Below are 115,343 nucleotides of genomic sequence, written 5' to 3'. Positions count from 1 at the left end.
GAATCGATAATGTCATCTTCTTCAAGGTATGTTTCGCCATTGAATATTTCACTCAACTGACGGGCTGTCTCCATATCGCTATCTAGAATAATCCGCCCTGGCCTAAGGCCCGTTATTCCAATAATGACTGCAAGCCCTCGTGAAACGAATACAGTTGGTTGAGCCACCGTTTGCCTAGGCTTTCCTTCTATTTCAGCCATGGTTTGAATGTTTTTGAGTAGTGCGTGAATCCAAAGTTCAATATAATTCCCCTCACTCATATTCTTCATCCCCTATATGCAGATTCTATTATAGCAATAAATTCATCATTTTTAAAAGGTTTTTGGATAAAACTTTTAATCCCAATCAGTTGCGCGCTATTTATCAATTCTTCATCTCCCAGCGCACTGAGCATGACAATTTTTGCTGCTGGATCTTGACCTATGATACTTTTAGAAGCCTCTAACCCATCCATAATCGGCATAGTAATATCCATGGTCACCAAATCAGGGTTGAGAGTCATATATAGTTCAACACCCTCCTTGCCATTTTTAGCAATACCACAGATCTCATAATTCTCTGTAGTATTTAGCGCTCTTGTAATTGCTTTATGAATAAACGGTGAATCATCTACAACTAAAATTTTAATTTTACTCATAACGTTATCCCTCCCTCACTATATTAGTTATATTTTTTCTTAAAATTTAATCCACTAGCAAACTAAGTTTAACTGAGGATTTTATTTCGTGGATTTTAATATCATCACTAGAAATTTTATAAGAATCAATTAAGTCTTGCTTAAATATTTCCGCATCCTCAAAACTTCTACATACTTGTGACGAAATCTCATCTTGATTTTCTTCCCAAAGTACAATAAACAAACTACAAATCATAATGATAACCTCCAACTCAATTGCGATACTCTTATTACCTAGTCGCTAATTGGACTAACTCTACTGGATTCAAGACCAATGCTACCTTACCGTCCCCCATGATAGTCGCCCCTCCCATACCACGAATCGCAGAGAGGTACTCTGGCAAAGGTTTAACCAAAATATCCTGCTCATTCAGTAACTTATCAACAATTATTGCTACTTTAGACTGCCCATCAGTCACGATCACAATTGGCGTATAATCAAGTATTTCTTGGGTAGCCATTTTGAGTATCTCTGCAAGTGATACGACCCCTAACACTTCACCCCGATGGTAGAGCATCCGTTGTCCACGACGCTTGACCAGCTTATCGGCAGGTACTTTCACAATCTCCACTACATTTTCAAGGGATATCACTAATAATTGGTTCTTCACCTCAACCACTAGCCCTCTTGAAACCATCAATGTTAGAGGTAGCTGCATCGTTATTTTACTGCCTTTACCAAACTGACTGGTAATTTTTATCGTCCCCTGGAGGGCTGTAATATTACTGCGTACGACATCCATTCCCACGCCCCGTCCGGAAATCTCTGTAATATTTTTCGCCGTACTAAAACCTGGTAAAAAAATAAGTTGAAAAGCTTGCTCATCCGACATCTCACTTGCATCTTGTTCAGTAATAAAGCCCTTTGTTATCGCTTTACGTTTTAACTCTTCAGGATTCATCCCCCGTCCATCATCTTCCACTTCAATGATAACATGTTTGCCGCGGTTATACGCTCGCAGCCAAACACTTCCTTGAGGGTCTTTACCTGCGGCCTGCCGTTCTTCTACCGTTTCAATTCCATGATCGCCAGAGTTGCGCACTAAATGGAGCAATGGATCACCAATTTTTTCAATAATATTTTTATCAAGCTCAGTATCTTCACCCTCCATAATGAGTGTTATACTTTTACCTGTCTGCAATGCTACATCTCGGATAATCCGAGGATATTTCTGAAATGCCATCCGCACTTCAGTCATACGCATAGCCATAATAGCATCTTCGAGTTCTGCCGAAATGCGGTTAACAAATTGTCCGGCATCCTTGACCTCTCTCGATAAATGAGGTAAATTATGCTCCATAGTTAACTTACGAGCAATCTGACTAAACACATTCTTAGTAATCGAGAGTTCTCCAATTACATTCATCAGCCGATCAAGTTTATCACCACTCACCCGAATCGAATGAGCGGTAGACCCACCTGCTACATCAGTACTCCTTCTACCATACGTTGGCTTTACAACCGCCGGTATGGTAATAATTGGTTCTGATGTAGTTATGATCTGACATGCCAGTTGTGCTCCACCTTCACGTACAGCTAACATGTCAGCTACCAATCTTTTAAGCTTACTGTCATCAGTAATAATAACACCTTTGCGCAGCATAATAGTAATATTCACCAGTGCGTCAATGGCCTCAAAACACAAATTGATAATTGCGCTGCATATAGGTATCTTCGTATCACGCACCTGGGATAAAAGACTCTCCATATTTTGAAAAAGTTCTAATAAATCTTTTAAAATCATCCGCAAATTATCATCAATCGGTACACTGAGTAATAAACCTGTATTGCCTTTAAGCGTATGCACTCGGCGAAATAAATCACCTAAAGTCCCAATATCTTCGGGATTACTATCGAGTATCATCAACAAATTATTCGTAATGATCGCACTATGTTCATCCGCCTCTAGCAAGAAATCTTCTAACATACCTGCCGCTACACCATCAAGTAAAAGAGTCATGGACTCTTGATCTGATTCCTCACTCTTGCTACTTGCAATCAATGGTTGCTGGATCTTATGTTCCACTTCATGGTAGTGCTGAAGTGGCAATGTCTGCTCTACTGATGTTGGTATATTCGCCTCTTTATTCTCTTCTAAAAAACATCGTATGTCATGAATGAGTGCATCCACATCATGAGTACAGCTTACTTCCACATCAAGCCCTTCACCCTGTTGAACACTTTCGCAGGCCACGCTTAATTGTGATATCATCTCACTCAGTGCATCTTTAGCATTCAATAATAAACCAACGACTTGGGTGTTGGATTCAATACCACCTTTACGCATAGCATCTAACATATATTCAACCTGGTGACTTAGTCTAGTAATGTCTGATAGACTGAAAAAAGATGATAACCCCTTGATCGTATGCACTTGACGAAAAATATCACCTAGGGATTTAGCAGAATCAGCGACATTCTCTAGGCACAATATCTCATCTTCTATTTTTTGTAAACTCTCCGTACTTTCTTCAATAAAAGCTTGGAGCATTTCTATATCCTCTGCCGTAAATTGGCATAACATAACTTACAACCCCTTCCCAGCAGTTCCTTCCAGTAATTCTCGCACACAGTGCACTAGTTTTTCAGGAGCAGCAGGTTTGATAAAATACAGATTAGCCCCTAAACTCAATCCTCTTTGAACATCACATTCATGATCTTGGGTTGTCATAATCAAAATGGGTGTTGTCTCATACCCAGGCGTATTGCGCATTTCTGCAATAAACTCAAAGCCATCCATACGTGGCATATTAATATCAGTAATCACTAAATCAAAATTTTCAGCACCATCAGTGAGTAACATTTCAAGCGCTAAATAGCCATCTTCAGCTTCACGGATCTGGTATCCAAAAGAAGTTAATATGTAAGTATAAAATTTTCTAACCATCGTAGAATCATCTACGATCAGTATCTGCCCCATATTACGCCCCCCTTTTCCGTATGCAAAGTCCACTGTCTTTCTCTCGCTTTCACGGTTTATAGTACACAATACTACTGCCAATGCGTCTCATTTTAAAGGCATCAGTAATTCGAGCAACAGATTCTGAATGACCAAGATAAATATAACCGCCACGTTTTAATGATCGGTAATAACTTTCTAGCACATTCAGCCTAGATTCAGGAGTAAAATAGATCAGCACATTACGACAAAAAATAAAATCATAATCAACCTGAAGCTTCATTTCATGTTGTTCCATCAGGTTAATCACTTTAAAATTAACCATATTTCGTACCTTATTATTTAAAATGTACATCTCCCTGTATCTCGCAAAATACCGTTCCAAATACTCCGTTGGTACATCTTTTACAGAACGGCTGTTGTAATACCCTTTGCGAGCTACATCTAGTACTCTAGTATTAATATCACTAGCCAATATTTCGATTGTCCACGTTTCAGGTTCAGGCAACATTTCCAGCAAAATAATCGCTAAGGTGTAAGGTTCTTCGCCCGTAGAACATCCAGCACTCCACAACTTTATTTTGCGATTACCTGCCGCTACCTTATCCTTAACGACTTGCAGTAATACTTCTTCTGCAAAGCCCTGTAACTGTGGGAAATCACGAAAGAAATAAGTTTCATTAATCGTCAGGCGGTTAATCAACTGTTGCATCTCCGTCTGATCAGTGGAAAACTTTAAATGTTGATAATACTCCCGATAATTTTCCAGTCCCAATTCTGCAATACGTTCATCTAAGCGTTTATCAACAAAATAACGTTTATTGGTTTCAAACCAAATACCTGTTCTTTTATAAATTAAATCAATAAAACGTTGATATAGATCAGGTGTCAGTGTCATCGATCCGGCCTCCATTCAAGATCTATCTCTTGCCGGATAAGTTCGGTCATTTGCCGATCCTCGTCTAGAGCCAACTCCAATAATTCTTTGAGATAATGCCGCCCCGCCTCACCCATGCGACACATACCACGGACGGCTGCTATTTTTAATAGTCGATCAGATTGATCTAAACTATCCACCAGCCAATTCCATGTCGCGGTGTAGTGGTCACTATGAAAAATTTCTGGGCAATCTAAGATAAAAGAACGATGTTCAAGGTAAGGATCATGTTCATACATGTAGGATAATAACTTATAGATACTTGGATCTCTTTGGCTAGCCTCTACAACTAGATAAGTCAATTTTACGGCAATTCCTAACTCTTCCATGACTGTTTCTGTGGTATAGAATCTATCAATCATGACCGATAGATTCTGATATAGCAAAGCCGGACAATTTCGTCTGGTAATGTGAATGGCTGCTGTCACTTCATGAACAGCGCTATTTTTTAGCGTGTCTGCAAAAAAAACTTCTAGCATACTCTCGATAGCGACCTGCTCCAAGTCTAAAGTAACCCCTCGTACCTGCAGCTGATCCAGTAATGTAAGCATTTGTCCCATCGTCAATATCTTATTATGGTACATCTCCCAAGCGGCAGGCAATTGGCGTTCATCACCTAGCTGACTTGTTGCAACAACCCATATTCCTGCTAGAGTGATACGTTCTTCTCGATTCCAAGTCTTCTTATTTACATACTGCTCAATGACATCCAATATCGTGTGATCGCCAATTTTAGCAAGTGATTCCATCATAGAGAAAGCTACCCACACATTTTGCGTCCCTGCCAAGGAGGCGATTAAGGCAGGTATAATCCGAAAATCCCGCCTATTCCCTAAAGCTTCGGCACAAGTACTTACAACATTGGGATCGCTATCCTTAAGTCCCCCTAGTAATAGGGAACATGCGGCATCTCCAGCAATTTTATTAAGGGCATCAGCAGCTAGCTTGCGCAAATCGCAATTTGGATGATTGATCAATTCAGTCAACACTGGTAAGGATATCTCACCTAATGTTTGCATGATTGCCAATGCTGCATTGCGTACATAAGCATCTGATGATGCTAACAAGCGACCTACAACCAAAGCAGTATATGGCAAATACCATGCTCCGAGTGTTGCAATCAAGCGGCGGCGGACAAAGGTAGACTGTTCTCTTTCTAATTGGGTGGCCAATAATTCAATACCGTTGCTCCGCCCAACTGCAACGATCATCTCAATACCTGCGCAGCGGTCATCTTCGCTTTCGCTATTCAATAATTGTTGTGCTTCTTTATACATACGGCACCACCTTTATTACATTTACTGACCCTTTCGTCACAGCCTCACGCAAAATTTCCACGCATATTGTCCCACCAACGTTTTAACTTATCTTCAGATATTTTAACAATTTCGGCTAATTGTGCTAAATTTTTAAAAGGCTTTAAGATATAATCATTGGCTCCCGCTTCTAAGCATCTCATTGTTTTATCCATTGTAGAATACCCTGTCATCATGATCACTTGCGTCAATGCATCATACTGTTTCACTTGCGTCAAAAAATCAATACCATCCATTTTCGGCATCACAATATCAGATAAAACAATGTGATATTTTTGCTGTTTAATCATTTCTAGTGCTTCAATCGGCGATGTTGTCGAAGATACTTCATATCCTTCCATTCGCAAAAAATCTTCTAAAACGACTGCCACATCTTGCTCATCATCAACAATTAATATTTTAAATTTCGGATACATACCCATCCTCCTCTAATGTTATAAATTTTTTCGAAACGAGTACTGCACTGCAAATACTGGGATAAAACTCTAAGGCACCAACAAGCCCCTCCGAAACTTCCAGTACATTAAGATGACGCCGTGTATATTGCCCTTCAGAAATCAGCCATAATACCCAACCATTTCTGGCTGATAGATCTCTAAAATCAGCTAACTTTCGAAGATGCTCCGCCTCTAAGGCCGTCAGCAAACTTAAATCAATAACCACCACTTGAACGTCAACTGCATTGCTTTGAAGTTCTTCAATAACATTTTTTCCATTTCCATCTAAAACATCATGAACAGGCACATTATAAAAATAAGTATGATTACATAAAGCGTTATAGACCGCCCCCCACAAAATTTGTAATATTCTATCCACAACTGATTTTTTTTCATAATTAGATAAATCTTCGTCCATTAATGCTACTGTATCAGACAGTAAGGAAGTCATGCTTTTCCAGCGAGGTAATCCACCAGGAAACCAACCTGCTACGCCGCGGCTATCTTCTCCCCAGTCGATAATATGTTTAACAATCTTTCTAAAATAAACTGCATCTTTATCTTTATCAAAAAGCATTTTTTGCATTTTACCTACTAAAGAGTTAAAATAAGTAATTTCTTCTTTTGCAGGTTTATCTGAATTTGAAAAAATACCATTGTCAATTTCCGCTACTTTAAGTTCACGTATATCTCCGACACTGTAAGCAATTTGCTTCACATCAGCATTACACATGTTAGTCTGAATAATGGCTACCTGTCTGAGGTATTCTCCTGTTGCCACTGTACCTAGCTGATCAATATCAGGTTTACTATATAATAATTTTCCTTCTTGACGTAATTGTTCTAATAATAGAAATGCTGTCATACCCGGCATAGCTGCTGATGGATCAACGATAAACGACAGATACAGTAAGCGTGATCCATTTATAGACGCTGTTTTTTCTTGGTTACTTGTAGGACTTTGACTCGGAATAATCGTCTTCCTATTTTCTGTTAATGCGACGGTCTCAGCCAGCTTGGCAAGTAATAAGGTACAATCAACTGGTGATTCTCCTTTAGTTTGATAATTACTCAATTGCATTTCAATGACATCCATAGACTCAAGTATCAGACTGACCGTTTGCCCATCTATGTTACAGTCTCCATTTCGCAGCGGAACCAAAAAATCTTCTACATGGTGAGCTACTTCCGATAATCTTTCAAAACCTAAGGACTGGGCTCCACCTTTTATACTATGAATCGTTCGAAAAACCTGCTGAATCACTTCTTGAGGATTACCTACTTCTTCAGCCTTAAGCAAGGCTAATGAAGCTTCACTAAGCATTTCTCCTGACTCAATAAAAAAAATCTCTGCTAGATGACGTTCTAACTCTGCTTCATCCACTAGTTATCCTCCTCTTGTAACCGCCACGCAGGCAGCCGAATCGTAAAGGTAGTACCTTCTCCAACTCTGCTCATCACTCCAATATTACCACCATGTTCGTGTACAATGCCTTGTACAATTGACAATCCAAGTCCAGTGCCATTCTCATCATCACTGGTATAAAAAGGCTCAAATATCTTGGATATTGCACTCTGGCTAATGCCACAGCCATTATCAGTTATCATAATCACTACCCACTCTATTTCACAAGTTTCTCGGCAAGTGCTGACGCTTATGATACCTTGGGATGGTCTCCCTTTATCGACTGCTTTGAGTGCATTATGGAGCAAATTGATCAATATTTGCTCTAATTGTTGGGCATTACCATAAATCATTACGCCCGGTTCTATCGAAACTCTCAATTCTACGGCTTTAGACAATTCTTTATTACTCTTAATCAAACCCCACGCTTCGTCTAGGCATTTAGTCAATTGAACACCTGTTTTTTCTTTCGGTGCCTGACGAGAGAAAAATTTCAGACCACTGACAATGTCTGCAATACGCTCAACTCCACGGATAACAGCTTCAACGGGACGCTTATACTGAGCTTCAGTCATACTAGGCACAGAGTGTTCCGCAAAGTAACGATCAAGCATCAGCGATAGCAATTCTGCATTCATTTTGATAAAGGTCAGTGGATTATTAATTTCATGAGCTACACCAGCTACCAGACGTCCAATCGTAGCCAGCCGATCAGCTTGTTGCAATGCCTGTTCTTTTTCGCGAAGTCGTTCAATTAACTGCCTGTTGGATTCCAGGCGTTCTGCTAGTAAGTCAGAAATTTCATGTCTGCTACCATCAGCTTCAAGCCATAACCCCATTTCTTCAACCATCGCCATGACCCCCTGATTGGTCATAAACATTTCTTGGGTCATTCCAGCCATATCTCGCTTTAAATCTCGAATCAGGGTTAATATTCCGTATAATCCATCGCTAACTGATTTCCCGCTCCCTTTAGATCGTGTGCTCTTGATTGCCTCACATGGCAAATTACAGCCAATTTTCCATAAACGTCCTTTATATACTGAATTAGTAATAATACCTGTACCAAAAAAATCAATCATTTTATCCAGTTGTGGCACACTCATACCAACTGGCAACATAAGTTGGCTACAGAAAAGCAAACCATCATGGCGTGGTTCAACTTGTCCATGCCATAATACAGGACCACTCCCCTCATGATGAATCACACTATCTAATTGCCATAAAGCCAACAATGACATCTGACAAAAGTTTTCTGGACTACCGCCAATCCGCGCTGTCATCTCAGCAAGCACAGGTAAAATTTGGACAGAGCTAGTCATGTTAGCTAGTTTCTTTCTAATTACTTTACTCATCGTATATCTCGTACAATCATAATCGTCGCATCATCAGTATTCCTGCCCCATTCTTTTAGCAAACGCTGACAAACTCTATTAGAATTATTTCCTACTATTTCCGGATAATCTTCAACTTGCCAACGGCTAGAAATACCATCAGTAGCTAAGGATAACACTGATCCTGGCATCCAGGAAATTTCATTGATCTTATGTTTTGGCATATGCCCTCCTACTGTACCATTTTGATTCAGTAAGGTTTGCGAATGATTATTAGTGATGAGCCTAGCTTCAACATTACCTAAGCTGATGTATGATAAACGGTTATCATTGTGATACACAGCGCCTAACCATAATGCGACTCCTCGACTATATAAAAGCCGCTTATGGGCAATATTCACGATGTCTGATAATTCCAAGCCATGGAGTTCTTGCAAACATTTATACATTAAAGTGGCCGTATCATAGGCTTCTTTACCATGCCCTAAAGCATCATAAACAGCAATGACAGAACGCACGCCACCTGAGCAAACATAAAAACCATCACCATTTACATCAAAGCCAGGATATGGCCTTGAACATACTCCGACGGTCAATCTAGGATTTTCCTTTTCCTGAGCCAACTTTGTAATCCGAACTTTTGTCCCTATATCATTAGTTGTCAAATTAAAACTGTCTGATAAACGCTGAATAGCTCCCAAGCCACCGCCCATACTCCCACCCTGAGTCGATACTCCATCAGATAGTGCAGAAATATCTGACGCAATACCTGGACCATCATCAATGGCCTCCAGTACCAGCCCTTGATGATCTGGCATCATCTCACACTGGATGACCCCGCCATGAATGGTATGCCGAACTAGATTGGTAGCCATTTCTGTAATAATAATGGCTAATTGTGCCAATTCTAGATCTGAAAAAGACACGGGTAGGGAAAACTCTGTGATTTGACGCCTAGCTGTACCTACATCGTAATCACCTTGTACCCTTATTCTAAGCATAACAGTTCTCCTTTCAATTTAGCCACTTCGTTATGCGCACAATCGTGCCTTCACCTTGGTGAGAAGTAATGGCGAAATCATCCATCAATCGCCGAGCACCACTAAGACCTAATCCCAACCCATTACCAGTAGAATATCCAGGAGTCATGGCCAAATCGATATCTATAATACCTGGGCCATAATCTTGAAAGACAAACTCCAAACCTTTTTTACCTCTAGGACCACTTACCTCATGGTATTCCATCCAGCCACATACAGCATATAGTAAAATATTACGAGCCAATTCGCTAACCGCCGTAATGATCCGAGTCTGATCAACAAGGGAAAACTTATATGCCACGACAGCTTGCCGTGCAGCTTGCCGGGCAGCTACCACATCTTCCTCTTTCACGATCTCCACTTTCATTGTGGTGCCCCACGCCTTACTGCATAGGGCACACCGTTATGCAGTATTTCAAAGACATGATCGACAGTAAGGGCCGTCTTGATTCCTCGTATATCGAGCCCCATTTCTACCATGGACAATGCCACATATGGCTGCATGCCGACCAAAAACACCTCTACCCCTAATAGCTTAGCCATCTGAGCAGTATCTGAAAATAGTCGCACCATATAGGAATCGACAATATCAAGTTGTGAGATATCGATAATTAGTCCAGAAACGGGAGTCTGCTCAATCTGTGCGAGTACCGTATGCTGCATCTGTTTCACGGAATGATCATTCATATTGCCATGCATGACAATCACCAAGGCATCCTGTATTTTTAAAACAGCAGCATTATTTAACATGATACAATTTTCTTATTTAATATTTCGAGTGCCAACGCTACCCCGTCAGCCATGATTGCCTTAGTAATAACACCACTTAAATCCACACCAATATGCACAATAGTCTGGGCGATGATCGGGCTGATGCCAGTGATAATGAGGTCAGCACCTAAAAGACGTACTGCCGTTGCAGTCTTAATAATATGATTAGCAACAAGTGTATCCACTGTTGGAACACCAGTAATATCCAAAATAGCCACTTTAGCCCCATTCATGACAATCGTATTTAGCAGTTTTTCCATGACCTGTTGTGTCCGTTTGCTATCAATTGTGCCAATCAATGGTACTACCAAAATACCATCCATTAATTTAATGACGGGTGTGGATAGTTCCAACAAATCCTGCCGCTGCTGATGAACGATTGAATCCCTGCTTTTCGAATATACTTCAAAAGTATAGAGGCCTGCCTTATCCAGCAAAACCTGCATGTCCATTTCTGTCTGATTATCATAAATAGATGATAGATAGGGGCGTAGAGAAAAAATGTACATGGCTGTTTCCGTTGGTGTCAATCCACCATGTACACCAGCTTGAGAAATACGCTCAAGTACCCCCTTTAATCGATCATTGACCTCTCCGCCTACCAGAGAATTTTGCAAAGCGCCAATAAGCTGCCTGCCTATGATTTCATTTTCACTATTACTCAGAATATTTCTGGTACACCATACTGTTTTTTGAAGTTCAGGCAACCATTTAGCAAAAACTGCTTGTCCTGCACTATTTTCTTGCTGCAATTCTTGTTTGTATTCGGACATTTATATTCTCTCCCTTATATTCGATTGACCGCTTTTACGATCTCTTTGGCAATATTATAAGATGGTGCGATAATCTCGGCTCCACCCCGTTCGATGGCCTCTCGCGGCATGCCAAATACTACAGCCGTAGACTCAGACTCAGCGATGGTAACGCCACCAGCCTTACGAATTGCCACCATACCCTCTGCGCCATCAGAACCCATTCCAGTCAGCAGTACACCAACAGTACGACTACCAAAACTCTCCAATATGGAGTGCATGGTTACATCGACGGACGGCGTAAAGAGTGTCCCCTCTGGCGACGTTGTGAGCCTTACCATGTATTCACTACGGTTTATATTCTTCCGTACAACTAGATGCAAACCACCTGGCGCCACCATCCCTTGTCCTTTGCATAGAGCATCTCCATGTTCAGCTTCTTTAAAAGGTATTTTACAATGTTCATGCAATCTTTTAGCAAAAGAAGCAGTAAATGTAGGTGGCATATGCTGAACCACTACAATAGCCGCGTCCAAATCAGAAGGAATATGAGGTAAGATATCCATCAAAGTTCCTGGTCCGCCTGTCGATACACCAATCACAACGATCTTTTCAGTCCCCTGCTTCTTCACTACAGGCGCTAGCTTTACTGGATCTTTTTTAACACTTTTAGCCTTGCTCATTATTGAACGGCGACGCTTTTTCTGAAGCATCGATGCCTTAATCTTAGCCAGTAACTCTTTACCAATAATATGCAAGTTATTAGATACTGTCCCTGAAGGTTTACCTACATAATCAAAAGCTCCCAGTTCCAAAGCTTCAAACGTAGTCAGTGCCCCTTCCTGAGTTAAAGAGCTAAGCATAATGACTCGAACCTCTGGATGTTGCTCAAATAAATGCATCATACAAGTAATACCATCCATCACTGGCATATTGATATCCATGGTCACAACATCAGGGCAAAGTTCAGTATCTTTTTTTATAGCATCTTCGCCATCTCTGGCCATCCCTACTACTTCAATAGCAGAGTCCGTTTCTAGGATACGCCGAATGGCCTTGCGCATCATTGCAGAATCGTCTACGATCAACACTTTGATTGTTTTCATAATTCACCTTCTGTATATAGCCTACTACATATTTTTAAAGGCAATCGTCAGGAATAGGATATCAACTCTATTCCTGACAGACTCACAATATTAATGATACTCTCGTACCTATTAAGCACCAATCCGCAAAACTTGGGCAAGGTCGATGATCATAACCATACGCTTACCACCGTTTAATTTACCAACCCCGCTAATATATTTGGCATCTAAATTATCTGATACAATCTCTGGAGTCGCTTCTACCAAACTGCTTTCAAAGCGCAATACCTCGGAAACCGCATCCACAACCACACCAGTCTTACGATTACCTACGTCCACAATAATAATGCGCGTAGCATCATCACGTTGTTTCTCGGCTAATCCAAAGCGGCGTCTAAGGTTTAGTGCTGGAATAATATTACCACGAAGATTCACCAAACCGTCAATATAAGCGGGTGCATTTGGCATATGAGTCACTTCGGTCATACGGTTTATTTCCTGCACATCCGTAATTTTTATGGCAAATTCTTCATTTCCAAGCTTAAAGGTTACTAATTGTTCTTCGTCGATAACATTGTTATTTTGTTTAACAACCACATTTTCTTCAGCAGTCATTTCTCCTGTGAAATGCTGTACGACTTCTGCAGGTAGCAGTTTAGTAGCATTGAGACACATGAGCAAGCGTTTTCCATCATTGAGTTTGGCTACACCTCGAATTTGTCCTGCCTCCTCATCATTAAAGATAAGAGGCGGTGGCTCTATGATATGATGAGATATGGATACAACTTCAGAAACTTTATCCACGCGAAAACCGACAGACATTCGTCCTAAATCTACAATAATAATGCGCGCCTGGTCATTAATCGATATATTCTCAAGGCCGAAAAACATTCGCATATTAATAATCGGTAGCAAATGATCTCTAATCGCCAGCACCCCTTCAATGTAAGGAGCCACATTCGGCACTGCCGTAATCTGTTGTACTCGGATAATTTCCTTGACATGCATAATATCAAAGGCATATTCTTCTTGTCCCAACAAAAAAGTTACCAGTTGATCTTCCTTAATTTCCGTTCGAAGAACACCATCAGTTCTTGTCGCAGCCACTGTTAATGCCTCTTGCTTAATGTCTTCAATTTGCTTGATAGTAATAATACTACTCAGATTCAATGCCATAATAATCCGTTTTCCACCATTGAGTTTGACGATACCATTGAGAAAATCCACATCCATATCCTGGATTACCGCTGGTGGCGCTTCAATATCAGCATGATTGACTCTCAAGACTTCTGATACGCGATCGACTACAATACCTGTTACCTTACCACCGACATCCAACACCAGTACACGAGTACTTTCATCTCGCTGACGACGAGGCATCCCCAGACGATCCCGTCCGTCAATAATTGGTAGAATATTGCCACGTAAGTTGCATACCCCTTCTACATAGCTAGGAGCCTGGGGTATGTTGGTTACTTCTGTGAGACGAATAATTTCTCGCACATGCATAATATCTACACCGAACTCGCCATTATTGAGATGAAACGTGACTAATTGTCGTTCTGACAGCTCATCCTGCTTTATTTCAATTGTTTCAGCCATTCTTTATCCTCCTTTCTTTCCATCTGGCTTGTTTACATATTTTGTAGTTCGTCAGCCAGTCCAGAAATTTCTTCAATGGCTTCTGCTAATTCTTGCATGCCTTTAGCCTGTTCTTGGGCAGCTAAAATAGCCTCCATATTGGCTTTGTCCGCTTCCTGGGCAGCAGCTGAAATTTGTTCAATACCGATTTTCGCCTGTTCCAACGCTGTCAACGACTCTTCAGCACCATTAAAAATTTCTTTAACACTACTCAAAATTTCCCCCATAGCTTCTTCAATAACATTCAAGTTATGAGTGGATTTCTTTGCATTTTCTACTTCTTGGGTCGCTGTTCGTGCTGAAAGCTCAATATCGCTCGTTACCTGTTGAATTTGATTTTGAATATTGCGCACTAGATCCTTGATTTTATCTGCATTATCGGCTGATTCGTTAGCCAAAGTACGAATATCACCAGCGACAACTGAAAATCCACGTCCATATTCACCAGCCCGCGCCGCTTCAATCGAGCCATTAACAGCGAGCATATTGGTTTGAATGGTCACATTGACAATCGCATCCACAATTTTATCAATGCGTCTTGTGGTATCTTCTAGTCGTTTAATATTTTGCGCTGATTTAAAGCTAGCCTCAGCAGCACCAGAAACACCACTAATAATATTATCGACTTCCTCTTTATTAATCACTAAGATGGACTGTAGTTCATTGACTTTCCCTTCTGACTCTTGCGCGCGAACTTTCATTTGTGTAGCAGCAGACGCTAGGCGCTCAGAGATAGTAGCTCCTTTTGTTGTCAGCTCAGCTTGCATCTTAGCCCCTTCGCCTAACTGTTCCATCGTCTTCATGATTTGCCCAGCAGCCGTACTTGCTTCTTCTACATTGGCTGACAATTGTTCAGAAGCTGATGCCAATTCTTCCGAGGATTTTTGAGCATCAGTGGATATTTTGAGTTGTTCTGCTAGTTCAGATAATTCGTTAGCAGCAGTACTCATTTCATTAAAGGCTTTATTCTGTTCATTAATTGTCGAACTAATTTCTTCTGTCGCGGCACCCTGCTCTTCACTGGCAGCAGCCACTTGCTGGGTAATTGCCAAAAACTCCTTAGTGCCCTCAGTAACGATTCTAGAATTTTGTGCAACCTCAGTAACACCTTTTTGCACACCATTCATATCTTTTTCAATTTTAGCAAGATCTGAAGTGATCTTTTTAGCTTTTTCCACTTCCTCATTGGCCGCATTACCAGCATCTTCTACATCTTTTACAACGACCTTCACATTATCTTGAATCTCGCCGACCAGCGCACGAATATCACGAGCCGATTTCTCGGAAATTTCCGCTAGATTGCGCACTTCATCAGCAACGACGGCAAAACCACGACCATGTTCACCAGCTCTCGCTGCTTCAATCGCCGCATTTAGAGCCAGTAGATTAGTTTGATCAGCAATGCGCACCACTGCTTCCACAATGTTGCCTACTTCTACGGATTGGTTTTCAAGCTGGGCTACCAATCGACCAGACTGCATGTTGGTATCAGCAGCATTTTTGACACCATTAATCAATTGCTCTACATCAGTACTTGTTGTTTTCACCAACGTCTGAGCTACATTAACCTTCTCCAAGGAAATTCTAACAAGTTCATCAGCCGCAATCGCTGCTTTTTCGATCTGATTGACGGCTGCTCGACATTCTTCAGCAGCTGATGACGCTTCTTCCGCACCAGTCGCAATCTGAGTCATAGTACCAGCTAGTTCTGCAGCAGCGTTGCTGGATTGCTCAATGCCCGCTGCCATTTGTTCTGTAGCAGTCGCAATACGCTCAGCCAACTGTTGTTGCTTTGCTACCGTTCTTGACCGCACTTTATCCATGGCTCTACGTTTCGCCAAGTCCCGTTTAAGACTCATTTGTTCAGCAGAATCAATATTTGCACCAGTTTTACTAGTGATTGAATGACCTGCAGCTGTATTGGGCTTTGCTAATTTTTTTTCCATAAATAAAAATCCCCTTTAATTTCTTATTTTATGATAACAATTGAGAATTCATTTTTTTGATCATTGCCGAAATATTAAGCAATAGCGCTACCTTACCATCGCAAGTTACAGCAGCGCCTCCTATGTACTCACTATGATTCAAGTAGTCTGGTAAGGATTTACACACAATCTCTTGTTCATTGTGCAGTTTATGGACGATGAGACCAATTTTATTCTGTCCATTTGCGACGATCAATACTGTCACACTTCCATTATCTTGCTGTTCAATCTTCCCTAAGATCGTAGCCAGAGATATGATCCCGAGCACTTCACCCCGGTGATATAGGAGCTGACGCCCACGTCTAGTTATCAATTGCTTACAAGTCACTCTTATAATCTCAACCACATTATCTAAAGGCACAGCCAATAATTCACCAGATGTTTCTACTAATAACCCATTACATCTCATGCTGAAAGGTGGTAAAGTAATCCTTATTTTACTACCTTTATCTGGCAGGTTGATCATTTCTAGATTAGCCGGCAAAGCATCCATTTGGTAATACACTTCATTTATACTAAGCATTAAATCAGAAATTTCTAGCACTTCAGCGTCTGCCTCACCTCCTCTCATACTGCGACCATCATTTTCAACCTCAATTACAATTCGGTTACCTGAAGAATAGGCCGTAAGGCAGATATGTCCCTGAATTTCCTTACCCGCTGCCTTTCGCTCTGCTGGAACCTCAATGTTAAAGTTAGCCATGTTGCATATGATCTTGAGTAGCAGATTATATAACTCTTTGACAATGGTTTTATCCACTGTGACATGTTCGCCCTCCATGGTCAAACCAATATTCTTTCCGGTCTGCAATTCAATATCACGAATCATCTGAGGGAATTGTAGAAAAATCAGTCCTAATTCAACCCTGCGCATGGACATGACCGCCTCTTCTAACTCAGCTGCAATGCGATTGATAAATTGTCCTATAGCCTTCGTTTCGCGGGATAAATTAGGCAAATTATATTCTATTGTCAGTTTGCGAGACATCTGATGAAAAGCATGATCTTTATTTCCTAATTCTCTAATGATCGTGAGTAGTTTTTCTATTTTTTCATCACTTACCGTAGTCGATTTGCTATTGAATATTTCTATTGAATCATCATTGACTATACTTAGAGATTCTGTTTCCTTATCCTCTTGATGGTTTTCTGTACTATTTTCAAGAATCTCTAGTTTTATCAATGGGGTATAAATAATCGCAGGTAATTTGCTCACTAATGCTTGAGGAACTAGAATAAGAGCAGCATTATTTTTCTTCAATAATAGTTGCTCAATGAAAGTGATAAGCCATTCTGTATCCTGGGCGCAAGCTAGTTCGATCTCTAAGCCTTTAGCTCCCTGGTGCTTTATACTTGCCTCGCCAAATTCACGTATCATTTCTTCTAATACATTTTTGGCATCTAGCAATATCTCCACTGCCCCAGGGTCCCCTTGCAAATTTCCAGAGCGCATAGCCTCTAGCATATACTGGGTTTGGCGAATTAACATCAACATTTCCATTAAGCCAAAAAATGCAGCTTGTTTCTTGAGAATATGTAACTGGTTCATGATGCCGTCAATGATTAACCGAGACTGGGCAATAGTAAGAGTTATTCTCAACTCCAATATCTCGCCTGCTATTTTTGCTAAAGAGTCTATTGCTTCTACTGAAAATATTTTAATTTTCCCTAGTTCTTGTATGGGAAATCCATATCTCACGCCCCTATGCCTCCTACCTACCAGTGGCTTGTTCCTCACTCGTAGTAGCTACCTGCTGGATTATATCCCAAAATCCTTTGTTTCCTCCAACGGCATTTTAATAAACTTCACATATTATTGTTAAAATTTCAGATTTTTCTGTATTTTTACCCACTACTCTTGTCTTGCTTTTCCGTCATCTTTTCCCTAATTTTCATTCTCGTACAATGTGCAAATTACGATTTTTTTATAAATTGTACAATAACTAAAACTTCGACAAATTATTGGCATTTCCTTCAAAAAAGGAACGAATATTGTTTATAGATTAAACTTATCGAATTCCTGAATAGTAACAAAAAATGTATGTAAGGGCTTTTAATAACTGCCACACTAAAATAAAAAGCAGGCGATCCGCCTGCTTTTCTCACTATAAATAAACCATGAAAAATCTCCTACAATATTCTTATTTACATCCTAGCCATTACTAAATTGATTCTACCAAAACCAGTATCGATCGTTACTGTATGGTTCTTTTTCATTAAAAAATCCGCATTTTTTGTAACGCTTTGCGGATGTAAATCAAGTTCTAACCCCGCATTCGAAAGATTAATGCAAAAAAGTCCATTCGTAACATTTAAAAACTCTCCTATGCTATCAAGGGCAAGTTCATCTATTTCATGAATCTCTTCACCACTATAACGACGTGCCAATTCTAGCAAAACTTTATCATCAGCAGTAAAACTGCTCTGCAGAGTGACATCTCCAGTCATACTTTGCAAAGCAGACCACTGATCCTGTTTCTGCTCATGGACAGTTGGAATGACTAAAGGACTGGCATCCAAGAAACGAACGATTGCTCTAAGAAAAAGTAATATATAATCATAATATAATTCTACCTCTTCATCTTCTTGTGAAAGATTTAATTGGGTACGAATACCTTCTTTAAGGATAGCTAAATCCGACTCTTGATCTAAATTACTTTCTCTTTTATACTCATCCAAAACACGTTCTAATTGTTCTAAATTCATGAATCCTTTATCAACTAATGTTTGTCCAAAATTAAGATGGCTATTTTTTTGTGCAGCTAAGAGAATCATCAATTGCTCTTCTGACAAATAGCCTTCATCGATGGCGATCTCACCAAATCGTTTGTCAACCATATGTTGTAATCTGTGAATTTCTTCAACTTGTACAGCAGTCAAAAACTTCTCATTAATAGCGAGTACTCCTAATTTCACTTGAACTGAGCGTCCATCTTCAAGAGCTTCCTGTACTTGTTCTGGAGTCAGCACCCCTTGATTTAGTATATATTGGGCAAAAAATCGACTTGACATTTAATTCTCCTTCCGACTGATATTATTGACAGCATTCTCTATTTGACTGCTATTATATGGTTTTTGAATAAAGTCAATTGCACCCAATTTGAGCGCTTTTAACAAGGCAGCAGCTGTTCCCAGAGAAGAAAGCATAACGACCTTTGCCTTATCATCGATTTCTTTAATTTCTTTTAAAGCCTCTAGACCGCCCACCTTGGGCATAACAATATCCATAAAGACTCCATCTGGGCGACATTGACAATAGGCTTCAACCACTTCTTCTCCATCTTTAGCCTCAAACACTTGGCAACCTAGTTTTTCCAGCTCTTCTCTTAATTTTTTTCGCAGTAATAAGGAATCATCGCTAATCAAAATCTTCAGTGACTTATACAAAACATCCTCCCCTTTCTAAAAAAACGTCCCTTATGTGGATAATTGACAGTATTTTTTATTTGCCAATTAGGATAAATGATTGATATCTGTTATTCTACAATAACATAAAAAATAAGCTTAGCTATTATTTATACATTAATATTTGGTTAATTTTTCAATCTACGCTCTCAGTTACGTTGACTTTTATCAATAAAATATCTTCTATAAAAGAAGGCTCATCATCCCTGATAAGACTTCTTGTCAGGTATACATTTTAATCTTTGAGACTAAAGTTCAAACTTGGCGACAGCTTCGCGCAGTTCCATTGCTAAATTAGATAACTCTTGGCTGGATGAAGCGACCTCTTCCATGGATGCCAATTGTTCTTGTGTGGCAGCAGAAACGATCTGAGTCTCTGCTGACGTTTTTTTGCTAAGTTCATCGATTTGTTGCACAGATCCGACAATTTGCTGACTATTACTAGCCATTTCTTTTATGGCTTCAGAGATTTCTTGGGTTCGAACGGATACTTGAGTTACCATGACGACAATTTCCTGGAATACAAGACCAGAAGCATTAACAACTTCTGCTCCGGTCTTGACTTCTCGCGTACCATTACTCATCGCAACTACGGCTTTGCCTGTATCATCTTGAATCTCACCAATGAGCGTGGCAATTTGCTTGGCTGCAGCTTGAGATTGTTCTGCAAGTTTACGGACTTCTTCTGCGACTACGGCAAACCCCCGACCTTGCTCTCCTGCACGAGCCGCTTCAATCGCAGCATTTAAAGCCAATAAATTGGTCTGCCCAGCAATTCCCGAGATGGTATCGATAATTTGGCCAATTTCTTTCGAACGTTCTCCCAATTTGACAACAACTTGAGCTGAAGTACTCACCGTCTGTTCAATTTTACTCATCTGAGTGATGGCTTTATCTACAGATTGATTACCTTGCTCAGCCTTATTAGCAGCCTGCATGGATTGATCAGCCACTTCATTGGCATTCGTTGCAACCCGTTTGATACCTGTAGCTATTCCTTGTACAATCGCCGATGTATGAGTAGCGATTCTTAATTCTTCATCTGCTGCATTTGCTACATCAACAATGGATTGGGCCACTTGGTCGGCAGCTTCAGCAGACTGACCAGCGCTAGCAGTCAACTCCTCTGAAGAGGCAAGCAATCGTTCAGAAGACTGATTGACTTGCTTCATCAATGCACGAAGACTGGTGCGTGTAGATGCTAAGGTATCAGCTAATTGACCAATTTCATCTTTCCGAATGACCTGGCGTGGTCGGTCGCGAAAATCTCCCGCTGCAAATTCTCCACAAATTTCTACCATGATATTTAGTGGTTTGGTAATGTTCCTAGCTATATACCACCCAATGATGATCAATATGATAAAAGAAACTGTCAATATCGTTGTCATCAGTTGCATGACTTTTTCTGATGCTTCATGGTTAGCAATATCAATTTTTTTTGACAGTTCAGAATAGTAATCACTCAGTTCTCGTAACTCTTTCATATATTGCAAAGCAAGAGGATCGACCTGCGTTATGTATATAGCATAAGCTTCAGAGTTTTTATTTTGTAATGCCAACTCAACGACTTGATTTCTCACGACTCGATATTTTTCTCTAGATATCTGTATTTTAGCCAGCAGTTCTTTTCCTTTATTGTCAAAATTAATTCTTTCAATTTCTTTATAAGAAGCAGTGATTTGCTTAGATCCATCTTCAATATTTTTTTTCAATTGGTCATTTTGTCTATCATCCTCAGTGAGCATCAGTGCCAAGGTGAATGCATTCCCCTTGGCTACAAGTGTGCTGCATTCATTTAAAAGTTTAATTGGGATCAACTGCTCTTCATACATTACATCCATATCTTTTTCAGAAATTTCTAGGTAATAACGTCCCGTGTAACCAATAACGCCAATCGCTAGTAATGCAACCATGATCAATACACCAATTTTAAGGCTTACTTTCAGATCATCAAAAAATTTCATTGATTTCACTCCTTTTTATATGTTCATCAATTCACTCTTTGCCTCTTCTTGTATAACAAAAAAACTACCAGGTATCCTCATGTAAACGTACAAAATACAAGCTGATAATCATTAAATTACGATCTTCCACGGTTTTGAATCCCTACCTTCTGAAAGATTAATCTATATCGTTATTTACTTCACTAATCGATTTCGACATAATAATATTAAATCCCTCTAAATGTCATAATTTTCCCAATATTTTTTTAACATAAAGAAGACTTAGCTCACGCTAAGTCTTCTTTATCCCCATGGGAAATCAACAATTCATATCATTTTTGATAAAGCAAAGAGTAGAATCCCCATGATCACCACCCATACTATGGTGCCAAAATTGAGAAACAGTAAACATAATACTAAACAAATAATTGTGATGGTAGAATGATCCAGCACCAAATCTACCCACTTCATACTTATACCTCCCATAGTAATGTTTATCACAGAAGTAAAAGATAAGCTTGTTATTTAGTATATGTTTAGTAAGTTATTATGTTACCTATCTTAGTTTTTCAATAATTCTTTCACTTTTTTCACTACATTTTCAACGGTAAAACCATATTCTCTGAGCAATCTTTCTTCAGTTCCTGAAGCACCAAAACGATCAATGGCGAGTACCCCTCCAGAATCTCCAACATAACGTTCCCACCCTAAGGATGATCCCATTTCAATTGCGAGACGAACCTTTACATGAGGCAACAGTATAGTTTTGCGATATTCAACAGACTGTTTTTCGAATAAATCCCATGATGGGAAACTAATAACCGATACAGAGATATTTTCAGTCGCTAGTTGTCGCTGAGCAAGTATAGCTAGCTGTACTTCTGAACCCGTTGCCAAAAGTAATGCTTGAGGAATATCAGCAGCACCTTTGGAAATGACATATGCTCCTTGTCTAACACCCATATCTGCAGTCTCATGAGTTCCAGGGATTGTCATCAAATTCTGCCGAGATAAAGCCAACACTGTTGGAGTCTCTGTTGATTCCAGCGCCACCTTCCAGGCAGCTACAGTTTCATTACCATCTGCTGGACGAATCACATTCAGATTTGGCAAGGCCCGAAGAGAAGCCAATTGTTCAACCGGTTCATGGGTAGGACCATCTTCGCCAACAGCAATGCTATCATGGGTAAAGACATAGGTTACAGGAAGCTTCATCAAAGCAGCCAGGCGAATGGCTGGGCGCAAATAATCAGAGAAAATAAAGAATGTTCCTCCGTATACTTTGAGTCCACCGTGCAGCGCCATGCCATTTAATGCCGCTCCCATCGCAAACTCACGAACACCAAACCAAATATTACGCCCGCTATAGTTTTCAGGTAGGAAATCCCCACCATTTTTTATCATTGTTTTATTGGAACTAGCCAAATCCGCTGATCCACCAAAAAAGGCTGGAATACTCAAAGACAGGGCATTCATCACTTCACCAGAAGAAGAACGAGATGCGATCTGACTCCCTTCAGCATAAACAGGTAACTGTTTGTCCCAATCCATGGGAAGTGTCCCAGCAATCCCTTGTTCTAATTTTGCTGCCAGTTCTGGATATTCCTTATGATACTTTGCGAAAGAGGCATTCCAATTCTTTTCTAACTCTCCACCGCGTTGTTTAACAGTTTTGTCAAAAAGTGCGTATATCGCCTCAGGAACATAAAAATCCTCTTCATAGGACCATTGATAATAGTCTTTGGTTAATTTGACTTCTGCTTTCCCGAGGGGTGATCCATGGACCGAAGATGAACCGGCCTTATTGGGCGCACCAAAACCAATTACGGTTTTTACTTCAATCAAGGTGGGTCTACTCATATCTGCTTTTGCAATGGTTAAGGCTTCGTCAATTGACTTAAGATCATTACCATCCTCAACTAAAATCACTTGCCAACCATAAGCCTCGAAACGTTTTTTCACATCTTCTGAAAAAGACTGTCCAAGTTTTCCATCTAAGGAAATATTATTTGAATCGTATAAAACAATCAACTTTCCAAGTTTAAGATGCCCTGCGAGGGATGCAGCTTCTGCTGATACTCCCTCCATTAGATCTCCATCACCGCACATGCTATAGGTAAAATGATTGATCACTTCATACTGTTCTTTGTTATAGGTAGCAGCCAAATGACGTTCACCCATAGCCATGCCCACAGCCATAGCAATCCCTTGTCCTAAAGGACCTGTTGTTGCATCAACGCCTGGTGTATGACCATATTCAGGATGACCAGGTGTTTTACTCATCCACTGGCGAAAACTCTTTAAATCATCAATAGAAAGATCATAGCCAGATAAATGTAATAAACTATAAAGTAACATGGAACCATGGCCCGCAGATAAAACAAAGCGATCTCGATTGAACCATTTAGGATTACTCGGATTATGATTAAGATGTTTTGTCCATAGCGTAAATGCCATAGGTGCTGCACCCATTGGCATTCCAGGATGACCTGAGTTAGCTTTTTCAATCCCGTCGATTGATAAAGTACGAATCGTATTTACCGCGAGCTGATCAACTTCATCATTTTTCATCATTCATTAAATCCTCCTTGGCTTATATACATCCTCTCGCATGATCTTTAACAACATGCATGGACTCAAGAATATTATACCTTATCTTGCCCGTAATAGGCATTTATTCCATGCTTTCTCAAAAAATGTTTATCAAGCAATACTTGATCAATTGCCTTAATTTTTCGATTGAGAGTACAAGTATAAAGTGCCATTTTAAAGATATCTTTCTCGAGTATTATGAATAATAAATATCTGTAATCATGTCGACCACTTCTTCTAAAAGCCCTAAATCTTCTAGCATTTGCATCACGCCAAATCGTTGGCGAACTTCTTTCGCCGTTAGTAAGCTTAAACGAAATGATTCTCGGTCAAGTTTAAGATCAAGAGGACCAAGATGTGAACCTGCACGATCCATCATTTGGCGATAAGCAGTTGGAGTAGGCATTGTTATAAATACACTTTCTTTCATATGTTCCCACTTTTCTACAATATGTTGTGCAGCTTTTTCGCGGGCAGATTCAGTAAAGTTTAGATAAGGTGCTTTTTTCTGAATCATCTCAGGTGCAACATGACCAAATAATTGTGTAATATTATTTTCCCATTTTTCTCGGTTAAAAGACCTAAACTTTCCTTCATTATAAATTTTATGAATATCCATATGTAATAAATATTGATAAACATGGAGAATAATTTCAGTCCCAATCCCAACTTGGTTACCATGCAAATGAGTTTCCTGGCCGCGAATAAGGCCTAACATCTCCCACGCATGAGATAAGAGATGCTCCTCTCCTGAAGCTGGCCTTGAACTTCCTGTCATACCAATGCACATACCTGACAAAATCAGACCTTCAATGATACTGCAAATAGACTCTGGCGATCTTGTCAGAATACCAGAAGCACTGGAAACACACTGTTCAATCGCTTTTTCTACGAGTTCTGCTGTAGCCGTACAATAATATTCTTCATGAAGAATATTAGCTAATTTCCAATCGGCAAGGGCACTGTATTTCCCGACAATATCGCCAAGACCAGCATGAATCATATGGAATGGTGCTTCCTTCATAATGGAAAGATCTGCAATGATGCAGTATGGATACACTGCATTATAAGTCACTTTTACCCCTTTCGTAATGAGTGGTGACACCATAGAAGCATATCCATCCATGGAAGGGGCTGTACCTACCACGACATAAGGAATTTTTGTTTCATAACTCAGATAGCGAGCCAGATCATTGAGTGTTCCAGAACCAACAACGACAATGGCTGTAATGTCCGAATTCATTTCAGCGCGTAATTGTTCTAATGGAATTTCATCAGGATGAAGATGCGGGTTGGAGAAAATTACTTTTTTAAGCTGAAAATCTTTACTCAGAATGGACTCAACTTGCCTTCCTGCCGCTTCATAGGTATTACAATCTGCAATCAATAACAAGGTACCCTTTCGAAAAGGTTGCAAAGAATCTATAAGATCAGTCAGAATATGCGTCCCAATACGAACATCCTTAATATCAATACTATGAGTTTTTCCGCAGGAACATGGAAAATTTAAACCTGCCATTTCTTCTGGAGTTTTAGTTAATAATTCATTCATACTATTAGCACCTCATATTCTTCTTTATTTTTCTATAGGTATATCACTCTATCAATAGGATATGCATAAAAGTTTACTGCAAGAAACTCTCTGAATTTCTTGCAGCCTCTCTTTTATTAACATTAGCTTTAAATCTCAATTATACTTTTCTCTATAATGGGTATATTTCCTGTAAAGCATCTTTTACCTCTTTCAGAGAATTAAATATTAAAGTTGGCTTTACTGTTGATTCCTGTAAATCCTGTAATTTGGTTTCGCCAGATAATACAAGAATCGTCACTGCATCGTTTCCTTGACCAATGGCAATGTCCGTGTACAGTCGATCTCCGACAAAGGCAATTTCTTCGGCTTTTAACCCAGTTTTATTTAGAATATATTGTAAGGTATGAATGGATGGTTTTCCAAAATACTCTGGATGTACGCCCGTAGAAGCAGTAATCATCGCACAAATTGACCCGCAATCTGGAATAAATCCATTCTCAACTGGACAATTAAAATCTGGATGTACACCTAAAAAAGTCGCACCATTTCTGATAAACTTACAAGCTTTTGAAATATTTTCATAGGCTAAAGATGTATCAAAACCAACCACAACAACATCAGGATCGTCCTCTACCACATTGATATCAGAATAAATAAAATCACTTTTTAAATATTCATTACCTAAAACAAAAACTTTCTTATCTTGCATTTTTTCTTGTATATGACGGATGATGACTTGATTGGAAATAAGCATCATCTCTTCCTTTGCATCATACCCCATACTCTTTATCTTTTTTACATAAAATTTTGCATTTTTAGAAGAATTATTGGTAAAAAATTTGAACTGTATATTATTATTTCCTAAGGTTTCTAAAAATTCGATTGAACCATCTAGTACTTTCTTTCCTAAATAGACTGTTCCATCCAAATCAAGAATAAAACATTTTATCGGTTTTAATAAATGCAAATTATTCACCATCTATCTCCTTTCTCAACTTACTGGCATTCTTGTACATAGACTCAAGTTATGCAGTTATTTCATTTGTCCGATCTTCCACTGTATTTTTCATGGCATTTTGATCTAAGTAATCATATACAGCTTCTTTGTTCTTTCTGAATAATAGATATAAAATGAAATATACTGCTACTGCGATACCAATTAATAGTGGGGACTGACTTAAGAAGGCTAAAAATACTAATCCCATTAAAGGTTTTCCTAAAATATTAAAACTAGTAATTAGTAAGGCACCGACTGGTAAATGAACACCCACTGATGAACAAATATCTGTGAACATGGGTGCCGTATACGTACACATATACAGACCTGCACTAAACCAAATTGCACCTGTAATAAGGACTTTAAAGATATTACCATTTACCAGTGGCACAATACCTTGTACCATGAAAGGTAATGCTAACAAGTCAACAACGGGTAATACTTCATTTCCTGGTAATACAAGAGCCATAAAAACCATAATGGGAATGAGAATGATACCAGAGATTAAAGTGGCAGGTTCTCCATATCCAGTCGCATCATTTACCCCCAGGAACCATTGACGTGATTTACTATCATTCTTAACAGATTTCCGAGCAGCCTCAGTGATTGGGAGAAAAGATTGGGCAAATATACCGGCTACGCGAGGAAAAAGAGCCATAATAGCACTAGTAGCAATCCCCATTGTCGTAATTTGACCCCATGCAGCCAATGTTCCTAAACTTTTGAAATTTCCCATGATACCAATAAAAATACCTAATAACAGTCCTAAGGAAACAGGTTCACCAAAGAATCCTAATTTTTTTTGCAGTTCTTCAGGGCTCAATTTAACTTTATTTAAACCAAAAGCATTGAGTAATGGATCAAAAACAACAGTAAAAATAGCGGCCTCAATATTATGCATGGCAATAATTGTACAATTAGGATATTTATAATAGGTTGACCATCTCTTAGCCAATAACTCTGCAATAAGCAAACTATACATATTTAATAAAATCATACATCCTAGAGACAACCACATATTTTTTGTTGCCATATAAACCATAGAGCCCCATACCATATAAGAATAATTGTTCCATAAATCACCAGGTTGGAAAATAGAAGTCCATCGCGTCAAAAATAGTATTGTTTGCACTAATAAACCAACGCCTAAAAAAACCATGCCAGCTTCTGTGGAGTAAGCAACAAGTGCAGTCGCTTGCCAGCCCACATCAAATACAGGAAGCTGAATTCCAGTATTCTCGACCATGCTTTTGACTACAGGTGTAATAATGGGTGTAAAAGCATTTAGTAAAAGAGTAAACCCTTCGAGCCCTACTCCTGCATATAATGCAGAAAAGAAGGCCTTTTTGTTCGTTACTTTTAATATTTTAGCAATAATAAAGATGATAACTGGAACAAAAACTGGTGAGCCAAAAGTCTGAAATACATCTTTTAATAGTTGAAGAAACACATTGATTCCCCCTCATTTTTCACTATTTTATTTGCCGCTATTTCCGCCTAGCTCTTCGATCACACTCATAACTTCTACCAAAAATTCTTCTTCACCAAAACCTGTCAAAAAACCGACTGCATTAATTGTAGGAATTCCATAGTTTGCGGCTGGCAGGGGACTGGTGTGCGTAATAAAATCAAATCGACCACCTTCTGCCAAATTCAAAGCCTCTGTTGGTTTAGCTTCCGTCGCCGTAATTTTGATACCACGCTCCTCCATTGCTTCTTTTAATTTTTCCGCAATCATTGATGAAGTAACTGTACCCGAACCACACACTGACAGCACATTAAACCTTCTCATTTTTGTTCCACCTTTCTATATTTTATTTATTATATTGTCTTGTTTTTAGCCAAGACAACTTAATAACTCCCTAACCTCCTCTTTGGAAGTGGCATTCCTCAATGCGATCAATAATTCCTTATTTTGAAAAACTGACATGAGATTCTTTAATAATTCAAGCTGCAAGATAGGATCTTTCACTGCTAATAAAAAAACTAATTCTACATATAATATTTCTTCTGGACTAACCATGGAGTGAAATATGGCTGGCTTCTCTAAGGTTGCAATCCCGATATTTGATTGATTCACATGCTCTGAATCAGTGTGAGGAATAGCGACACAAAAATCATCAATGGGGAGTCCTGTTGGAAGATTTTTTTCTCTTTCTAACACCGCTTCAATGTAACTATCCTTTACATAGCCTTTCGACAACATCAATCCACCTAGATTTCGAATAATTTCACTTGAAGTTTCTGCTTTCATTTTTAATACAACTAAATCCAAATCCAACATAATCTACAACCACTCCTTCATTTTTTAAATTACTCTTTCATCTTCTCATATAGCATTTCTTTAAAAGTGTTCATATCGGTTATCGTGCGCCACTTTTCAATGAACTCTAGATGTAAGAAAGGCTTTAAAAGACGCTTAACAACATTTTTGTCATTAATTTTAAATGCTGGTAAACATACAACATTTACATGACCACTTCCCCAAGGGATGGGAGATTTTAATTTAGCAACTACAATCCCTGATTTATTAACAATGTGAGAGTCCCCATGAGGAATGGCAATTTCTCCTTTTAAGAAAGTCGGTGCCATCTCTTCACGATGTAAAACTGATTGTAAAAACTCTTTTTTCACATAACCTTTATTAATGAGTAGTAAACACATCACTTCAATTAATTCTTTTTGTGAACGAATCTCTGATTCAAAAACCAATAAATCGTCTTCTGAAAAATCTGCCAAGTCTTTACCTTTTTCAATATTTAAAATTGCATCAAACTCTCTAATACCACTTTCAAGTAAATAAGGCTCATAGACAACAAAATTAATGCCTTCAATTTCTGGGTTAATGGTACCGATGATCGCCAAGATTTTAAATTTTTCTTGGATTTCTTTAATTTTATTTCGTAATTGTTCGTCCATGATACCGACTTGGAAAACGGTTACATTTGCATACTTTCGTTCAATCGTTTGACGAATATGATAAGCCGTTCCCTCACCAGTCAAACATAATGCAACAATTGCGATGGGTTTACTCGTTTCTTCAATGCTCAACAAAGGATAGTTATAACGAGTTTTTACTAAACTAGAATATATTTCACTTAAACTATTCTCAGGAATCGATGCTTTACGTACGGCTTCAATTACGGTCAACAAATCTACTCGATCAAGAGTTTGAGTTGGTATGCCTAATTTGTCCGTCACAATTTTACCAGCATTAATCAAAGAACCCATATCAACTAAAAATAAGATGCCCCTACCTTCATCTATCATTTTAGAAATCCCAATAATTTTTTCATAGATAATAGATGGACTTTCATCCAAAGGCATATCAATAGCAATAGGAAAATTTACATTGAGTAAAGCTCTCACCACGTTGATAATTTCTGTAGCAATTCGCCCATGAGATACAACAATCACACCGACCCGATTTTTCGGTAATTTATTTTGGATCGCTGCCTTAATATACATAGCAATAAAGCCAATTTCATCATCAGGTATTTCTACATTTTTTATTTCCTGTAGCCAAGTACCAACTTGACTGGCTAAGTGATATTCTTTCGTAAAATCCTTTTTTATTTTTGATAAATTGATATTAATAATTTGTTGTTTTAAGCGTATTCTTTTAATCGTTTCATTTAAATGAATGGCCAAATAAATAAAAATTTTTTCATTAATATCGTTGTACATATGCTCCGTAACTAATAGCATTCTTACTTTTTTCACTAAATTAATAATTTCTTTATCTACGATATTAACTAATTCAGTTAAGGAAAAATATTTGTATTTGCCATTCAGACCGGCTTCAAGATTACTAAATTCGTTCATAATAAACGTCCATAATATTTCTTTGACTTCAGAAAAATCAATATGTAATTTAGTTAATTCATGATACTTTTTTTCAATCTGCCGATAAAAATCCTCTGGTAAATAACACTCCATATCTTGGTTTTTCTTAGCAACGTGAGTATTATTGTTAACAAAGGGTATAAATAACATATCTTGTATGTAGTTTCTAACTTCGACGATATTAACATCTTCCAAAATAAAATCATGTTGGATACTATTTGTTTCTAATATATCCTCATACCCTATACTGATCATTTCATGATCCTTACCAATATTCTTCATAAATGCCCGCGCACAAACAACTTGTATTGTACTTTTTAATTGACCGATATTACCGTTAAATCGTTTCAGTGTCAAAATTTCAATGACCTTCGACTCTACAAAAATTTTCACATTAATTCGATTACACTCTTGTTGAAAAAAGTCATAAATGATTTCAACTTTTTCAACAAAAGCTCTTTCATGTAAGGATGGAATCGAAATAATCATGGGTATACGTCTTCTAAAACTGAGCAACAAACTAGATTCAATATTTTCGGTCGTAGCACCGATAAACATAATTTTTACTTTGCGTTCATCTTTTGTTTCACCTAATCGACGAAACTGCCCCCGATCTAATATTGAAAACAGAATTTCTTGCCCCTTAGGTGGTAACCGATGAATTTCATCTAAAAAGAGAATCCCATGATTGGCATGTTCAACGAGTCCTTCTGTATCACTGTCAGCGCCAGTAAAAGCACCTTTTTTATAACCATATAACAGTGATAATAGCAGTTGTGGATTATCGCTATAATCAGCACAGTTAAAAACGATAAACGGCACATGGTCTGCGATAATTTGTTTCTGTTTTGCAAAATTATACATACATTCAGCAAATTGTGTTTTTCCAACACCACTTTCCCCAATAATCAACGTCGATAAACCAAATGGTGGATATAAAATTGCAGATTTGGATTGTATAACACTTTTTTCTAGACTACCGCTATATCCCACTAACGTTGAAAAAGGATCTTGTAACACTGAAACTTTTTCTTCCTTTTGTGGACTCTCCATGTCAACATCATTAAAGAATTCTTCGACTACATGCCGTGATACATCAAACCCTGATTCCATTAATTTTTTAGTGATCTCCGTAATATTGAGCTTACTATTCTGTTTTACGATATTTTCAATAGCCTTTTTTAAGTGAGGTTTGCGGCGCTCTCTGGAATTGCCAACATTTAATTCCTTACGCAAAACAGTAATATTTTCTCTTGTGATTGATAACATTTTTGCTAGTCTTGCATCTGTAAAAGGATCTTTTATGTTTTCAGTTCTTATAATACCTAACATTTTTTCTTTTAAATCCATTACCAAACCCCTCTTCTGCTTATATACTATGCAAGTGTTATGCCATACAAAAAACAAATTTTACATTTCCATTTTTATGCAATTTTTATAGCTTTGAAAAATATTTTACCATTTTCTGAAAAATTTGTACATTTTCCCAAAACTTTATTTACATATTTCTATTATGCTGAACATAGATAAAGGGAGCTATCAATTAGATACAATCTAATTGATAGCTCCCTTTATCTATGTTCAGTAATTTCCCCTATGAGACAAGCAACTAAAAATGTAAATGCCCCAAACCATTCGTAGTAATCCAAAAAAAGATAATTGGATATACAAGGACTAAAAAAACGGCCGTTGTTACCACAAAAGCTGCACCGGAAACGTGTAGATTTAGACCATATAGCCGAGCAGTGACAATTGCATTGATCCCCGTAGGTACACTGGATATGATCAAAATAGTACCCAGTAATGCAGGATCGGTAAAAAGTTCCCGTGCCAGCAAATAACCCAGTATTGGCGTAACAATAAATTTAATCGGAAGAAGATCGAGAGTTGTGCCATAATATGGTTTCATCCCTGAAAATTCAATGGAGTAACCTGCTGGAATCAGAGCCGTCCACGCACAAAGATGGACTAAGGGATCAAATACTATACCGAAAAAATCTGGACGCGGAACGCCACTGATACAGAGTAACATTCCAATAACCAAACCCACGACTGGTAACTGATTGCGATTCAAAAACATAGAGGAAAAGGTGATTTTTTCTTTCTCTTCAGAAGGTTTACTTTTCATTTTATAATATTGTGCCATGGGAAAGCAAAATAAGAATAATACTAACCCTTGGAACAACCCTACAATCTGCGTATAAGCAAATGCAGCTTCTCCAAATATGATATAAGCACAAAGTCCACCTAAAGTACCGATATTCGACAAAATGGCAGATACTAAATAACTTCCTTTTTCTAAGCCACTATCATACTTACTGCCTGATATTAAAAATGCCGTCGTACCAGGAATAATACTAAGCAAAATCCCAAAGAGTGGCAGCCACATTAACTCTAACTTTAAAGGCAAAGTCCAAAAACTAAGAATTGATAAAGCTGTCGATATAACTAAAATATTAAATACAATTAATCGATCACAATTTTTTTCACTCAAATAGTTTCTGCGACGAAAAAAGTAGCCAAGCATAAGGGGTAACAAAAGATCCATAAAAATATACGCCAGTTTTAACTTTATATCCATGATTTAACCTCTTTCATACTATCTATTAACCATATATTCATTTCTTTCTATTCTGCTATCATTTGTATATTCCTTCCACTCATTTTTCTGAAAACTTTTTCATCATAATATTTGATTTAGAAATCAATTTTCAACGGAAATTTAAATGAACATAATAACCAAAATGAACAATAAGTCCAAAATACTATTTATTTGAAAGATTGTGAATTATTATTAAATTCGTCAGTGATTTTATATTATAAAATATTAGCATTATATAAAAAGGAGGCTCACATACCAACCAAAAAAGTATTTATTGATCATTTGACCCTGTTACATGCCTGAACTTATTTCTATTATTTTTTTCAAATTCATCATGATTCACAAATCATTCCGCAATTATTTTAATAACGTAGGGGGTAATCATTTAATGAAAAAAAATTTAATTGTGGGTTCCGCTTTGGCACTCACCCTGAATATCGCAAGTCCAGTATGGGCCGCGACGTCCACCCCAATATTTACAGATGTTCCTACTAATCACTGGTCTTATGAGGCATTGACTTATCTTGCGAAGGCTGGCATTATTGATGGTTACGAAGACGGTAAATTTGTCACTGACAAAACCATGAGTCGCGGTGAAATGGCACAGATCGTTTACAAGGCGATGATTAATGAAAACAAAGCCAATATCGCACAAAAAGCCCTCATCGACAAATTAGCTAACGAATATGCTCTAGAAATGAATAAAATTGAAAACCTAGATACTCGCCTAACTAAAGTGGAGAAAAATCAGTCTACAATTAAATTTTCTGGAGCCTTATTGGTACAAGAAAAGATAAAAGGCATGAAAAATGCTCCAACATCAATAGGCTCCCATACAGAATCTTCTTGGTTTAGAATGAATGGAACTGCCAAAGTTGATGATAATACAACCATTGGAATGCGTATAGTCAATGTTGCCCCTACCCAAGATAACTTTAGAGCGGCAAATTCTATACTTGGTGGTACGCAAGGCAACTCATCTAGTAATACCTATGGTGCACAAATTGATCGTTTCTTCGCTACCACCAAGATCGGTGCAGTAAAAGCAACGCTAGGACGTCAAGCACTCGACCTTGATAACGAGGATATGATTGTTGATAGTGCATTCTTTAGTTTTGATGGTGCAAAACTTGCCTGGGAATCAAATGGTGTGAATTTTGATGTCAAGCACGGCCGCTTTGCACGTGGCGTACGCGGATATGCTTTTGATAATAAAGCAGGCGGTGCTGCTGGAACTTATGCTGCAGATTTTTCTAACGTTGATGTTCAAGCCATTTCAGCTTCTGCTAAAAGCGGTAAACTGAACTGGGCCGTCGGTGCTGCCACCTTTAGAAATTGGAAAAATGATAAAAAACTATTAAATTATACATATGGTAATTTAGGCTGGAAATTCAACAATAAGCTCTCAATTAGCGGTGAATATGGTAAAAACAATGAGGCGACTTCAGATGGTGCATTTGGCATGGCGAAAGTTGTCTATGGTGCCCAATCTCTAAAAGATAAAGGTGACCAAAACTTTACTACTCAGTATTTCGTTCTTCAGAAAAACAGTATCTACACAGCATATACCGCAATTGATACTGTCGATGAAGGAAATAGCAATGCCAATAAAACCCTTGATTTTGCCTACCGTTATGCCTTTAGTAAAAATATGACAGGAAAACTTCAATATGCCACTATAAAAGATAAAACAGCTTCTACCAACGACTATGATTTTTGGAAACTGCAGTTTATTTATAAATTCTAAATCGATGATAAAGCAAAACCAGCCTTCCCACGGGAAGGCTGGTTTCACTTTATAAATGAACTTTCTTTAGAGCGTCCTTCACTCTCGTCAGAACCTCTTGCCAATTACCAGGTTCATGTTGGCGGAAAAGCTTCATCGTTGAATACCAAGGACTATCTTCTCGTTTTAATTGCCAACGCCAATCAGGATTATAAGGTACAAGGAGCCAAGTTTCTTTCCCCATCGCCCCTGCTAAATGAGCTACTGCAGAATCAATCGTAATGACTAAATCAAGATTATTAATGGCACCAGCCGTTTCAAAAAAATCACTCAGATGTTCAGAAATATCTAGGACCGGATAAGGTGTTTGCAGTAAATCCTCCGCTCGTTTTCCTACTTGTAAACTGATCCAGCTTACTTCATTTATATCAAATAATTCTTTAAATACGTCAAATACAATCGAGCGATTGCGATCATTTTCATGATTGGGATTCCCAGCCCAAACGACACCAACCCGATATTTGTGCCCTCCATCCAATTGATTAAGCCTCTCTTGCCAGATAGTTGCGCACTCGCAGCTTGTTTGTATATAAGGAATCACTTGAGGGATTGTCTCCCTATCAGTATTAAACATATAGGGCATCCTTGATAATGAGCAAGAAAAATCAAATTGTCCCGATGAAGTATCGTCATCGTTGTAGATTTCACAAGAATTTATAGAGGTTTTAATCAATCGTTCTAAAGGCTTTTGTACCCATATACTCGTTTTTGCCCCTAATTCTGCTATCATTTTCCCATATCGCACAAATTGGATCGCATCACCAAATCCTTGGTCACTAAATAATAAAATCTTCCGCCCAGTCAAATCTTCTCCTTGCCAACGAGGACAATCCAAATGAGGATAACCAATTTTTTTCAATTTAGGTTCATAAAACTCCCTCCATTCATTATATTTGCCCCAACCTTTATTATATTGTTCTTGGAGCAAATATAAAAATGCGAGAGCAAATTCTGCTTCCTTAAAACCAGGGCGAAGTTCGATAGCGCGGCACAAACAACGTTCTGCTTCTTCTAAGCGATCAACATCTTTTAATACTAAAGCTAAGTTATTATATGTCTCTGGATCATTAGGATCTAGCTCAATGGAATGCCGAAGACAAACCTCAGCCTCAGCTAAGCAATAACGATCTTTTAATACTAATCCCAGGTTATTATAAGCTTTTGAATAATCGGGTCTCAGCTCAATGGCACGGCGAAGGCAAAATTCCGCTGCCTCAAGTTGGTACATAATTCGCAAAACAGCGCCTACATTGTTATAGGCCTCATAAAAATGTGGATTTAGCTCAATGGCCTGATAGAACATTCCTACAGACTCATCCATCATCTTGAGCTCGGCCTGTATAACCCCCATATTGAAATAGGCCTCTGCATAATAAGGGTTTAACTCAATCGCTTGGCAAAAAGCATTGATAGCTTCGTCTAAATCATTTCGCCTTAACTGTGCAATACCTAAATGAAAATGAGTCTCTGAATGATTTGGATTCGATTGAATGGCCCTGGTAAATGAATATGCTGCTTCATCCCAAAGATTCATTTTGCTCTGGGCAATGCCCAAATTATTGTAAGCCTCTGGATACTCAGGATTTAGTTCAATTGCACAGTGAAATGAATCAAGGGCCTCATATAAATGATCTGCCTCTGTCTGTACAATGCCTAAATTATTATACACCTCTGGGCAATTAGGATTTATAGCTAAGGCTTTACGAAAATACCCTTCTGCCTCCTCTAGACGATTCGTATCTTTAAAAACCAATCCCAAATTATTGTAAGCTTCTGAACAATTTGGATCAAAATCAATAGCTTGACGAAATAGCTCCCCAGCTTCTTCCAATTCTCCCTTTATAGCCAGTTCTATTCCTTTATTTAAATACATCATCACATTCATCTATTTTCTCTCCCTGAACTTCATTCAATATGTAATATTGCCTTCCATTACTTCATTCTGCAAAGCGTCTTTCACTCTTTCCATCACTTCTTGCCAATCTCCAAGCTTACATTGACGAAAAAGTCTAATTGTCGGATACCAAGGGCTATCTTCGCGATTCAATTGCCAACGCCAATCAGGATCAAAAGGTAAAAGTACCCATGTTTTTTTCCCCATAGTCCCAGCTAAATGAGCCACTGCAGAATCAACGGTTATGACTAAATCAAGAGTTTCAATCAATCCTGCAGTTTCCATAAAATCAACAAGATCTTTTGAAAAATCAATGACAGGATATGGCGTTCCCAGTAAATCTTCCCCTCTGTCTCCAACTTGCAGACTAACCCAACTCACTTGCGAATGATCAAATAAAGTACAAAATACATCAAAAGGGATCGAACGTTTGGCATTATTAAGATGTTTAGGATGCCCAGCCCAAACTACACCAACCCTATATCTCTTATTCTTGTCGATTTTTTCAAGATTTTTATGCCACTTAACTGAAACCTTACGGCTCTCTGGTCTGTATGGGACAGTAGGTGGAATGCTTTCATTGCAGGTATTAAATATCGTTGGCAGGCTCAGCAAGGAGCAGACATAATCATATTGATTGTCTCCAATACTCTCTCCTGCATAAATTGTCAAATTAGGATGGGCAGCAGTTAGTAAACGTTCTAGTGGTTTTTGAATCCATAAACTCGTTTTATTCGCTAATTTTTCTACTTTTTCTACGTAACGAATAAATTGTATCGTATCGCCAAATCCATATTCCCAGCACAGTAAGATGCTACGTCCAGTTAAGTCTTCCCCTTGCCAGCGAGGGATTTTCAACGTCCTATATCCATATCTTTTAGGACGTGACTCTTCATACTTTGCCCAGCCTTTGTCAAACTCGCCTTTTAATAAATGTAAATTTCCAAGAGAATAAATTGCTGCAGAATAATCAGGTCGTAATTTAAGTGCTTGTTGAAAGCGACTCTCTGCTTCCTCAAAACGTTTCGTGACTTTTAAAAAGATTCCTAGATTATAGTAGGCTTCTGGATAATTTGAATTTAGTTCGATCGCTTGGCAATAAGCAGCCTCAGCTTCAACTAAGTGATCATTTTCTTCCAAAACAGTGCCTAAGTGATTATAAAGTGCTGGATGATTGGGATTTAATTCGATAGCTTTACGAAAACATGCTTCAGCTTTTTGAAAGTGATCCAGTTCCATTAAAACTAAACCTAAATTATTATACGCACATGAATCATCTGGACTTAATTCAATCGCTCGACAAAAACAGGCCTCAGCTTCATGCGGACGATCTGTTTTTTGCAAAACTAGCCCTAAATTATTATAGGCTGGTGAATATTTGGGATTTAGGGTTATTGCTGTACAAAAAGCTGTAATTGCATTTTCTAAATCGCCCTCCATAACCAACTTTATTCCGAAATCCAGATACATTTTTGGAGTCATCTACTCTCCCCCTTGATTCAGTCTTGCCTATTCGATTGCCGATAATGCCCATAAATAAAGAGATGCGACCGATCCATATGGGGAATACCGTTTTCTATATTTCTCAAAAATTTCTTTCGGACACTCCTTCAACCCATATAAGTTCATTATACCTCTACGGATTGCCAAATCGCCATAACTTACAATATTGGGTCTGCACAAAGAAAAAATCAACAACATTTCGGCTGTCCAAATCCCTACCCCATTAAGGGTTGTCAATTTTTTTATAATTTCTTCATCAGTTAAAGTGTGTAAGGCATCAAAATCAACAACTCCAGTAAGAGCCGCCTCTGCAATGCCTATTATATAGCCTGCTTTTCGTTGACTCATTCCGCAGGCTTTGATTGCATCTAAGCCTGCCATTCTTATACTTTGTGGTGTGATCTCATGGTGAAGCAGAGTATTCATTCGCTGACACACTGTTTGTGCCGCTTTAGTGGATATTTGCTGACTTAATACACTTTGGATCAGTGCAGAAAATACATTTGGCGTCACCTCTCGCTGTATAAGACCAATGTTATCGATCGCAATCCCCAGTTTTTTATCTTTTCGTTTTAAATACTCAATTTCCACTTCTCCGTATTGTAAAAAGGTCATGAGTTTATTTCCTTTCAATCTCTAACAATATTTTTTTAACTCCAAGCCCTCCACGATAACCTGTTAAAGTACCATTTGATCCAATCACACGATGACATGGAATAAAAATTGGAATAGGATTACGATTATTAGCAAGTCCAACAGCCCTTGAAGCTTTTTCATTGCCGACTTTTACGGCAACGTCTTTATAGCTAGCTGTTTGTCCATATGGAATATCACAAAGTTGTGCCCAAACTTCTTTCATAAATAGTGTACCAACAGGTGCAAGAGGCAGTGTAAACTGCTTTAAGTTCCCCATCAAATACTCCGTAAGTTGCCTTGCGGCTTCTACCAGTAAAGGTGTTTCTTCTTCGATTACGTTATTAGGTAAAGTATCCTTTTCAAAATATACGTTTGTAATACTGCCCTCTGTTTCAGCAATACCGACTTTCCCTATCACCGTATGATAAAAATAAATATTCATGATTTTCCGCCTCCTGTTTTTCTATATCCCTTAGGAATTAAGCCTGTTTTCTCTTTAAATCTTTGATAAAAATTAGATATACTCAAAAATCTGTATAATGTACAATTTCAAGATTTTGAAAATAATCTTTCTTACACATGTTTTTCTTACTTGTATTATAAAACAAGGTTATAAATAAATCCTCTTATATTTCATCAATCAATTTTTCACAAAAATAATCTCTCACCGATACAAAATAAAAAAGCTACGCAATTCGCAGCTTCATACGATTTTTTAGTATTTAATAGATATGATATACATCACTCTTATATAGGGAGACAAAATCTCTCAGAGAGGATTTTTGTTGATGGCACTATTCATTCTACGTAATTCTTTTAGTAAGAATACGGCTGTAACTACGGCTGCTCCCAAGTCAGCAAGGGGCGTGGCTATCCATGCTCCCATAAGACCAAATAGATTGGGCATAATGAGTAAGAGCGGAATCAGTAATATCACTTGCCGAGACATACTCAAAAAAATTGCATGTTTCGCTTTGCCTACAGCCTGAAAATACTGTGCACTGATTAATTGAAAACCCAGTATAGGCAACATGGCAAGTACAATCTTGATTCCTTGTTTCCCCACAGCAATTAAGGCAGGATCTTGATTAAATACACTTATAATTTTAGTATCAAAAACTTGTATTACAATGAATCCCATGATTGATAAAACGGTTGCAGAAATAATACCGAGTTTTAAAACTTTAATTACACGATCATATTTCTTAGCTCCATAATTAAAACCAATGATCGGTTGCAGCCCTTGACTGATACCGAACATCGGCATGACTAGCAGCATGGCTACGCGTTGGATAATCCCCATAGAAGCAATTGCAACTTCACCGCCATATTTTAATAAACTAAAGTTAAAAAGTACTGCAACGATACTACTCGCAAATTGCATCAAAAATGGAGACAAACCATTTTTCATAATTTGCAAAATAATATACCGATCAGGATACAGATTAGCAATCCGCAATTTTAAAAAGCTTTTTTTCCCAATAAAATACAACGTCACCCATATGGCAGATACTGCCTGCGCCAATACTGTAGCCCATGCAGAGCCACTGATCCCCATTTTAAAAGCAAAAATAAATAAGGGATTCAGCACTATATTGATCCCTGCTGAAATAAACATCGTTAGCATTGCAGTTTTAGGATCACCTTGAGCACGAATGATTGTATTCATACCAAAACCGATATGCATAAACACACTGCCCAACAAAATAATACTCATAAAATCTCTCGCATAGGGTAACAAATCAATTCCAGCTCCTAAACTGATTAATAGGGGATCTAAAAATATCAACATCAACATACTAAGAGCTGTCATCACTATACTTGCTAACATATAAGCATTGCCTAATATTTTTTCAGCTTCATCAATCCGTTGCTGTCCTAAGCGAATTGAGATAAGAGAGCTAGCCCCTACACCAATCAGCACCCCAAAAGCCATTAGAATAACCATAATTGGAAAAGCAATTGCCACTGCTGCCAGCGCTATTTCTCCAACACCATTTCCAACAAAAATACTATCAACAACATTATATAACGCATTAACGAGCATCCCAACAATCGCTGGTACTGAAAATTTCCACAATAACTTACCAATCTTCTCTTCACCAAGTAATTTAGAATTATCCATAAACCCTCCAACCACTACATTTAAGCACAAACCATTCTACCTTATGATCTACAAAATTTCAATTTCACTCTACGTACCCAAAGAGAGCCTACTACAAGAAGTAAGCTCTCTTTGGACTGACTAATCCTTATTTTTTCTATCCCTAGGATAAAATAGGCACAACTTTTTTGTAAATCATCATTGCGAATATAGAAATAATAAAGCCTTTTATAAGATTAAAAGGTGCAATCGCTAAGGTAATAAAGGATGCTAAATCAATAATATGAGGATTGGCGACCGTCCCTAAGGCAATCATTTGATCTAAAGGAAAATGTAAGACTGTCTGGTAAAGGGGAATTAAAATAAAATAATTCAATACAGATGCAGAGATCATCATCGTAAAAGTAGCGATTGCCAATGATAAAATGGCCCCTTTTCGGCTACTCTTTTTCTGATAAAAATAACCTGCGGGAACAATAAAAGAGACTCCCACTAAAAAATTAGCTATTTCACCAATTCCCATTGTATGAGTGTTCCCCAAATGTAATACATTCTTAATCAGTTCAATCAATACACCAGCCATAGGTCCTAGCATAAAAGCACCAATCATCGCCGGTAATTCACTAACATCCAATTTCAAAAAGCTTGGCATCATCGGTACTGGTACCTCAAAAAACATGAGTATGACGGCAATCGCTGATAGTATGCCAATTTTAGTTAAATAAGACGTCCGTTTGTAAACCATGTGATCCTCTCCTTTTAAAATGCCAATAAAAAAATTCCGAAATATCTTCGGAATTTAGGTATGACATGTAAACACATAAAGTGCTGTTTTCTCTTCTGTCATCCAGACTCTACTGTCGGCTTTGGAATTACACCAAATCTGCCTTACGGCTCGTGGGCTTGCAAACATAATTTACTTACCACCGGTCGGGAATTTCACCCTGCCCTGAAGATATTCTACTATATTTAATTTTTTAGTTTAAAAGAAAATAATTATTTTTTAGTAGTTACTATAATGAATATCATAACAATTATTTTTTCATAGCGCAAGTAGTTATTTACTCATTTTATCTTATCAAATAAATTATAACCTTGATCCTTTTTTATCTTTAAAAATAATTTATTTAACATCTAATTTACTCTTATTGACTTTCATTATATTACATGTTATATTTTTTGTAATATATAACGCAGAAAAATAACTGTCATTAAAGATTTCTTTACTAGAATTTTTCATTGATAGTTAGTTTAAATTAAGAGATCTTAATTTTAGGAGGATGATGAAAATGACTCATATTCAAGAGAAAAAACTGACAGGAAAAGTGGCTTTAGTAACAGGTGCATCAAGAGGTATTGGGCAAAAAATTGCAGAGGAATTAGCATTAAATGGAGCAAAAGTCATCATCAATTATTCTACTAACTCGGAAAAAGCAGACCAAGTCGTTGCTCATATTAAAGCACTGGGAGGCGAAGCATTCCCTATTCAAGCAGATATCAGCCGTGTTGCTGAAGTAGAGCGACTCTTCAAAGAAACAATGGATCAATATGGACAAGTTGATATTCTTGTCAATAATGCTGGTATTATGACCACAAAAACAATTACAAAGGTAACAGAAGAAGATTTTGATAAAATTATGGCGATCAACGTAAAAGGTACCTACTTTGCTTGTCAAGAAGCAGCTAACTATATGCAGACAAACGGACGAATCATCAATTTTTCCACTTCCGTTGCCGGTATGATGTTTCCAGGCTATAGCATCTATGCTGGTACCAAGGGAGCTGTCGAACAGTTCACACGTCAATTGGCAAAGGAGTTTGGAATCAAAGGAATTACGATCAATGCGGTTGCACCAGGCCCAGTAAATACGGAACTTTTCACCGTGGGGAAAACCCCAGAACAAATTGAAATCCTCAGCAAAACCAATGCCTTCGGACGTTTGGGAGAACCTAATGACATTGCTAACGTTGTGCTCTTTTTAGCCAGTGAAGAATCACGCTGGATAACAGGACAAACAATTCGAATTAACGGAGGAATGATATAATTGTGGTATCATGGCTGACTATGATCTGCCAAAATTAATGAAATAGTGGTGAAAATAATATGGCTAAAACCGGATTAACCTCTGAGGAACTTAAAGAAAAAGTAATGCAAATCACAGAAGAAAAGATCCGCTATTATGGATTTGAAAAATTCCGTTTAACGGATATCGCTCGGGAACTTAAAATAAGTCACGCTGCGCTTTACAATCATTTTCCTGACAAAGCCGCCCTACTGGATGGGATTTCAGCACGCTGGCTGACTCAAATGGATAACACACTCGAACAGCTATCACAAAAAGAAGCACCGGCGCGCCAAGTCATTACGGAATGGTTCCTGAAATACCACGAACTAAAAAAAGAGAAAGTTCTAAAAGACCCTGAGCTTTTCAAATCTTTCAATATGGCGGCGGAAATACTAAAACCATTTATTGTAAATCATTTGCATCACTTAAATGAGCAGCTTTTAATCCTCGTTCAAAAAGCAATCGCTACTGGCGAAATCCGTGGGGAATCACCAGAAAAAGTAGTACAACTCTTATTAGAAGCTACTATTTCTTTTCACCATCCGCGCATGGTTCTAGATCATAAGGATGAACAACGAGAACCACTGTTGCAAAGAATAGTCGAAGTATTGCTTGATGGTCTTACGTAACATCACAGCCAAAAAAACACGAATTGCATCTCATGCAATTCGTGTTTTTTTAGTTATCTTCAGTTTGCAAGATAATGTAATATGCCACCCATTAAATTTGGAGCATTATTCATTTCCATGTTAGAAATAGCTTCAACAAATCTCTTATTATTAGATATCGCCTTTACGCTACCTTCATTATTTTCGATGGTTTCGACTAATTCATTCAGTTTGACCAAGAGCGTTTGCTTTAGTGTTAACATTGTCCCAAAGTCAAACAGTACTCGTGGCTTACCTGTTAAATATTCTTCTATTTCTAACGCTAAAGACTGACAACTCGTCAGCGTGATCGTAGGGTTAATAATCACATGTACCAAATTTCCGCTCTGAGCACTGATAAAATAAGGGGATAAATATTTGTTCCCACCACTCCCCACTGCGGTTGTAGGATCATCTGACCCTTTCATTCTCCGCACACGCTCAATATGTTTCTTCAAATCAAAATCTTGCTGTAAAACATTGTTCAATACCACCGAAACCTTTTCTTTGCTTATCGGTTTGATGATAAAATGTCTAGCTCCACGTTCCAAGGCATCAATAACGACTCCGCGTTCTTCCATGGCGCTGATCACTATGATCTTAGCCTCAGGGTAAGCAGCAATAATTTTAGACGTCGCCTCCGCCCCGCCCAATCCCTGCATCGTCAAATCCATCGTCACTACATCTGGTTTTCGTTTCGTATATTCCACAAAGGCCTGTGAGCCATTTGCTACTTCACCAATAACCTCATGACCTAATGACACTATAATTTTCCGTAAAATACTCCGGGCCACAGCGGAATCATCCGCAATAAGCACTCTTGCCATCTTAAAATTACCTCCAGATCATTCATAAACTCATTTTCGTAACACATCACGCAGACTATCCAGTAACCTTGTCCGATCTAGTTTATACTCATATATATCAAAACCGGCCCGCAGTCCTTTTTCTTTATTTGCATCCCCTGTTAAGGAAGTAAGAGCAATGACTGGTAGATTTTTTATTTTTTCGTTATCCCGAATGGCTCGAACCAATTCTATGCCAGTCATAATCGGCATTTCAATATCACTGACTACCACATCTACCCGAGTTTGGTTCAATCTTTCCAAAGCTTCATGCCCATTCTCAGCAGTAATGACCTCATAACCGTCACTTTCCAGATAGCTTTTAATCACCTTCAAAAAAAATGGTGTATCTTCCACAAGAAGAATCGTAGTCCTTTTATCGTCTCCGACTCCACTCTTATAATATTCCCTTTCACTTTTTGGAGAACTAAAATGATGAGCATAATACTCGGGCGCCGCTTTAGCAAAAAGTACATGTAGATTCAATAAAGTAACCACTGTATCGTTGATGAGTGTCGATCCTAAGATACCAACGCCACAAACTCCATCTTTGTCCATTGAAACCCTTGTCTGTATCGTATCATGTATTTCTTCAGCAATAATCCCAATAACATGGCTTACCAATTTAGGCAATATAATATAGACCTTTGAAGGCTTATTCTTTTTTTGTGAAATAGGTAAATAATGCTCAGGCCTAATCACTCTGATTGTCTGTCCCTGGAAGGAAAAATAATATTTTGAACCGATCTTTTGCAGGCGAGACACATCCACTTCTTCAACTCTCGACACCATCCCGAGATCTAGACCAAGCATTTCCCCACCAGAGCATTTGAACAATAATAAATACTGTTGTTCTTCATCAATTGTCTTTGTTGCTCGAACATCCCTTAATCCCATCTTATCTTCTGCAAGACAAATTCCACCATAAAACCGCAAACTACCAGTGTCAAGGATCATCGCAATACTTCCATCCCCTAAGACAGTCATACCCGAATAAAGACTGCAGCTACTGATAACAACTGAAAGTGGCTTCACCAAAATTTCTTCCATATCATAAACAGAATCTACAATTAACCCATATGAAGAACTGCCCGATTTTACAATTAAAATTCGGAGAACTTGATCGTCATCAACAAAATCGTCAAATTTTTCTTTTACTCCACAGCAGATTTTCTCATCCATTACCTCGCTCAATCGTATAATTGGTATTAATCCCTCACGAAGACGTAATACTGGGCGGTTATGGATAAATTCGATTCGATTTCCACTCGTTTCCTGAGACCAAATTAATACTAATTCTCTCAAATCATCTTGTGGTATGGCGAACAGTTGACCGTTCGCCTCCACGATTAATGCAGAAATAATGGCTAAAGTCAAAGGCAATATCAATCGAAACTTTGTCCCGACTCCTATGTCAGAAAGAATTTCGATCTTCCCGCCTAATTTCTCAATATTTGTCTTTACCACATCCATACCAACACCACGACCAGAAATATCCGTCACTCGTTCTGCTGTGGAAAAGCCTGGCGCCATAATAAAATTGAAAATATCGCCTTCGCACATGTTAGCAATTTCTTTTTTATTAATAAGCCCTTTTTCTACCGCTTTGTCTTTCACTTTTTCTAAATTAATACCGCCACCATCATCACAAATATCAACAACCATGCGCCCTCCTTCTGGATAAGCACTAAGAAGGAGGGAACCAACTAAAGGTTTATTTTTCATTTTCCGAACATCTGGCAGTTCAATGCCATGATCAAGGGCATTGCGCACTAAATGGGTAATGGGATCAACTAATGCTTCAATCAACGAACGATCTAGCTCAAAATTCATCCCTTGCATGACCAAATCAACTTCCTTGCCTGTTTTCCGAGACATATCCCGCACAATACGAGGAAACTTGTTAAAAACATTGGCAATCGGTTGCATCCTGCTTTTCATGACTTTTTTTTGTAATTTAGTAGTCAGTTCGTTAATGCCTTGAGCTACCATTTCCAACTGAGCTACTTCTTTACCAGAGTCTTTAGCAATTCGCAGCAATTGATTACGCCGTAGAACCATTTCACCGACCAGATTGAGTAAGTCGTTTAACAAACTGACATTAACCCGAACAGTATCTTCTGTCATGTTCCCGCTAAGTTTATCCCCCTTAGGAACACCCTCTTGCTGTTTTAAGATCGGCAGCGCTACAATGGCCTCTCTAGCAGCAGTCTGCTCTACTGGCTCATCAATTAATTCATCGGGAATTAAAGTCGGGGTTTCTTTAACCTGCTCATCAGATAGGCTAATCTGATCCCACAGTTCCCAGGCCGAAAGAGCTCCTGAGCGCTCCGTTAACGGACTTATCTGATTCTGGGATGAATCTAAAAAATATTTGATGGCGCTCATATGGTCGCTAATATCATAGCCTCGACTATCAGTTGGATGATTGATCAGTTCTTTCAAGACATCAGTGGCTGATAATAAGGCATCGATCATTTCTGAGCTTACTTCTAATCGATGCTCACGAAACTCACCAAATAAATTTTCAATGATATGAGATAATTCGACGATACGATCGAGTTCAAAAAAACTGGCAGTACCTTTTATACTGTGAGCGGCACGAAAAATTTCATTGACAATCTCATCATTTTCTTCGCCGCCTTCCATATATAAGAGACCAGCTTCTATTTCTGCAATATGTGCCTTTGCTTCAATGACAAATTCATTAAGGAGTTCTCTATCCTGCTCCAAACCGATCACCTACCGCCACTCAAATTTGTCTTTCTATACTTTAAATTTCTTCACCAGAATTTCCAAGCGATCAGTTATTTCCCCTACATCGCAAGCACACTCACTGGTTTTTGAAGCTTTTATTGCTGTATCCGTAATTGCTTTTTCAACCTCTTGCATACTTTGGGAAATATCAAGACTTCCCTTTGCAATCTCCTGGGTAGCTTGAGAAATATTCCCCATGGATGAAGTCATTTCATCTGTACTGTGTGCAACATCTACAGCCTTGCAGGAAATATCGGCAGTCGTATGAAACATGGCTTCAACTCCATTTGCCGCTTCTGTCGCACTCTTTGAAACGAGTTCAGCCTTACCAGCAACATCACTGATTGCCTTGCTGATCGAAGTTACTTGATTAGCTCCTACCGCAATAGCACTAGAAATATCACCTACCTGTTTTGACTGTTCACTAACAGCTGAAGCAATGGTCCGAGTGATATCCATTGTCTCGGCGATTACATCCGTAATCTTTTTCACAACGTCTACGGCCGCTATCATATCGTCTTGCATTTCTTCAATTTGATTAGCAATCAAACTGGCTTCTTCCGCCGTTCTTTTCGATAATTCCTTTACCTCCGCCGCAACGACGGCAAATCCTTTGCCAGCTTCACCAGCACCAGCCGCTTCGATGGTTGCGTTTAATGCCAACATATTGGTCTGTTCAGCGATACGACCAATGATTGCTACAATTTTATTGATTTGTTTCGATGAAACACTTAACTTTTGGATAATGTCAGTTGTTTCAAGAGACCGACTTTTTGCTTCCATCGTAATGTCGATAGAGCGATTACAAGAAGCTGCCACTTCATTAGCAACCATTGCTACACTATTGACGCTACGATAAACCTCTTCAATCACAACACTAACTTGCTTCACTTCTTTTGCTACACCTTCTGATGCTCGGACTGACTCCTTTGAAGTTAAGGACATTTCGTTAGCCAATTCGCTAACAGCTTTAACATTATAACTAACATGTTCCGTAGAACTAGCGGTTTCTTCAATATTGGCGGATATTTGTTCTAAATTACTACTGACCATACTAACAGTGGCACTCATCTCTTGACTATTTGCCGCTACATTGGATGCAATATCGACCAAATTTCCTGCACTACCTTGTAATTCCACCGTTAAATTAACAATGTCCTTGATCATATCTTGAAGATCGTCTACCATCTTATTGAAATTTTGAGCCAAAATGCCAATTTCATTATTCGAGCTAACATCAACCCGTACTGTAAGGTCACCATTCTTAATACGTTCTGTGGCACCGACAATTTCAATAAGGGGCTTTGTGACCCGATTAGAAAACCAGTAAGAAAATAGTGCAGAAATTAAGATCACAACGATACCGATAAAAATATTTTTCATTGCAACGCTATTAATAAATGCTAATGCAGCATTTTTTTTCTGTACCATAATTAAGCTCCAAGGATCTGAGCCGCCAGGCATAGGAACACTGCGATAGGCGCAAATATATTCATCGCCGTTGCCGTCAGTATATTCTCCAACTCCGATTTCACCTTTAGTGACTTTATCAATAATATTTTTTAGGGTGACAGGAACTGTAAAATCAACTTCTTCCGTTTGCTCGTTGCCTTTTTCATCTCTGATAATGTTGCCCTGGGTATCTTTTTTTAATATAATTTTCTTTTGTGATTTATAATTATATAATTCTGCAACTTGGCCTTTATCAGGGTGAGCAACTACAACTCCTTCCCCATCTAAAAGATAAGCATAACTACCCATTCCAAAATTATATTTTTCTACCATTTGTTGAAGAGTCGTCGTTTCTATATCGGCCATCATCACGCCGACTAGATTATCGCCGCTATACATGCCATTTACAGCGGTAGTAACGGCCATATTTCCAGAAACGGAATAATAAGATTTAGTGATATAGGATTTTTTTTCATTCACAAATTTTTTAAACCACCAACGATCAGCACGGTTGGCGAGTGCCCCACTAGACCTCGCAGTTTGATCACCATTGAGTTTATGACTTACAAGTAGCTGAAAAAACGGATAGCGCTTTGCTGTATCCTCCAATATCTTTTTTTGTTTTTCCCCATCATTACCAATCATATCGGAATTTACAGCAAGCTGGGCATTAAGGTTGTAAGCATTCTGCATGAATTGACCGATGTTAGATGCTAAACTTTCCGCCATGACTGTATTGGTCTGTTTAATATTTTTTTCATACCCCGAGGAAATCAAATAGTAACTAACGGACATTGATACCACAATAGCAAATACAATCAAGGCACTATTCATGAAAATAAATTGATGACGGATGGATTTAAACATATTTTCCTCCCTTCCTTTAATGATCATGTAAAAATTTAAAACATTCTAAAAATATGTCGAATTATAAAATCTATTCTCGCAAGAAATGGATAATCCTTTTTTACTTTAGGATATAATTTCCTTATTATAATTTATTTCTATTTACCAATAAAGTGGAAAGGTCATCCCTTACGGAGACCTTTCCACTTTCTATTACTCATTACAATCATTCACTATTTTATTAAATCTAGAACACCATTTGCAGAGAAGATGTGATCGCCTTGTCGAAGGAAGCACCACTATCTTTGACTTTCAGATCTTGATATTCAATGGATAGAACAATGTTTTTAGCAATAACATTTTCATAAGTGAAGAAATAGCCTTTTAGATTATCCATTGCTGAACCATTAACCGCATTACCGTTGAATTTGTAAAGAGGTGATGTACCCACTTTGCCAAATGCAAAACCGTCACCATTCGGAACAGCGCCTTTTTCTACACTGCGATATGAAAGGGCGAAAGCATCTGTATGAGGTTTCTTATAATCAACGATAAATCGTTGTACAGGATAGAAATAAGATGGCAAGTTTGTTCCATTCGTAATTTGGAATGCATACATCTTAGGATTAGAGGCAGCACCTACAGGATTATCTAACGTTGTGCTGACATATTCACCAATCAGTGTCCAAGCACCGATCTTATTAGCAAAGCTAACATCCCAGCCTTTACTTTGGTCATATCCATAATTATACAGGGAACTTCCTTGTGTTAGTTTTTGGTTGTTGTTGTAATAAGAACCGTTAATTTTCAAGTTAGGAGATACTTGATAACCAAGACCTGCATATTGGAATTCGTTGCTTTCGCCCTGAACTGGACTGTCTGATTGAGGGTTAGCAACATAGACACCAGCTTGAAAGTCTAAGGACTTATCTAATTTCTTGAAAAGTGTAACCCCATCATGGTTACCTGTTCTCCAATAAAGTCCACCCTGACCGAAAAGAAGAGGCTGACGTCCCCACATCACTTTATCAAAACCCAAGACATTTTTGGTAGTAAAATAACCGCGATCCATCTCGATCGTATTACCAGTACCAGGAACGCCGCTACTGCCAAACTTACCAATCGTAGTTTGAAGACGAGCATCAAAAGTAGTGTTTTCATTCACAGCAGCGCTCAAATACAATCGCTCTCTCCACGAAAGTTGATCGTTACCTTGAAGTTTTGCTTTACCAGCCGGCGGGCTATCCGATTGATATTGAATCAAGGTTTCGCTTTCAATCTTAAAATTGGATTTTGCTTCTAACTTAGTTGTTCTATCTTCCAATTTCGAAACACGCGCACCAAGAGTCCGCAGTTCACTCTCAAACTCGACTGCTAGCTTGTCAATTAAGACTTTGTTACTAGCATCAGCTTTGCTGGCATGCGTCATTGCTTTGGCTACGATTTGAGCCATTTCATAGCGATTAATTCCTTGGTCACCACGAAAAGCCCCATCACTATAGCCATCGATAATGCCATCTTGAGCAAGTTTGGAAACTGCTTCATAGGCCCAATGCTTCGGTGGGACATCGAAAGGATTGGCAGCGAATGCTGTACCAGCAATGCCTAGTACGAATACCAATGCCAAAAGGATCACGAGAGTCTTCTTCATAAATAAATTTACCTCCTCAGATTTTTGTTAATGTAAGTCTCTATAGACTCTCAACTGTTCCATAGCCCAAGAAGATTGAAAAGGTTCTATGTATGTTACTGAAAAGAACCTGAATACTTCTTTTTTTCTTCCTTTCATTAATTAAAAAAATTGCTTGATGAGTTGACACCTTTTCACGTTTCAGATAAATGTCTCCTCTTTAAGGACTATGGTTTATCCATTATAACACAACATTGTCAATGTATACATATTGCAATCTATTTTTTTGTTGTTTTGTACCCAGCATGCCTAAAATAAAATCATAATAGTATCGTGACTATAACTACATCCGTTTATCAACACATCATATAATCACGTTTAAAAGAATAATATAAAATTTGACTTTGTTAAAGCCTCAGCGCAGACCAAAGTCTTAATTGCCCCTACTTGAACCCTAGAAAGTGTTATACTTTTGGATTACGTAAAAAAAAGACGAGCCTGCTAAGCTCATCTTTTGGTATTCTAGCTATATATCTGATCGAATGTTTTCTGTAATCGGTCATCGATAATTCGGTATTTTGCTGAGTAATCTATCGATCATATGGTCGGCAATATACTCAGGTTGCCCCCATGGTATATCAGCGCCAGAATAAAATTCATGGTCTTGCTCTTCTGTATATTTCCCTGATGGGCGATGGTAACTTATGATTTTCATGACTAAGTCAGTATCTCTTATCCGGTCACCATTCCAACTCATTCTTAAATCCGACCGATAAGCTTTTATTTCAACTGCGATTACGATATCCGCATTCAACTTACCTCCAACATCGGCAAGCAGATTATTGTCAATCTTGCTTTTCTTTTTCTCCTGTAATTGAACAGGCAATGCAGCCAATACATCTGCTTCGGGGATAATCTCAAAAAAAGTTATGATCTTTGATAATGGCATATGAAATTTACGGACGAGAGCGTTTGTAATGATTTTTTCGACGTCCTTATTGATTGAAATGTCATGACTATAAAGCACAGGTAATATAGCAACCTTCTGTACATCGTATGCAAAACAAGTATGAGAACCGATGAGAAATAACCAACTAAATAGAACTATGCGAAACAATTGTTTCTTAAACAAATGACTCACTCCTTTATTCTCTTAATCTGCTCCACCTTCATTCAATAAACTTCTCCATTATTAAAATAATCCCTTGTGATATAAAAAAATCCACTTATTATTTAGTGAAAATAACTCACTCTTCTCAAAATCTACAAAACAAAAAAGCCACGAAATTCGTGACTTAAAAATTTATTTTACTTTCAAATTTAATTAATTGACAGCTTGAATTTCTTTAATCAATTCTTTATGTTGTGGATATTTATCATACAAGGATTGCATTGCCTTACGGAAAGGTTCTTTATTGGGTTTTATTATTTTTACGCCTTTACTTTCTAGTTCTTTCATTGCTTTTAGATCAAACTCCGCCCATAATTTACGCTGAAGTTTCGCTGCTTCTGTTGCACATTCTTTTAAAAGTTTTTGATCTTCTGGACTTAGTGAATTCCACGTTTTTTTACTGACATACAAAAATTCCGGTATAAATAAATGTTCATCTAAAACTAAATAAGGAGCTAGCTCATAATGTTTTCCCGTTAAGTAACTCGGTAAATTGTTTTCAGCTCCGTCTACATCCTCCGTTTGAATTTTTGGGTAGATATCATTAAATAATATTTCTACTCCGGTAGCTCCCAGTGCCTGCATCATATTTTTAAATAAGTCACTGGGAATGACACGAATTTTCATTCCCTTAATATCATCTACGGTAGTTACTGGTTTTGAAGTATAAAAACTACGTGCTCCTGCCGCATAATAGCCTAATATGATAATATCGTGTTTTTCAAATTCTTGAGCCAACCGTTCTCCAATTGGACCATCAAGCACTTTCCAGACATGGGATTCATCCCGAAATAGAAAGGGCATGATAAAAGTCTCTGTCATAGGTATCACTTTTGCGTAGGCCTCAACTCCCGATCGATCCATATCAATAATTCCTGCATTTATAGCATCCTGAATAACCTTTCCTTGCCCTAACTGCCCGCCAGGGTATACCTTTAAATTTATACGGCCACCACTTTTTTCTTCTAGTAATTTGCTTAAGTATAGTTCAGCTTGCGTTGTAGGATACTCTTTAGGATGAAGTTCACTCTCTTTTAAGTTTATCTTTTTAGTTATTTCGTTTTTTCCTACAGTACTGCAGCCAGCTACAACCATAAGACATATCACCAATAACACCAAAAATGTTCTTTTCCTCATACTTCCACCTCCGAATCCACGATTGCTATCTTTAGATCCTTTACTTATAACTGAAACTTACTTACCATTTCCTTTAGACTATCGGCCTTATCAGCGAGTTGTCGAGCAGAACTAGATACTTCTTCCATAGATGCAAGTTGTTCTTCCGTCGCTGCAGAAATAGTAAGACTTTCTGACTGAGTATTTTTAGCTAGCTCTTTAACCTGCCCTATTGAATTGAATACCTTCCCTTTAAAGGATGTCACTCTTTCAACATCACCGCTAATCTCCCTGATTTGTCCATCAAGTTCCTGAATCAATCTTACAATATTACCAAACTGCACCCCCGTGTCTGACATCACTTCAGTCCCTCTATGAACATCCTTATTACCATCTTCCATCATCTCTACTGCAGAATCTATTTTACAGTGTATTTCCTGAATAATATCGCTAATGGTTTTCGCCGCTTCTTGGGATTGATTTGCTAGTTTTTTCACTTCTTCAGCCACTACAGCAAAACCTCGTCCATGTTCACCTGCTCTGGCGGCCTCAATTGCTGCATTAAGAGCTAGTAAATTTGTTTGTCCTGCAATATTGCTTATAACGTGAACAATTTCGCCAATTTGTCGTGAACTTATACCAAGCTCTTGTATCATCTGAGACGACTTACTGACCGAATGATTAATTACTTGCATTTGGTTACATGCATCATCAACTGCTACACTGCCTCGCATGGCAATCTGGGCCGTTTCTGTTGATTTTATTGAGACTCGGCTCGCATTGTCAGCAACGTTGCTAATCGCTGTCACCATTTCCTGCACAGTTTCTACGACGTGTCCAACTTCCTCAGTCTGGTCAGATGCTCCGAGTGCAACGTTGGTTGTTGCTTCGGCAATTTGCCCAGCCGCTTGTGCTGATTGCTCAGACACTCGGTTGAATTGTTCACTCGCTGCCGCAACATGTTCAGTCGTAACAACCACATGGTGGATAATATCGCGCAAACCGTCTATCATATTTCCAACGGCATATGCCATGTCTCCGATTTCATCGTTTCCACAGTAACTGATTTCATGTTTACGTAAGTCTCCGCCAGCAATCCGGCTTGTTACTTGTGCCATGCTAGCCAGTGGCCGCGCTATGCGTCGCGCAAGCCAAAAGGATATTACCAGTGTAAATGTAAGTAAAATGACATTCAATGCGATTATAATCATGATCATCCGCTGCTGTCCCACTTCGAGATCTGCAATTTTACTATTTGTTTCATGACCTACATATAATACGAAATCGTCAATGATTTCTGCGATCGCGGCTGACCTTTCTCCAGAAGCAGTTAGAAATTTCAATGTCGCTTCAATTCCTAATTTATCCCGCATGTCACTCCCCATCGACAGTATTTTATTATATTCTGCTAGAGCTAATTTAAGGATACCAATTTCCTTTTGCGCCTGTGGAGACGTCATTGCAGTTTCTAGTTCTTGCACCTTCCCATTAATGACTTGCTGGGAATTTGTACTCATCTGCTGATATTTTGGATCTCCTGTTAAAATATAATTTCTTATATTGGTATTACGCAACCACAGTTCTGCTCGTATATCCTTAACTGTTCCCGTAAATTGTGTGGATTCTCGAACCATTATTTTGTAATCATGTTCAATCGATTTAAAGTTATAATACATATAAGTATCCATTAAAATAAAGCCCACAATAATTGCACTACATGTCATGATTATTTGTTTCCCAATTGAGATTCTCATTTCGCTCCCACCCTACGCTTTCAAAATCACTTTTTAAGCCTGATCATTTTCATGTTTCCCCTTTTGAAAATCAATCCTCATACATCTTTTAATTTTTTACAAATTTCTATAATTTTCCGTATTTTCCATTACTATATTACCATACTAGTATATCACTGTAAAGGATTCTTATAAAACCAAAGTCATAATACCACCTTCACCTTTGTTCTGACATGACAAAGATCCATCAACCAATGCGGCTGATGGATCTTTCTAATTATGCATAAAAATAATGGATTCACCCTTCTCTAGAATCCATTATTTTTATACCTGGACGGCGCACATCTCCTATACGAACTGTATACTTATTCATATCAAAATATTCGAGGAGGGGCAATGCGACTTTGCGGGATGTATTAAGCATTGTACGTAATTGGCTTACTGTAATTTCTTCATGAGTCTGGAAATAGTTCTTAAGTATTCTAATTGTATCTTGCATTGTTTTCTGATAGATACAGACAGTATCCACTTGTATCAATAGACCTTTACTGAGTAACATGTTAAAAACTACATTCGCCTTTTCTGGTAATAAATTGAGTTTTTCGCCGAGCATAGCAACATCGATAGTCTTAAAATCAGGATCAGATAGGACTTGATCACATGTAAGAAGCAACTTATTACACCAATCACTATATTTTATCGCATGTGACTGCAGGGCAATATCGCCACCATTACTTAGCAAAGTACCTTCCTTATTCCAGTATGCTATCACTTTATCAAAAATTTTATCTGGCAATCCTAGTTTTTGCTTCAAGATTTCTCTTGATAAACCGGCTCGCTCGGGTTGATTCCTATGAAAAGCATCTAATAGTTCAATGCATTTTTGAGTTAATGCCAATAGGGAACTTCTCGCTATAAAAAACTGTTCTAACATTATGATTTTGTTTTCGGCTCTGAGTATTTCTAAGCTTTGATTCACTTGATTTTTATTGATATATCCAGCTTGTCTCTTAATTTCCCCATCAGACATAAGTCCATCATTTTCAACCAAAATTCCATATACAATATGATATACACTCTGCTCCAGTAAGGCCTGTCCCAACAATCTCCGATTCTCACTAATTCTACGAGCCTGTTTACATGGTGCAATCAGCATAATACCACCTAATAAAATCTGCGGTGAATACAGTCTAATAATACCTCTATCACCAGCACTGGCGGCCAAAGGTTCTTCTACTATAAGTCGCATATAATGATAAGTACTATCCTTAAATAAATAAACGCGTCCTAAAAATTCACCTGTCCCCAAATGCAATCTTACTCTTGTACCACTCTCTATAGGCTGCTCTAGATTAACCATTACATCCCAGATCGTACTGATCTGCCCGTAGGCTTCATGACTAAGAGACATACCTCGAGAAATTTCACTTGTAGACACACCTACTAGATTAAGAGCCGCCCTCTGTCCAGCATAAACAGCCTCTACTTTTTGTCCATGAAATTCAGTACCACGCACTCTCACCAGTTGTCCTGATGGATAGAGTGTCAAGGTATCACCAATATTAGCAGTACCGCTGAGCACGGATCCAGTGACAACAGCTCCATAACCTTTCATTGTAAATACCCGATCAATCCACAACCTAAAAGGAGCCATTCCATCACGCATCACTACTTCTCTTGCTACGGTTAGCAACTTTTCTTTTAATTCATCAAGTCCTGCCCTCGTAATAGCTGAAACACGACATAGGGGCGCACCTGCTAAAAAAGTATCTGCAAGCATTGCACCGACTTCTTCTTCTACGAGTTCTAGCCATTCTTCATCGACTTTATCGATTTTATTGATAACAACTATGCCATGCTGTATTCCATAAAAATGTAACATAGCCAAATGTTCTCTGGTCTGAGGCATAACGCCTTCATCAGCAGCAATAACGAGCATCGCCAAATCAATACTGCCTGTACCTGCTAACATATTTTTCAAAAAGCGTTCATGCCCAGGTACATCAACAATGCCTGTCATGATCTCGTCATTCAAATTCATGGTAGCAAATCCCAAATCAATGGAAATTCCTCGTGCCTTCTCTTCCTTAAGCCTGTCAGTATCTGTACCGGTTAATGCTTTAATTAACGCTGATTTACCATGATCAACATGACCTGCAGTACCGATAATGATATATTTCACAAAATTTCCCCTTTCGCGATACCATTGCAAGCCGCTTCAATAATTACCATATCTTCTACTGCTAAACAACGTACATCTAGTAATATCCGCTCTGCCTGTATACGCACAATAATAGGAGTACTATTTCTCCTAAGGGCTTTTTCTAACATAGCGGCACTGTGATCTGTGGCCATAATGCTTACACCAAAACTCCCAAACTCTACCTCAGGCAAGGTTCCGCCTCCAGCATGAGAAATCAATGGTACAACCTCAATAGACCAGCCATATGACCTAAGGGGCTGCAGCCTATTTGCTAGTGTGCATGCCTGTTCTCTTAAGTCGTCAGACTGCCTACTTAACATGTACTGCACAGGAATATCCTTGCATACATCACCTGTCAAATAATCGACCAGTGTACCTTCCAAAGACGCCAATGACAATTTATCAATCCGAATAGCGCGCAAAAGTGGATGACTCTTCATCATCTTGATGTACTCTTTTTTACCGGCAATAATGCCAGCTTGCCCTGCTCCTAACAGTTTGTCACCACTAAATGTGACTACATCAATGCCTGATGCTAAGCACTCACTGACAGTCGGCTCATGCCAACCATTCACCTCTATATTTCTAAATGTACCACTGCCTAAGTCTTCTACAAGAGGTACTCCATATCGATGAGCAAGTAAGACTAATGCCTTATCATCAGGCTGAGCTGTAAAACCGACAATACGATAATTACTGGTATGCACTTTTAAAATAGCCGCTGTATGATCAGTGATGGCTTGTTCAAAATCTGCTATGTGAGTTTTATTTGTAGTACCAACTTCCACCAACCGCGCACCACTTTGTTTTAATACGTCTGGTATCCTAAATGAGCCACCGATTTCTACTAGCTGTCCACGACTCACAATAACCTCACGCTCTTTAGCCAATACTGACAATACGAGCATCACTGCTGCCGCATTATTGTTAACAATAATGGCATCTTCAGCACCTGTTAATGCACAGAGTTTATCAACGACATGAGCATAGCGACTCCCTCTCTCACCTGTTGTTACATTATATTCAAGGGTACTGTACCCTGACATGATCGCATTTACCATATGTACCGCACTTTTCCCCAAAGGCGCGCGGCCTAAGTTCGTATGTAGTACCACACCTGTAGCATTGACGACTTTACGCAAACTGCAGCTACCTAATGTTAATAATTCACTCTTTACTCTATTCACTAAATGATTTAATGAAACGTCTGCCACCTGATTTTCCCTTAACTTATCCCGGGCTTCATTCACCACGAATCGCAGCCTATCAACGATAATATCATGAGAAAAATTTCCTAATTCAGGTTGGTTTATCAATAGCCCTAATAGACATTCTATTGATGGTATATCGCGCATTGTAAGCCTATTATTTTCCATAGTGCCTCCCTGCTAAAAATTCACTCTCTAGATGTGTTTAGACTTATTTTATTTTCGCCGTTAAGGATATATAACATTGATTAATTTAAAAATTTTATCGAAATAAATTCTTTCTTTATGTTTACAAAGATCTACTTTTAATCATTTCTATCTAGTAAGTTTATTCCCTTCTTTTTTGTAAAAAAATACATATTTGAGAGTATTTCATGGAAAATGATCTTCCAAAATTATGTACAATTATAAACTCTAATGATATAATTAATCATTATCTTAAACTGGGAACGGATGGAGTCTGGTGGCTTCTGCGGTCTTCAAAACCGTTTGTGGGGCATTAACTTGTCCTAGGTGGGTTCGATTCCTACACGTTTCCGCCACATAAATTATAAAGGCTTCACGCATTTCTGCTGTGAAGCCTTTTTATTATATTTTCACACTAAATTTCAGCAACTTATGTTCAGCATTAAATCCTGAAATTTTTATTCTTTTGTCAAGATCAATTATTGACTTTTAAAAGTTTATTGATTACAATTTAATTGCATCACATGAGCTTTGCAATAGAAGGGATTTTATACTATGAAACAAAAAATATGTAACGAGTTAGCCACTGATAAAACAATCAATTTTTCTACAGATGAATTGTTAAAACTTGATAATCAACTCTGTTTCGCACTATATGTCTCTTCGAAAGAGGTCATAAGAAAATATAAGCCACTTCTCGATCCTCTCGGACTTACCTACACTGGTTATATTACATTAATGGCTCTTTGGGAGAAAGACGACGTGACCGTTAAAACTCTAGGTAAAAGGCTATACTTGGATTCGGGTACTCTAACACCTTTACTAAAAAAATTAGAAAGCCTTGGTTATCTAGAAAGAACCCGCAGTGTTTCCGATGAACGAAATGTATATGTAAAGCTCACTCCCAAAGGATATGAATTAAAATCAAAAGTTACCCACATTCCACAAAATTTAATATGTTCCTCTAATATTGATGTGGAAAATGCTTTACAACTCTTACCGATTCTTCATCAATTCATGAAACAAATTGCAGATTAAACAGAACTATCATTCATCATAATAAAGGAGCTGCTTTTAACAATAGGTTTTTTAACCTTGTGCAAAGCAGCCCCTTTTCTATATTAGATTACCCCTTACTTCTTGCTATTGATCTATTTTTCATCAGCTTTTTAAAATTCACTTCCCCATTGATGGTATATGATCTCTATAAAATAAAATACCTCCAATATTAGTTTTATTTCACCTAACATTGGAGGTTTACAACACAATCTTATATTATTTTGCTAGTAATATTTCCACGACTTCTTTAAGCGTATTCTCCTCTCCAACATTACCAGGGAAAATAACATAAGGGATATGAGGAAATTTACTTTCTTCTCCTGTTTGCCATACAGGTATACCTGGTTTTATTTGTCCCAATACCTTTGCCCGCTTTACTTGTAACGCTTTAGTACCAACATCGCTAGAAGTGATACCACCTTTTGCAACAACAAAAGCCGGAGTTACCTGCAGTCTGCCAACTAAGGATTGTACTGCCTCTGATATTTTGACAGAACGCTCTAGAGCATCTTCCTTCGAATCATTTTCCAAGGTCAATAATTTTCTTTTAGTATAAATAACAACTGTAACACCTTGGTTTAACAGATCTTCTTCCATCTTTATGACCGAGGCAATTTCTTCTAGGAAAAGATTTTCTTCAAGAACCAAATCCGAATTAAATTCGATAAATCTTATTCCCTCAAGAGTTTTTAATTGCTCAACCTGGCTGGTCGTTTTTTGTGTATGGGAGCCAACAACAATGATCCCACCAGTACCAATGCTGCTTGTGATCATATCTTGTCTTCTTAAAAGTGGCTTATCCCCAATAGCGCCTAATTCTTTTACAAATCCAGCAGCGGTGCGAAACAGGAAATTTTTTCCTTGCGCAATGGCACGATAAAGTGCGATGCAGAATATTTTTACATCATAGGCATCAATCGCATTGACTACTATTTTCCCAAAATCTTTTATATTAATGAGTTTTTCAGTAATCTCATCAATTTTTAGTGCGCGTAACTCTTGCAGGGAAATCGTTAAAACATGTTCTTTCTTATAGAAGCCTTTTGATTTTTCTTCAATGTATTCAGTCAAATCTGATGACTGATAACCAAATGTTTTATCTTGCGCAAATTCAGTTTCGCCGGCTGGGATAAGAAAATCACTATACTGCACATAATGAATATTATCGATCGTAAAACGGCCACCTTCTCTAAAATACGGACAAATAATTTCACCATCAACTTTTTGACCTGTAGAATGCTCCAATTGTTCTTTTAAAATTATGGTTTCTAAAGGATAATGGCCCCTGAGAGTCGAATCGCCACGACTAACAATCAAATACTTCTGTTGTTCTTCCTTCGCAACTTGAGCAATCATTTGACCGATTTCCTTATGGGCTTTTATGGTCTTCTCTTCTGTAAAACCGCGGGAATTTGTCAAAATATAAAAAACTTTATTCTTTTCTTTAAAGCCGCAGCGAATGCTTTCGTAAGACCAATCTGTATATACGGAGACATTATGAACAGTCTGAATACCTGTCGGATCATCATCTAGTACAATTATTTTATGAGGGTCACTGTCAACAGCTTGCTTTAAAAGGGTTTGTACATATTTTTCATCGATCGTCGGATAGGATTGTAAAACATCAGCACTCAGCTTTGATAATGGTTTCATATTTTCAACTTCCTATTTACTGAATATTCCAAACATTTTTCTTGCATCAGTTGGACTCATGGGTTCCTTATCCATAGCTCTAAGTAATCGTGTAGTTTTTTCTACCAAAGGAACATTGGTATCGACCACGGTATTCCTATCCAAATAGTTACTATCTTCAAAACCAATTCGAACAGTACTAGCTCCCATTCCAAGAGCCGCTGCAATAATGGAAAAATCTCGCCGATTTGCTTGAGTGATACCCCAAAGGGCCTCAGTTGGAATCATTTGAATCATAGCAGCCAATGCTTGTGGTGTGGCAGGAGCTTCACCTTTATGCCCCAAAACAATACTAAAAAGTACTGGATTGATAAGATCATATTGTTCCATCAACTCTTTCATGGCAAAAATATGACCAATTTCAAATACTTCCACTTCCGGTGTTTTTTTCATCTTTAATAATTCACGAATACAATATTCTACGTCATCAATTGGATTGCAATATACGGCCTTTCCCAAATTGGTGGAACCAACATTTAAGGAACATGCTTCAACAAGATCCGAATACAAGGGAACACAACGTTCCTTTATTGAAAGATTGGAAACACCACCCGTTGACACTTCAATTATGATATCAGAATCTTTTCGAATCAGACGTAAGGTTTCTTCCAATAGACTCATATCTGTAGTCAGATTTCCCAGAGCATCCCGCACATGCAAATGCACCATAGCGGCTCCTGCCTTCCAGCAATTCAAAACATCTTCAGCAATTTTATCTGGAACTATGTTTTTGTCTGTACTCGCTACGGGAGCAACTGAAATCATTACTTTATCCATTTTTATCCTCCTATAACAGAGCTTACACATCCCTGTCCCCTATATTACCGTTGGCCAAAAAACGATATGTATTTTTTAACAATTTCTTTGACATAATTGACCTGATGCAAAGACACCTCCGAAAAATGTGGTTGTTTACTCCTTAAAAGCTCTGTGGTCTTATCGACAGCATAAACAGATATCTCTGTATTGACATTGATCTTGGCAATCCCTTTGGCAGTGGAGAGTAAAATATCCTTCTCAGGAACTCCTGATCCTCCATGTAATACCAACGGTATCGACAGTAGATTGTTAATGGTTTCTAATATATCAAAGCGTATATTGGGTTTGGCTTTATAAAGTCCATGCACCGTTCCGATTGAAACAGCTAATGCATCAACATGTGTCACATCAGCAAACTCTTTTGCAAGCATAGGCTGGGTATACACTTCTACATCTGATGCCATTCCTTCGTGGGAACCTTCTCCCGCTGCCAAAGATCCCAGTTCAGCTTCCACAGATACACCACAAGCATGGGCCATATCACAGACCAGTTTTGTATTTTTTACATTTTCCTCAAAGGGCAGCGCCGACCCATCATACATCACTGAACCAAAACCGGCGCGAATGGCGCGAAACACCGTATCCAGATCACTACAATGATCCAGATGCAAACAAATCGGTGTTTCACTCGTCTCGCCTAGACTTTTAGAAATGGCATATGCCGTTTCCAAGGACATATTTTTTAGGTACTTAGCACCAAATGCCAGAATCACTGGTGTTTTTGTCTCAGATCCCGCCTCGATGATTCCTTTAAATGTTTCATAATTATATCCATTAAATGAACCTATAGCATAATGATTGACATAAGCTTCATTGAGGATATCTTTAAAATTTACCAACATCGTGGATACCCCCTTACTGTGTGATTAATCCTTTATTTTCTCCCAATATTGATAGTGATTTTCGACTACTTGATTGATCTTTGCTCGATTTTTTTCTTTTAATACACGTAGTATTTCTTTATGCATACGCAAAAATTGTTCCGTTGCATCTTCTTTTAAGATTTTTTCTGTCGCTTTTATCCTAGATTTACTGGTAATCTGATCTACATAAAAACAGATCCCTTCCAATAATGCATTTTCTGTAATATCAACGAGAATCTTATGAAATGCAATATCTGCCTCAAAGATATCTTTTGCTTCTACATTTGTAGCTGTTATCTTTTTTTCAAGATCCTTCATAACTTGTTCAGCTTTATGTAAAGATTCCGAATCTAGCTTATCAATTGCTAATTGAAGTATTCCTACATCAATTATTTTTCGTAGTTCAACAATTTGATTTGCAGAGTCTTTTTGTAGAATAATTCCATAAAGAACAGGATATAACATTTTGCTGTCATAATTTTGTGTTACAAAAGTTCCTTCTGCACGTTTAATATTAATAACACCATATGCTCCTAATATCTTAATTGCCTCACGAACAGAATTTCTGCCAACCCCCATCGATGCACATAGTTCATTCTCAGTAGGGATCTTATCGCCCGGTTTCAACTCTCCATTAATGATAGCATTTGTAATATTATCAACAATCTGCTCTACAACAGATTTGCCACCTATTTCTTTTAAAAAAGTTTCATTTGCCATACTGAACCTCCTGATGATATTTTTGCTTTTTCAGTATACATCATACGTAGGTTCAAGACAATCATATGACATGATTTGATAAAATACTTTCTTAAAAGCAATCAATGGATAGCAAATACTTTGTTATAGATGAGTCGCCGCAGATACTTTGGCAGCTATTTCTCCATCTTCTTTCAGGCCGCCGATACCGACTGCGCCAATAATCTGTTGCCGATCATTATATATCGGCATACCACCTGGCATCCCCACAAATTTTTCATCGGCAAAATAAGCAATATTTAGCTGTTCTTGCTGCAAGCGTTTCAGGAAATCAGCTGTACTTACTCCCATTCTTGCAGCGGTATAAGCCTTATTCGGCGTAAGGTTTATCGTCAATAATTTAGCCCCATCCTGTTTGTTGAATAAAACTAAAAATCCATCCTTATCACAAATCGCTACACTAAATGGCTTCATCCCATATTCTTCTCTAACGATCGTTTCAGCATCATGTGCTATTTTTTTTGCCAATGTCAATGTCATATTTTCCAATCAAATCAGCCCTTTCTTATCTTACATCCTGTATATCAATGGTAAGGATGCTAGACTTTGATCTATTTTCATGATTGTACAGCGCTTTTCCCATCTTCTAAGGCAAGTTCTCTTTTTTCTTCTTTTTCTCGCCAATAGTTTGCCAATAGCGGACCAGTAAGATTGTGTATCAAATTAAATATGGCAGCTGGTATGAATGCTAATGGGGCAAGATGCGCTAATGCTAACGCCATGGCTAACCCACCATTTTCCATACCTATTTCAAAACAAATAGCCTTGCCTTTAAAATGAGGCATTCCTACAGCACGAGCCGCCCAATACCCTGTTGTAAGGCCAAGTATATTGTGTATCGCTACAGCCACAAAAGCAATCAAAGCAACTTGAGCCAATGAACCAGCGCTGAGAGCAAACCCCGAGCTAGTCGTAATAAAAATAGCGATTACAGATACGATTGGAACAATTGGCATAATCTTATCAACAAAATCAGAAGCATACGCCCGAATTACGGCTCCTAAAAATACGGGTATCAAAACAATCTTTAATATATCGATTAGAATCTTATTAGCGTCAACTGGGACTATGGTGCCAACTAAAAAAACGAACATAAACGGCGTAATAAAGGGCGCTATAATTGTATTGATTGTAGAAACTGTTATCGAGAGTGCAGTGTCCCCTTTAGCTAAAAATGTCATTACATTGCTGGCCACTCCACTCGGGCAACATCCTACAAGTATCAGCCCTGCAGCTAAAACTGGTGGTAAATCAAGTACTTTTGTTAAACCAAACGCAATAAACGGCATAATCATATAACGTAAAACAATACCCCAGAATACATCTTTAGGTCGCGTAAGAATTAGTTTAAAGTCATCCACTGATACAGTAAGACCCATACTTAACATAACAGCCATAATACAATAGGGAACATATTGCGCTAATGGCTTAAATGATTCAGGATTAAAATATGCAGCAACAACACCTAAAATAATCCACAAAGAAAAATATTTCGTAATAAATTTTACGATTGCACCTAATTTTTCCAACATTTTCTTCGCCCCTTTTGTTTTTATACCACTTCTACCATGAACAGTCTAAACTGACCAGCGATAAGAAAAGACTTGACTTGTGCCAATTCCTCAGACGCAAGCAGAAATCTTAGTCGTTCTTACTTGTAATCAAGAAAATGTTCTACTTTCTGATTACGTAAAGAAAATATAAATTATTATAATAATCCTTGTTTCACCAAAGCGTCTTTCAATGCTAAGGCACCAAATCTTGGACTAGACAAAACAGGTTTTCCATATTTTTGTTGTATATATTCTTCACAGTAAGCCATAGAACCTTGGGCAAACAAAATAACATCGACGTTATCACAAATTTCTCCAGCATATTTGGACATCAGTTCTTTGAATTGCTCTTGATCAAGTCCAAAGCCACCATCAACCAACACATCCACTAATTCTACATGTTGATTCATTTCCCGCGCTACGCGCATTATGGTGTTTTTGGTTGGAGCCAGAGTCGTTGGTAATGTAGCCATCACACCGATACGTTTACCTTGTCGTACCGCATCTCGGCACATGTCTTCGTCGACGCGCACGATTGGAATACCAGTATATCTGGCAACATCTTGTGCAGAATCCGCAACTTCCCCTACTGATGAACAAATATTAAGAATCGCATCTGCACCATCGCATACCGCTTTCATATACATGCCAATCAGTCTGGCTGCTGGAGGAGCTGTAACATATCCAGCCTCTCTGACTTCCGCTAAAATCGACGGATCCTGATAACTAATGATCTCTGTACCTTGGGGAAGTAATTGTCGTACCTCTTTTTCTACCAACTCAATCAATTCTGGTGTAGTACTCGTATAAACCAATGCTACTTTCATACAAAATCCTCCTCTTTCATAGTACGTAGTACATACTACATCCTACGTTGTCTCAATCACATTATTACACATTTTAATTTAAATGTAAATATGTATTATTGAAAATTTTATAATTATTTAATAATATTCAGTTAATAATCCAACGCCAAAGAGAAAATTGTATCAATTCCAGCATATAATTGATACCTACTACAATATTGAGCGATTGCCTCAATCGGGAGTGTGACAAAAAATCCGTACCTGCTATCAAAGCAAGTACGGATTTCCCTTTTAGCTATAAATGAAACTATTTAGATTAAAAGTACCCTACCTTATACAATAGCTGGACTTAACCCTGCCAATATACCTCCACATGTTATCCTGATTGATTGATTGATTATTATAATGATACAATACAATTGGCTTTCATATAAGTTCTAATATTGATATTTTTCAGGATCCAATTCTAATTCATCTTTAAAAGGAGGTTCACTATCTTGATATATATTGATAAACACACGCAAATATCGATTTATGAGCAAATTTATATCTCTTTGAAGCAAGAAATATTTTCTGGTTCTTTAAAATTTGGCGATAAACTTCCTGCCACCAGAAAGCTAGCTACCGAATTATCGATTGGTCGTAATACAGTTGATAAAGCCTATCAACAACTTGTCGCAGAAGGATATGTAACCGCCATACTCGGAAGTGGATTTACTGTTAATAAAATCGCTCCGGAATTTCCTCTCCCCAAGCCAGACGACTTCCATGATTATATCGACAAATCAAAAACACAATCCTGTTTTATACGATATGATTTTAAATATGGGAGTATAGATAATTCTATTTTCCCCCATAAACAGTGGCGAAAAAGTATCAATAATGCTCTTATAACAATGGAATCCTCCCCTTACATAAATTATCCAAACAGACAAGGCGAGTCTTCCTTACAGCAAAGTATTTCAACCTATCTGCGACGCTCAAGAGGTGTTTCTTGTAGTCCATCTCAGATTATTATCACCTGCGGTCACCAATACTCCATGGAGATAATCGCCAATATGTTTGAAAGTTCAAGTAGACGCATTGCCATAGAAAATCCAGGATATGACGGAGTCCGTATTGTATTTCAGAATCACAATTATCAGTTAACACCTATCTCAGTAGAAAAAGATGGTATTTCTATTGATTCAATACAAGATTTGAGAACGGAGCTTTTATATTTGACGCCATCACACCAATTTCCTACCGGCGCAGTTCTTTCCATTGCCAAGCGCCATAAGCTACTTCAATGGGCATATAATACAAATACGTATCTAATTGAAGATGACTATGATAGTGAACTTCGCTATGATACAAACCCAATCCCATCTTTACAATCATTAGATATTCATGGCAGAACCATTTATGCCGGAACTTTTTCAAAATCACTTTCTCCTTCCATGCGCGTAGCTTATTTAGTACTCCCTCCCTCTTTAATGGATACCTATAAACGTTATTATTATCGTTATAATTCACAGGTTTCTTTTTTGCAGCAGACTGCTCTTGCGGATTTTATTTCAAGCGGAAACTACGAAAAACATCTCAATCGACTGCGCACCTTTTATCGCAAAAGACAAAATGCTTTGTTAACTGCCATACATGAAGTGTTAGGAAATACTGCTAATATATCTGGCGAAGGAGCCGGAATGCATATTCTTTTAACAATAAAAAACTCGCTTTCTCAGGATGAACTGATAAAGCGAGCTGAAAGGATTGGCATTAGGGTCTATTCTACAGCAGTGAATTATATGAATCCAATGGATTGTCCACACGCACAAATTTTGCTTGGATTTGCTACCATTCCAATCTCTAAATTTAAACCAATTCTACAGGAATTGTATCAAGTGTGGAATGAGGACTAATCTTTTTACTTACATTTAAAGCCTAGTATAGACATTTGCAACTCTTCTGCTAACTTTGCTAGTTCCATGCTAGATGATGAAATTTCTTCCATAGAAGCTGACTGCTGCTCAGCAGCAGCCGAAACAGTTTGTATATGCAAAGAAGTAGATTTCGTTGCCTCATCAATATTCGTTATAGATACTACAATATCCTGACTATTACTTGCCATATATTGGATAGATTCTGATATTTCTTTTACTTGTGAAGACACCAAATTAATAGAATTTGTTATTTCCTTAAAAGCCTGCCCAGCACTGTTCACAACTTCAGTGCCTACTTTTACTTCCTGAGTACCCACTTGCATAGATTGCACTGCTCGATTAGTATCCTCTTGAGTTTCGTTAATCAAAATACCAATTTTCTTCGTAGCAGCTTCGGACTGCTCAGCTAATTTTCTTACTTCGTCGGCTACAACCGCAAAGCCTCGCCCCTGTTCTCCCGCACGTGCTGCTTCAATTGCCGCATTAAGTGCTAAAAGATTTGTCTGCCCAGCAATGGTCGAAATAGTTTCAATAATTTGTCCAATATCTTTTGAACGTTCGCCTAATTTTTCAACAATAGTTGCTGATTGCATGACGGTTTTCTCAATTTTTACGATCTGAGCTGTAGCTTTATTGATAGCCTCTAATCCTTGTGTGGCAGTATTAGCCGTTCTATCAGCAACATCAGCAACTCCACTAGTACTTGCCGCAACCTCTTCAACGTTAGCAGACATAGTTTCAACAACACTCTTGGAATTATTTACAAATTTCACTTGTGTCGCAGTTTCTCCAGAAATATCAACAGCAGCACTAGCAACTTGTGAAGCCGCCTGAGATGATTGCTGCGCAGTAGCTGTTAATTCTTCCGAAGAAGCGGCAACTTGCCCACTAGAATTATTGATACGCATAATAAGTGACCTTAAGTCATCACGCATTTTGGCAATAGCATCAGCTAATTGACCAATTTCGTCTTTGGACACAACTTGGCGTTTTTTGTCTCGCAGATCCCCATTTGCAATTTCATTTACAGCTACCACAATTTTGTTTAAAGGTACAGATATTGCTCTTGCCAACAACCACCCTAACAAACCCGCTAAAAAGAACGCCAAAATCGTTATTAAAATGATAGTATAAATGGAATTTTCTGCAGTTACTGCACCATTTTCATAAAGTATTTTTCCCATTTTAGAGTTGTGCTCAGATATTTCCGCCCGCAAACTGAGGGATTTTGCAAAAATTGGTTTACTATTCTCAAATAAAGTAAAAGCCTCCTTTTGCTGACCATTAACAGCAAGTTTAATAATATCACTACGTGCCTGACGATAAGCTGTTAATCCTCGTTGCAATTCATCAAATTTGTTTTTTGCAAACTCATCAAGTCCTATTCCTTGATATTCTTCTTGCAATTTGTTAATCAATTTTGTATTTTCATCAATTTCTTTGATAATCGACTGTTTCCTACTGTCATCAGTTGTTTGAATTAGTTCTAATAGTTTTGCCTCCGTATCTTTGCTTAAAAGCCGAATATTATCAACGATCTCAATGGGATGTAATCGTTCATTATACATATCCTGAGAAAGCTTTGTTAATTTCTTTGCCGAATAGAATCCCGCACTGCCAACGACTAAAATTAAAAGCAGTAATACTACAAGAACACACAAGATTTTAATTGTAACTTTTTGATTTTTTAGTAAATCCATCCGTTTCCCCATCCTTTTCCGCTTACCGACCAAATAAATTACTTAATACTTTCAAATACGACATAACATAATAAATCTCCTTCTATATTCCTTTTACTTCCACTTCCACAACCATTCGTTTTCTCTTTTATGTGAAATCCCATTGAAACTGAGAATAGCTCAATGGTACAATAAGGGCTAATGGGCATTTGTGGCAAATAACTTGAAAATGTCGTGACAAGACTGGGCGAGTTCTTTTTTCCACTATTACATCGATAGGAGCAATAAAAAATGAAGCGTACTTTATCGGTAGCGATACGAGTGGTTCTTTGCGGCGGATTGGCATTCTTTTGTTCATTTGTCGATAGGTTATGCTGGCCACCAGTAATCCCGATGGCCAGCAGCGAGCTTGGCCTTACTGCGACTCAGGCAGGCGGATTTATGAGTGCTTTTTTTGGCGGTTATCTGTTGACTCAACTACCGGGAGGAATTCTAGCCGATCGGCTGGGAACCCGAAAAGTGCTGGTTGTATCCCTTTTCCTAATGGGAATCTTTACATTAAGCACCGCCTGGGTATCGGGCTATTGGTCGGGAGTTTTCTTGCGATTTCTTGCTGGCATCGGGTCAGGAGCGGTACTAGCCGCTACAGTTAAAGGCGTTTATGATTATTTTGGGCCTACCCGTCGGGCGACGGCGATGGGTTTTTTTATGTCCTCATCCCCGCTTGGATTGCTTGTGGCCAATATCATGTCGCCGCTGATTGCGGCCAGCCATGGTTGGCGCACTTCTTTTCTGGTTGCTGGCTGTCTGACCCTGCTCGTTTGGGTGTTTTCCTGGTTGATACTACCCAGATCCGTAGAAACCACCAAGGCGACAAGGGATTATCAGAGGCCAAATAACAATGTGTGGCTATTGCTTGCTAACCGTGATCTTATTCTGACGGCTGTGGCCGGTTTTTTTGCGATGTGGGGAACGTGGGGGACATTAACTTGGGCCAATACTTACATGCATCAAAGTCTAGGGCTCTCCCTCAAGCAATCGGGACAGATTATGGCATTTTTCGGTCTTGGAGCTTTAATTGGCCAACCGCTGGCCGGCTGCCTATCCGACCGTTTTCCCCAACATCGCCGCCAAGTAGGCATGGCAATTTTGGCTTGTTTCGCCATATTGTTATGGTTGTTCGGCACTAATCAAGACAGTCAGCAACTCCTGATTCTGACACCTTTACTCGGCGCCGGAGCATTTATTTTTGGACCGGTTTTAAATACCTTTATCAGTGAATTGGTTGAATCCCATCAGGTGGGTACAGCCATTGGCCTGTGTAACGGCGTCTGGCAGCTCGGTTCGGTTATTTCACCGATAACGGCAGGATTATTTCTGGACAAGACTGGCAGTTATCAATGGGTATTCGGCGTATTGGCCGCCGGCCCGGTGCTAGCAGTACTTTTATTCGCTTTAGTAAGAACTAGCGAGAGAAGAGTGCTCTAAAAAAATGTTGCCAATCCAGAATTATTTTTTATTACATTAAGAAATTCTTTGATATTAGGGGATAACTCCTTATCTCTTTTGCGACTGCAAAGATATACAGGGCGTTTTATTTCAATGCCTTTAACTTTAACCCTGCCTACCTCTTTACGTTTCAAATGTTCTTGTACGGCGAGTGAAGGTGCTAGCATTGTACCGTATCCAGCTATAACAGAACGAATGGATTCATTTAAACCATGAAATTGCAATCCTATATAGGGAGCTGTAACTCCATGAACATGGCATAAAGAAAAAAGAATTTCTCTTGTAGAACTTCCTTCTTCTCTTAGTAAAAATGGCTCTTGGACTAAGTCAGCTAATAATACTTCTTTTCCATTGTATTTATGACCTGTTGGGACGATAAACCAGAAATCTATGTCCATTAAATGATGGAGATTTAAGTCTGGTTGTTTCCATTTTTCTTTTACAACAAAAGCGATATCCGCTTTATAGTGAAGTAATTTTTCAATTGCTTCATTTGAATTGCCACTATACAGATCTACGTTTATTAAAGGTGACTCTTTTTTAAACTTTGCTAGCCATAAAGGTAATAAAAAATTAGCAGGTAAATAAGTTGATGCGATTCGCAAATCTTCTAACTCTCCATTCCTTAATTGACCTAGTTTATTTTCAATATCTTTTTCCATATCAAATAAACGTTCAGCTTGTTTAAATAAAAATTGACCCGCGTTAGTCAATGTCATTCCTCTTCCTTTAGCCTCAATCAACTTCAATCCTGTTTCTTTTTCTAAATTTCGTATTTGAATGGTTACAGCGGGCTGACTAATAGAAAGAACTTTTGCGGCTTCAGTAACACTCTTTATAGACGCTACAGTAGTAAAAATACGAAGAGAATGAAGGTTCATTGGATATAACCCTTTCATAATTATTTTTTATAAATATATCAAAAACATATATTAGACTTATCAATTTCTATAATATACCCTTTATATAAAGAATAGTAAAGGGGATAACATGGTAATGAATACACCAGTCATTAAAGAAAAAATTAAACAGCAGAGTAAGCAAAAAAGCCCAAGAAATATATATATGATTTTCTTTCTTACATCTATATCATTAATAGGCATTGGAACAGGACTTTGGGGAATAAAAAATGGGAGTTATCATCTTTTTATTTTAATTTTCATTGGATTAGGAGCCTCTTTTTTAGGAACTTTAGCAGGAGGAGCTGGTTTGATTACTGTACCAGGTATGATGTTAACTGGTATTCCAATTCAAATGAGTATTGCTACGAACAAATTCTCCTCTGGTATAGCTGCAATTTCAAGTGTATTTTATCTCATCCGTTATAAGCAACTTACAGTAAAATCGATCATAAGTAATTTATTAATAGCATTTTTAGGAGGAATAGGCGGATCGTTAGTAACGTCTAATATTCATGAAAAAACAATGAATATTATTGCATTTTTTTTACTTTGTTTTGCATTACTAGTAACACTGAAAAATAAAGAATGGACAGCCAATATCCAACTTGATCAAAAGACTCTTACTAATAAAATGAAGTTATATATTCCTTTCTTTGTGGCTGCCTATGATGGAGGATTTGGCCCGGGTTCCTCCACATTTAGTATTCTTTATTATATGAAAAACTGCCATACTTATATGAAAGCCGTGCAAATGACAAGGGTTCTAATTCTAGGAAGTTGTACGGGGGCATTTATTGTATTTTATCAAAATGGATTTATTCATTGGTCTTATGCAATTTCTATGGCGATTGGGTCTATTATTGGCTCTCAGCTTGGTCTTCTACTTTTACCAAAAATCCCCCTCAAAATAGCAAAAACTCTTTTACTCTTAATTATATGTCTCTTAATTATACAGATGATTTCTAAATTGATTTAGATAGCCTCGACTTTGCAGTACTTAACTTATCACCAAGTATTGCTTCTTTTTTTGTGCGTCTTTGATATGGCTTTACTCCATCATTAGGAGTTTTATGGTTACAGAAAAAATAATCTCGCCCTTCTTTCTGTTGGCAACGTATTTCTTTATCTATTTTCTCAAATGGAATTCTGTATTAATAACATATGCTTCCATAAAATAAAAGCACCTCCACCGTAGATATAATATTCTATCTACGGTGGAGGTAAACTATACGATTGGTGAAGGCAATTCGAACCACTCTAAATCCGCCTTTTTCCTCTAGCATAATCTTAGATGTGCTGTCATTTCTCATCACTAAAATCATCTAATAAAAGTCAACCATAAATATCCTATGAAAGTAACAAGCAACGTAAGAGGAAAACCTATGCGAAAATAATCCCGCGCGGTGACATAGACATGATTTTGTTTGGCAATCTCTACTACAATCAAGTTAGCAATAGATCCAGCAATTGTGAGATTTCCGGCAAGAGTTGAAAATAAAGCTAAAGCCTTCCACCATACTTCTATCCCAGTATCTGGAATAAGAAAACGAATTAATAACACTGCGGGGACATTGCTTACCAGATTAGATAAGCCAACAGTTACTATAGCAAAAAGACCTAAGTCGTTGACTTTGGAAAAAGAGAATTGGTCAAAAATATAAGTTACTAATCCACTTTCTTCGACTCCAGCAACAATAATAAAAAGGCCAATAAAAATAACCAGCAGATTGAAATCCACACTGGCATACACTTTATTCGGTTCTACCCGTCGAGTCATTAAAGATACTGCCGCACCCAAGCTGGCTACTAATGCCAAATCATAACCAAATAAATACGTAATTAAGATAACTGCTAGTATCAATAAACTTTTGACAATCAAATACATATGGGTATTTACAGGAATTTGCTGCCCCTTTTCCCAACCGCCATGAAGCTCTTTACGATAATAGAATGCAATCACGATAAAAGTACAAAACAATCCTAAGATTGCTACAGGCGCTGCAGTCATAAAATAAGACAAAAATGACATCCCCGACAAACTCCCCACTAGTATGTTTTGTGGATTTCCTAGTAAAGTCGCAGCACTGCCTATATTGGAGGCCATAGCAACCCCCAAGAGATTTGGTACTGGATTGCAATCAATTTTCTGGCAAATAAGTAGTACAATAGGCGTAAACAGTAGGCAAACAATATCATTAATTGCAAAAGCAGAGAGAGCTCCGCTTACCAAAATAATAGCAAATAACAAACTTTTTTTACTAGATACCACCCGCAGCAAATTATTTCCCACAAACTCAAAAAATCCAGCTAATTTCAAATTTGCTACTAGAATCATCATTGAAAATAAAATGATGATTGTCTTATAATCTACTGCCGCAGTGGCTTTATCAGATGATAAAACCCCCGTTCCTATCATCGCCACCGCTCCAATAATAGCAGCTCCCGCACGATCTACTCTAAAAAAAGGGCTCTTCCCTAATGTAAAAACCACCAATACAACTCCTAGAATTAGCCCTGCCAATATCATATGTAAGGAATGTTCCATATCTACCTCTCTTTGTGTTATATAACTTTTATTTTTAAAATTTTGTCAAGCACCGCGGATCCTCGTGAGTAAATTTGTAACTCTCGCTGCAATGGGAGAAGATGAAACATGTTCTTTTACTTGCTTTTAAATTCGCTTGACTATCGCTTACCTTGTGATTCCATTTTTATCGCCCCTACAGGATTATTTTACACTAACTCTCCTATGTTTGGCAAAACGGATATCCATCAGTCGCTTCGAATAGTTTTGGGGTTCACTTTATTAAACAATCTTATCCAGCGAACATAAGCCTTATATGTAATTCATGTTCCTCAGACCAGAGTTTGGCTGAGAAAACATTCTTATAAAAAAAAGCCGCTAATTATTCCTCGAAAGGAGCTAATTAGCAGCTTTATAACTTTTCAAATTTTTTTAAGTTCAATCCTTAAGTTCAACCCGTTTAATTTCTCCAACAACAAACAAATAACAGAAGATAGCAATAAGGCAATGTACAGCAATATAAACTAGCGCACCATTGAATGATCCTGTCATTTTTATAATATAGCCAATTGCAATGGGGGTAATAATACTGGTGAGATTGCCAAAAATGTTTAGTACGGCGCCACTCACACCAACGATTGATTTTGGTGCAGTATCAGAATTAACAGTCCAGCCAAGTTGACCTAGACCTTTACCAAAAAAAGCTACAGACATAACAGCGATGACTATCCATTCAGTATCCACATAGTTACAGGCGATTATCGTCGTTCCCAGTAACATCCCTACTATAATCGGTACCTTCCTAGCAATCGTAAGGGAATAACCCTTTTTGAGTAAGAAGTCGGATAGCATTCCACCCAAAATTCCGCCCACAAAACCAAATATCGCGGGTACAGATGCAGCAAAGCCGGCTTTGAGAATCGTCATTCCACGAGCCTGTACTAGATAAACTGGAAACCAAGTAATAAAGAAATATATCGTAGCATTAATGCAGTATTGGGCAATATAGATGCCTAGCATCATACGATTTTTAAGCAGTTGTTTAACGTATTTCAAGTTAGGTCCGTCTTGCTTATCTCCATCCTTCTTCCCTTGATCCATATCGACCAAGCCGCCGCCTTCTCTAATATATTGAATCTCAGCTTCATTCGCCATCGGATGATCCTTAGGATTATGGATAAACTTATTCCATACCAATGTGAAGATCATTCCCAGCGCACCCATAACCACAAAGACATAGTGCCAACCATAAGTGAATACAAGCCATCCCATGATCGGTCCAAACACTACGGTAGCAGCCGCTTGACCTGAACTAAAAATAGCTGCTGCAGTGCCGCGCTCTGCGGCAGGGAACCAAGCCGCAACAATCCGGCTATTTGCTGGAAATGAAGGCGCTTCCGAACCACCAACCATGAATCGTAAAGCAAACAAAGTAGCAATTGCAGTAAATCCTGTTAAAAAACCAACGAAACCTTGAAATAATGTAAATAAAGACCAAAAGAAAATACTACCTGCATACACTTTCCTTGAACCAAATCGATCTAATAAATATCCTCCTGGTAACTGACAAAGAACATATGCCCAACCAAAAGCAGAAAAGATATAACCCATTGCTACAGAATCCATATGCAAATCTTTCGCAATTTCTGGGCCAGCCAATGCAATCGTAGCACGATCAGCGTAATTGATTATAGTAACAATGAATAAAATGGCTACGACTATCCACCGAACATTCGTCTTCTTTGCTGTGGAAGGAGTTATATTTTGTGTAACATGATGAGTCATATTCATAAATCCACCTAGTAGATTTGCTAACATACAAATCTACGCTACCCTTTCTTCATTATTTAAAAACGAATTTACAGGTTTTTTCAAAAAAACTCCTCTACGAATCAGGCTGACACCTAAAATTTAAGTACATGCATGCTTATTTTTAATAAAATTTCCTTTATGTTATTAGGTTGCTCACTAGCATTACAATTCGCACGATGAACGTCCCATGTTTCCTAATAAAGGAAGTTTGCAGGAACTTTTCCCGCAAACCCCTTCTCTATTGACGACTTTAACTATTTAATAAACTTAACTTGACTACAAATATCTTTAATAATTGGTACTTTCTTCTCGTTGAATATTGCCTTATTGGTTTCAAATAGATTATTTCCTTTAGTATCAATAGAAATGATCAGCGGACCAAATTCTTTTACCCTACATACCCAAAGCGCCTCAGGCATTCCAAGTTCCAACCATTCAACTCTCTCAATTTCCTCAACTTCGGTAGCAGCCAGCACCGCACAGCCACCAGGGAACACTGCGTGAACTGCTTTGTGAGTTTGGCACCCTTCCACTGTGTTCGGCCCCATGCCGCCTTTACCGACAATTAATTTTACCCCAGTCTCTGCAATAAATTCCTTTTCAAACTTTTCCATCCGCATGCTAGTAGTAGGGCCAATGGAAATCATTTTCCAACCATCACCGTCTTTGACAACAATCGGCCCTGCATGGAAAATTGCAAGTCCTGCTAAATCAACTGGCAGTTTTTGTCCTAGCTCGATAAGGCGTCGATGAGGCATATCACGGCAAGTAACTAAATATCCATTTAGGTATACAACGTCTCCCGCTGTCAACTCTTCCAGGTCTTCATTCTGAATTGGTGTTGTTAAAATTTTTTTCACAGTGTTACCCCCCTGTGTGAAGTAATTTCATAAGTCATATCTTCATTGATTTGAATATTGCCTTTTCTATGAGCCCAGCATCCTATCGATACAGCTACGCTGATGGTCGATGGATGGCGAGCAGCCGATTCAATATGAACCCCCATAACCGAATTTTTTCCAGATAATCCTTGTGGTCCAAGTCCTAAGTCATTGAGACCTTTCTCCAATAACCTCTCCATTTCTGCACCGCGTGAATTAGAATGGCGTACTCCTAATGGACGAAACAATGCCTTTTTCGAAAGCTCTGCTGCCACATCAATAGAACCGCCAATTCCTACGCCTACTAATAATGGTGGACATGCATTAATTCCATAGGAGGTCATTACGTCAAAAACAAACTCTACAACGCCCTCATAGCCTGCTGCAGGCATCAGTGTTTTCCCTTGTCCAGGCAAACTACAGCCACCACCAGCCATATATACTTCAATATTAATGCCCTTCTCTTTAGGAATAATATCCCAATTTATCCAAGGAATACGTTCTCCTGTATTGGTACCTGTATTTTTTTCTTCAAAAATTTGCACAGCATTATGACGTAGAGGCGCTTCTTTCGTGGCTTGTAGAGCCGCAGTGCGCAGAATATCTTGAACCTCAGCTAAGAGTGGAAATTCTGATCCTACCTTAACAAAGTACTGAACAACTCCCGTGTCCTGACAGCATGGACGATTCAATTTATTAGCTAATTCCTGATTTTCAGACATTGAGTCATATACGACTTTTGCTAGATAGCTCTCTTCCTGCCCACGTAGATCTTTTAGTTTCGCTGTAACATCGTCAGGCAGATGTTTACCCATATAGCCGGTAAATTTAGTCATAATATCTGTCATCGCCTGAATTTTTTGTTCTTTGTTCATGTAATAACCTCCTTAAATATCGTTTCTCACCACAGGCCCAGTAAACTCCACCACATTAACCCAATGCAACCAACACGAATACATTAGAAAACTAGATAAGTCATTCAGCCATTAAGTTAAATAAAAATTAATTTTTTCAATATATTCAGTCATTATTGCTTTTAAAAGTATTATATTATACAATGTTTGATAGGTCTAATATTAAAAGATCTATATATTCTATAGTTTTAAACCTATATAGTAATGGATAAAAGGAGTACAGTATGGAATATCGTCAAATGAGATATGTACTAAAAGTAGCGGAAGAACGGAGTTTCTCTCAAGCTGCTAAAAAGTTATATATTGCCCAACCCTCCTTAAGCCAATGTATTCAACGGCTAGAAAAGCAATTAGGTGTCTTATTGTTTGATAGAGCGGTTACTCCCTTGCGACTTACTTTTGCTGGTGAACGATATATTGATACTGCTAAACAAATTTTAGCTTTAAATGATCAACTCATTCAACAAATGGATGATATTGCTGATTTGAAAACAGGTCGTATTACCATAGGAACCTCCCCTTTTAGGAGTACTTATCTCTTGCCACGAGTGCTACCTATTTTTCAAAAGCAATTTCCAGGTATTGAAATTGTTTTAGCAGAGGGTACTACTGCAGAGCTAGAGGAATTTGCCTTGAATGGCACTACTGACTTTTCAATCGTACTTCTGCCACTAGCAGAAGATCTTTTTACATATGAACCGATTTTGACAGAAGAACTTTTAATTGCGTTATCACCACAACATCCTTTAAGCAAACAAAATAGGGGAAGTAATTCTAATCAGCCTCCCTGGCCAACAATAAAAGTTTCTCAACTTAAGGAAGTACCATTTATTCTGATGAAACATGGACAAAGGCTACATCATACTTTACTGGATCTTTGCGCACAAGCTGGATTTAAACCCAAAATCATTCTTGAAAGTCAAAGCATGGAAGCAGCGCAAGCTTTAGTTGTCGCTGGACTCGGGGCGACTCTACTCCCCGATACATTAGTTAGACTTAGGCATATGTCCGAACATCCTTGTTATTTTTCAATAGAAGAACCAATACATCCGAGAACAGTTGTCATAGCCTATCGAAAAGAAAAATATTTATCTAAAGCAGCCCGTCTATTTATATCTTTGATGAAGGAAATACATCAATAAAAATAGGCTAGGCCACTAGAAAGCAAAAATCTGGATGACCTTAAAAAGATCACCCAGACTTATATTGAAATTCTATTTTATACTTTTTTCTAATTTAACTGTGATGTATATTCAAATGCTGTTACCCCATAGATTCTTTTAAAATGCTTATTTAAATGAGATAAATCAACAAAACCACATTCTACTATAGCCGAGTAAATATCTTCGTTCTTTTCTAGTAATTGCTTTACACGATTGACCTTGCAATATATAAAATATTGATATGGTGTAATTCCAGTAGTAGCATTAAATGATCTAATAAACTGGAACTTTGACATGGCAATTTCTTTGCAAATTTCATCAAGACTCAGTACACTTTCTAATTTAGAATAAATCATTTCCTTTGCTTTTTTAATTAGTTTATTATCTTTTTTATACTCTGTACAAATATTCGTTGGATTAAAGTTATCTACGAGGGATAGCAACAACTCACTACACAAAGCTTCATCTTTTTCACTTAGAATTGCACTTGAAAGATTTAAAATACTTTTTCTAAGAGCTTGATTATAGACAATTGGGGATGCAAAACGAACTATATCTCTTTTTTTAATTATTTCTAAAAATAGTATTGGATCAATATATAACATAACATAATCAAGACCCGTACTATCATGCGCCCTACCGTCATGTATCTGTTCAGGATAAAAAAGCATAACTCCACTCTCATATGATGAATGAAAACAGCCATCTAAATTATACTGCTGAATACCGCGCAGAGTTACACCTAATGCGTATTCTTCATGACAATGCTTTTTATATGTGAAATCAGTAAAGCTAGCTGATAGCACAGTAACATTTGATGATTTTTTATATATAAACTTTTCCATATCCATCATCTCCTAATTATCTCAACGAGTCCCGAACCTATTATGGCAGAATAGATTAAAAAAATGGACATACTTACATTAACTGGTTTTTGATACTTTAACAGGATTTCCTTGAAAATTGCCCCAAAAAGTACCCAAGTAACAAATGCCAAAAAGCCAACAGCAGTAATGATCGTAACAAATATTGCCAACATATGAGATTCCGTGTAGTATGGCATAACAAAACTTGGGATTACCGTCATTGTAAACAATACCACCTTAGGATTTACAAACTGCATAATAAAACCTGACCTAAAGGTAGCAACTTCTCCTACAGTTGATTCTGCTGTATCCATATTATATATCTGATAAGCCAAATATAAAATATAAAGGCTCCCGATTATCTGCATTATCATCAAAATTTTAGGTATTACGACCACAAGTACGGTATTTAATATCGTTGAGATGGTAAGTAAAGCACCAAAGGCAATCGTAGCTCCATACGTGTATTCCATAGCTTGTTTTATTCCAAACCCCTGCACCGTAGACAATATAACAATATTTGTAGGTCCTGGTGTAAATGTTATAATGACGCAGTATAGTAAAAAAGATGTAATGTCCATGATATAAGCTCCTCCAATGTTATTATCATGAATGATACATCAAAAAAATAAGTAGGCATAGTATATTATTGCAAGGCTAAAAAGCAAAAATTTTGTGCGTAGATAGTTTTAAGGCTCAACATGCAGTATTCCCTGCTTGTTGAGCCTTTTGCCTTACAAAACTTCAGATTGCCCCCTAAACGAACCGTCACCTCTTCGACTCTGCTTTCTCGATCTCCATAAAAAGTTCACTTACCAAGTCTTTACCAATCTCATTTTTATACTTTCCAATTACCGGTTTAACTATTTCTTGTATTCTAACCATTTCCACAGGGCTAATCCGTCCTATGGACATTCCTTTCTTCTCCAATGCTAATAAATTCTCATTCTTCTTTTTTCGATTAACTTCAGTAGTATATAGGGCACCTTCTTTCGCGGCTTGCTGAATAATCAATTTATCTTCATCCGGTACTATATCCCACAATTTTTTCGAGTACATCAGTATAAAAGGTGAATATACATGATTGGTTAGCGTTAAAAACTTCTGTACTTCATAAAATTTATCATCATGGATGGTAGCGAGAGGGTTTTCTTGACCATCTACCTCTTTCACACGCATCGCATTATATAATTTCGCAAAGGGTAACGGTACTGGTTCTGCACCCAATGCTTTCCAAGTATCTATATGTAACGCATTCTGCATTGTTCTAATTTTCAAGCCTTTAAAGTCTTCCAATTTTTCAATCGCATGTCGTGAATTCGTCATATCCCGAAATCCGCTCTCAGCAAATGTCATTCCGTAAAATCCGTATTGCTCAAGCATATCCAGTAGTTTTCTGGCAAAAGGTCCGTGCATTATATCATCTGCAATATTCTCATTTTTAAATAAAAATGGAAAATCAAAGATCATAAATCGTTTATCAAAACTAGCTAGTGTCGGCAAAGCCGGAAATGTCATTTCAAGAGTTCCTTCACGCAGCTTTTCAATCATGTCAAGACCAGTTCCAAGTTGCGCGCTATGGAAAATTTTCAGATTGTAACGTCCTTGCGTACGTTCATATAACACTTCCCCAAATTTTTTCATCCCTGCATAACATACCGATTTATCTGTCATTTCAAACCCAACACGTAAGGTCTTGGTATTAGAAAAATTAAAACGAAAAACCGCTTGTTCCAGATTTCCAGCCAAACGAGATAATTTTTGCGTACCGCTAGCGATTTCCGCAACTGATAAGGTAATATGATCACTACTGGCTGCAGCATTTTGAGTTGCTGCGGCAGATTGTTCAGCGATTGCAGCAACTCCATGCACCGTAGACAGCAAGTCATCAGCCGCCTTTGTCTGACTATCGGCAAGCAATGCAACCTCTTGTAGCCTAATACTCGATTTATCAATATTTGATGTAATATCTTCAAAACTAACATTTGCCTCGGTAATTGTATTTACACCTATACTCATACTATCTTTACTTATTTCAAATGCCTCTACTACATGCCCAATATCTGAAAGCATACTTTCAACTATATCATTTATCTGAGCTGCCGCTTGGCGAGATTGATTGGCAAGATTACGAACCTCTTCAGCAACTACTGCAAACCCTCTACCATGTTCTCCCGCTCTTGCGGCCTCAATTGCTGCATTCAATGCAAGCAAATTAGTTTGCCCCGTAATATTATTTATGAGATTGATAATTTCCCTTACTCTTTGTGATTTTTCCTTAAGGTCTTCACCCAAGCGCACATTATCTTGAGCAGTGACTGCAATTTCGCTGATAACATTTCTGGACTGCCCTACTGCGGAGCGCCCCTGCTGTGCTACCTTCATAATCTGTTGCATGTTTTGTAGTAGTACTTTTAGCTCTTCCGACGTCTTCTTCGCTAATTCAGAAACGTGGTCCGTTTTAGTCGCAGCATCTTGTGCCATAGTACCAGTTTCCTGAGCACCCGAAGCAATTTCGGCTACTGCCATTGAAATCAATCTTATCTCTCGACTAGTTTCGTCAGAAACCGATGCAATTTCTACGCTCTTCGCCGATACTTCTGCAGCTTCATCAGTAACTAATCCCAAGAGCGTACGTAAGTTTTCAAGAGTAGAGTTCACCGATTTTGCGATCTTTCCCAATTCATTATTTTCCGCACATTCCACCGAAACCGTCAAATCGCCTTCCCCCATGCGAAAAATTTGTTTTGAAATGCCTTCTAGCGGTCGAATCATACGATTCAATAGTATTCGGTTAACCACACACGTTATAAGAATAATAGCTATTATGAATAAGTTATACATGTCAAACCCAGATAAAATTTCACGAATTAATAAAATAATTATTAATATTGGTGACACCAAAGAAAATATTTTTATATATTTTTCTTCCAAAATAACACCTCTTCAAAATTTTATATTCCCCGCTAAAGACTTTCATATTGGATTTAATGCACACAAATGGTATCAATTGAAACCAAGCACTCTTAGATGCTAACTAAATACCATAAACACTAGAATTTTTTTCTATTAGTTATTCTCCCCCCATCATCAACAGGAATTCTGACGAATCACCTATTATAAGTTCTGTCATCTTAAAAAGAAACTTATTTTCATCAATTTATTTATTTTCATATTTTTTCACAACAACAATAACCCTACTTCTATTGTATAAATTAATATTCCTACACTTTTAATTCAATTTATTTTCATTTTTAATTTATTTTTGCAATTCATTTTCATTATACAATATATCGAATATTAAATCAATTTTATTCTTTACTATATAAAACATCCCAGGAATGTAAAAAAAGAGCAATAGGAACTCCTCCGATTGCTCTCATTATCAAATTCACAGAAATAAATTCCCTGCCGACTTCATTGTGACAAATAAAGAAAGTCCAGTTTGCTCATTGTGATTTCTTCATTTCTTGAATTTATGTAAAATGTTGGGTAAAACAGCAATAATACCAAAAAGAATAACCTTGCTGAGGTACATACCTTAGCAAGGTTATTTTTTGTAATAACTAGAGTTTTGAGATAACACTTAATATGTTAAATCACTACAATGCCCATAATTACAGCTATGAATAAGGAGACTATACCTAAAAACCAAAGCCAAGGGGCAGCGACTTTAAAGAGTTCTTTAATCTCAATACCAGCTAGACCAATGGCCAAATAAGTAGTGGCTGCGTGTGGAGTTACAAGAACGCCATAGTTTTTCCCAATTAAAAGCGCTTTAGACAAATTGACAGGATCTATGCCGTATTCTTTACCGACACCGATAGCCAAAGGCAAAAGCCCAAAGAAGTAGGAGTCTGTACCAAGAAGCATGCCAATAGGTACGGCAAACACTCCCAAAATCATATGAATATAAGGCCCTAAAGCAGCAGGAATGATAGAAATCATAACTTTAGCCATGGCATCAATCATTTTAGTTCCTGACAGTACGCCCAAAAAGATACCCGATGATAGCAAAATGGCTGCCATAGAAATAGAATCTCCAGCATGAGCCTTAATTCTAGCACCTTGCTCTTTGACATTTGGATAATTGATAACAAGGGCAAAAGCCAATCCGATCATAAAGCAGAAATATGCTTGCCACTTAGTTAAAACTAATAACGCAATCGTGCCTATAGCAATGAGGGCATTGACCCAAATAAGTTTTGGACGTTTAAGGGCTTCTTTCTTAGCATCGAATTTAGCTTCTTCCTCAGTAATATCAGTGTTGATATTTTGCCCAGCTCCGCGTCTTTTTTCGAGAATACCTAAAATGGCGGCAAAAATGGTATTTACAATTATACCTGCCACTTGAAGAGGGATTAAAGTATGCCATAAAACATTAGGATCTGAGTGAGTTACAGCGGCAACCCTAGCAGTTGGTCCGCCCCATGGTACTAAGTTCATAATACTCATGGCCATACCGCAAATCAAAAGTAATATGACTGGCCGTATATTTAGTTTCTTATAAACATTTATCATGGCTGGTACAGTGATTAGAAGGGTTACTGCCAGCGATCCATCAAGGTGGGCAATTGTAGCTATAAAGGACGTGGCTACAGTTACAGCAACAACGTTATTGCCTGCTTTTTTGACTAAAAAATTAACAAATGGGTCAAACAAACCTGCATCCATCAAAACACCGAAAAAGGTAATTGAAAATATAAATAAAATGGCAACACTCGAGGTAGTCATTATACCTTTTTGGGCATACTCAGCAATATTGTTAATTCCAAAACCGGCTATCAAGGCAGCTACCAACGGAGTGGCAACAAAAATAGGGGTTGGAGTCACTTTTGACTGTAACAACATATAAACGATTACACCAATCATTCCAAAGCCTATCGCTGCTAAAACATTAGGGTCTATCATATTTGTTCCTCCTTTAATATATAGTTTGCCGAAAGTTGATGGCAGAAAAGACGTAGGGTACCTCCTTTTCTTTAATATCAATTAGTTTATTAAGATTAGAATAATTGAATATTACTAAATATACAATTGTTTTGTTCATTTAGTTTATTTTGTTTATTTTGTTTGTTTTGATTATTCAATTTATTCGTTCATGCTTTTAGGCGATAATGGTTAGTTGGCCTACCTACTAGGAGATTTTCAAGTAGTCTTTCTATTTAAATATTTCTCTATAAAATTCAGGTTTACGCTCTCCATTCTCAAAAGCCTTAAATACATTATGTGAAAAATAAGTTGCTCAGGGGACAAGTTTACTGTCCCCTATGTTTTCACATTTATCAAAATTATCCATATCCCGTTTTTTAAACATACTATCATTTTTTTATTTAAGGAATGATAGTTCATCCATAGTTTTTTGGCTTCAGTAGTTGGTCCACCAGCTGGTGATGATGTCATTATTTGCTGATTTATATAACTCTCCTCTATACTCATCCCCCATGGCCAATTTCATCTAAAGCTATCTAACAAGACAGGTTCTTTCAAACTCGGATAGCTTATAACTTTATAGATTTTTCACTTTAATGTATCGTGCTGGCGTTATTTAAACACCTTCTACTAAACGATTTTCGTCCTCGGCCTCTTCTGCTTTCGATTTAACAATCTTATAAATCACACCAAGCATTATAAACCACACTGGGGTTATAAACAGTGCTACACGAGTTTCCTCATTAAGTGCCAAGGTAACTAGAACAAAAGCAAAAAATGCTAAAATTACATAGTTAATGATCGGATATAGCGGCATTTTGAATTTGCTTTTAGCAGCAAGTGCAGGATTGGTTTTCCGATATTTCAGATGACAAATCGTGATAATTGCCCAAATAAAAATAAAACAAAATGTTGATATACTGGTAATTAATACAAAGATTCCTTCTGGCATAATATATTGCAGGATAACCGCAATCAAGACGACAAATGTAGAGACGATTGTTGCATTCGCAGGTACTTGGTTAGAAGTCAATTTTTTCATTGATTCAGGTGCATTATTTTCTTTTGCCAGAGAGTAAACCATGCGACTTGTACTAAAAATACCACTGTTACAAGCAGATGCAGCCGATGTTAGGACAACAAAGTTTACAATTGTTGCTGCAGCTGCGATTCCCACTGCAGAAAAAACTTGAACAAAAGGGCTTCGTTCTGGACTAATGGAAGTCCAAGGGTATATGCTCATAATGACAAGAAGCGCTCCAATATAGAACAGAATCACTCGGATTGGAATATTATTGATGGCTTTAGGTATAACATTTTCTGGATCTTCTGTTTCACCAGCGGTTAAGCCAACTAATTCGATTCCCGTAAAAGCAAATACAACCATTTGAAAAGAAAGGATAAAACCGCTTAAACCATTAGGCATCCAACCACCATAACTCCAAAGGTTACTAAAGCTAGATACACCAGCATCGGTAGAAAAACCTTTAATAATCATAAATGTACCAATTACAATCAACGCCATAATGGCAACTACTTTGATTAAAGCAAACCAAAATTCCATTTCACCAAATAACTTCACAGCAGTAAGATTCATAATCAGCAAAATCATAAGAATGATAAGACTGGGAACCCATTGTGCAATACTCGGAAACCAGTACTGTATATAAAGACCAGCAGCCGTTACATCAGCCATAGCCAGTGAAATCCAGCAAAACCAGTAGGTCCATCCCGTAATAAATGCCGCTCGATCTCCCATATACTCACGTACAAAATCGACAAAAGAATTATACTTTAAATTAGAAAGCAATAATTCTCCAAGGGCACGCATTACAAAAAAGCAAATTAGACCTGTAATCATATAGGCAAATAAAATAGACGGACCTGCCAAATGAATGGATCTACCTGACCCTAGAAATAATCCTGTACCAATTGCACCACCAATTGCCAATAATTGAACATGACGATTTTTCAATCCTCTTGATAAATTTTGATTTTCTACCATATGTACTCCACCTTTTTAACTATTACTTTTTTTAATTGTTAGTACTGTAAATCCAATTTTAGAGACTTACGATTTGTTCATTTCTCCCAACGTATTTAACACCGACCTCAAAAAACACAGAAAGAGACCAGATTATAAAATCTGACCTCAACAAATACACTAATAAACCAAATGATTACATTTAGCTAAAAAAATACATAAAGAGACCAAATCATAAAATTTGGCCTCAAAATAAAACAGCTAATTTGCTCTGTCCTTTTACCTGAGAGATTCACTGATTTAAAATACATCAGCTTGCTCCTTCGGTGCTCTATTGAGGCTCTCCAGAGTTTCGTCCAATAACGGTCCTTTTACCTGAAAGCATTACATCTTCGGTGGATTAAAAATCTCTCTCCCGTCATCTTCATACGAAGTTCAGTATTAAATTTTCAGTACAGTTATACACTTTATCACCTATTTATACAAACGTCAACTTAAAATGTACATTTATGACACTAAGGGACGCTCCTTTTTTGACAACTTTATTGTGACAAAAAAAAGAACGTCCCTTAGTGTCCCGCAAAAAAAGAACGTCCCTTAGTGTCCCGCTGGCCACTTAAACGAGTCAGAGAACTGTCACTTGACTCATTACATTACCTGCCGGACTTTGAATAACCAGTCCATGTTCGCGTAACTGTTCCGCTCTCTTTTTCCGTACTAAAAAAGTTATATCAATAACTACTGGCCTCCTTCCGTCTTTCAAATCTGGCTCTTCTCCAAGCGACAGTTTATATGATCTAATATAACTATCACGTGCACGGGATAATAAATGTTGGAGGTTCTAAGTTATGACTAATAATGGATTACCCTTGAAAGTAGGCATATTTTTATTTGATGGTGCTGAGACAACGGATTTTATTGGACCCTATGATGTATTTTCCGCTGTAGATTTCATCTCATCCCAAGAGCAGACAACTCTATATCAGACATCGCGTACTCTGTATGAGATTTTCACTGTCAGCGAAACTAAAAAGGATCTGCACGTTATGGTAGGCGGATTAGTTGTTAAGGCAGAATATGATTTTAACGATTGCCCCGAAATTGATATCTTAGTTGTACCTGGTGGACTAATAACGGAGGAACTTTTAGCCAATACCAAGGTAATTAACTGGTTGCAAGATCAGAGTAAAAATACGATTATCACCTTATCCGTATGTAGCGGAGCCTTATTACTTGCCAAAGCAGGGCTCCTTAGCAAGTTGCCCGTAACAACACATCATCTATGCTTTGGTGACTTATTGGCTATAGATCCTACAATCATCTTGAAGAAAGATGAGAGATTTGTTGATAACGGCCAGATTATCACGGCAGCTGGAGTTACAGCTGGATACGACGCAGCAATGTATATCGTCGCTAAGACAGTCGGAGGTGATGCTTTCTTTAAAGCAGGCGAAATACTAGAATACGGAGATGCTTGGAAGAGCGTACAAAGACGCCTAGCTGGGCTACCTGTCCATCGCACAATTACCGATAAATGTATCAAATGCGGTAAATGCGCGAAAATTTGTCCACACGGTGCCGTTGTTCAGGGCGAAACTCAGTTTAGGATTGAACCAGAGTACTGTGTTGGTATAGGTCCATGCAACAAGGTATGTCCGGTAGCAGCTATTGAATCATCATTTTAGCTGGCAATTCAGTAAAATGATAATTGTTACTTATCCAGAACTTATATAAATATGCTATAACGCCAGGGAAAACAGTAAAAAGCTCTTCTCCCTGGCGTTACTATATAATGTAGAAACCACTATGAAGGTTCGTATTTATTTTGTAATGATATGCCAACTCTCTGATAAATAAAAAATTTACCTTATCTGCATAACCAAGCTTGAACTCTAAATCAACTCACTTAACCAAATCTGACGCAATAATCGGACAGCCGGATTGATATCCTCGTTCTTAATGGCTCCGAAACCCAAAAGAACAAGGGCTGTTTTACCGGGCGAGGATTCCACCCATATATTTTCACTACGAATATATACACCGGCTTGAACCGCCTTCTCTACCAAGTTTTCTGAGGACATTGACTGATTAAAATGCAATAGAATATGAAGACCGGCATTTCCCCCGGATACTGTCACAGCATCGCCGAAATGCTCTTGTAATGCTCGCAACAAAATATCTCTTTTTTTCTTAAACTGACGAAGCATTTTCCGCAAGTGACTTTCAAAAAGATTTTCCTTTAAAAACAGTTCTAGTGGTTTTTGAATAAGCAAAGGCACTGAACAAGCATAATTTTCATTTTTTTGTTGCAAGCGCAGCGCTAAACTTTTGGGTAATACCACATAAGCAATCCGCAAGGAAGGAGAGAGAATCTTGGAGAAGCTACCGATATAGATTACTTTATCTGGTGCCAATCCTTGTAAAGCCGGTGCTGGTTTTACATCATAACGTAGGTGGCAGTTATAGTCATCTTCAATAATCAAAGAATCCCGTTCATAGGCCCAATCAATAAGCTGCAGTCGCCGAGTTATGGACATAATTTGCCCTGTAGGGAATTGATGTGAAGGTGTTACATATACGGCCTGGGCATTGGTGGTTCGTAATGCTTTAACGTTAAGGCCATGGTGATTAACCGGCACGAGTGGCACCTGAAAGCCATAATTGGTAAAAGCTAAGTGGGCAGCAGCGAAACCAGGATCTTCCATGGCAATGAAGTCTGCTACCTTGCGGAGAAGCTGACAGACAACCGTAAGTCCATGGATCGTTCCAGAAGTAATCAATATTTGGTCGGCTGTACATCGGACATCCCGATATTCATATAAATACTTTACCAGTTCCTGACGTAGTCCAGGTTCTCCCATAAAGTCACTGTAGTTCAAAAATTGTTCGTTGTTTTGTTGCAAACAGAGGTTAGTTAATCGTTGCCATTGGGCAAAGGGAAAGGTCTGCTGGCTCAGATTGCCATACCGGAAATCATATAACATTCTGTCCGGCTGCAATTGATCAACAGGCGTGTCCGAAACAACTTCTGTATACGCAGAAAATTTAGTGTTATGAATTGTTTCTACGTAATAACCGCTACGGCTTTTGCCAACAATATAACCCTCAGATAAGAGTTGCTGATAGGCGGTGTCCACAGTATTCCTACTAATATGAAGTTCCGTCGCGAGGCGGCGGTTGGAAGGTAGTTTGGACTGCGCGCTGAGTTCACCACTTAGGATTTTGGCGCGAATTTGCTGGTAAAGCTGCTGATAGAGTGGTTTTTTACTGTCTGCAACTAATAAGTACATGTTACTCCTCCTTTAAAAACTACCGCCTATAAGTAGTTGACGATTATTGCTCACCGCGATTTCCCAAATTAGCTAAATCATCTTCATTTTTATTCCATACATACATAAAAACACCTGCCAAATTAACAGAAACTTGACTGGAGTTCTACTCTTTTCATCATTACAAATGATCCGGTTCTCCCCAACTAATCATAAACGCTAAAAAAGCCATTTGTCCATTACTAGACAAATAGCTTTTTACTGTTTCTGTAAAAAAATTCGGATTTGATTGGTGGAGGAAAGCCGTGACCTTGCAAATCCACCCTTTTTCATTTAGTTTTTTAGCTGCATAACTTGTTCTAATGATAACGCCGTAATATCTGCAATATCTTCGAGCGAAGAACCTTTACTTAACATACGCAATGCAATTTCTCGTTTACCTTGCTGAATCCCTTCTTCTTTAGCATAATGTAATGCAGATATCTGATCACGTAATGCCTTTTCACGCATCTCATACAGATAACGTTCCTTGTCACGCTTTAGGAAAATTTCTTCCGCTGTTAATGCTTTTTGAATAGCAGGCTCACTCATGACAATCTCCTCCATTTCTTGCTGATCGGCACTACCACCTAAGTAAGTTAACCATTTTTCAAGTCGTGTTTGCGGCTTGATGTGTAGCGATTTCCATTTCGGTAATTCCAAAAAATGAACCTCAATGTCACGATTTAAACGATACCCTGTCTTTATATCATATAACGCAAAAGTACTATGATGATTTTGGCTATCTGGTAAAAATGAAAATGCCAGTACATTAATAGTTACCGTACGGCAAAGTTCTTTATAGGTCTGACCGCTTTGCAGTTGACCTTGGTATAGTTTAGCCCAGTAATACAAGGTACGTTTGTCAATATCACGCTCATTAACGACTTGCACTTCAATATTTAGCAAGCTTCCATCATTTGCTTTACCCAAGATATCAAGACGAGATAATTTATCTTGCAAGTGCGTTGGGTCAAGTTCTCGCTCTGCCAATGTAATATCAACCAGTTCTTCACCATCGCTACTAGCCAATACAGAATTTAAAAAGCTTAGCAAAATATCTTTGTTTTCTTCCCTACCAAAAATCCATTTAAATAAATAATCATTCAAGCGATTCAGATCATAATTCATCTTTTCACGCCCTATAATTGAGTCCTTTTACTTTTATTATACAGGAAAATCCCATATCTATACTAGTAATATTTCCATTAAACAACGCTTAACACGATTAGAACATTCATCGACTAAAAATACAAAGAGACAGGTAGGCTTTATTTGAAACACCATCCCTGTCCCCCTGTTTCTCTCCCCCTGTTTCTAGAGGCAATCCACTAGAACATAATCTACTTAATTGCCTCTATTTTGTTCAAATCAGTATTTTTGAGATATTAAGACTGAAATATCAAGGGTTTTCGCACAGTCTGCCGTCCAATGTCATAAAGCTATAATGTAATTAAAAGGAAATAAGAAAATTTAAAATCCAAGAAAAAGTTTAGAATAAACAGCGAAAAAACTTGACTTTTTGAGAACACCCCAATAATCGAGATGAATACCTTTTTAATGGTATATCTTCTCATTGTTGGGTGATAACGATGTTAAAAAACTTCATGACTTCTCTTGAAAATGCCAGAACACAAATTAATGATTCTTTTTTTATGTTTGCCAACCGTACAAAGAGTACATATTTTACAAAAAACACCGCTAAAATGAGTTTCAAGGATGCAATATATTTTATTTTAAAAGGATTAAGAAAAACCCTACAAATTGAGGTAGATGATTGGTTTGAATTTTTAGGTGGAGAAAATACGATGACAAAACAAGCATTTTCACAGCTTAGACAAAAAATTAAACCTGATGCCTTTATGCAGCTTAATGATAACTATATACGTTGGTTTTACAGTGATGACAATTTTAAAAAATATAAAGGCTATAGATTACTTTCAATAGATGGCAGCATTACTGAAATTCCGAATACTGTTAATAACAGAGACCATTTTGGGTATTATCATAACCAAAGTGACAGGCAGCAGGCACGGGCAATGGTATGTGTGATATGTGACATAGAAAATGATTATATACTTGAATCAGATATCCGCACTTGGAAATCCGCTGAAAGAGATGCAGCAAAAGATCTTATTGGAAAGCTTGAGCTTAAAGGATTTAAAAATGACTTATTTTTGTTTGATAGGGGTTATCCATCAAAGGATATGTTTGATTTTTTTGAAAGCAAGCATATCAAATATTTAATGAGAGTAAAGGTTAATAAATTCCATCCTGAATTTGATAAAGCAAATGATCCGGATCAGATTATCACGCTAATTCATAAAAACAAGACACTAACATTGCGGATTATTAACGTTATTTTATCAACCGGTCAAGTAGAAAAGTTAGTTACCAATATTATGGATATTGATTTTACGACTGAAGATTTCAAAGCGTTATATTTCAAATGTTGGGGAATAGAAGTTAAGTACAGTCAGTTAAAAAGCAGATACGAGCTTGAAAATTTTTCGGGAGTTAATCCAATAGCTATCATGCAGGATTTTTACGCAACGATATATTTATCAAACCTTATGACAATGGCTAAAGAGGAAGCTAATGAGAATGCCGAATCAAATAAAGAAAGCTTAAAATATGAATATTTTAATACCAAAAATGACCCGAGCATTAATAGAATGCTTCTATGAAGATGCCCCTGAAAAACGTACAATTTTATTTGATAGAGCAATGCGAAGCATTATAAAAAATCTTGTCCCAATACGTCCTTGCAGAAGTTTTCCTCGAAGAGAGCCTTCGAGAAAAAACAAATTTCCAGTTAATAAAAAACGTTCTATGTAAAAATGTGTAAGTTAAGCTTTATGACATTGGTCTGACGTCCCTAAGTGTCACCAAAAATTGCTTGTATTTTCAGTAAAATTTATATACATAAATTGTCATATTATGATAATATAATTAATATACATATTATACATCTAAGGAGAATAAGATATATGGGCCAAATGGAAGTCAATCAAATTAAGGATCGTATATTATCTGAATTTCGACACCTTATTGATATTAGCGATGTACAAAATCATGACCAATCACAATTAGAAAATTACTTGTTAACCAGATCACTTACTTCCTACGCTATTTATCTTTCTGCACCAAGTGATACCAAGGAGAATATAGTAAAATTTATTACTGACGGTTCTGGTGATAATGGATTAGATGCTGTCTATTATGACAATGAAAATAAACAACTATTACTCGTGCAATCAAAATGGAATCATAAAGGAGACTCCGAACCAGATTTAGGAGAAATAAAAAAATTTACAGGCGGAGTTAGAGATTTAATAGAGTTGAAATTTAATAAATTTAATAAAAAAATTAATGATCGTTCCGAGGAAATTAAAAGAATACTTCGGAAGGAAAAATTTAAATTAAAACTTATTCTTGTATATACAGCAATTAACTTAGCCAAACCAGCACAGCAAGAGCTCTCTGAGCTTCTAGAGGAATTAAATGATGCAAATGATTTTGCTGAATTAGAAATTCTTAACCAATCAAAGCTCCACCACTCCTTATATCATGCCCCGTCAGCAGACATTAATTTAGAGGTTCCTTTAATTCAATGGGGAAAATATGAAGAAGGTAAAAGAGCTTTTTATGGTCAAATACCCGCTACTCAAGTAGCAGCATGGTGGAATGATCATGGCAATAATCTTTTTTCTAAAAATTTGAGAAAACTTCTAGGCGATACAGACATAAATGAAGAAATCAAGGCCACTATCGAAGCTGCTCCCGCTGATTTTTGGTATTTCAATAACGGTATTACCATGATTTGTCATGAAGTTGAAAAACGTGCGGTTCATGGAAACAAGAGAGAATATGGTATCTTCGACTGCAAGCGAATTAGCATCGTAAACGGAGCCCAAACTGTAGGAACTATCGGGAAAGCGCTTAAAAATAATACTGCTCTTGCTGAAAACTTAGAAAATGCCTATATCAGCTTTAGAATTATTGAATTAAAAGATATTGATGAGGATAATAATATTTTTATTGATGAAAAATTTGCTGAAACAATTACCAAATGCAACAATAGACAAAATAAAATTGAGGCACGAGACTTTATTGGTTTAGACTCCATCCAGAAGCGAATAGAGCGTGATTTGTCAATACAAGGAATCACCTATCATGTAATGCGTTCTGCCGAAGTCTTAATAGATGATTTGAACTTTGATCTAAAAGAAAGTACTATTGCGCTGTCATGTGCCAAAGACATAGATGCTGCAATTACAGTATATCGCGAACCTAGTAAAGTGTGGAGCGATATAAGCCATGCCCGATACAAAAAATTATTCAACCCTGGTGTTACGAGTTTCTTCGTATACAACTGCGTAAGAATTTATCGTAATATAACAGAAGCTATCAGCCTCCTTAAAGATAAAAAAAATACGGACTACGCAGCAATTCTTTCATATGGAAATGAACTTATTTCTTGTATTGTCTATCAGACCATTGGTTCAATTAAAATTGAGAAAAACGCAATTAATCCTACTTCTTTTTTCCACGGCTACAACCTTGATGACTTGGTGAATAACATTGCCGACATCATATATACTGAAACACAAAAATCAACCAAAGCTATCCCTAATATATTCAAAAGTTTTACCGATTGTAGAATTCTTTACGAAACAGTACTAACAACAATAAGTGGCAGTACTGTAATAGCACCGATTAGTATTGATAGTCTTATTGAAGAAAAATTTTCTAATGATGTTTTAACAAAAACAAAAATTAAAAATTTCGACGAGAAAATAAGCGGCGATTCTATCGCTGAAGGCTTTTTCAGACATTGGATGGAACAATATGACTCTAAGCAACATGAATGTGGTCTAGTATCTAATATTCACCAATATCTTAAAGAAGGTTCCGAAAATAAAAGCTCTCGATTTATGTTTAGATTACAGTACTATACTACTTTAATTATACGGTTTAACCATAATTCCTATGGTACAACATATCGGAGTTTATTATATGACTATCCTGAATTTGATGCATGGCTCTCTTCAAACGGATATACTGATGGCAAAATTATTATCGATGATGATAAATCTTTAAATGCAGCAAAAGAACTATTAAATTTAGGAAATACTTTATTACTGACTCAAAAAAATGTTAAAATCCGTAGTTAATATTAAGAAGAAGCTTGAATTAAATATTCAAGCTTCTTCTTAATATTAACTACCTCAGATCTTCCAATAACCAAAATTTATTCTGCTTTCTCCTTAATCTCTGTTCCTCTGTAAATAGAACATTTGTTTCATTCTCAATTTTTTCAATCATACTAGAATCATCCTTATTCTGAAGCCTATTGATAATCGGTTCAATACTCCCAATTTCACAACCAATCCAACGTCGCTGAAGACATTCAGCAACAGCATATGTGGTTCCACTCCCTCCAAACGGATCGAATAATATATCGCCTTTATTAGTTGCCAAAGAAATAATCCGATGTAACAGTTTTACCGAAAGTTCATTTAATTCACGGTTTTTAAATTTTTTATGCCTAACTGGATGAATATCAGTCCATACATCAGCAATCGAAAGGCCATTTTCATGAAGATTCTTCTTTTTCCCACCATAGTCAAAGATTTCACCACCACAATGTCTACACGTTGCCATTGGTATTCTTTGTTTATTAAAGGTTTTAGGTCTTTCCCCCTTTGTATAATATAACAATCCATAATGTGATGGATTAAGCTTACCACCAACTGGAACGAGTCCTTTCATATAAATCGCAATCCAATGTCTAAAATTCAAGTACCTATTAAGTACATTTGCAATATGATTTTGCCAGTAAGGAATATTGTAAACAAAAAGAGAACCGCCTGGAGCTAAAATTCTAACACATTCTAGCAACCACGCTTCAGTCCATTCAAGATATCGCTCCTCCGACAATTCATCATCTACGCCCGATTCATAGACTTTCCCTAGATTAAACGGCGGATCAGCGAAAATCATGTCAATAGACCCCTCATCCATGGTTTTCATGAATTTAATACAGTCTGCCTGATAAAGGCTTCCAAGATCAGTTTCATACGAAACAGTAAAATTGCTTATTTTTTCATCATTAAATTCAGGAATTGCATCTAGTAAGATTTCAGGATTATCTGCAATCCATTTAATAATTTTAGTGTCTAAAACTCCCATACGAAGTTTCAACTCAATCTCTGACATTCTTAAGTAATTTAAAACTCTAAATAGAAGATCCCCATTCGGAAATATCCTATTGTCATTATGATATGTTAATAATTGGGGCTGAACCCCCAGCACCTTAGATATTCTCCCAATATCCTCCTTGTTTTGAATACCAAGTATTTTAAATAGCCTATTATAATGAAGTTTTTGTCCATTTGCCAAAATCCTCACTCCATTTCTTTTATATTTTATCACTCTTTTCTATAACAAGTAACGAACCTTTAAAAAAAATTACTTAATAATGAATGTCTCCACCTAAGAACTACATACTTCTAGGATTAAAAGGACACTAAGGGACACTAAGGGACGCTCCTTTTTTGACAACTTTATTGAAGGACACTAAGTGTCAAGTAAGAAGATTACAATAAAATCGGCAACTAGTATTTGCATAAAAGTATTGGTTTTCTTTTTTATATAACTTTTTCAATCAATAAGAGTTAATTTTATTGGTATATTACTAGAATAAAGAAGATTTATATTTAAAAATGAGGTTGGCTTTCACACAGTCTGACGGTAGTTATGTCTTAGATAAAATCAAAAGATGTTTTTATAAGACGAATCCTCAGTCCCCTTCTCTACATGAACTTAATAAGTATATAATTCAAAGTCTTCTTTTGTTGTATTTTTACAATTGTTAATGTAATTATTTGTCCCAACTTCATAATTACATTTAGCATGACTAAATGCAATATTCTCCATACTATAAAACATCTTCGCAGGATCATCACTTAAGAGCCATGATTCTTTATGGTCTATTGTGAAATCCTGAAAATCATCTATTTTTTCTCCACATCGAAAACAAGTTTCCATATTACATTTCCCGGCTAATTCAAACATCAGCAATTTATTAAGTCTAGATTTAGCAGTGCTTAACTTATCGCCAAGGACCGCTTCTATTTTCTTTGTACGCCTTTGATATGGCTTTAGCCCATCATTCGGAGTATTATGTCGAATTTTATTGGCATAGATCGCTGTGCAACTACGATTGCAGAAAAAATAATTACGACCTTCTTTTTCCTGTCTTCTTATTTCTTTATCCGCTTTCTCAAACTGAATTCCACATTGATGGCATATTACTTTCATAAAATAAAAACACCCCACCCTATATAATAGCTTATAAGTCTATTATATCCACGGTGGAGGCGAACTATACGATTGGTGGAGGCGAGGAGAATCGAACTCCTGTCCAAAGGCATCACTACATAGGTTTCTCCGAGCGCATTCTGTAATTTAAATTTCGCCCCGTTGACGCCTACAGACAGGCTTCGCTGGCGCTATCTCTTTAAAATTTCCCAGTCGGTCCGCGGAGAATAAGACCTCAGGTATCCTGCATTGTGACGTCCTAGCCTTCCCCACAGGAAGAGGGACGGTAGAACGTTAGCATTAAGCTGCTAAAGCGTATTCGTTGTTTGCAATTATATTTTCCCACCGTATTGACGGGCTGATGGAATCCCGGCTCGCTGCCTATGCCATAACCACCCCTGTCGAAACCTTTACGCCCCCGACTTCAGCAATTCATAACATTTCCCAGGAAATCTTGTCTACGTACGCTTCAAACGTTTACAAATTTCCTATTTATCTAACGAACAAGTCGCTAGATAAGGATGACTCAAATTCACTTAGAATGAAAACTCTATTTGAATTAAGTTTTTTTATGATTGTTCTTTATTATAACATAAAAATAGCTCTTTAGCCAACTATTACTTTTACCATTTTATTCAATTTTTTTAATAAAACTTGCAGAACGTATGGAATCTGCATATACTGTATAATTAAGGAGTGTGGTATGATTGAATCAACAACATTTAGGTGCTTTACTTGTACTGACATCTGCTACAGGTTTTGCGACCCTGCCTATTTTTATTAAAATAGCTTATACTGCTGGTGCAAATACGCTCACAGTATTAACTTTGCGTTTTATGTTAGCCGCTTTATTTCTCTGGATTATATTAAGACCATTAGGTATTTCACCTAACATTACTTTTAAAAATATTATTAAACTTTCTCTTATGGGAATTGTCGGTTACGGTTCTATGTCCTTCTTTTTTGCTACGTCTTTACAATATCTATCGGCTTCACTGGCAGAGATGTTGTTATTTACCTACCCAGTGATTGTTACGATCCTATCTTTTGCTATGGGTCATGAACAATTTACTTGGCCAAAAGGAATCGCGTTATTGATTTGTATTGTTGGGCTATTTTTAATTCTCGGTGTTTCTCTCACGAATATCAGTCAATTGGGTGTTGCCCTCGGTCTTGGCAGTGCTATCGTATATTCTTGTTATATTATGATTAGTAAAAGTGTCCTTAAAAATATACATTCCCTCGTTGCGACTACTTATGTATGCTCAGCTGCTGCTCTTGTCTTTGCTGCATATACCTGGAAGACAGATCAACTGATTCTAACTTTACCGACCACAGGCTGGTTAGCTCTACTGGGTATTGCACTTTTCGGAACAATTGTTGGGATTCTTGGTTTTTTTGCCGGTATCAGTAAAATGGGTGTGTCTAATGCATCAATTATTAGTACTGCTGAGCCTGTTATTGCAGTCTTATTGTCGGTACTCATGCTTGGCGAGCATCTTACGCTGCTACAAGCTGTAGGAGGCTTATTGATCGTTACTAGTATTTTGGTTCTACAGTTATGCACAAATCCTACGATAGAATTAGCAAAATCACCATACCAGCTTTCTGATTCCGTAAAGAAGACTTAAATTAAGTGGTTTTTCAACTTCATATTACTCCTAAAGTGACTTAGTCACGAGTCAATAGTCTAATTTAAAAATGGTCTGTATTGAAAGTAACAATTCAATACAGACCATTTTTTTAAGCTTTTTGACGTTCGCGAAATGCGCGATCGATTTCTCTTTTTGCATCACGTTCTGCCATATCTTGACGTTTATCATAATTTTTCTTACCCGTCGCCAACCCTATTTGGATTTTAGCAATACCATGGGTAAAATATAATTTTAGAGGTACTAAAGTATAACCTTTTTCTTGAGTTTTTCCAACTAGTTTATCAATTTCACTCCGATGCATCAATAGCTTGCGAGTTCTCAGAGGTTCATGATTGAAACGATTTCCTGCATCATATGGACTGATATGCATATTATGCAGCATCAATTCACTCTTTTCGATTTTAGCATAAGCATCTTTTAAATTGGCTTTTCCGGCCCGTAATGATTTTACTTCTGTACCTGTTAACACAAGACCAGCTTCATAACTTTCATGTATATGATAATCATGCCTGGCTTTTCGGTTATCAGCGACAGTTTTTATAGCTGCATTTTTTTCCAACGGTTCCACCTCACTACCACTTTATCCCATTATTTTTTCTTAGGTTTACTGCGCCGTGCTTTAGACTTCTTGGCAATGCTGTCTTTCGATTTTTGCCCTTTATTTTTAGCACTTACTGCAGGCTGCGGGCTATTTTTATTTACTGGTCTCTTATCTTTATTTTGTGATTTTACAGAGCTTGGTCGGCGACTGCCCGCCCGTTCAATCCATCCGCTATTGGATTCTAATACAAAATCAATATTACGCTCTTCAGGGTTGACACGTGTTAAGATAACTTTGACAGCATCCCCTAGGCGGTAGACCTTGCGCGTGCGCTCACCAATTAAAGCATATTGTTCTTCTACATAGCGATAGTAGTCATCTTCCATGCTTGATACTCGTACCAAGCCTTCTACTCCATTATCCAGTTCAACAAAAATACCAAAGGCAGTCACTCCATTAATAATTCCATCAAATGTCTCTCCAATAAATTGGGCCATATATTCTGCGGTCTTCAGGGAAACAGTTTCGCGTTCAGCTTCAGCTGCTGCTCGTTCCCTCTCTGAAGAATGCATCGCAATTTCGGGTAGCATAGCAGTCAATTTTTCTCGCCGCTTAGCCGATATATCTCCAGTATTAAAAGTCTCACGAATGACACGATGAACAATTAAATCAGGATAGCGACGGATAGGTGATGTAAAGTGAGTATAATAAGTTGCTGCTAAACCAAAATGTCCAATATTTTGAGATTCATAACGAGCTTGCTTTAAGGAACGTAACATGACAGTACTGATAATACGTTCTTCAGGACGTCCTGCAATGCGCGTTAGTACTTTTTGCAGAGCTCCCGGTTCGATATCATCAACTTTGGCAATTCCTTGTCCAAAGTTATGGAGCAGGGTATTAAGCTTAACCATTTTTTCAGCATCAGGCTCTTCATGAACACGAAAAACAAATGGTACCTTGAGTTTGTACATATGTTCAGCCACTGTTTCATTCGCGACTAGCATAAATTCTTCAATAATTGATTCAGCTAAACTACGCATTCTTTTGACAATTTCAATGGGTTTTCCTGTTTCATCAAGTTTAACTTTAAGCTCAGGAAAATCAAAATCAATGGCACCACGACGCATCCGACGTTCTCGTAAAATACGGCATAATCGTTCCATGTCTTCCAATTGTTTGAGTAACTCTTGATTTTCAGCAATCAATTCCTCATCATGCTCAACAAGAATTTTGCGCACAACCGTATAAGAAAAGCGCTTAATCACTCGAATGACACTAGGGAATATTTCATAATTCACCACTTGTCCTCGATGATCGATTTCCATATGGGCTGACATGGCTAACCGATCCTCACCTGCATTCAAACTGCAAATGCCATTTGACAAACGCCGCGGCAGCATGGGTAATACACGATCCACTAAATAAACACTTGTACCGCGTTCACGTGCTTCGGTATCAAGAATCGTATTTTCCCGTACATAATAACTGACATCCGCGATATATACGCCAAGAAGATGATTCCCATTTTTCAATCGTTCAACATATACACCATCATCCAAATCTTTGGCATCTTCACCATCAATTGTGATGATTGGCAAATGCCTTAGATCTCGTCTTCCAGCAATTTCATCTTCACTGATGATTTCTGGTGCTTTTTCAGCAGCCTCTTGAACTTCAATCGGAAATTCAATAGGCAAGTTATGCCTTTTAATGATTGATAATATTTCGATCCCCGTATCACCTTTGCTGCCTAGAACCTCAATAATTTTTCCTTCAGCACTCCGCTTTTTCTCTGGCCACTTCGTAATTTCTACGACGACTTTACTACCATTTTTGACGATATTTTTTTCATCTTTAGGAATAAAGATATCATGACCAAGACGTACATCATCAGGTGTTACAAACCCAAAATTACGACTGGCTTCAAAAGTTCCAACAATTCTTGGGTTAGCTCTTTCAATAATCCGAATGATTTCACCATCTCGGGATTTACCCTGACCGCTCTGACAATGAACACGCACCACAACACGATCGTGATGCATAGCCGTCATCATGGCATCAGGAGGAATAAACACATCCATTTCATTAGGCATCTTCACTTTATCAGGAATAACAAATCCATATCCTTTAGTACTCGCACTTAATTTTCCTACAATCAAGTTCATACGTTCAGGTACACCATATTTATCATAACGAGTTTTGATAATATCTGCATTTTTTTCAAGTTGATTGAGGACTGGCCATAATTCAGCAAGTTCTGTACCTTTCAGTTCCATTTCCTCTGCTAAATCCTCAGAGGTCAATGGTTTATAGGCTTCTTTTTTCATGAATTCTAAAATTTTATCTTTCAGCATCATGTTTTTTCATCCTCCAAAACTGCAATGGTTGCTTTACCTTGAGCGGTAATGGTACCATCTGGCAGCATAATTTCGCCAACTACTTCATACATGTTACCCCGTTTACCTGTTATTCTTGCAATTGCAGTTAATTTTTTTCCAATCGGTGTAGGTTGACGAAATCGCACGTCTAGTCTTGCCGTCACAGCATTAAAACCTTTTTTATGAATATAACGAGCCATCACTTCATCTAAAATTGTACTGACAAGACCACCATGCATAATACCATCATATCCCTGATGCTCAGGGCGAGGAACAAATGTTGTCATATAACTTTCATCTTTCTCAATAAACTCTAGTTGTAGTCCAATCGGATTTTCTTTACCGCATCCAAAACACCATTGATCCTTCTGATCCATATGTAACACCTCATTTTTTTCATTTTTAATTATAGAAAGTCAGCAATGTACGCAAAGACTCCTTCACGTTCTATATCAATGGTCACAATATGTCCAGATTTCTCCAACCAAATTAACTGTTTATCCTCAGTTCCTACTTTATCATAGATATATTGAGCACTGCGCGCCTGAACTGTATGATCACGTCGCCCTTGGATAATCAATAAAGGTACAGCAATACTCGGCAATAGTGCATCGACATGTTGAATGAGATCGAGTAAGCTGCTTAGACTACGAAGAGGCGTAGACTTATAACAGACTGTATATTTCGATGGAATATCCGCATATGCTTTTCGTTTTTTTGGAACAAACTTTCGAAACATTCGATATACAGGCAATAAATCTAAACGTTTGTCTGCAATAAAAATCGGCGTACTAAGAGACACAATTTTATCCACTTTATATTCTGTCCCTAATTTAAAAGCAAGTAGTCCCCCCATGGATAACCCTATGACTACAACGCGGTTACAGATGGATTTTAAAATATGATAGGCATCTTCAACAGTGCTATACCAATGAGACCATTGCGTATTTGCCATTTCCTCTACGGTTGTCCCATGTCCAGAAAGACGTGGCGCCAAAACAGTATATCCTTTTTTATGTAAAAACTCACCAAGAAGTCCCATTTCAGCAGGCGAACCAGTGAAACCATGGATAAGTAAAACTCCACAATCTCCCCCCAATAAAAAAAGTGGTTCGGCACCTTCCATTATCGCCAATAGCAAGCACCTCCATTAAAATTACTCTTTTTATCAGATAATAAAGTCTCCTTTATAATTATACCATTTTACAGAATAAAAATTCCATATTCAAAAAAATATAAAGAAAAGACTTGGCTTGTGCCAAGTCTTCAATAAAGATTATTCATCTTTTTAGCTTAAAAGAATAACAGTGGAGCAATGATCAAGGAAATCGTACCCGCTACTTTGATCAGTGGATTCATTGCCGGTCCAGAAGTATCCTTAAATGGATCGCCTACTGTATCACCAATAACGGCAGCAGCATGAGCTGGCGTACCTTTTCCCCCATGTTTACCTGTTTCAATATATTTTTTAGCATTGTCCCAAGCGCCACCCGCATTGGACATAAAGATAGCTAGCAAAACTCCAGCGGCAGTTGCACCGGCTAGAAACCCAGCTAATGCCTTAGCCCCCATAATAAATCCGACAAAAATGGGACCGCCTACAGCAAAGACACCAGGCATAAACATTTCTCTGATAGCAGCTTTTGTACTAATGTCTACACATGCTGCATAATCAGGGCGTCCAGTACCTTCCATAATTCCAGGAATTTCGCGGAACTGCCGACGAACTTCAGCAATCATTTCAAAAGCAGCTTTACCAACAGCTTCCATGGTATAAGCACATACCAAGAACGGCAACGTTGCTCCTAAGAAAATCCCAATAATGACTGTTGGTTCTGTTAAATTAACTACCAAATGACCATTAACTAACAAATCTGATAATTTTGGATTTTTAGCAATTTCTTCACCAAAGGCAGTAAATAAAGCAAGTGCAGTTAAGGCTGCTGAGCCAATAGCAAATCCTTTTGCAATAGCAGCTGTCGTATTACCTACGGCATCCAATTTATCAGTGGTTTTGCGAACTTCTTCTCCAAGTCCTGCCATTTCTGCAATACCACCTGCATTATCAGCAACAGGTCCGAAAGAGTCAACAGCAACGACCATGCCTGCCGTACAAAGCATCCCCATCGCCGCCATAGCAATCCCATAAATTCCAGCTTCATGATATGAGACCCAAATCGCAACGGCAAATACCAACATAGGAAGAGCCGTACTTTTAAGCCCCGTAGCAATCCCTGCAATAATATTAGTCGCTGCCCCTGTTTCACAAGCCTCAGCAATCAACCTGGTTGGCATTTTAGCACTGGAAGTATAATATTCAGTAATCATCCCTACCAAAACATTGACCACTAAACCTGCGACGATGGCAATAAAGATACCAAATCCCTTATCTCCAAAAATATGATTTGCTAAACCATATGCCATAATAGCCGTCAATAGATTTGTCCCCCACAATCCACGATTAAGCGCAGCTTGCGGATCTCCATCTTCACCAGTACGTACTAAAAATGTGCTCAAAATGGCGGCTAATATACCTGCAGCACCAATCAAAAGAGGGAATAACACACCATTGATACCATACAGTGTATTACCAATCAGCATGGCCGCAATGGCAGTCGCACCATATGATTCAAATAAGTCAGCACCCATACCAGCCGTATCCCCAACATTGTCACCAACATTATCTGCAATAACAGCTGGGTTACGAGGGTCATCCTCTGGAATACCAGCTTCTACTTTACCTACTAAGTCTGCTCCCACATCGGCTGCTTTGGTGAAAATCCCACCGCCAATTCTCGCAAAAAACGCAATGGCACTGGCACCAAAAGCAAAACTATTAATAACAACAGGATCACGAAATAATATGTATAATACAGAGACTCCAAGCAACGCAAGACCTACAACTGACATACCCATAACTGCCCCTGCCCGAAAAGAAACGCTTAGCGCTTTATTCAGACTATGGCGGGCGGCCTCGGTAGTGCGAGCATTAGCCTTAGTTGTTGAAGTCATTCCCACATAACCAGCTATTGCCGAAGACACTGCACCCACTAAAAAAGATACAGCTAATTTATAACCATCAACAAAAAACAATATGGCAAAGATCACTACAGTAAACGGAATTAAGGTCTTATACTGCCTGTTTAAATAAGCCATTGCCCCTTCAAAAATTGCCTTTGATAAATCCTGCATTTTTTCATTACCAGGGCTTTCGCTCAGCACACTCTTCATGAAATATGCCGCAAATAGTAATGCTACTATCCCGGCCATTGGCGCAATATACAATAAATCCATATCTCTTTTCCCCCTTATGCTAAACAGCTTGTCCGCGTTGTGATGAAAAGTTCTCAACTATATGGTTGATGATAGGTATACATTTAACTATTGTATGATATTGTTTTTTATTAAATTGTCTGGCATCTAAACTACTGTATGTGGGATGATCTGCAACTATTAGCTCATTAATTTGACGAGTGATAAGGTAACGATTGCAAATAAAGCTCCAAGAATCATCGTTACTTTCGATAAATATTCATCAAGACCTTTTTTCTTACCACCTAAAACACTCTCAGCACCGCCACCAATCGACCCGGATAAACCTCCGCCTTTACCTGATTGCAATACTACAGCAGCAATCAAAGCAATTGAAAGAATAGCTTCAATAATTTGTAAAACTATAACCAAAGTGATAACATCCTCCTTATACTCATACGTTCTTTATATTGTATCATAACCAAAATCAATTTGACACTATTTTAGCCACTTTATTATGTTATTACCATTTTTTGCAACAATAAAACACCAAGATAACAACAATATCTTGTTTGTTATCATCTCAGTGTTACTCTTGTACTTTATTCAACCACGTGAACACGAATTAAATTGGTCGTTCCACTGGTTCCTGCTGGGACTCCCGCAGTAATTACAACTAAATCCCCTACATCAATCGCTCCTGCCTTCAGAGAATCAAGAATTGCATATTTAACCATCTCATCGGAATTTTGATGACTAGTGCCAATTACAGGGTAAACGCCCCACAATAATTGTACAAGACGCGCTGTTTTTTCATTGGCGGTTACAGCAATAATTGCAGCTTGTGGTCGGTATTTAGAAACCATTCGTGATGTATACCCTGATTCTGTAGCTGTAAGAATAGCTGCTGCACCGAGCTGCTGCGCAATCTGGACTGTAGCGTGACTAATGGCATCCGTCGTCGTATTATGGAGGGAAAGCCCTTTACGCACTAATATATCACTATAAGGTAAGGAATTTTCCGTACGAATTGCAATTTTCGCCATCATCGCAACAGCTTCCACAGGATAAAAACCTGTTGCGGTTTCACCACTTAGCATAATAACGTCTGTACCATCCATAATGGCATTGGCAATATCACTTGCCTCAGCGCGAGTTGGACGGGGATTCACAATCATTGATTCTAGCATCTGGGTTGCAGTGATGACAGGTTTGCCGACCTTATTACATTTTCCAATAATCATTTTTTGCACAAGTGGTACTTCTTCAGTTGGAATCTCCACACCAAGATCCCCCCGCGCTACCATGATTCCATCAGATACTTTAATAATTTCGTCAATATTTTTAACTCCTGCTGCACTTTCAATTTTAGAGATGATGCGTATATCAGAATTGGCTTCTTCGAGCAATTTTCGAATGTCTAGTACATCACTTGCTCTTTGGACAAAAGAAGCTGCGATAAAATCCATACCTTCTTTTACAGCAAATCCTATATCTTTAATATCTTGCTCTGATAAGGGTGGTAAACTGATGGTTACGCCAGGTACTGCTACACGTTTTCGATTACCAATCTCCCCCGTATTAAGCACAGTTGTATGAATATCATCCCCTTCAACTCGATCAACAGCGAGGCAAACTAGGCCATCTGCTAATAAAATTTGATTGCCGGGCGCTACTTCTTGTGGTAAATTTTTATGATTAACGAAGCTAATATCTTTTGTCCCATCGACATGCCTTGCAGTTAAAATGAACTTTTCTCCTTGAGTAAGGGTCACTTTGCCTTCAATAAAATCTCCAAGACGCATTTCGGGTCCCTTAGTATCGAGCATTAAGGCGACTGGCTGCTGAACTTCATGAGATGCGGTACGCACCATATCAATCCGTTTCTTATGTTCTGCATGAGTCCCATGAGAAAAGTTACACCGAGCCACGTTCATACCAGCAGAAATCATTTGAGATAAGATGTTTAGAGAATCAGTACTTGGACCAATTGTACATACAATTTTTGTTTTTTTCATAATGGCTAAATTCTCCTTTCGATTTCCATACCCACTTTAACCATTCGACAAAGTCGTGCTGTTCCCTTTGTTATTAACGCTGCTCCGCATTCAATGCATTCATCTAAACTCATCGGACCAGGAACGGTACTCATTAATCCATCAATCCCGTGCTGCAGCACGTCTTCATGTCCTTGCCCAAGACCACCAGCGATGCATAGTGTAGGGATATTATATTTTTTAGCAAGCTTAGCCACCCCGACGGGCGCTTTTCCAAAAGCAGTCTGAAAATCAGTTCGTCCTTCCCCTGTAATAACGAGCTGCGCTGTTTTCACTAAGGATTCAAATCCAGTGGTTGTAAGAACAATTTCTACACCTGGTCGCAGCTTTGCATTTGTAAAAAAGAGGAGTCCTGCACCAAGTCCGCCTGCTGCACCTGCGCCAGGGCACTCAGCTACATCTTTACCCGTTACCTTTTGTACTTTACTAGCGAAGTTTTTAAGTGCGGCATCAAGTTCAGTCACCATTTCAGGAGTTGCTCCCTTTTGCGGTCCGTACACAGCGGTTGCTCCTTTGGGTCCGCATAGAGGATTATCAACATCACAGGCAACCATGATGGTCGTCTCAGCAAGACGCACATCTAAACTCGAAAGATCAACATGATCTAATTGAGCAAGAGCAGCCCCCCCATAAGTTAATTCTTGCCCATCTTTATTGAGAAACTTTACTCCTAAAGCCTGGGCCATACCACAACCACCATCATTCGTTGCGCTGCCACCAATACCAATAATAATTTTTCCCAATCCCTTATCAAGAGCTGCTTTTATTAACTCTCCTGTTCCATAGGTCGTTGTAATACGTGGATTTTTCATTTCCTTTGGAACAAGGGGCAACCCAGAAGCTGCCGCCATCTCAATTACAGCTGTTTCACCATCACCAAGAATCCCCCAATAAGCTTCTATTGAGTCGCCAAGTGGTCCCACTACCTTTTGGTATATCACTTGTCCATTCGTCGCCGTTACAAGTGCCTCTACTGTACCCTCTCCGCCATCTGCAATGGGAAGTTTAATGACCTCTGCATCAGGAAAGACTTCTTTAATGCCTTTTTCCATTGCATTTGCAGTACCGACCGCTGATACGCTACCTTTAAAAGAATCAGGTGCCACTATAATACGCATGATCATCCTCCATTTTCTGATTGATTTTTTCCTTTTACTGTTAAGTCTAATTCTATCTAAAATCTGAATTTATTACAATGTTCAATTTTTATAATGTTTATTCCTCTATATAGTTTATTATTATGTATTTTATACAATGAACGTAAAAATTTTTCCCTAAATCTTCTAGCAAATTGCATACAAAATTTCTTTACGTTATAATCGGTGATAGTAGGAATTTTTTTGCAATCTTGCGAGAGAAAACGGGGTGGATATCTTTGCTTTTAACCAGTCAATTAGCTCAACCAATTGTTGATAGCGTAATGCCAATTGCTCTTCAAAATATCAATATTATGGATAGCCAAGGCATGATCATTGCATCAGGTCATACACATCGAATTAATACCTTTCACAAAGGTGCAAAAGATGTCATTAGCAGCGCCCAAACAGTCGAAATTTATCCTAATGATCTGGAGCAATATACTGGATCACTTCCTGGTCTTAATATGCCGATTGTATTAAATGATCAAGTAATCGGTGTTGTTGGTATATCAGGTCATCCAGATGAAGTTAGGGCACTTGCTCGCATGGTTAAAATGGTTACTGAGCTCATATTAGAACAAGAAGTGACTCAAGAAGAAATTCGCTCTCAGTTCCAATTACGAGAAAATTTTGCTACGATACTTTTATCTGATCATGCCACTAGTAGTCATGATAAATTAGTCACAACTGCCAAACTACTCAAATTTGAGCTCAACCTCCCGCGCCTTGTACTCGTTATCGATACCAAACCTCTTCTAAACCTTGCCTTTACTACCTATGGTCAAAATGACCTTGTATCTTCGCGAGCGAAAGAAAACATAGTCCAGCTCATATCAAATCCTCCATATGTAAACAGCCAAGATTTAGTTGTATTTATCGAAGATAAGCTGATTATTCTTAAATATTTCGAACCAAAAACTGTAGAAACTCTCTATAAAAAATGGGGATTAGATCTCTTAAAACAATTAAATCCAAGTAACGTCCTACTCAATGTAGGAATTGGAAGTCTGGTAATGAAATACACAGCATTAAGTCAGTCTTATCAGGAAGCCTTGTTTGTGTTACATGGGGATCATGGCCCAAATTCCATAAATAGCATTTATGATTTTCATATTTTAGCGGCATATCTTCTTAAGAAACTAAGGATAAATGAGCCCTGCCAATCACTTGAAAGTATTAAAGAAAAACTGGACACGAACTTAACGCGAAAATATGATATGAAAAATACAGTGATTCATCTTTTAAATAATGATCTTAGCATTACGAATACAGCTAAAAGTCTCTATATACACCGTAATACTTTATTATTTCGCCTTGGTAAACTTAAAGACGCTACAGGGCTTGATCCATGCCGTTTTCTGAATCATGCTTTCCTATGCAAAATAATCTTTGAGTAATAAACAAAAAGGTAGAGTGCCATCCTTCTTAAGATGGCGCTCTACCTTTTTAACTACCTTTACGTATAGCAGGGTTATGATTTCATATTATAAAATACTTTACGACCTTTGTATTGACCAATTGTGCTCAATTCTTCTTCAATGCGTAGAAGTTGGTTGTATTTAGCAACACGGTCACTACGAGTTGGTGCGCCAGTTTTAATTTGACCAGCATTGACTGCAACAGCAATGTCAGCGATCGTAGCATCTTCTGTTTCACCAGAACGATGGGAAATAACGCAAGTATAACCTGCACGTTTTGCCATTTCAATGGTATCAAAAGTTTCAGTCAATGTACCGATTTGGTTAACTTTAACCAAAATGGAGTTAGCTGTTTTAGCTTCAATACCACGAGCTAAACGCTCAGTGTTAGTAACAAACAAATCATCACCAACGATTTGAATTTTTTTGCCCAATTTTTCAGTCATGAGCGCCCAACCTGCCCAGTCATCTTCGGACATACCATCTTCGATAGAAAGGATAGGATATTTTCCTACTAATTGAGCATAGAATTCAACCATTTCTTCAGAAGTTTTGATTACGCCTTCGCCTTCAAGATTGTATTTGCCATCTTTATAGATTTCAGTTGCTGCTACGTCAAGCGCTAAACCAAAATCTTCGCCTGGTTTGTAACCAGCTTTTGTAATGGCTTCTACAATGATTCCTAATGCTTGTTCATTGGAAGCAAGGTTTGGAGCAAAGCCGCCTTCATCACCAATTGCAGTGTTAAGGCCAAGACCTTTTAATACGCTTTTTAGTGTGTGATATACTTCAGCACACATACGAAGCCCTTCTGCAAACGTGCTTGCGCCAACTGGCATAATCATGAATTCTTGAATATCTACGTTATTGTCAGCATGAGCGCCGCCATTGAGGATATTCATCATTGGTACTGGTAATTCTTTAGCATTAAAGCCACCAAGGTATTGGTATAAAGGAAGTCCAAGAGCAATCGCAGCAGCTTTTGCTACAGCCATGGAAACACCAAGGATTGCATTTGCACCAAGTACGGATTTGTTATGAGTGCCATCAAGTTCGATCATGGCTTCGTCAATACCCACTTGATCAAATACATTCATGCCTACAACTTCAGCAGCGATTACGTTGTTTACGTTTTCTACAGCTTTCAGTACGCCTTTTCCTAAATAACGGCTTTTGTCACCATCACGAAGTTCTACAGCTTCATGTTGACCTGTGGAAGCGCCTGACGGAACAGCAGCGCGACCCATTGTACCATCTTCTAATATTACATCCACCTCAACTGTAGGGTTACCACGGGAATCCATAACTTCTCTTGCTAATACTTCTGTAATAATCATTGTAAAAACTCCATTTATTTATTTTATTTACTCTACTCGGTTAAACCACATGAACGCGAATTAAATTGGTGGTTCCGCTCGTGCCCGCTGGGACGCCAGCAGTAATCACAACCAAATCTTCACTATGAATCATCCCTGAATGAAGTGAGGTAAGGATTGAATTTTTCACCATTTCATCAGAATTTTGATGGCTACTGCCCATTAACGGATAAACTCCCCATAATAATTGAGCACGGCGCGCAGTTTTTTCATTGGGGGTTACGGCAAGAATATACGATTGTGGACGGTATTTGGAAACCATCCGCGGTGTATACCCTGATTCTGTCGCAGTAATAATCGCCGCTGCTTCTAGTTGCTGAGCAATCTGTACTGTAGCATGGCTAATGGCATCCGTCGTCGTATTATTAAGGGAGAGGCCTTTATGGCGCAAGATATCACCATATGGCAAGGATTTTTCAGTACGAATGGCAATTTTGGCCATTACAGAAACGGCTTCGAGTGGATAAAGTCCAGAGGCAGTTTCACCGCTTAACATAATTGCATCCGTACCATCCATAATTGCATTGGCAACATCACTGGCTTCAGCGCGAGTTGGGCGTGGATTTACAATCATTGACTCTAGCATCTGGGTTGCAGTAATAACAGGTTTGCCGACTTTATTACATTTTTCAATAATCATTTTTTGTACGATTGGTACTTCTTCCGTTGGAATTTCTACACCAAGATCACCTCGGGCTACCATAATTCCATCCGATACTTTAATAATTTCGTCAATATTTTTGACACCTTCAGCACTTTCAATCTTGGAGATGATCTGTATATCCGAATTGACTTCTTCAAGCAACTTCCGAATGGCAAGTACATCAGCAGCTCTTTGGATAAAAGAAGCAGCGATGAAATCCATGCCCTCTTTGGCAGCAAATAACACATCTTTACTATCTTGCTCTGATAAAGGCGGTAAACTTACGGATACACCAGGTACTGCTACACGTTTTTTGTTGCCAATAATCCCCGTATTGAGCACTGTCGTATGGATATCGTCCCCTTCAATCTTATCGACACTAAGGCAAACTAGACCATCAGCTAATAAAATTTGATTGCCCGGTTGCACCTCTTGTGGTAATTGTTTATGATTGACAAAGCTAATATCCTTTGTTCCTTTTACATCTCTTGATGTTAAAATAAACTTTTCGCCTTGGTTAATTGTAACCTTACCTTCAACAAAATCGCCAAGACGCATTTCTGGCCCTTTCGTATCAAGCATCAGTGCTACCGGCTGCTGAACAGTAAGGGCTGCATTTCTTACCATATCCATCCGCTTTTTATGATCTTCATGGGTTCCATGGGAGAAATTACATCGAGCAACATTCATCCCTGCTAAAATTATCTGGGATAAAAGCTCCGGAGAATCAGTACTTGGTCCAATTGTACATACTATCTTCGTTTTTTTCATAATGAGTGGTTCACCCTTTCCATTTCCATACCAACTTTAACAATGTGGCAGAGGCGTTTTGTTCCCTTTTCAATTAATTCTGCCCCGTATTCTATACACTCCTCTAAACTCATAGGGCCAGGAACAGTACTCATCAACCCATCAATTCCATGTTGCAATACATCTTCGTGCCCCTGTCCAAGACCACCGGCTATGCATACAGTGGGTACATTATATTTTTTAGCGAGTTTAGCGACTCCAACGGGAGCTTTACCAAAAGCAGTCTGAAAATCAGTTCGTCCTTCCCCTGTAATAACAAGTTGCGCCGTTTCCACTAAGGATTCAAATCCAGTGGTTGTAAGAACAATTTCTACACCTGGTCGCAGCTTTGCATTTGTAAAAAAGAGGAGTCCCGCACCAAGTCCGCCCGCTGCACCTGCACCAGGGCACTCTGCTACATCTTTGCCCGTTACCTCTTGTACTTTACTAGCGAAGTTTTTAAGCGCAGCATCAAGTTCAATGACCATTTCAGGAGTTGCTCCTTTTTGCGGTCCATATACAGCCGTTGCTCCTTTGGGTCCGCATAAAGGATTATCAACATCACAGGCAACCATGATGGTTGTCTCAACAAGACGCACATCTAAATTAGAAAGATCAACATAATCTAATTGGGCAAGAGCGCCCCCTCCATGAGATAACTCTTGTCGAGCTGCATTTTGAAAACTTCCTCCTAGAGCTTGGGCCATGCCACATCCGCCGTCATTTGTTGCACTGCCGCCGATACCAATAATAATTTTTCTCAATCCTCTATCAAGAGCAGCTTTTATTAATTCTCCGGTCCCGTAGGTTGTTGTAATACGCGGATCTTTCTTGTCCATAGGAACAAGGGGCAATCCAGAAGCTGATGCCATCTCAATTACAGCTGTTTCACCATCACCAAGAATACCCCAGCAAGCCTCTACCTGATCGCCAAGTGGCCCCACCACAGTTTGATATATGATCTGTCCCTTTGTTGCCGTCACAAGAGCCTCTACTGTACCTTCGCCTCCGTCTGCAATAGGAACTTTAATGACTTGTGCATCAGGAAAAACCGCCTTAATGCCTTTTTCCATCGCATTTGCTGTACCGACTGCCGATACACTGCCTTTAAAAGAATCTGGCGCAACGATAATACGCATACTCATCCTCTACTTTCTGATTAAAATTTTCGTCCTACCCCTAAGCTTTATTCTATGTAAAATCTGAATTTATTACAATGTTTAAACTATCTAATGTTTAGCTTGTTCCTCAGCTAAATATTGTGTATTTTATCCAATGAATCAACATAAATCATTAAGTAAAATGTAAAAAAAGCTAGAGTACCATCTCTTTTAAGATGGTACTCTAGCTTTTCACTAAGTACTGCTACGTTATAGCAGAACTATTTTTTCATGTTATAGAATACTTTACGGCCTTTGTATTGGCCAATTGTACTCAATTCTTCTTCAATGCGTAGAAGTTGGTTGTATTTAGCAACACGGTCACTACGAGTTGGTGCGCCAGTTTTAATTTGACCAGCATTGACTGCAACAGCAATGTCAGCGATCGTAGCATCTTCTGTTTCACCAGAACGATGGGAAATAACGCAAGTATAACCTGCACGTTTTGCCATTTCAATGGTATCAAAAGTTTCAGTCAATGTACCGATTTGGTTAACTTTAACCAAAATGGAGTTAGCTGTTTTAGCTTCAATACCACGAGCTAAACGCTCAGTGTTAGTAACAAACAAATCATCACCAACGATTTGAATTTTTTTGCCCAATTTTTCAGTCATGAGCGCCCAACCTGCCCAGTCATCTTCGGACATACCATCTTCGATAGAAAGGATAGGATATTTT

At 38.0% G+C, this 115,343-nt stretch carries 90 protein-coding genes, 1 tRNA gene, 1 other RNA gene, 3 pseudogenes and 2 riboswitches (1 of these 97 running past the window's edge); of the genes and pseudogenes, 14 read left to right on the top strand and 81 right to left on the bottom strand.

Features of this window, described 5'->3' with window-relative positions; all coding sequences use genetic code 11:
* From ACAN52_RS09535 to ACAN52_RS09390, 30 genes are all read right to left on the bottom strand, one after another.
* On the bottom strand, positions 1 to 260 hold the 5' portion of the coding sequence (locus ACAN52_RS09535; protein WP_378954483.1) for a chemotaxis protein CheX. It extends 211 nt beyond the left edge of the window; 260 of the gene's 471 nt are visible here — the first part of the coding sequence; it begins with the start codon at positions 258 to 260; its stop codon lies off the left edge, out of view.
* 5 nt (positions 261 to 265) lie between these two features.
* Positions 266 to 637, bottom strand: a complete 372-nt coding sequence (locus tag ACAN52_RS09530) for a response regulator (RefSeq protein WP_378954482.1) — start codon at positions 635 to 637, stop codon at positions 266 to 268.
* Between the two features lie 46 nt (positions 638 to 683).
* Complete coding sequence (locus ACAN52_RS09525; protein WP_378954481.1) at positions 684 to 872, bottom strand: hypothetical protein; 189 nt, start codon at positions 870 to 872, stop codon at positions 684 to 686.
* Between the two features lie 34 nt (positions 873 to 906).
* Complete coding sequence (locus ACAN52_RS09520) at positions 907 to 3,201, bottom strand: chemotaxis protein CheA (protein ID WP_378954479.1); 2,295 nt, start codon at positions 3,199 to 3,201, stop codon at positions 907 to 909.
* Between the two features lie 3 nt (positions 3,202 to 3,204).
* Positions 3,205 to 3,597 carry a response regulator gene (locus ACAN52_RS09515; protein ID WP_378954477.1) on the bottom strand — a complete coding sequence of 131 codons (393 nt, stop codon included), beginning with the start codon at positions 3,595 to 3,597 and terminating at the stop codon, positions 3,205 to 3,207.
* Positions 3,598 to 3,646: 49 nt separating this feature from the next.
* Positions 3,647 to 4,474: a CheR family methyltransferase gene (locus ACAN52_RS09510; RefSeq protein ID WP_378954476.1), complete on the bottom strand. Its 828-nt coding sequence runs from the start codon at positions 4,472 to 4,474 to the stop codon at positions 3,647 to 3,649.
* Positions 4,471 to 5,790, bottom strand: coding sequence for a HEAT repeat domain-containing protein (locus ACAN52_RS09505; protein WP_378954475.1), 1,320 nt, complete (start codon positions 5,788 to 5,790; stop codon positions 4,471 to 4,473). The genes ACAN52_RS09510 and ACAN52_RS09505 overlap by 4 nt, the downstream gene beginning before the upstream one ends.
* A gap of 44 nt (positions 5,791 to 5,834) precedes the next feature.
* Positions 5,835 to 6,245 carry a response regulator gene (locus ACAN52_RS09500; protein ID WP_378954474.1) on the bottom strand — a complete coding sequence of 137 codons (411 nt, stop codon included), beginning with the start codon at positions 6,243 to 6,245 and terminating at the stop codon, positions 5,835 to 5,837.
* Positions 6,229 to 7,650, bottom strand: a complete 1,422-nt coding sequence (locus tag ACAN52_RS09495) for an Hpt domain-containing protein (RefSeq protein WP_378954472.1) — start codon at positions 7,648 to 7,650, stop codon at positions 6,229 to 6,231. Before ACAN52_RS09495 ends, ACAN52_RS09500 begins: the two co-directional genes overlap by 17 nt.
* Positions 7,650 to 9,026, bottom strand: a complete 1,377-nt coding sequence (locus ACAN52_RS09490) for a sensor histidine kinase (RefSeq protein WP_378954470.1) — start codon at positions 9,024 to 9,026, stop codon at positions 7,650 to 7,652. The genes ACAN52_RS09495 and ACAN52_RS09490 overlap by 1 nt, the downstream gene beginning before the upstream one ends.
* Positions 9,023 to 10,006 carry an ATP-binding protein gene (locus ACAN52_RS09485; protein WP_378954468.1) on the bottom strand — a complete coding sequence of 328 codons (984 nt, stop codon included), beginning with the start codon at positions 10,004 to 10,006 and terminating at the stop codon, positions 9,023 to 9,025. Before ACAN52_RS09485 ends, ACAN52_RS09490 begins: the two co-directional genes overlap by 4 nt.
* 13 nt (positions 10,007 to 10,019) lie before the next feature.
* Positions 10,020 to 10,412, bottom strand: a complete 393-nt coding sequence (locus ACAN52_RS09480; protein ID WP_378954467.1) for an ATP-binding protein — start codon at positions 10,410 to 10,412, stop codon at positions 10,020 to 10,022.
* Positions 10,409 to 10,795, bottom strand: coding sequence for an STAS domain-containing protein (locus tag ACAN52_RS09475; RefSeq protein WP_378954466.1), 387 nt, complete (start codon positions 10,793 to 10,795; stop codon positions 10,409 to 10,411). The genes ACAN52_RS09480 and ACAN52_RS09475 overlap by 4 nt, the downstream gene beginning before the upstream one ends.
* The gene (locus ACAN52_RS09470; protein ID WP_378954465.1) at positions 10,789 to 11,589 is read right to left on the bottom strand and encodes an STAS domain-containing protein; all 801 of its coding nucleotides are present in this window, start codon (positions 11,587 to 11,589) and stop codon (positions 10,789 to 10,791) included. Before ACAN52_RS09470 ends, ACAN52_RS09475 begins: the two co-directional genes overlap by 7 nt.
* A 14-nt stretch (positions 11,590 to 11,603) precedes the next feature.
* The gene (locus ACAN52_RS09465) at positions 11,604 to 12,674 is read right to left on the bottom strand and encodes a chemotaxis response regulator protein-glutamate methylesterase (protein WP_378954464.1); all 1,071 of its coding nucleotides are present in this window, start codon (positions 12,672 to 12,674) and stop codon (positions 11,604 to 11,606) included.
* Between the two features lie 111 nt (positions 12,675 to 12,785).
* A complete protein-coding gene (locus ACAN52_RS09460; protein ID WP_378954463.1) occupies positions 12,786 to 14,255 on the bottom strand; it encodes a chemotaxis protein CheW in 1,470 nt (489 codons plus the stop codon).
* 32 nt (positions 14,256 to 14,287) lie between these two features.
* Positions 14,288 to 16,240: a methyl-accepting chemotaxis protein gene (locus tag ACAN52_RS09455; RefSeq protein ID WP_378954462.1), complete on the bottom strand. Its 1,953-nt coding sequence runs from the start codon at positions 16,238 to 16,240 to the stop codon at positions 14,288 to 14,290.
* Positions 16,241 to 16,268: 28 nt separating this feature from the next.
* Positions 16,269 to 17,978 (bottom strand): chemotaxis protein CheW, encoded by a 1,710-nt coding sequence (locus tag ACAN52_RS09450; RefSeq protein ID WP_378954461.1) that lies wholly within the window; start codon positions 17,976 to 17,978, stop codon positions 16,269 to 16,271.
* 446 nt (positions 17,979 to 18,424) lie between these two features.
* On the bottom strand, positions 18,425 to 19,291 hold the full coding sequence (locus ACAN52_RS09445) for a chemotaxis protein CheX (protein ID WP_378954459.1): 867 nt from the start codon (positions 19,289 to 19,291) through the stop codon (positions 18,425 to 18,427).
* Positions 19,292 to 19,666 carry a response regulator gene (locus tag ACAN52_RS09440; RefSeq protein ID WP_378954457.1) on the bottom strand — a complete coding sequence of 125 codons (375 nt, stop codon included), beginning with the start codon at positions 19,664 to 19,666 and terminating at the stop codon, positions 19,292 to 19,294. It lies immediately after the preceding gene.
* A 266-nt stretch (positions 19,667 to 19,932) separates the two neighbouring features.
* Complete coding sequence (locus ACAN52_RS09435) at positions 19,933 to 21,648, bottom strand: methyl-accepting chemotaxis protein (protein ID WP_378954455.1); 1,716 nt, start codon at positions 21,646 to 21,648, stop codon at positions 19,933 to 19,935.
* Between the two features lie 306 nt (positions 21,649 to 21,954).
* Positions 21,955 to 22,098, bottom strand: a complete 144-nt coding sequence (locus ACAN52_RS09430) for a hypothetical protein (RefSeq protein WP_378954453.1) — start codon at positions 22,096 to 22,098, stop codon at positions 21,955 to 21,957.
* Positions 22,099 to 22,188: 90 nt separating this feature from the next.
* On the bottom strand, positions 22,189 to 24,198 hold the full coding sequence (tkt, locus tag ACAN52_RS09425; protein ID WP_378954728.1) for a transketolase: 2,010 nt from the start codon (positions 24,196 to 24,198) through the stop codon (positions 22,189 to 22,191).
* A 217-nt stretch (positions 24,199 to 24,415) separates the two neighbouring features.
* Positions 24,416 to 25,771, bottom strand: coding sequence for a sn-glycerol-1-phosphate dehydrogenase (locus tag ACAN52_RS09420; protein WP_378954451.1), 1,356 nt, complete (start codon positions 25,769 to 25,771; stop codon positions 24,416 to 24,418).
* A 151-nt stretch (positions 25,772 to 25,922) separates the two neighbouring features.
* Positions 25,923 to 26,729, bottom strand: coding sequence for an HAD-IIA family hydrolase (locus tag ACAN52_RS09415; protein ID WP_378954727.1), 807 nt, complete (start codon positions 26,727 to 26,729; stop codon positions 25,923 to 25,925).
* Between the two features lie 49 nt (positions 26,730 to 26,778).
* Complete coding sequence (locus ACAN52_RS09410; protein WP_378954449.1) at positions 26,779 to 28,200, bottom strand: PTS galactitol transporter subunit IIC; 1,422 nt, start codon at positions 28,198 to 28,200, stop codon at positions 26,779 to 26,781.
* Between the two features lie 27 nt (positions 28,201 to 28,227).
* Positions 28,228 to 28,542 carry a PTS sugar transporter subunit IIB gene (locus ACAN52_RS09405; protein ID WP_378954447.1) on the bottom strand — a complete coding sequence of 105 codons (315 nt, stop codon included), beginning with the start codon at positions 28,540 to 28,542 and terminating at the stop codon, positions 28,228 to 28,230.
* A 45-nt stretch (positions 28,543 to 28,587) separates the two neighbouring features.
* Positions 28,588 to 29,034: a PTS sugar transporter subunit IIA gene (locus ACAN52_RS09400; RefSeq protein ID WP_378954445.1), complete on the bottom strand. Its 447-nt coding sequence runs from the start codon at positions 29,032 to 29,034 to the stop codon at positions 28,588 to 28,590.
* Between the two features lie 29 nt (positions 29,035 to 29,063).
* A complete protein-coding gene (locus ACAN52_RS09395; protein ID WP_378954444.1) occupies positions 29,064 to 31,946 on the bottom strand; it encodes a sigma 54-interacting transcriptional regulator in 2,883 nt (960 codons plus the stop codon).
* A gap of 259 nt (positions 31,947 to 32,205) precedes the next feature.
* Positions 32,206 to 33,177, bottom strand: a complete 972-nt coding sequence (locus ACAN52_RS09390; RefSeq protein ID WP_378954442.1) for an AEC family transporter — start codon at positions 33,175 to 33,177, stop codon at positions 32,206 to 32,208.
* Positions 33,178 to 33,586: 409 nt separating this feature from the next.
* Here ACAN52_RS09390 and ACAN52_RS09385 point away from each other — a divergent pair, with 409 nt between their 5' ends.
* Positions 33,587 to 34,945 carry an S-layer homology domain-containing protein gene (locus ACAN52_RS09385; protein ID WP_378954440.1) on the top strand — a complete coding sequence of 453 codons (1,359 nt, stop codon included), beginning with the start codon at positions 33,587 to 33,589 and terminating at the stop codon, positions 34,943 to 34,945.
* A gap of 49 nt (positions 34,946 to 34,994) precedes the next feature.
* On the opposite strand, the gene ACAN52_RS09380 is transcribed toward ACAN52_RS09385, so the two are convergent.
* The 6 genes from ACAN52_RS09380 to ACAN52_RS09355 all read right to left on the bottom strand — a co-directional run bounded on the left by ACAN52_RS09380 (position 34,995) and on the right by ACAN52_RS09355 (position 41,866).
* On the bottom strand, positions 34,995 to 36,869 hold the full coding sequence (locus ACAN52_RS09380; protein ID WP_378954439.1) for a tetratricopeptide repeat protein: 1,875 nt from the start codon (positions 36,867 to 36,869) through the stop codon (positions 34,995 to 34,997).
* A 24-nt stretch (positions 36,870 to 36,893) separates the two neighbouring features.
* A complete protein-coding gene (locus ACAN52_RS09375) occupies positions 36,894 to 38,360 on the bottom strand; it encodes a tetratricopeptide repeat protein (RefSeq protein ID WP_378954438.1) in 1,467 nt (488 codons plus the stop codon).
* A gap of 27 nt (positions 38,361 to 38,387) precedes the next feature.
* Positions 38,388 to 38,996, bottom strand: coding sequence for a DNA-3-methyladenine glycosylase family protein (locus ACAN52_RS09370; RefSeq protein WP_378954437.1), 609 nt, complete (start codon positions 38,994 to 38,996; stop codon positions 38,388 to 38,390).
* Positions 38,997 to 39,000: 4 nt separating this feature from the next.
* Positions 39,001 to 39,459 carry a methylated-DNA--[protein]-cysteine S-methyltransferase gene (locus ACAN52_RS09365; RefSeq protein WP_378954435.1) on the bottom strand — a complete coding sequence of 153 codons (459 nt, stop codon included), beginning with the start codon at positions 39,457 to 39,459 and terminating at the stop codon, positions 39,001 to 39,003.
* Positions 39,460 to 39,786: 327 nt separating this feature from the next.
* The gene (locus ACAN52_RS09360; RefSeq protein ID WP_378954434.1) at positions 39,787 to 41,142 is read right to left on the bottom strand and encodes an MATE family efflux transporter; all 1,356 of its coding nucleotides are present in this window, start codon (positions 41,140 to 41,142) and stop codon (positions 39,787 to 39,789) included.
* Positions 41,143 to 41,284: 142 nt separating this feature from the next.
* Positions 41,285 to 41,866, bottom strand: a complete 582-nt coding sequence (locus ACAN52_RS09355; protein WP_378954433.1) for an ECF transporter S component — start codon at positions 41,864 to 41,866, stop codon at positions 41,285 to 41,287.
* A gap of 86 nt (positions 41,867 to 41,952) precedes the next feature.
* A riboswitch (FMN riboswitch) is annotated at positions 41,953 to 42,082 on the bottom strand.
* A gap of 328 nt (positions 42,083 to 42,410) precedes the next feature.
* Here ACAN52_RS09355 and ACAN52_RS09350 point away from each other — a divergent pair.
* Together ACAN52_RS09350 and ACAN52_RS09345 are read left to right on the top strand one after the other, a co-directional pair.
* Positions 42,411 to 43,166 carry an SDR family oxidoreductase gene (locus ACAN52_RS09350; protein WP_378954432.1) on the top strand — a complete coding sequence of 252 codons (756 nt, stop codon included), beginning with the start codon at positions 42,411 to 42,413 and terminating at the stop codon, positions 43,164 to 43,166.
* Between the two features lie 59 nt (positions 43,167 to 43,225).
* Positions 43,226 to 43,816 carry a TetR/AcrR family transcriptional regulator gene (locus ACAN52_RS09345; RefSeq protein WP_378954431.1) on the top strand — a complete coding sequence of 197 codons (591 nt, stop codon included), beginning with the start codon at positions 43,226 to 43,228 and terminating at the stop codon, positions 43,814 to 43,816.
* Between the two features lie 59 nt (positions 43,817 to 43,875).
* Here the strand turns inward: ACAN52_RS09345 and ACAN52_RS09340 are convergent, their stop codons facing one another.
* The 9 genes from ACAN52_RS09340 to selA all read right to left on the bottom strand — a co-directional run bounded on the left by ACAN52_RS09340 (position 43,876) and on the right by selA (position 58,963).
* Positions 43,876 to 44,661, bottom strand: a complete 786-nt coding sequence (locus ACAN52_RS09340) for a response regulator (RefSeq protein WP_378954430.1) — start codon at positions 44,659 to 44,661, stop codon at positions 43,876 to 43,878.
* A gap of 30 nt (positions 44,662 to 44,691) precedes the next feature.
* Positions 44,692 to 47,412, bottom strand: a complete 2,721-nt coding sequence (locus tag ACAN52_RS09335) for a chemotaxis protein CheW (protein WP_378954429.1) — start codon at positions 47,410 to 47,412, stop codon at positions 44,692 to 44,694.
* Positions 47,413 to 47,445: 33 nt separating this feature from the next.
* Positions 47,446 to 49,755 (bottom strand): methyl-accepting chemotaxis protein, encoded by a 2,310-nt coding sequence (locus ACAN52_RS09330; protein WP_378954428.1) that lies wholly within the window; start codon positions 49,753 to 49,755, stop codon positions 47,446 to 47,448.
* Positions 49,756 to 49,981: 226 nt separating this feature from the next.
* Positions 49,982 to 51,385 carry an S-layer homology domain-containing protein gene (locus ACAN52_RS09325; protein WP_378954427.1) on the bottom strand — a complete coding sequence of 468 codons (1,404 nt, stop codon included), beginning with the start codon at positions 51,383 to 51,385 and terminating at the stop codon, positions 49,982 to 49,984.
* Positions 51,386 to 51,923: 538 nt separating this feature from the next.
* Positions 51,924 to 52,496, bottom strand: coding sequence for a hypothetical protein (locus ACAN52_RS09320; protein WP_378954425.1), 573 nt, complete (start codon positions 52,494 to 52,496; stop codon positions 51,924 to 51,926).
* A gap of 192 nt (positions 52,497 to 52,688) precedes the next feature.
* Positions 52,689 to 53,672 (bottom strand): TRAP transporter substrate-binding protein, encoded by a 984-nt coding sequence (locus ACAN52_RS09315; protein WP_378954424.1) that lies wholly within the window; start codon positions 53,670 to 53,672, stop codon positions 52,689 to 52,691.
* A 44-nt stretch (positions 53,673 to 53,716) separates the two neighbouring features.
* Positions 53,717 to 55,405 (bottom strand): methyl-accepting chemotaxis protein, encoded by a 1,689-nt coding sequence (locus tag ACAN52_RS09310; protein WP_378954422.1) that lies wholly within the window; start codon positions 55,403 to 55,405, stop codon positions 53,717 to 53,719.
* A 277-nt stretch (positions 55,406 to 55,682) separates the two neighbouring features.
* On the bottom strand, positions 55,683 to 57,566 hold the full coding sequence (gene selB / locus ACAN52_RS09305) for a selenocysteine-specific translation elongation factor (RefSeq protein WP_378954421.1): 1,884 nt from the start codon (positions 57,564 to 57,566) through the stop codon (positions 55,683 to 55,685).
* Positions 57,563 to 58,963, bottom strand: a complete 1,401-nt coding sequence (gene selA / locus ACAN52_RS09300) for an L-seryl-tRNA(Sec) selenium transferase (RefSeq protein ID WP_378954420.1) — start codon at positions 58,961 to 58,963, stop codon at positions 57,563 to 57,565. Before selA ends, selB begins: the two co-directional genes overlap by 4 nt.
* A 277-nt stretch (positions 58,964 to 59,240) precedes the next feature.
* Here selA and ACAN52_RS09295 point away from each other — a divergent pair.
* A tRNA-Sec gene (locus tag ACAN52_RS09295) sits at positions 59,241 to 59,337 on the top strand.
* A 199-nt stretch (positions 59,338 to 59,536) separates the two neighbouring features.
* Positions 59,537 to 60,019 carry a MarR family winged helix-turn-helix transcriptional regulator gene (locus ACAN52_RS09290; protein WP_378954418.1) on the top strand — a complete coding sequence of 161 codons (483 nt, stop codon included), beginning with the start codon at positions 59,537 to 59,539 and terminating at the stop codon, positions 60,017 to 60,019.
* 237 nt (positions 60,020 to 60,256) lie between these two features.
* Here the strand turns inward: ACAN52_RS09290 and ACAN52_RS09285 are convergent, their stop codons facing one another.
* From ACAN52_RS09285 to ACAN52_RS09255, 7 genes are all read right to left on the bottom strand, one after another.
* Positions 60,257 to 61,693 carry a four-carbon acid sugar kinase family protein gene (locus ACAN52_RS09285; RefSeq protein ID WP_378954417.1) on the bottom strand — a complete coding sequence of 479 codons (1,437 nt, stop codon included), beginning with the start codon at positions 61,691 to 61,693 and terminating at the stop codon, positions 60,257 to 60,259.
* A 12-nt stretch (positions 61,694 to 61,705) separates the two neighbouring features.
* Positions 61,706 to 62,509 (bottom strand): 3-keto-5-aminohexanoate cleavage protein, encoded by an 804-nt coding sequence (locus ACAN52_RS09280; protein WP_378954416.1) that lies wholly within the window; start codon positions 62,507 to 62,509, stop codon positions 61,706 to 61,708.
* A gap of 44 nt (positions 62,510 to 62,553) precedes the next feature.
* Positions 62,554 to 63,393: a ketose-bisphosphate aldolase gene (locus tag ACAN52_RS09275; protein WP_378954414.1), complete on the bottom strand. Its 840-nt coding sequence runs from the start codon at positions 63,391 to 63,393 to the stop codon at positions 62,554 to 62,556.
* Between the two features lie 24 nt (positions 63,394 to 63,417).
* A complete protein-coding gene (locus tag ACAN52_RS09270; RefSeq protein WP_378954413.1) occupies positions 63,418 to 64,134 on the bottom strand; it encodes a FadR/GntR family transcriptional regulator in 717 nt (238 codons plus the stop codon).
* 123 nt (positions 64,135 to 64,257) lie between these two features.
* Complete coding sequence (locus ACAN52_RS09265) at positions 64,258 to 64,653, bottom strand: heme-binding protein (protein ID WP_378954726.1); 396 nt, start codon at positions 64,651 to 64,653, stop codon at positions 64,258 to 64,260.
* A gap of 77 nt (positions 64,654 to 64,730) precedes the next feature.
* Positions 64,731 to 65,705, bottom strand: coding sequence for a bile acid:sodium symporter family protein (locus tag ACAN52_RS09260; RefSeq protein ID WP_378954412.1), 975 nt, complete (start codon positions 65,703 to 65,705; stop codon positions 64,731 to 64,733).
* A 176-nt stretch (positions 65,706 to 65,881) separates the two neighbouring features.
* Positions 65,882 to 66,553: an aspartate/glutamate racemase family protein gene (locus tag ACAN52_RS09255; RefSeq protein WP_378954411.1), complete on the bottom strand. Its 672-nt coding sequence runs from the start codon at positions 66,551 to 66,553 to the stop codon at positions 65,882 to 65,884.
* Positions 66,554 to 67,029: 476 nt separating this feature from the next.
* On the opposite strand from ACAN52_RS09255, the gene ACAN52_RS09250 reads away from it, so the two are divergent.
* Positions 67,030 to 68,433 (top strand): PLP-dependent aminotransferase family protein, encoded by a 1,404-nt coding sequence (locus ACAN52_RS09250; RefSeq protein WP_378954410.1) that lies wholly within the window; start codon positions 67,030 to 67,032, stop codon positions 68,431 to 68,433.
* A gap of 5 nt (positions 68,434 to 68,438) precedes the next feature.
* Here ACAN52_RS09250 and ACAN52_RS09245 read toward each other — a convergent pair whose 3' ends face one another.
* Positions 68,439 to 70,154 carry a methyl-accepting chemotaxis protein gene (locus tag ACAN52_RS09245; protein ID WP_378954409.1) on the bottom strand — a complete coding sequence of 572 codons (1,716 nt, stop codon included), beginning with the start codon at positions 70,152 to 70,154 and terminating at the stop codon, positions 68,439 to 68,441.
* A gap of 270 nt (positions 70,155 to 70,424) precedes the next feature.
* Between ACAN52_RS09245 and ACAN52_RS09240 the strand changes: the two genes are divergently transcribed.
* Positions 70,425 to 71,621: an MFS transporter gene (locus ACAN52_RS09240; RefSeq protein WP_378954408.1), complete on the top strand. Its 1,197-nt coding sequence runs from the start codon at positions 70,425 to 70,427 to the stop codon at positions 71,619 to 71,621.
* Here the strand turns inward: ACAN52_RS09240 and ACAN52_RS09235 are convergent.
* Positions 71,618 to 72,523, bottom strand: coding sequence for a LysR family transcriptional regulator (locus ACAN52_RS09235; RefSeq protein WP_378954407.1), 906 nt, complete (start codon positions 72,521 to 72,523; stop codon positions 71,618 to 71,620). The two genes, ACAN52_RS09240 and ACAN52_RS09235, sit on opposite strands and share 4 nt — an antisense overlap.
* A gap of 115 nt (positions 72,524 to 72,638) precedes the next feature.
* Here ACAN52_RS09235 and ACAN52_RS09230 point away from each other — a divergent pair, with 115 nt between their 5' ends.
* Positions 72,639 to 73,520 carry a sulfite exporter TauE/SafE family protein gene (locus ACAN52_RS09230; RefSeq protein ID WP_378954406.1) on the top strand — a complete coding sequence of 294 codons (882 nt, stop codon included), beginning with the start codon at positions 72,639 to 72,641 and terminating at the stop codon, positions 73,518 to 73,520.
* 342 nt (positions 73,521 to 73,862) lie between these two features.
* Here the strand turns inward: ACAN52_RS09230 and ACAN52_RS09225 are convergent, their stop codons facing one another.
* The 4 genes from ACAN52_RS09225 to ttdA all read right to left on the bottom strand — a co-directional run bounded on the left by ACAN52_RS09225 (position 73,863) and on the right by ttdA (position 78,636).
* Positions 73,863 to 75,089, bottom strand: coding sequence for an SLC13 family permease (locus ACAN52_RS09225; protein ID WP_378954405.1), 1,227 nt, complete (start codon positions 75,087 to 75,089; stop codon positions 73,863 to 73,865).
* A 417-nt stretch (positions 75,090 to 75,506) separates the two neighbouring features.
* Positions 75,507 to 76,859, bottom strand: a complete 1,353-nt coding sequence (locus tag ACAN52_RS09220; protein WP_378954404.1) for an MFS transporter — start codon at positions 76,857 to 76,859, stop codon at positions 75,507 to 75,509.
* 275 nt (positions 76,860 to 77,134) lie between these two features.
* The gene (gene ttdB, locus ACAN52_RS09215) at positions 77,135 to 77,740 is read right to left on the bottom strand and encodes a L(+)-tartrate dehydratase subunit beta (protein ID WP_378954403.1); all 606 of its coding nucleotides are present in this window, start codon (positions 77,738 to 77,740) and stop codon (positions 77,135 to 77,137) included.
* Complete coding sequence (ttdA, locus tag ACAN52_RS09210) at positions 77,737 to 78,636, bottom strand: L(+)-tartrate dehydratase subunit alpha (RefSeq protein WP_378954402.1); 900 nt, start codon at positions 78,634 to 78,636, stop codon at positions 77,737 to 77,739. Before ttdA ends, ttdB begins: the two co-directional genes overlap by 4 nt.
* A gap of 263 nt (positions 78,637 to 78,899) precedes the next feature.
* On the opposite strand from ttdA, the gene ACAN52_RS09205 reads away from it, so the two are divergent.
* On the top strand, positions 78,900 to 79,817 hold the full coding sequence (locus tag ACAN52_RS09205; protein ID WP_378954401.1) for a LysR family transcriptional regulator: 918 nt from the start codon (positions 78,900 to 78,902) through the stop codon (positions 79,815 to 79,817).
* 89 nt (positions 79,818 to 79,906) lie between these two features.
* On the opposite strand, the gene ACAN52_RS09200 is transcribed toward ACAN52_RS09205, so the two are convergent.
* The 6 genes from ACAN52_RS09200 to ACAN52_RS09175 all read right to left on the bottom strand — a co-directional run bounded on the left by ACAN52_RS09200 (position 79,907) and on the right by ACAN52_RS09175 (position 88,383).
* Positions 79,907 to 80,683, bottom strand: a complete 777-nt coding sequence (locus tag ACAN52_RS09200) for a helix-turn-helix domain-containing protein (protein WP_378954400.1) — start codon at positions 80,681 to 80,683, stop codon at positions 79,907 to 79,909.
* A gap of 5 nt (positions 80,684 to 80,688) precedes the next feature.
* Complete coding sequence (locus tag ACAN52_RS09195) at positions 80,689 to 81,285, bottom strand: LysE family translocator (protein WP_378954399.1); 597 nt, start codon at positions 81,283 to 81,285, stop codon at positions 80,689 to 80,691.
* Positions 81,286 to 81,472: 187 nt separating this feature from the next.
* Positions 81,473 to 83,638, bottom strand: a complete 2,166-nt coding sequence (locus ACAN52_RS09190) for a DctP family TRAP transporter solute-binding subunit (protein WP_378954398.1) — start codon at positions 83,636 to 83,638, stop codon at positions 81,473 to 81,475.
* 660 nt (positions 83,639 to 84,298) lie between these two features.
* Positions 84,299 to 85,615, bottom strand: coding sequence for a CitMHS family transporter (locus ACAN52_RS09185; protein WP_378954397.1), 1,317 nt, complete (start codon positions 85,613 to 85,615; stop codon positions 84,299 to 84,301).
* Between the two features lie 637 nt (positions 85,616 to 86,252).
* Positions 86,253 to 87,641 (bottom strand): amino acid permease, encoded by a 1,389-nt coding sequence (locus tag ACAN52_RS09180; RefSeq protein ID WP_378954396.1) that lies wholly within the window; start codon positions 87,639 to 87,641, stop codon positions 86,253 to 86,255.
* Between the two features lie 240 nt (positions 87,642 to 87,881).
* A riboswitch (glycine riboswitch) is annotated at positions 87,882 to 87,978 on the bottom strand.
* Between the two features lie 267 nt (positions 87,979 to 88,245).
* Entirely contained in the window at positions 88,246 to 88,383 is a 138-nt protein-coding gene (locus ACAN52_RS09175; protein ID WP_378954395.1) for a hypothetical protein, read from the bottom strand.
* 85 nt (positions 88,384 to 88,468) lie between these two features.
* Between ACAN52_RS09175 and ACAN52_RS09170 the strand changes: the two genes are divergently transcribed.
* Positions 88,469 to 89,305 carry a DJ-1/PfpI family protein gene (locus ACAN52_RS09170; RefSeq protein WP_378954394.1) on the top strand — a complete coding sequence of 279 codons (837 nt, stop codon included), beginning with the start codon at positions 88,469 to 88,471 and terminating at the stop codon, positions 89,303 to 89,305.
* A 207-nt stretch (positions 89,306 to 89,512) separates the two neighbouring features.
* Here ACAN52_RS09170 and ACAN52_RS09165 read toward each other — a convergent pair whose 3' ends face one another.
* Positions 89,513 to 90,910 carry a PLP-dependent aminotransferase family protein gene (locus ACAN52_RS09165; protein ID WP_378954393.1) on the bottom strand — a complete coding sequence of 466 codons (1,398 nt, stop codon included), beginning with the start codon at positions 90,908 to 90,910 and terminating at the stop codon, positions 89,513 to 89,515.
* Positions 90,911 to 91,222: 312 nt separating this feature from the next.
* A complete protein-coding gene (locus ACAN52_RS09160) occupies positions 91,223 to 92,059 on the bottom strand; it encodes an Rpn family recombination-promoting nuclease/putative transposase (RefSeq protein WP_378954391.1) in 837 nt (278 codons plus the stop codon).
* Positions 92,060 to 92,520: 461 nt separating this feature from the next.
* On the opposite strand from ACAN52_RS09160, the gene ACAN52_RS09155 reads away from it, so the two are divergent.
* The gene (locus ACAN52_RS09155; protein ID WP_378954390.1) at positions 92,521 to 93,615 is read left to right on the top strand and encodes an IS4 family transposase; all 1,095 of its coding nucleotides are present in this window, start codon (positions 92,521 to 92,523) and stop codon (positions 93,613 to 93,615) included.
* Positions 93,616 to 93,918: 303 nt separating this feature from the next.
* The gene (locus ACAN52_RS09150) at positions 93,919 to 96,105 is read left to right on the top strand and encodes an AIPR family protein (RefSeq protein ID WP_378954389.1); all 2,187 of its coding nucleotides are present in this window, start codon (positions 93,919 to 93,921) and stop codon (positions 96,103 to 96,105) included.
* A gap of 49 nt (positions 96,106 to 96,154) precedes the next feature.
* Here the strand turns inward: ACAN52_RS09150 and ACAN52_RS09145 are convergent, their stop codons facing one another.
* From ACAN52_RS09145 to ssrA, 3 genes are all read right to left on the bottom strand, one after another.
* Positions 96,155 to 97,333 carry a DNA-methyltransferase gene (locus ACAN52_RS09145; protein WP_378954388.1) on the bottom strand — a complete coding sequence of 393 codons (1,179 nt, stop codon included), beginning with the start codon at positions 97,331 to 97,333 and terminating at the stop codon, positions 96,155 to 96,157.
* A 423-nt stretch (positions 97,334 to 97,756) separates the two neighbouring features.
* The gene (locus ACAN52_RS09140) at positions 97,757 to 98,254 is read right to left on the bottom strand and encodes a hypothetical protein (RefSeq protein WP_378954387.1); all 498 of its coding nucleotides are present in this window, start codon (positions 98,252 to 98,254) and stop codon (positions 97,757 to 97,759) included.
* A gap of 73 nt (positions 98,255 to 98,327) precedes the next feature.
* Positions 98,328 to 98,674: a transfer-messenger RNA gene (gene ssrA / locus ACAN52_RS09135) on the bottom strand.
* Positions 98,675 to 98,961: 287 nt separating this feature from the next.
* Between ssrA and ACAN52_RS09130 the strand changes: the two genes are divergently transcribed.
* Positions 98,962 to 99,885 (top strand): DMT family transporter, encoded by a 924-nt coding sequence (locus tag ACAN52_RS09130; RefSeq protein WP_378954386.1) that lies wholly within the window; start codon positions 98,962 to 98,964, stop codon positions 99,883 to 99,885.
* Positions 99,886 to 99,997: 112 nt separating this feature from the next.
* On the opposite strand, the gene smpB is transcribed toward ACAN52_RS09130, so the two are convergent.
* The 8 genes and pseudogenes from smpB to ACAN52_RS09090 form a co-directional block, all read right to left on the bottom strand.
* Positions 99,998 to 100,468 (bottom strand): SsrA-binding protein SmpB, encoded by a 471-nt coding sequence (gene smpB / locus ACAN52_RS09125; RefSeq protein ID WP_378954384.1) that lies wholly within the window; start codon positions 100,466 to 100,468, stop codon positions 99,998 to 100,000.
* 29 nt (positions 100,469 to 100,497) lie between these two features.
* A complete protein-coding gene (gene rnr, locus ACAN52_RS09120) occupies positions 100,498 to 102,810 on the bottom strand; it encodes a ribonuclease R (protein ID WP_378954383.1) in 2,313 nt (770 codons plus the stop codon).
* Positions 102,807 to 103,208, bottom strand: a complete 402-nt coding sequence (locus ACAN52_RS09115) for a PaaI family thioesterase (protein WP_378954382.1) — start codon at positions 103,206 to 103,208, stop codon at positions 102,807 to 102,809. Before ACAN52_RS09115 ends, rnr begins: the two co-directional genes overlap by 4 nt.
* Positions 103,209 to 103,237: 29 nt before the next feature.
* Entirely contained in the window at positions 103,238 to 103,966 is a 729-nt protein-coding gene (locus ACAN52_RS09110) for an alpha/beta hydrolase (protein WP_378954381.1), read from the bottom strand.
* 158 nt (positions 103,967 to 104,124) lie between these two features.
* Entirely contained in the window at positions 104,125 to 106,125 is a 2,001-nt protein-coding gene (locus tag ACAN52_RS09105; protein ID WP_378954380.1) for a sodium-translocating pyrophosphatase, read from the bottom strand.
* Positions 106,126 to 106,284: 159 nt separating this feature from the next.
* Positions 106,285 to 106,515 (bottom strand): preprotein translocase subunit SecG, encoded by a 231-nt coding sequence (gene secG, locus ACAN52_RS09100; RefSeq protein ID WP_378954379.1) that lies wholly within the window; start codon positions 106,513 to 106,515, stop codon positions 106,285 to 106,287.
* A 176-nt stretch (positions 106,516 to 106,691) separates the two neighbouring features.
* Positions 106,692 to 108,104 (bottom strand): annotated as a pseudogene (gene pyk, locus ACAN52_RS09095) (pyruvate kinase); the annotation flags it as partial.
* Positions 108,105 to 108,106: 2 nt separating this feature from the next.
* Positions 108,107 to 109,258, bottom strand: a complete 1,152-nt coding sequence (locus tag ACAN52_RS09090) for a glycerate kinase (RefSeq protein WP_378954378.1) — start codon at positions 109,256 to 109,258, stop codon at positions 108,107 to 108,109.
* 257 nt (positions 109,259 to 109,515) lie between these two features.
* On the opposite strand from ACAN52_RS09090, the gene ACAN52_RS09085 reads away from it, so the two are divergent.
* Positions 109,516 to 110,676: a CdaR family transcriptional regulator gene (locus ACAN52_RS09085; RefSeq protein WP_378954377.1), complete on the top strand. Its 1,161-nt coding sequence runs from the start codon at positions 109,516 to 109,518 to the stop codon at positions 110,674 to 110,676.
* 74 nt (positions 110,677 to 110,750) lie between these two features.
* Here the strand turns inward: ACAN52_RS09085 and eno (ACAN52_RS09080) are convergent, their stop codons facing one another.
* The 4 genes and pseudogenes from eno (ACAN52_RS09080) to eno (ACAN52_RS09065) all read right to left on the bottom strand — a co-directional run.
* Positions 110,751 to 112,034, bottom strand: a complete 1,284-nt coding sequence (gene eno / locus ACAN52_RS09080; RefSeq protein ID WP_378954376.1) for a phosphopyruvate hydratase — start codon at positions 112,032 to 112,034, stop codon at positions 110,751 to 110,753.
* 43 nt (positions 112,035 to 112,077) lie between these two features.
* Positions 112,078 to 113,490 (bottom strand): annotated as a pseudogene (gene pyk / locus ACAN52_RS09075) (pyruvate kinase); the annotation flags it as partial.
* The gene (locus tag ACAN52_RS09070; RefSeq protein ID WP_378954375.1) at positions 113,484 to 114,644 is read right to left on the bottom strand and encodes a glycerate kinase; all 1,161 of its coding nucleotides are present in this window, start codon (positions 114,642 to 114,644) and stop codon (positions 113,484 to 113,486) included. The pseudogene pyk (ACAN52_RS09075) and the gene ACAN52_RS09070, both read right to left, overlap by 7 nt.
* A 242-nt stretch (positions 114,645 to 114,886) precedes the next feature.
* A pseudogene (gene eno, locus ACAN52_RS09065) lies at positions 114,887 to 115,343 on the bottom strand (phosphopyruvate hydratase); the annotation flags it as partial.

It is taken from the genome of Pelosinus sp. sgz500959 (assembly GCF_042610375.1).
Classification (GTDB): Bacteria; Bacillota; Negativicutes; order DSM-13327; family DSM-13327; genus CTSoil-075.
Note: the sequence above shows the minus strand (reverse complement) of the source record. Positions and strands in the feature narration are given on the sequence as shown.

Bases quoted from the DNA above. Each gene is read 5' to 3' on its own strand.
- ACAN52_RS09530 (WP_378954482.1), bottom strand. From the start codon at position 637: ATGAGTAAAATTAAAATTTTAGTTGTAGATGATTCACCGTTTATTCAT.
- ACAN52_RS09525 (WP_378954481.1), bottom strand. From the start codon at position 872: ATGATTTGTAGTTTGTTTATTGTACTTTGGGAAGAAAATCAAGATGAG.
- ACAN52_RS09520 (WP_378954479.1), bottom strand. From the start codon at position 3,201: ATGTTATGCCAATTTACGGCAGAGGATATAGAAATGCTCCAAGCTTTT.
- ACAN52_RS09515 (WP_378954477.1), bottom strand. From the start codon at position 3,597: ATGGGGCAGATACTGATCGTAGATGATTCTACGATGGTTAGAAAATTT.
- ACAN52_RS09510 (WP_378954476.1), bottom strand. From the start codon at position 4,474: ATGACACTGACACCTGATCTATATCAACGTTTTATTGATTTAATTTAT.
- ACAN52_RS09505 (WP_378954475.1), bottom strand. From the start codon at position 5,790: ATGTATAAAGAAGCACAACAATTATTGAATAGCGAAAGCGAAGATGAC.
- ACAN52_RS09500 (WP_378954474.1), bottom strand. From the start codon at position 6,245: ATGTATCCGAAATTTAAAATATTAATTGTTGATGATGAGCAAGATGTG.
- ACAN52_RS09490 (WP_378954470.1), bottom strand. From the start codon at position 9,026: ATGAGTAAAGTAATTAGAAAGAAACTAGCTAACATGACTAGCTCTGTC.
- ACAN52_RS09485 (WP_378954468.1), bottom strand. From the start codon at position 10,006: ATGCTTAGAATAAGGGTACAAGGTGATTACGATGTAGGTACAGCTAGG.
- ACAN52_RS09480 (WP_378954467.1), bottom strand. From the start codon at position 10,412: ATGAAAGTGGAGATCGTGAAAGAGGAAGATGTGGTAGCTGCCCGGCAA.
- ACAN52_RS09475 (WP_378954466.1), bottom strand. From the start codon at position 10,795: ATGTTAAATAATGCTGCTGTTTTAAAAATACAGGATGCCTTGGTGATT.
- ACAN52_RS09470 (WP_378954465.1), bottom strand. From the start codon at position 11,589: ATGTCCGAATACAAACAAGAATTGCAGCAAGAAAATAGTGCAGGACAA.
- ACAN52_RS09465 (WP_378954464.1), bottom strand. From the start codon at position 12,674: ATGAAAACAATCAAAGTGTTGATCGTAGACGATTCTGCAATGATGCGC.
- ACAN52_RS09460 (WP_378954463.1), bottom strand. From the start codon at position 14,255: ATGGCTGAAACAATTGAAATAAAGCAGGATGAGCTGTCAGAACGACAA.
- ACAN52_RS09455 (WP_378954462.1), bottom strand. From the start codon at position 16,240: ATGGAAAAAAAATTAGCAAAGCCCAATACAGCTGCAGGTCATTCAATC.
- ACAN52_RS09445 (WP_378954459.1), bottom strand. From the start codon at position 19,291: ATGTCAAGTCGATTTTTTGCCCAATATATACTAAATCAAGGGGTGCTG.
- ACAN52_RS09435 (WP_378954455.1), bottom strand. From the start codon at position 21,648: ATGAAATTTTTTGATGATCTGAAAGTAAGCCTTAAAATTGGTGTATTG.
- ACAN52_RS09430 (WP_378954453.1), bottom strand. From the start codon at position 22,098: ATGAAGTGGGTAGATTTGGTGCTGGATCATTCTACCATCACAATTATT.
- tkt (WP_378954728.1), bottom strand. From the start codon at position 24,198: ATGAAAAATGATGAAGTTGATCAGCTCGCGGTAAATACGATTCGTACT.
- ACAN52_RS09420 (WP_378954451.1), bottom strand. From the start codon at position 25,771: ATGAATGAATTATTAACTAAAACTCCAGAAGAAATGGCAGGTTTAAAT.
- ACAN52_RS09405 (WP_378954447.1), bottom strand. From the start codon at position 28,542: ATGAGAAGGTTTAATGTGCTGTCAGTGTGTGGTTCGGGTACAGTTACT.
- ACAN52_RS09400 (WP_378954445.1), bottom strand. From the start codon at position 29,034: ATGTTGGATTTGGATTTAGTTGTATTAAAAATGAAAGCAGAAACTTCA.
- ACAN52_RS09395 (WP_378954444.1), bottom strand. From the start codon at position 31,946: ATGGATTTAAAAGAAAAAATGTTAGGTATTATAAGAACTGAAAACATA.
- ACAN52_RS09390 (WP_378954442.1), bottom strand. From the start codon at position 33,177: ATGGATATAAAGTTAAAACTGGCGTATATTTTTATGGATCTTTTGTTA.
- ACAN52_RS09385 (WP_378954440.1), top strand. From the start codon at position 33,587: ATGAAAAAAAATTTAATTGTGGGTTCCGCTTTGGCACTCACCCTGAAT.
- ACAN52_RS09380 (WP_378954439.1), bottom strand. From the start codon at position 36,869: ATGAATGTGATGATGTATTTAAATAAAGGAATAGAACTGGCTATAAAG.
- ACAN52_RS09375 (WP_378954438.1), bottom strand. From the start codon at position 38,360: ATGACTCCAAAAATGTATCTGGATTTCGGAATAAAGTTGGTTATGGAG.
- ACAN52_RS09370 (WP_378954437.1), bottom strand. From the start codon at position 38,996: ATGACCTTTTTACAATACGGAGAAGTGGAAATTGAGTATTTAAAACGA.
- ACAN52_RS09365 (WP_378954435.1), bottom strand. From the start codon at position 39,459: ATGAATATTTATTTTTATCATACGGTGATAGGGAAAGTCGGTATTGCT.
- ACAN52_RS09360 (WP_378954434.1), bottom strand. From the start codon at position 41,142: ATGGATAATTCTAAATTACTTGGTGAAGAGAAGATTGGTAAGTTATTG.
- ACAN52_RS09355 (WP_378954433.1), bottom strand. From the start codon at position 41,866: ATGGTTTACAAACGGACGTCTTATTTAACTAAAATTGGCATACTATCA.
- ACAN52_RS09350 (WP_378954432.1), top strand. From the start codon at position 42,411: ATGACTCATATTCAAGAGAAAAAACTGACAGGAAAAGTGGCTTTAGTA.
- ACAN52_RS09345 (WP_378954431.1), top strand. From the start codon at position 43,226: ATGGCTAAAACCGGATTAACCTCTGAGGAACTTAAAGAAAAAGTAATG.
- ACAN52_RS09340 (WP_378954430.1), bottom strand. From the start codon at position 44,661: ATGGCAAGAGTGCTTATTGCGGATGATTCCGCTGTGGCCCGGAGTATT.
- ACAN52_RS09330 (WP_378954428.1), bottom strand. From the start codon at position 49,755: ATGTTTAAATCCATCCGTCATCAATTTATTTTCATGAATAGTGCCTTG.
- ACAN52_RS09325 (WP_378954427.1), bottom strand. From the start codon at position 51,385: ATGAAGAAGACTCTCGTGATCCTTTTGGCATTGGTATTCGTACTAGGC.
- ACAN52_RS09315 (WP_378954424.1), bottom strand. From the start codon at position 53,672: ATGAGGAAAAGAACATTTTTGGTGTTATTGGTGATATGTCTTATGGTT.
- ACAN52_RS09310 (WP_378954422.1), bottom strand. From the start codon at position 55,405: ATGAGAATCTCAATTGGGAAACAAATAATCATGACATGTAGTGCAATT.
- selA (WP_378954420.1), bottom strand. From the start codon at position 58,963: ATGGAAAATAATAGGCTTACAATGCGCGATATACCATCAATAGAATGT.
- ACAN52_RS09290 (WP_378954418.1), top strand. From the start codon at position 59,537: ATGAAACAAAAAATATGTAACGAGTTAGCCACTGATAAAACAATCAAT.
- ACAN52_RS09285 (WP_378954417.1), bottom strand. From the start codon at position 61,693: ATGAAACCATTATCAAAGCTGAGTGCTGATGTTTTACAATCCTATCCG.
- ACAN52_RS09280 (WP_378954416.1), bottom strand. From the start codon at position 62,509: ATGGATAAAGTAATGATTTCAGTTGCTCCCGTAGCGAGTACAGACAAA.
- ACAN52_RS09275 (WP_378954414.1), bottom strand. From the start codon at position 63,393: ATGTTGGTAAATTTTAAAGATATCCTCAATGAAGCTTATGTCAATCAT.
- ACAN52_RS09270 (WP_378954413.1), bottom strand. From the start codon at position 64,134: ATGGCAAATGAAACTTTTTTAAAAGAAATAGGTGGCAAATCTGTTGTA.
- ACAN52_RS09265 (WP_378954726.1), bottom strand. From the start codon at position 64,653: ATGACATTGACATTGGCAAAAAAAATAGCACATGATGCTGAAACGATC.
- ACAN52_RS09260 (WP_378954412.1), bottom strand. From the start codon at position 65,705: ATGTTGGAAAAATTAGGTGCAATCGTAAAATTTATTACGAAATATTTT.
- ACAN52_RS09255 (WP_378954411.1), bottom strand. From the start codon at position 66,553: ATGAAAGTAGCATTGGTTTATACGAGTACTACACCAGAATTGATTGAG.
- ACAN52_RS09245 (WP_378954409.1), bottom strand. From the start codon at position 70,154: ATGGATTTACTAAAAAATCAAAAAGTTACAATTAAAATCTTGTGTGTT.
- ACAN52_RS09240 (WP_378954408.1), top strand. From the start codon at position 70,425: ATGAAGCGTACTTTATCGGTAGCGATACGAGTGGTTCTTTGCGGCGGA.
- ACAN52_RS09235 (WP_378954407.1), bottom strand. From the start codon at position 72,523: ATGAACCTTCATTCTCTTCGTATTTTTACTACTGTAGCGTCTATAAAG.
- ACAN52_RS09230 (WP_378954406.1), top strand. From the start codon at position 72,639: ATGAATACACCAGTCATTAAAGAAAAAATTAAACAGCAGAGTAAGCAA.
- ACAN52_RS09225 (WP_378954405.1), bottom strand. From the start codon at position 75,089: ATGGAACATTCCTTACATATGATATTGGCAGGGCTAATTCTAGGAGTT.
- ACAN52_RS09220 (WP_378954404.1), bottom strand. From the start codon at position 76,859: ATGAATATGACTCATCATGTTACACAAAATATAACTCCTTCCACAGCA.
- ttdA (WP_378954402.1), bottom strand. From the start codon at position 78,636: ATGAACAAAGAACAAAAAATTCAGGCGATGACAGATATTATGACTAAA.
- ACAN52_RS09205 (WP_378954401.1), top strand. From the start codon at position 78,900: ATGGAATATCGTCAAATGAGATATGTACTAAAAGTAGCGGAAGAACGG.
- ACAN52_RS09200 (WP_378954400.1), bottom strand. From the start codon at position 80,683: ATGGAAAAGTTTATATATAAAAAATCATCAAATGTTACTGTGCTATCA.
- ACAN52_RS09195 (WP_378954399.1), bottom strand. From the start codon at position 81,285: ATGGACATTACATCTTTTTTACTATACTGCGTCATTATAACATTTACA.
- ACAN52_RS09185 (WP_378954397.1), bottom strand. From the start codon at position 85,615: ATGATAGACCCTAATGTTTTAGCAGCGATAGGCTTTGGAATGATTGGT.
- ACAN52_RS09180 (WP_378954396.1), bottom strand. From the start codon at position 87,641: ATGGTAGAAAATCAAAATTTATCAAGAGGATTGAAAAATCGTCATGTT.
- ACAN52_RS09170 (WP_378954394.1), top strand. From the start codon at position 88,469: ATGACTAATAATGGATTACCCTTGAAAGTAGGCATATTTTTATTTGAT.
- ACAN52_RS09165 (WP_378954393.1), bottom strand. From the start codon at position 90,910: ATGTACTTATTAGTTGCAGACAGTAAAAAACCACTCTATCAGCAGCTT.
- ACAN52_RS09160 (WP_378954391.1), bottom strand. From the start codon at position 92,059: ATGAATTATGATCTGAATCGCTTGAATGATTATTTATTTAAATGGATT.
- ACAN52_RS09155 (WP_378954390.1), top strand. From the start codon at position 92,521: ATGTTAAAAAACTTCATGACTTCTCTTGAAAATGCCAGAACACAAATT.
- ACAN52_RS09150 (WP_378954389.1), top strand. From the start codon at position 93,919: ATGGGCCAAATGGAAGTCAATCAAATTAAGGATCGTATATTATCTGAA.
- ACAN52_RS09140 (WP_378954387.1), bottom strand. From the start codon at position 98,254: ATGAAAGTAATATGCCATCAATGTGGAATTCAGTTTGAGAAAGCGGAT.
- rnr (WP_378954383.1), bottom strand. From the start codon at position 102,810: ATGATGCTGAAAGATAAAATTTTAGAATTCATGAAAAAAGAAGCCTAT.
- ACAN52_RS09115 (WP_378954382.1), bottom strand. From the start codon at position 103,208: ATGGATCAGAAGGATCAATGGTGTTTTGGATGCGGTAAAGAAAATCCG.
- ACAN52_RS09105 (WP_378954380.1), bottom strand. From the start codon at position 106,125: ATGGATTTATTGTATATTGCGCCAATGGCCGGGATAGTAGCATTACTA.
- ACAN52_RS09090 (WP_378954378.1), bottom strand. From the start codon at position 109,258: ATGCGTATTATAGTGGCACCTGATTCTTTTAAAGGTAGCGTATCAGCG.
- eno (WP_378954376.1), bottom strand. From the start codon at position 112,034: ATGATTATTACAGAAGTATTAGCAAGAGAAGTTATGGATTCCCGTGGT.
- ACAN52_RS09070 (WP_378954375.1), bottom strand. From the start codon at position 114,644: ATGCGTATTATCGTTGCGCCAGATTCTTTTAAAGGCAGTGTATCGGCA.